Source organism: Streptomyces sp. NPDC001401 (genome assembly GCF_042895385.1).
In the GTDB taxonomy this organism is placed as follows: domain Bacteria; phylum Actinomycetota; class Actinomycetes; order Streptomycetales; family Streptomycetaceae; genus Streptomyces.
On record NZ_JBIAWI010000005.1, the window covers coordinates 137,110 to 251,078 of the forward strand.

The window sequence follows — 113,969 nt, forward strand, 5'->3', positions numbered from 1 at the left end:
CAACCCCAGGACCACCCGGGCCGACCGGAGCACCCGGAGGCTGCGGAACCCCAGGAGCACCCGGGCCGACCGGAGGCTGCGGGACACCAGGAGCACCCGGGCCGACCGGAGGCTGCGGAACCCCAGGACCACCCGGAGCACCGGGGGCACCGGTCTGCTGCGGAACGCCTGGCGCACCAGGCACCCCCGAAGCGGCAGGAGGCTGGGGCGGGGCAGGCATGCCCGGGGCTCCCGGGGCTCCCGGGGCGCCGGGAAATGCCTGCGCACCCGGTGCCCCCGGAACACCGGGGGGACCCGGGGGCTGCGGCGCCCCCGGGCCCATCCGAGCGGGGTCGGCAAGCATCGTGGCGGCTTGGTGGACACCGCCCGGAGGCATACCGCCGGGCGCGTTGGGCGCACCGGGCGGGTTGGGGGCGCCCGGCGGATGCGGAGCGCCGGGCGGATGCGGTGCACTTCCCGGAGCCGACGGCGGCTGCGGAGCCCCCGGCCCGGCAGCGCCCTCAGGGCCGTCGGGACCGAGCGCCGACACGAGCTGAGTCGGAACGTATCCGCCCGCACCGGCCCCGGGCGGAGGCGGAGGTGCGCTCCCCGGCCGCGCACCCGGCGTCCCGGGAGCGCTCGGCGGAGGCGGCGTGGTCGGACCCCGACGCGGCGCAGGAGCCGCCTTGCTCGTCGCGGCGTCGGCAATGTCCCCGGCGTTCGGCGCGAGCGGCCGCGGCGGGGCACCCGGCGCACCGCCGGGCGCCGGGGGATAGCCGTAGGAAGGCGCGGGCGGCACAGGCGGAGGCGTGGCACCCGGACCCTGCGGATAGCCGTACGACGAAGGAGCAGGCGGCGGCGTGCCCTCGGCGCCCTGCGGATATCCATACGTCGAAGGCGGAGGCGTGCCACCCGGCACCGGGCCGGGACCCTGCGGATACCCGTACGCCGAAGGCGGCGAAGGCGTACCACCCTGAGCCCCCGGCTCATCGACCGCCGGCTCCACCGCCGTCCGCGGAAGCCTGCTGCCGCCCGCCATCAGCGCCGTCTCGGCATCCGGCGGCGTCTCCTCGCCCGCGTCGCCCAGCGGCGGCGCGAACACGGTCGCGGGCAGCGGTACGGAAAGGTCCTCGCCACCACCGTTGGTGTCGGTCCCGGCCCAGGCAGTCGCCCCGACGGGCGCACCCGGCGCACCCGCGCCACCACTCGCCCCGGCCTCCGGCCACCCCGAACCGTCACCCGACGAACCAGCCGCAGCCGCACCGGCGCCCGCACCGGCCCGCCGATCCGCCATCCCCAACTTGTCCGCCGCCTCCTGCAACCACTCCGGCGGACTCAGCAAGAACGACGTCTGATTCAGATCCACCCGAGCCGAAGCCGCCGGCACCGGCTCCGCAGCCTCGTCCGGGCGGCCGTACTCCTCCTCGTACCGGCGAATAACCTCACCCACCGGCAACGACGGCCACAGCGTCGCCTCACCGCTGTCCCGGGCGATCACCAGCCGCTGCAGACCCCCGTCCGAACGCGGCCCGTCCGCCCGGTCCTCGGCCCACACCACGAACCCCAGCCCGAACTCCCGCACCCGCACCTCACGATGCTGATACGACGGCACATCCCCGTTGATCCACTCCTCGGCGCGCTCCTGCGCCTGCGCGAAGGTCACCATCGCAACGCTCACTCCCCCACGGAAGAGACGGAAGAGACAGGCACGGGACGCGCGAAACCGCCGTCCACCATCAGATTCGCCACCGTCTCCAACTCCGGCGGATTGCCCGCCAGTCGGGACAGAAACGCGTCGAAGTCCTCACCGCACGGCAGCAGCAACCGCTCCACCCGGTCCGCCGGCGCCCACGAAGGATCCACATCCCGAGCGTCGTCGTACGCACAGAACCACACCGAACCGAGCCGCTCGCCCTTCACCTTCACCGCCAGCAACCCGCCCTGCACAAACCCAACACCCAAGTAATCCTTGGTCAGATGGTCACGCAGACACTTGTTGACGTAGACCAGATCATTGACCGCCGCCTCGTCCCGCACCGTGAAGAACGGCTGGTCGATCAACAGCCCCAACTCGGCATCCAGCGCCGCACCCACAGGCGCACACCCACCCGCCGCCTTCAAGAACGAACGGTACGCACCCGGCAGCCGATACCCGAGATCCTCCTCGACCCCCTGCACCTGCGACTCCGTCACCGCCACACCCGACTTCGGCAACCCGATGTGCGCCGGCCGCGTCTCCTGAAGCGGCCGCGTACCCCGCTTGTTCTGGTCCACCGCCGCCGTCGCGATCCCACCGTGATGCCGCAGCAACGCCTTCACGTCGACCGGCACCAACTCCAGCCGCCGCGAACCCACCACGTGATGCCACGTCCACCCATGCGGCGTCGCCACCGCCGGCACCGTGTCCCACAACTCATGACCCGTCGCCGACAACGCCGCATTCGCCGACACATAGTCCGTCAGCCGCAACTCGTCGACACCGAAACCCTCCGGCGGCTCCGCAATCTCCGCAGCAGCACGCGCGTAGGCCGAGAAATCGGGGTACCCACGCTCGTCAACCCGTACCCCTCTCGGGTGACGTGCCGCCCGAACCGGATCCGGGAAATGCACGACCTGCCCGGCATAGGCCGCGTTCGGCGGCGCGGCTTGCTGCCCGAGCCGACCTGTCGTCATGGCGGTTGCCCCCTGCGGCACTCTGGTACGACCCGCAACGACCGGCCCAAACCGCCCGCCACGCCCCGTATCGACTGTCTCGTCCGTCTCGACTTCCGTCTCGACCGTCACCGCGCGTGTCACCACGCGCCGCCCGCACAAAACGCGGTGCCGACAGCCTATGCGGTACGACCGCACCGGTCACCGGGCACCGGTCAGCCGCCCTCCGCTTCCGTGACCAGCCGTCACCCCGCCGTGACAGCCCGCCCAAACCCGGGCGTGTCGCACCGCCCCAGCTTCCGCACCAGCCACGGCATTTGGCACTCTGTGACGTCCGGGGGAGGCTCGGGAGGGGATGACGATCATGAACGCGACGCAGACGGGACCACACACGGCACCGCACACAGGGCCGTCCGGCGACCCCCGCATCGGCTGGAGCGCCACCGAAACCCCGCACGCACCCGCCCTCCAGCACCGCCGCGACGGCATACTCCCCACCGTCGCCGCCGCCCTCTCCGTCCGCGGCGCCACCCTCACCGGCACCGCCGCCCGCGGCGACCAGCCCCCACCCCTGCACCCACTCGTCCAGGACTTCCTCGACACCCTCACCAGCACCCAACGCGACCGCTTCACCGGCCGCTGCGCCGAAACCATCCTCATCTCCCGCCACATAGCCACCGCGGACGCCGCCCGCAGCAAACGCGCCGCCCGCAAACCCATGACCAACGGCGAAGCCCGCAAAGCCCTCAAACAGGCCAAACTCACCGCCCGCCGCATCCGCGAAGACGGCGACCCCCTGCACGGCAGCTTCGCCACCCCCTGCCGCGCCTGCACCGCCCTCAGCGACCACTTCGGCGTCCGCATCGTCGACCCCGCAGCAGCAGACGGCTAACCCCCACCAGCAACAAGCACAACGGCCCCGCGCCGACCCATGACCTCGACGATCGAAGGGCAGATGCACCCCGACCGCACCTCGACCACGCGCTTCCCCGTACCCGTCGACGCCGCCCTGCGCGCCGCCGGCTGGCAACCCGGACGCTGGGACATAAAACAGGCCGAGATCTGGGCCGACGCCCTCCGCGACCACGCCTCACCCGCAGGCCACCGCCACGCCGTCTTCCCCGCCGCCGTCGAAGCCTGGGCCGAATTCGGCGGCCTCCACATCACACCCACCGGACCCGGCCGCCAAGTCGCCCCCGCAGCCCTCCACCTCGACCCCCTGCACGGCCTCCACATGGCCCGCACCCTCGCCGACCTCGGCCGCGCCCTCGACACCGAAGTCAGCCCCCTCGGCACCGAAACCGACACCCGCTCACTCCTCGCCGTCGACGCCGAAGGCCGCATCTACGCCCTCGATCACACAGGCGACTGGTACCTCGGCCCCGACATCGACCAGGCCCTCGCCGCCCTCGTCGCAGGCATAGAACCCGTACGCCTCACAGCCGGCTGAACCACACAGACATCACGAGGCATCACGAGGCACCACAAGGCACCACGAGGCACTACGAGGCACCACAAGGCACCACAAGGCACCACAAGGCACCACGAGGCCTTACGCCGCCGGAATCACCGCCGACACCCGGAAACCCCCCGCATCCGTCGGCCCCGACACAAACACCCCGCCCAGCGCGGCGACCCGCTCCTTCATCCCCACCAGCCCGTTCCCCCCGGACGGCAACCGCGCCGACACCGCCGAAGGCACCTCCGGCGGCGGCTCGTTCTCCACCTGCATCGCGATCTCCGACACCCGATGCGCAAGCCGCACATGCGTCTTCGCCCCCGCCGCATGCTTGTGCACGTTCGTCAACGCCTCCTGGACGACGCGATAAGTGGTCTGCTCGATCTCAGCGGCATACGACCGCACGTCCCCCTCCACGGACAGATCCACCACCATCCCCGCAGCCGCCGACTGCCCGACGAGTTCCTCCAACTCCTCCAGACAGGGCCCCTCACCCTCGTCCGCGGCCTTCGAAGCCGCCACCGCAGCAGCAACCCCCACCGCCGCAAGAGGCACAGCCTGCTCACCCCGCCGCACCCCGTCCCCACTCCTCAGCACCCCGAGCATCTCCCGCAACTCGGTCAACGCCTGCCGCCCCATATCCCCCACGAGCGCGGCATTCCTCACAGCCTTCTCGGGATCCTTACGGGCAACAGCCTGCAGAGCGGCAGCATGCACAACCATCAGGCTGACGCGATGCGCCACCACGTCATGCATCTCCCGCGCAATCCGAGTCCGCTCCTCATTCCGCGCCCACTCGGCCCGCTCCTCCGCCCGCTCCGCAAGAAGCTGCAACTCCCGCTCAAGACTGTCCGCACGCTCCCGCAGACTCTCCATCAGCCGACGCCGAGCCCCCACATACAAACCCAGCAGCAAAGGCGGCGCAGTCATCCCGATCGCGGTAGTGATCGCCGCGAACGGAACAAACCAGTCCCCGAGATCCCAAGTCCCCCGCGCCATGTCCTGCCGCACCCGCACGAACATCACGATCAACATGCCCACCAGCGACATCCCCGCCAGCGAACCGATGATCCTCCGCGGCAACTCCGAAGCCGCGAGCGTGTACAGACCGACGATCCCCATCAGATAGCCCATCTGGGCCGGGGTAATCGCAATCGACACCAGCACAACAGCAATCGGCCACTGCCGCCTCACCAGCAGCGCCGACCCCGCCAACACCCCGAAAACAACCCCCGCGGCCACCGGAATCCCCGCGTCCCGCGCGAACCGGACCCCCTCGAACGCACACTCCACCGCGGACACAAAAGCCAAGCTCACGTCCAGCGCCGCACTGCGCCACCTAGTCCACCACCACGGCCCTCCCCGGGCCGCCGCGCGCACTTCCCCCGTCGTGGTCATGCCTCCAGCCTACGGGCGTCCGCACCCCGTTTTCCGGCGAGTTTCCGTGACTGGCCTACACCACACTCCGTAACCGAACGTAAGCGAAACCGACCGATATCCCTCGAACTGCTGAATCGCTCACCGTTCGACCCCGGAAGGACGCATTCCGCCCGGACGGTATGCCCATGGCACATCCACATGGCAAATACGCCGACTTCGATGAGCTCCGGGAGCGGGCGGTCGCGCTGCGGCGGCAGGGCTACAGCCTTCGGCAGATCCGGGACGAGCTGAAGGTCTTCAACAACGACATCCTCAACCAGCTGGTGAAGGGGGAGCCGCCGCCGGAGTGGACCAAGCGCCCGAACGCCAAGGACGATCTGCGCGAGAGGGCACGGGAGTTGCGACTACAGGGCTGGACGTACGACCAGATCGAGGCAGAGCTGGGGTGCTCCAGGAGCTCGGTCTCGCTCTGGGTTCGGGATCTGCCAAGGCCCAAGCCTCGATATACACCGGAGGAACAGCGGGCCCTCATGCAGGAAGGGCTGGCGAGGCGACGAGCAGCAGACAACGAAGAGCGCAAGAAGACCAAGCTCGGAGCCCACAGGGAAATCGGCGAGCTGACGGACCGCGAACTCTTCATGGCGGGGGTCGCGCTGTACTGGGCCGAAGGATCGAAGAGCAAGCCCTACGACCGCCGAGAGCGCGCCATCTTCGTGAACAGCGACCCGGGCGTGATCCAGACCTACCTCGCCTGGCTGGACCTACTCGACGTGAGCCGTGAACGCCTACGCTTCCGCGTGCTCATCCACGAGTCCGCCGACATCGACGCTGCGCACCGATTCTGGGCAGAGATCGCCGAGGTCGACGCTTCAGTCTTCGCCAAGCCGACGCTCAAGAAGCACAACCCGAAGACCGTCCGGAAGAACACCGGCGACGACTACCACGGTTGCCTGGTCATCGGGGTGGCAAGAAGCGCTGACCTGTACAACCGCATCGAGGGCTGGTGGAACGGAATCGTGGCCCAAGCGCAGTCACGTCTCCGGTAAGGTCTGAAGCGCTGTCCCCCGTGGTGTAACTGGCAGCACACTAGATTTTGGATCTAGTAGGACAAGGTTCGAATCCTTGCGGGGGAGCCACAACACCCAAGACCTGAGTTCGGGCCCTGACAGCACCGTCAGGGCCCGCTCCCATGTCCCCCACGAAACGCCCCGGTATCCTGCGGATGTCCCCACCCACTCCACAGCCGAAGGGCAACCCCGTGAGCGCCATTCGCCCGGCAGCCGTAGTCGTTCTCGCAGCGGGTGAGGGCACCCGTATGAAGTCGACCACACCCAAGGTCCTGCACGAGATCTGCGGACGCAGCCTCGTGGGTCATGTGCTCGCCGCCGCTCGTGAGTTGGAGCCCGAGAACCTCGTCGTCGTGGTCGGGCACGCGCGCGAGAAGGTCACCGCGCATCTCGCCGAGATCGACCCCGCCGTACGCACCACCGTGCAGGCCGAGCAGAACGGCACGGGTCACGCCGTACGGATCGCGCTGGAGTCGCTCGGCGGCAGTGTCGACGGCACCGTCGTGGTCGTGTGCGGAGACACTCCGCTGCTCGCCGGCGAGACGCTGCGGCAGCTCGCGGCGACGCACTCCGGCGACTCCAACGCCGTCACGGTCCTGACCGCCGAGGTTCCGGACGCGACCGGTTACGGGCGGATCATCCGCGACCAGGCCACCGGCGCCGTCACCGAGATCGTCGAGCACAAGGACGCGTCCGAGGAGCAGCGTGCGATCCGTGAGATCAACTCCGGGGTGTTCGCGTTCGACGGTCAGTTGCTCTTCGACGCTCTGAAGAAGGTCCGTACGGACAACAGTCAGGGCGAGGAGTATCTGACCGACGTGCTCGGCATCCTGCGTGAGGCCGGTCACCGTGTGGGCGCGTCTGTTGCGGCCGATCACCGTGAGATCGCCGGCATCAACAACCGTGTGCAGCTGAGCGAGGCCCGCCGCATCCTGAACGACCGGTTGCTGACGAGCGCCATGCTCGCCGGTGTCACCGTCATCGATCCGGCGACCACTTGGATCGACGTCACGGTCACCTTCGAGCAGGACGCGGTGGTCCACCCCGGCACGCAGCTGCACGGTTCCACGCACGTCGGCGAGGGTGCGGAGGTCGGCCCCAACAGTCGGCTCACCGACACCCGCGTGGACGCGGGTGCGCGTGTCGACAACACGGTGGCGGACGGTGCTCATGTCGGGCCGCAGGCGAAGGTGGGCCCGTTCGCGTACCTCCGTCCGGGCACCAGCCTCGGCGCGAAGGGCAAGATCGGTACCTACGTCGAGACGAAGAATGCTGTGATCGGTGAGGGGACCAAGATTCCTCATCTCTCCTATGTCGGTGACGCGACGATCGGTGAGTACACCAACATCGGTGCTGCGAGCGTGTTCGTGAACTACGACGGTCAGGAGAAGCACCACACGACCGTGGGGTCGCATTGCCGGACGGGTTCGGACAATATGTTTGTGGCTCCCGTCACGGTTGGGGACGGCTCGTACACCGCTGCGGGGTCTGTGATCACGAAGGATGTGCCGCCCGGTTCGCTGGCTGTGGCCCGTGGTCAGCAGCGGAATATCGAGGGTTGGGTGGCTCGTAAGCGTCCGGGGAGCGCGGCTGCGAAGGCGGCGGAGGCGGCGTCTCGGCAGGTCGAGAGCGAAGACTGACCGGAAACGGGTGCGTCGAAGACGGCGTACCGTGATAAGTGCACACCCAGTTGAGACACCTCTGAGGAGACAGCTGTGACCGGGATCAAGACGACCGGCGAGAAGAAGATGATGTTCTTCTCCGGCCGCGCCCACCCCGAGCTTGCCGAGGAGGTCGCCCAGCAGCTGGGGGTCGGGGTTGTCCCGACGAAGGCCTTCGACTTTGCGAACGGTGAGATCTACGTTCGTTATCAGGAGTCGGCGCGTGGTGCGGACTGCTTTGTGATTCAGAGCCACACGGCTCCGATCAATCAGTGGATCATGGAGCAGTTGATCATGATCGATGCGCTGAAGCGTGCGTCGGCGCGTTCGATCACGGTGATCGTGCCGTTCTACGGTTACGCGCGGCAGGACAAGAAGCACCGTGGTCGTGAGCCGATTTCGGCGCGTCTGGTGGCGGATCTGATGAAGACGGCGGGTGCGGACCGGATTCTGACCGTGGATCTGCACACGGATCAGATTCAGGGTTTCTTCGACGGTCCGGTCGATCATCTCTTCGCGCTGCCGCTTCTTGCGGACTATGTGGGTCAGAAGGTCGACCGTGACAAGCTGACGGTGGTCTCGCCTGACGCCGGGCGTGTGCGGGTGGCTGACCGCTGGTGCGACCGGCTCGGTGCTCCTCTCGCCATTGTGCACAAGCGTCGTGACAAGGACGTCGCGAACCAGGTGACTGTCCATGAGGTCGTGGGTGAGGTCAAGGGTCGGGTCTGTGTCCTGGTCGACGACATGATCGACACGGGTGGCACCATCTGCGCCGCCGCGGACGCGCTGTTCGCGCACGGTGCGGAGGATGTCATCGTGACGGCGACGCACGGTGTGCTGTCGGGTCCGGCGGCGGACCGGTTGAAGAACTCCCGGGTGAGTGAGTTCATCTTCACGAACACGCTGCCGACGCCGGGTGAGCTGGGCGGGGATCTGGACAAGATCACGGTGCTGTCGATTGCGCCGACGATTGCGAGTGCGGTGCGTGAGGTGTTCGAGGACGGTTCGGTGACGAGCCTGTTCGACGAGCAGTAAGGGTTCCTCACTCGGGCTCTGCCGAGCCTGTCGAAGATCCTTTTGGGTGTGGCCTCCCTCTCCGAGTAGACTGCTTCAGTTGCTCGGCGAGGGAGGCCGTTCCCGTTCCGAAGGGTTCAGGGGTACGGCGGTCCGTTATCGACGCGCTCTTCGTAGCAGGCCGTTCGTGGCCGGGTGACCACGTCCGTTTCTGTTTTCTACGAGGAGTGATCATGTCCGAGGTCAAGATCTCCGCTGAGTCCCGTACCGAGTTCGGTAAGGGTGCTGCCCGTCGTATCCGTCGTGACAGCAAGGTTCCCGGTGTTCTGTACGGTCACGGTTCGGACCCGCTGCACCTGACTCTTCCGGGTCACGACCTGCTTCTTGCTCTGCGTACGCCGAACGTCCTGATCTCTCTGGACATCGACGGCAAGGCGAACGAGCTGGCGATCCCGAAGTCGGTGCAGCGTGACCCGATCAAGGGCTACCTGGAGCACGTCGACCTGCTGCTGGTGAAGCGCGGCGAGAAGGTCACGGTCGAGATCCCGGTGCACACCGAGGGCGAGCTGGCTGCGGGTGGCAACCTGCTTGAGCACGTTCTGAACGCGCTGCCGGTCGAGGCCGAGGCCACGCACATCCCCGAGTCGGTCACGGTGTCCATCGAGGGTCTGGAGGCCGGTGCCTCGATCCTCGCGAAGGACATCACGCTGCCGAACGGCACCACGCTGGCCGTCGAGGAGGACGCTGTCGTGCTGCAGGTTCTGGCCGCGCAGGCGGAGGAGGCCGCTGAGGGCGGCGAGGCCGCGGGCGAAGAGGCTGTCGCCGAGGCCTGATCCTCGTAGACCGGTTTCGACGGTTTGTTCAGCCGCTGTTCCCTTGGGGGGCAGCGGCTGGCGCGTATCAAGGAGATATGGACGTGACCAGCCCCGTCAGTGGGCCCTGGCTTGTTGTGGGCCTCGGGAATCCGGGTTCCGAGTACGCCATGAACCGGCACAATGTCGGGTTCATGGTGGCTGATCTGCTGGCTGAGCGGATCGGGGGGAGGTTCAAGCGGGCGGGCAAGGCGCAGGCGCAGGTCGTGGAGGGGCGGATCGGGCCGCCGGGGCCGGCGAACCGGCGGGTGATTCTGGCGAAGCCGATGTCGTACATGAATCTGTCGGGTGGGCCGGTCAATGCTCTGCGGGACTTCTACAAGGTGCCGTTGGCGAATGTTGTGGCGGTGCATGACGAGTTGGACATCGATTACGGCATTCTGCGTCTGAAGCTCGGTGGGGGCGACAACGGGCACAACGGGCTGAAGTCGATGACGAAGGCGATGGGGGCGGAGTATCACCGGGTGCGGTTCGGGATCGGGCGGCCTCCGGGGCGGATGCAGGTGGCGGACTTCGTGTTGAAGGATTTCTCCTCGACGGAGCGCAAGGAGCTGGACTACTTCGTGGACCGGGCGGCGGATGCGGTGGAGTGTCTGGTGATCGAGGGGTTGGAGCGGGCGCAAAGCACGTACAACTCCTGACTTGTCGCCCGCCGGAGTCTGCTGGAGTTGACCTGGCGTGGGGGCATGGCCAATGATCCCGGCCATGCCTGCCACTGCCACCTCTTCCCGTCAGGTCTCGCGCCAGGCCTCGGTCGCCGCGTTGCGGTTCGGGCGGTTTGCGGCGATGGGTACGGTCGCGGCGCTGATTCTGATCGCCGGGGTGTGGGCGTCGTGGCGGACGGCTCCGTATGTGATGCTCACGAAGGGGCGGGAGCGCGGCACGATCGAGGTGACGCGGTGTGGGGACGACACGTGTACGGGGCGCTATACGCCGATCTCGCAGGGTTCTTCCGGTCGGGACCGGATGGTCATCGAGAAGACGGTGGCGGTGCGCAAGGGGCAGACGTACACGGTGGTGGTGAAGCCCGGCAGCGATGAGGTGGTGCGGTCGGGGCCGGCGGGGATCCTTTATGCGTGGGTTCCGTTCGGCGGGGCGTTGCTGCTGGCTTCGGTGGTGGTGGCCGGGGGGTTGGGGCGGTCGCGGGCCGGGTGGGTGATGGCGGGGTCGGGGATCGCGCTGCTGACGGCGGCTTTCGTGACTATCTGACAGGTTTCCGCGTTCTCCATCTTGTGGAGAAGGTTCTCCGTCTTGTGGAGAAGCCTGAGTGTTGTCTGTTCGTGATTGACCTTGAGTCAGGTGTGGCTGGATGCTGAGCCGCCCCCTCCACATCTTCCCGTCCGTAACTCGAAGATGGACTGCCCCATGCGTACCCTCACCCGCGCCGGCGCCCTGTCCGCCGTCGCTGCGGCGGCGTTGTTCTCGGCGCCTGTTGCCGCTCACGCCACGGTTCCCGGTGACAACGGGACTGTGAAGATCCATGACGCCACCACCGGCGAGGAGTTGAAGCGCAACGAGCCGCACGTCTGCACGTTCTATCTGGATGCGTTCGGTTTCGACGCGGTCCAGCAGGTCGACTGGCACATCGAGGCCTGGGCTCCGACGGCTGCCACGAAGGGCGAGACCGTGAAGACCGGCGCGATCACGCTGGATTCCGACGGTCATGGCCGTACGGAGGATCTGTCGCTGCCCGACGGGCACTACAAGCTGTTCTGGAACTTCGACGGTGAGAAGGGCGCCGCCAAGCACAAGGTGTTCTGGACGGACTGCAAGGACTCGCAGGGCGGCGGCGGTGGTACGACGCCTTCTCCGTCGGCGTCCTCGTCTGCGTCTCCGTCTCCGTCTTCCTCGTCGCCCGGGTCTTCGTCGTCGTCCGCGCCTTCGTCGGGGTCTGCGTCGGCTTCGGCGTCGCCGCAGGGTGGTTCGGGTGATGATCTCGCCGAGACCGGTAACGGTGCTCCTGTGGGTCTGCTCTCCGGTGTGGCGGCCGCGCTGGTCGCCGGGGGCGGTTACCTGGTGGTCCGCCGTCGCAAGGCCTGACGTACGGCATGAGGGTGCCCCCGGGCTTCGTACGAGCCCGGGGGCACCCTCATGTGCGGGTGGGGCGGGTCAGCCGGTGTTGCGCAGGCCTGCTGCCACGCCGTTGACCGTGAGCAGCAGGGCGCGGGAGAGGATCGGGTCGGGCTGTTCGCCGGCGGCCGCGGCGTCGCGCTGGCGCTTGAGGAGGGTGACCTGGAGGTAGGAGATCGGGTCCAGGTAGGCGTCGCGGATGGTGAAGGTCTGCTTCAACACCGGGGTCGCGTCGAGGAGTTCCTTCTCCCCGGTCACCTTGAGCACTTCGCGCACGGTGAGTTCGTGTTCGGCCCTGATGGTGTCGAAGACGTGCTTGAGGTCGTCGGGGACGAGGGTGTCGACGTAGTGCGCGGCGATGCGCAGGTCGGTCTTGGCGAGGGTCATCTCGACGTTGGAGATGAAGTTGCGGAAGAAGTGCCACTGTTCGTGCATCTCGTCGAGCACGGTGTCCAGGCCGGCTTCGCGCAGTGCCTTGAGGCCGGAGCCGACGCCGAACCAGCCGGGGACGATCTGCCGGGACTGGGTCCAGCCGAAGACCCAGGGGATGGCGCGCAGTCCGTCGAGGCCGGCGCCGGAGTCGGGCCTGCGTGAGGGCCGGGAGCCGAGGTGCAGGTCGGCGAGCTGGTCGACGGGGGTCGAGGCGAAGAAGTACGCGGGCAGGTCGGGGTCTTCGACGAGCCGGCGGTAGGCGGCTTCGGCGGCGTTGCTGACGACGTCCATGGCGGCGTCCCAGCGGGCGAGTGCCTCGACGGACTGGCGGGGTGCGGTGTGCAGGGCGGAGGCCTGCAGGGTGGCCGCGACCGTCAGTTCCAGGTTTTCCCTGGCGAGGGACGGCACGAGGTACTTGTCGGAGATGACCTCGCCCTGTTCGGTGACCTTGATCTCGCCTTCGAGGGTGCCCCAGGGCTGGGCGAGGATCGCGTCGTGGGAGGGGCCGCCGCCGCGGCCGACGGTGCCGCCGCGGCCGTGGAAGAGGCGGAGGCGTACGCCGTAGCGGTGGGCTACGTCGCGCAGGCGGCGCTGGGCGCGGTGGATCTCCCACTGGCTGGTGGTGATGCCGCCGAACTTGGAGGAGTCGGAGTACCCGAGCATGACCTCCTGGACGTCTCCGCGCAGCGCCACCAGACGCCGGTAGGAGGGGTCGGAGAGCATGTCCTCGAGGATCGTGTCGGCTGCCTTGAGTTCGTCGGTGGTCTCCAGGAGCGGGACGATGCCGATCTTCGCCCAGCCGGCGTGCAGGTCGATGAGGCCGGCCTCGCGGGCGAGTACGGCGGCTGCGAAGACGTCGTCGGCGCCCTGGCACATCGAGATGATGTACGACTCGATGACCTCGGGTCCGAAGACTGCGAGGGCTCGCTTGACGGTCTCGAACACGCCGAGGGTCTTCTCGCCGGGTGCGTCCACGGGTGCCGGGGTGGGGGCGAGGGGCCTCCTGGAGCGGAGTTCCTTGGCGAGGAGCTTGGCCCGGTATTCGCGGGGCATGTCGGTGTACCGCCAGGATTCCTCGCCGAGGCGGTCGAAGAGCTGGCCGAGGGCGTGGTGGTGGGCGTCGGCGTGTTCGCGTACGTCCATGGTGGCGAGCTGGAGGCCGAAGGCGGCGAGTGTGCGGATGGTGCGGTTCATGCGGCCGTCGGCGAAGAGGCCGCCGCGGTGCTCCCGGAGGGAGGTCTGGATCAGGGTGAGGTCCGTCAGCAGTTCGGCGGTGCCGAGGTAGTCGCGGCCCGTCTCGTGCGGGGTGCCCTTGGCGAGGCGCTGCTTGGTGTTCTCCAGCTTCTGCCGGATGCAGGTGGCCTTGAGGCGGTAGGGCTCCTCGGCGTTGAGGCGCTTGTAGCGGGGGCTGATCTCGGGGAGGCGCTCCAGGTCGCTCTGGAGGGAGGCGAGGAGTTCTTCGGTGGCGCCGGTGTAGCGGATGGAGTTCGACAGGAAGCCGCGGAGTTCGTCGATGAGGTCCAGGGCGTCGTTGATGCCGTGTTCGTGCTGGAGGATCAGGACGTCCCAGGTGACCTGGGGGGTGACGTTCGGGTTGCCGTCGCGGTCGCCGCCGATCCAGGTGCCGAAGGTGAGGGGGCGGGTGTCGTCGGGGAGCTTGACGCCGACGCGTTCCAGTTCGGCGGTGAGGTCCTCGAGGACGTCGCCGACGGCGCCGGCGTGGAGCTCGTCGAGGTAGTAGATGGCGTTGCGGGCTTCGTCGGCGGGCTCCGGGCGGACGACGCGGAGCTCGTCGGTCTGCCATACGAGGTCGATGTTCTCGGCCAGACGGGTGTCGTAGCGGCGGCGGTCGGCCTCGATGACCGGGGTTTCCAGGAGTGCGGCGATGCGCCGGAGCTTGTTGAGGACCGACCGGCGCGCGGCTTCCGTCGGGTGCGCCGTGAACACCGGGCGAACATTGAGGTGGCGGACGGTCTGGCGCAGGTGCTCGGGGTCGGCGTCCTTGAGCCGGTCGGCGGTACGGGCCAGCAGGCCGCCCTCGGCGGCGCGGCGCTCGCGCAGTTCGCGGCCTCGGTGGACCTGTTCGGTGACGTTGGCCAGGTGGAAGTAGGTGGAGAAGGCGCGGACCAGCTTGGCCGCGGTCTCGAGTTCGGTGCCGCGCAGTAGTTCGGCGGCGGCCTCTCCGTCCTCGCGGGTGAGGCGGCGGACCTTCTCGACGAGTTCCAGCAGCTCGGGGCCCTCCTGCCGGACGAGGGTCTCGCCGAGGAGGTCTCCCAGCCGCCGGATGTCGGCGCGCAGCTCGCTGCTCGTCGTTGTGGTCTGGTCGTCGGCACTGCTCACAGGTGCGGCTCCTTGCAGTGTTGAAGCTCGTCCGGGAGGGGAACCCGGCGGTTGGGGCCGCGCGGCGGGCGCCGCATACGGCCCTGACATCCGGGAAGAAGTTCAGAGCGGACCGCGCTGTCCGACCGACTCCAGGATAGGTGTCCATGCGGACGCGCATGATTTCGGGCTCTTGCCGCCGGGCGACTCGCTGCCATACTTACGACGCCGTAGGTTACGGAACCGTAGGGACCGTTGTAACGGAACGCGGGCACGGTTCCCACGGCCACCCCGGCATCTCACTCTCAACCCTCGACCCCACAGGGGACGCCCATGACCACAAGCTCCGATGTGATCGAAGACGCCCCGAAGGAGACCGGCGACATGTCCGTTCCGTCCGCCACGCTGGGCGGGGAGCAGAAGCGCTCGATCGAGCAGATCACGCTGCTGCTCTTCATCATCGTCCCGTTCCTCGCGCTGGTCGCTGCGGTGCCGCTGGCGTGGGGGTGGGGGGTGAGCTGGCTGGACCTGGGCATGCTGGTCTTCTTCTACTACCTGGGCTGCCACGGCATCACGATCGGTTTCCACCGGTACTTCACGCACGGCTCCTTCAAGGCCAGGCGTCCTCTGCGGATCGCTCTCGCGATCATGGGGTCGCTGGCGGTGGAGGGGCCTCTGGTCCGCTGGGTGGCGGACCACCGCAAGCACCACAAGTTCTCGGACGCGGAGGGCGATCCGCACTCTCCGTGGCGTTTCGGGGAGACGGTTCCGGCGCTGATGAAGGGCCTGTGGTGGGCGCACATCGCCTGGATGTTCGACGAGGAGCAGACGCCGCAGGAGAAGTACGCGCCGGATCTGATCAAGGACCCGGCGATCCGTGCGATCTCCCGCCAGTTCGTGTTCTGGACGGCGCTGTCGCTGGCTCTGCCGCCGTTGATCGGTGGTCTGGCGACGATGTCCTGGTGGGGTGCGTTCACCGGCTTCTTCTGGGGCTCACTCGTTCGGGTGGCTCTGCTGCACCATGTGACCTGGTCGATCAACTCGATCTGTCACGCGGTCGGCAAGCGGCCCTTCAAGTCGCGTGACCGCTCGGGCAATGTGTGGTGGCTCGCGGTGCTGTCCTGCGGCGAGTCCTGGCACAACCTGCACCACGCCGATCCGACCTCCGCGCGGCACGGTGTGGAGCGGTGGCAGCTGGACTCGTCGGCGCGCTTCATCCGCTGGTTCGAGGCGTTCGGCTGGGCGTACGACGTGCGCTGGCCGTCACGCTCGCGTATCGATTCACGCCGTATCACCGGCCAGGACGGCTCCGAGCCCCGGAAGGAGTCGGCGAAGGCGGCATGATTGACGCCGTGGCGACCGACTCCAGCAGCACCCCGAGCAATGAGAAGCCGCGTCGTACGCGGCGCACCCGGATGACGGGAGCCGAGCGCCGTCAGCAGCTGCTCGAGATCGGTCGCACCCTGTTTGCCGCCAAGGGCTTCGAGGGCACGTCGGTGGAGGAGATCGCGGCGAAGGCCGGGGTGTCCAAGCCGGTGGTGTACGAGCACTTCGGCGGCAAGGAGGGGCTGTACGCGGTGGTGGTGGACCGCGAGATGCGGCGTCTGCTGGACATGGTGACCAGTTCCCTGACGGCCGGTCACCCCCGTGAACTGTGCGAACAGGCGGCCTTCGCCCTTCTCGACTACATCGAGGAGAACACGGACGGCTTCCGCATCCTGGTCCGTGACTCCCCCATCCCGCAGTCCACGGGCTCCTTCGCGTCGCTCATCTCGGACATCGCCACCCAGGTGGAGGACATCCTGGGCCGCGAGTTCAAGAGCCGGGGCTTCGACCCCAAGCTCGCCCCCCTCTACGCCCAGGCCCTGGTCGGCATGGTCGCCCTGACCGGCCAATGGTGGCTGGACGTGCGCCGCCCGAAGAAGGCGGAGGTCGCGGCGCATCTGGTGAACCTGGCGTGGCACGGTCTGGACGGCCTGGAGGCGAAGCCGCACCTGATCGGGCGCCGGAAGGCCTAGCCGTGACCGACACCCTCCCCACCGGCCGGAGGCAGGCGGTCGGTGTCGTGGTCTTCGGTGGTCTCACGATCGGGCTGCTCCTGCTCACCGTGGCCGGGTATGTGGTCGCGGCCGCCAGGCTGGGGCTGATCGGGCATCCGCAGAAGACGCAGGCGCAGGTCTGTTTCTACGAGCCGGCGGAGAAGACCTACCGGGGCAGGGCCGCCCACTACGACTGCACCGCCTATCTGGCGCACGGCACCGTACCGATCACCTACGACTCCCGCCCCGGTCAGCGTGTGGAGGTGGCCAAGGAGCCGTGGGGCGGGTGGGTGCCCGTCGAGGAGAACGTCTGGTCGCGGGTCTGGTGGGTGTCCATGCCCCTGTTCCCGATGGCGGCCGCGGCCCTGTCCGGCCGGGCGGCAGTGCGGTCGGCGGCCCGCTACCGGCGTTTCAGGGGCTGGAGGAACTCCAGCCTGTTGCCGACGGGGTCCTGCGAGTAGAAGCGCAGATGGCCCGGCAGGCCGTCGTCCCAGATGACGGACGCCCCACTGGCCGCGAGCCGCTCGGCGTATGCCTCGATGCCCGTGACCTGCAGCCCCGGGTGCGCCTTCTTCGCGGGCCGGAAGTCCGTCTCGATCCCCAGGTGCAGCTGCACGCCCCCGGCCTGGAACCAGCACCCTCCCCGCGCCGCGAGCACCGGCGGTTTCGGGACCTCCGTCATGCCGAGGACGTCGACGTAGTACGCCCGCAGGAGGTCCTCGGAGCCGGCCGGTGCGGCGAGCTGGACGTGGTCGAGGGCGGTGATCACTGGCGGCTCTCCTTGCGGGCGACCGCGAAGATACGGCGGAACGGGAAGGCCGTTCCGTGCGCACCGGCCGGATAGGCCTCCCGCAGGGCCGCCCGGTACTCGTCCACGAAGTCCTCCCGGGCCGCCGGTTCGTCGGCGAGGGCGGTGAGGATGGGTCGCAGGCCGGTCCCCTTCACCCAGTCGAGCACGGGATCCTCGCCGGTCAGGAGATGGACGTACGTCGTCTCCCACACGTCCGCCTCGCAGCCGAGGGCGGTCAGCTTCTCCAGGTAGGTCTCCGGAGTGAGCACGGCGTCGTCGTGGCGGAGGGTGTCGGCGAGGCGGTCCTTCCAGCGGGCGGAGTGGGCGAGTTCGCGCATGAGCTGGTGGCTGGGGGCGCCGAAGTTGCCGGGGACCTGGAAGGCGAAGGTGCCGCCGGGCTTCAGGCCCGCGATCCACTCCCCGAAACGCTCCGCGTGCCCGGGGACCCACTGCAGGGTGGCGTTGCTGACGATCAGGTCGTACGGCTGTGCGGGCGCCCAGGTCCGTGCGTCGGCGGGGGCGAAGTCGAGGCGGCCGCCGCCGGGGGTGGGGCCGGCGTGGTCGACGTGGGCCTTGTCCAGCATCTCGGGCGAGTTGTCGTAGCCGGTGATGTGCGCGGCGGGCCAGCGGTCGGCGAGGAGGACGGTGACGTTTCCGGGGCCGCAGCCGAGGTCGGCGATGCGGGGCGGGTCCTCGGGCAGGGCCGGGATGCGGGCGAGGAGGTCGGTGAAGGGGCGGGCGCGGTGGCCGGCGTGGCGGAGGTACTGGGTGGGGTCCCAGGTGGGGGTGTTCATGTCTCCACCTTCCCCAACCACTTATCTCGATGTCAAGAGACTTGATGTCAAGAGACTTCACATCGACACAACCACTACACTGATCGTCATGGAGGACGAGGTCGATCGACTGGTCGCAGCATGGCGCCGGGAGCGTCCGGACCTCGACGTGGAACCGCTCGAGGTGCTCAGCCGGGTCAGCAGACTGGCCCGGCATCTGGACCGGGCCCGCCGGCTGGCCTTCGCCGAGCACAGCCTGGAGCCCTGGGAGTTCGACGTGCTGACGGCGCTGAGGCGCGCGGGAACGCCGTATCAGCTCTCGCCGGGGCAGCTGCTGACGCAGACCCTGGTCACCTCGGGCACGATGACGAACCGCATCGACCGGCTGGCGAAGAAGGGCCTGGTGGAGCGGCTGCCCGACCCGAGCGACCGCCGCGGTGTGCTGGTGCGGCTGACGGACGAGGGCCGGGACCGCGCGGACCAGGCCCTGGCCGGACTGCTCGACCAGGAGCGGGCGATCCTCGCCGAGCTCTCGCGTGCCCAGCGCGGTGAACTCGCGGGGCTGCTACGCCAGCTGACCGCCCCGTTCGACAACATCCCCGGCTAGGTCGACGGGTCCGACCCCGGCGCGGCGCGCGAGCGCGACGGCGGCGAGGGTCGAGTGGACCCCCAGCTTGCCCAGGACGTTCTGCATATGGGTGCGGACGGTGTGCGGGGACAGGAACAGGCGCTCGGCGACGGCCTTGCGCCCCAGCCCGGCGACCATGCACCGCAGCACTTCCCGCTCCCTCGGCGTGAGGGACTCCACCAGCCGCTCGCTCTCGGTGCGGTGCTTGCGCGCGGCGGTCAGCTCCCTGAGGACGCCCGTGAGCAGGGCGGGCGGCAGATGTGTCTCGTCGCGCAGGACTCCCCGTATGACATTGAGCAGCCGGGACAGCGAGCAGTCCTTGGCCACCCAGCCGGAGGCCCCGGCCTGCAGGGCGAGTGCGGCGCGCCGCGGATCGTCCTTCTCGGCGAGCACGACGATCCGTACGCCGGGCTGCGCGGTGCGCACCCCGGCGACCAGCGAGATCCCGTCGACGAGCCCGTCCTCATTGCCCTCCTGAACGGGCACGGCCGGCCGTACGCCCGGCACATTGCCGCCCAGGTCGGAGTCGACGAGCAGCACGTCGAACCGGCGCCCCTCGGCTGCCGCACGCTCCAGGCTGCGCAGCGCGGCGGGACCGCTGCCGGCCGCGGAGACGTCGACGTCGGGCTCGGCCGCAAGCGCAGCGGCGAGCGACTCGGCGAAGATGCGATGGTCGTCCACGACCAGGACTCGAATGCGGAATACCACGAAACCCCCTTCCCCAAGCTCTCGAAGAGCAGGGGATACAGCATCGTCGGGAGACGGCATGGGCGCAGGTACGGCGCCCGAAGCGCCCCGGGTCGCCTTTGAAACCCAGGACTGGAACGGCACACCGCACGGCCGCCGCCGTGCGGAAACTGCTACCCCCACTTCGGGCGTCGTACCCGACTGTCTCGCCCCCTGATCGGCACCGGCCCCCACCGGTGCTGTTCATCAGGGTACGGCCGGGGGCCAGGAGCGGAAGGTAATTTGCAGAACTGGCTGGCCGGCGCGTTTATCGTGAGCCGCATGTTTCGTCTTGAGACAGAAGTCGACAGGGCCCGGCGCGATCTTCTCCGTTCCCGGCTGCGCGACACCAACACGAGGGCCTCCCCCGTCCTGCGCGCCCTGCGCAACACCCCGGCGGAGCGTGAACTTCCGCTCCATGTCTGGGTGTTGGACGACCACGACGAGCTGGCCGCAGGCCTGGTGGGCCACACCTGGACGACCTGGCTGCACGTGACGTACCTGTGGGTGGACGAGCGGTGGCGGGGGGCGGGGCTGGGTTCACGGCTGCTGGCGGAGGCGGAAGGAATCGCGCGGGCCGAGCGGGGCTGCAGGTCGGCCCGGCTGGAGACGTGGGACTTCCAGGCGCCGGGGTTCTACAAGAAGCGGGGGTACGAGGTGGTGTGCGTGATCCCCGACTATCCGCCGGGGGTCACGGAGTACACGCTGGTGAAGCGGCTGGGGTGAGCGGTCTCGGCTCCTTTGGTGTCGATCGTCGACGGCCCTTCGGCGGTCGAGGCCGCTTCCGCTCAGCCGAGGTTGTTGCCCCACAGGGACGTGTCGTCGGTCTTGAGACTGGGAACCCCGCCGTAGGTCCCGCCGTCCGCGGTCACCAGCGGTGCGGACAGCTCGTCTTCCAGCACACCGTCGCGGACTTGGACGATCGTGCTGTCGTGGTCCGTCCTGCCGGGCTTGAACGTCCTGCCCTCGATCGCCGCCTTCAGGTAGTAGAGGGCGTACTTGGCGTAGAGGTCGGCGGGCTGGGAGACCGTGGCGTCGATCTTCCCCTCGGCGATGCCCTTCAGCTCCCTGGGGATGCCGTCGTTGGAGACCACGAACACATGCCTCTTGTCCTTCGGGCCGACCAGCAGACGCTGCTGCTTGAGCACCTGCAGGGTGCCGGAGAGCGCGACGCTGGCCTGCATGTAGACGCCCTTGATGTCAGGGTGGGCGGTGAGATCCGTCTGCAGCTTCTGCGCCGCGACCGCCCCGTCCCAGTTGGTCGCCTCCCCGAAGACCTTGATCCTCGGATAGTTCTCCTTCATGCACGCGTTGAACCCCTCGGTGCGGTCCCGGCCATTGATCGAGGCAAGGTCGCCCTCGAGCATGACGACCTTGCCCTCGCCGCCGAGCTTGGTGCCGAGGAACCGGCATGCTTTCTCTCCGTACGCGCGGTTGTCGGCGCGCACCACCATGTAGACGTCGCCGGTGTCGGGACGGGTGTCCAGGGTGACCACGGGGATCTTCTGCGCGGCCAGCTCCCGGAGGGTGGGCGCGATCACGGCAGTGTCCTGCGGGGCCATCGCGACACCCTTCACTCCCTGGATGATGAAGGTCTGCACATTGGCGGCGAGTTTGGCGACGTCGTTCCGCGAGTGGGTGGTCTTCAGCTCCAGGCCGAGCTCCTTGGCGAACCCCGGGGTGTACTTGATGTACGCGTTCCAGAAATCGGTGTCGGAGCGGGGGTAGTCGACGCCCACCACCGGGGCGTCGTCCGTGTGGCCCCCCGAGTCGGCACCGGAGCCACCGCAGGCGCTGAGCGCTGTAACGGCGAGGGCGGTGACGGCGCCGAGGCCGGGATGTCTGAGGTGTCGGGTCTTCACGGCTGGTTCCCCTGGCGGACGGTTTCGTGCGGGAGGTCGGACGCGGGGCCGGATCCGTGGTGCGTGCATGCGCCACCGGTCACTGCTGCCGTCAGCCCGGCATACTCCGACGCGCCCATGCTGTTGCCTCCGTTTTCCACCCTAGGCCGCCGGGACGGCTATGAGCGGTCAACGATGCAGGGTGGGGTCGGCACTGGTGCCGGTGCGGTCCGTGTCGGCAGTGATCGGTGACGGGCGCGGCAGAGAAGCTTCCGCCGCGCGCGTCACGCCGTGTCCCTCAGCCCACCCGCCGCGCCCCCGCCGACGGCACCGCCTCGAACACCCGCGGAGCCGTGAACTCCGCCGTTGCGAAGGCCTCCTCGACCGCCTTGGTGATCGTGTCCACGTCGGCCGCCTCCGCCAGGACGATCGCCGAGCCGCCGAAGCCGCCGCCGGTCATCCGGGCGCCCAGGGCGCCGGCGGCCAGGGCCGTGTCGACGACCAGGTCCAGCTCCGGGCAGGAGATGCGGAAGTCGTCGCGCAGGGAGGCGTGGCCGGCGATCAGCACGGGGCCGATCGCGCGGGTGTCGCCCGACTCCAGCAGGGAGACGACCTTCTCCACCCGCTCGTCCTCCGTGACGATGTGGCGGACCAGGCGGACCGCCTCCTCGTCGTCGCCCAACCGTTCCAGTGCGGAATCGAGTCCGGCATACGGCACGTCCCGCAGCGCGTCGACGCCCAGCAGCGCCGCGCCCCGCTCGCAGCCCGCACGCCGCTTGCCGTACTCGCCCTCGCTGTGCGAGTGCTTGACCTGGGTGTCCACCACCAGCAGGCGCATGCCCTCGGCGGCCAGGTCGAAGGGGATCTGCTTCTGCGAGAGGTCGCGGGTGTCGAGGAAGAGCGCGTGGCCCTCCTCGCAGCACGCCGATGCCGTCTGGTCCATGATGCCGACCGGGGCGCCGACGTAGACGTTCTCGGCGCGCTGGCACAGACGGGCCAGCTGCCAGCCCTTCAGGCCGAGTTCGTACAGGTCGTTGAGTGCCAGGGCGACCACGACCTCCAGCGCCGCCGACGACGACAGGCCCGCGCCCGCCGGAACCGTCGAGGCGAGGTGGATGTCGGCGCCGGTCACCGGGTGGCCGGCCTCGCGCAGCGCCCAGACGACACCGGACGGGTACGCCGTCCAGTTCCGGTCCGACTCCGGGGCCAGGTCGTCCACTCGCAGTTCCACGACGCCGCCCTCGACGTCCGCCGAGTGCAGGCGCAGCACGCCGTCCGCGCGCCGTGAGACGGCCGCGACCGCGGTGTGCGGCAGCGCGAAGGGCATCACGAAGCCGTCGTTGTAGTCGGTGTGCTCACCGATGAGGTTGACGCGGCCCGGCGCTGCCCAGACACCCTCGGAGGCGGTTCCGTACAGCTCCTCGAAACCGGCCCGCACCTGCTCTGCGCCCACTACTTCTCCCTAGCTGTGCTGATGTGCTGCGCGAACTCCCACGCGTCCGCGACGATCCCCGCGAGGTCCGCGCGGGACGGGTTCCAGCCCAGCTTCTCGCGGGCCGTGGCGGCCGACGCCACCAGGACCGCCGGGTCGCCACCGCGGCGCGGGGCCACGACCTCGGGGATCGGGTGCCCGGTGACCTGCCGGACCGTCTCGATGACCTGGCGGACCGAGAAGCCCTCGCCGTTGCCCAGGTTGCAGATGAGGTGCTCGCCGGGGGTGGCGGCCTTCAGCGCGAGCAGGTGGGCGTCGGCGAGGTCCGCGACGTGGATGTAGTCGCGGATGCAGGTGCCGTCCGGCGTCGGGTAGTCGTCGCCGAAGACCGAGATCGCGTCCCGCCTGCCCTGCGCGACCTGCAGCACCAGCGGGATCAGGTGCGACTCGGGGTCGTGGCGCTCGCCCTGCTGGCCGTACGCGCCCGCCACGTTGAAGTAGCGCAGCGAGACCGCGCCCAGGCCGTGCGCCGCCGCCTCGCCCGTGATCATGTGGTCGACGGCGAGCTTCGAGGCGCCGTACGGGTTGGTCGGCGAGGTGGGGGCCGACTCGACGATCGGGACCTCCTTGGGCTCGCCGTACGTGGCGGCCGTGGAGGAGAAGACCAGCTTGCGGACGCCCGCCTCGCGCATCGCGCCGAGCAGCGCCATCGTGCCCGCGACGTTGTTGTCCCAGTACTTCTCGGGCTTCACGACCGACTCGCCGACCTGCGAGAACGCGGCGAAGTGCAGGACACCCTCGAAGGAGGAGTCCAGCCATTTGGCGGCGTCGCGGATGTCGCCCTCGATGAACGTCGCACCGGCCGGGACGCCCTCCCTGAAGCCCGTGGAGAGATTGTCGAGCACGACGACCTCGTGGCCCGCCTCCAGCAGATGCTGGGCGACCACGCTGCCCACGTAGCCCGCGCCACCGGTGACCAGGTACTTACCGCTCATCAACTCGCTACCTCTCGCAGTCGCTCGGCCGCGCGCTCCGGCGGCACGTCGTTGATGAACACACTCATGCCGGACTCGGAACCCGCGAGGAACTTCAGCTTGCCGGAGGTTCGGCGGATGGTGAAAAGCTCGAGGTGGAGCGCGAAGTCGTCACGGTTGACGCCCTCGAACTCCTCCAGCGCGCCGAACGGGGCCTGGTGCCAGGCCGCGATGTAGGGCGTGGGCGGTTCACCTTCGCCGAAGATCCGGTCGAAGCGCCTCAAGAGTTCCAGATAGACCTGGGGGAACTCTGTGCGCGCCTCCTCGTCCAGCCCGAGCAGGTCGGGCACGCGGCGCTTCGGGTACAGGTGGACCTCGTACGGCCAGTGCGCGGCGTACGGCACGAACGCCAGCCAGTGTTCACTCTCGAGGACGACCCGCTCACCGGCGAGCTCGCTCTCCAGGACGGCGTCGAAGAGGTTCCCACCGCCCGTCGCCTCCTTGTGAGCTGCGAGGGAGCGCAGCATCAGCGCGGTGCGCGGGGTGGTGAACGGGTAGGCGTAGATCTGGCCGTGCGGATGTCCGAGCGTCACGCCGATCTCCGCGCCCCGGTTCTCGAAGCAGAACACCTGCTCCACGGCAGGGAGATGCGACAGCTCGGAGGTGCGGTCCGTCCATGCCTCCAGGACCAGGGCAGCCTGCTCCTCGGTGAGGTCGGCGAAGGACGCGTTGTGGTCGGAGGTGAAGCAGACGACCTCGCAGCGGCCCGAGTCGCCGGCCAGGGAGGGGAAGCGGTTCTCGAAGACGACCACGTCGTACGAGGAGTCCGGGATCTCGCTCAGGCGGCCGTCCCGGGAGGGGCACAGCGGGCACTCGTCGGCCGGCGGGTGATAGGTGCGGCCCTGGCGGTGCGAGGCGACGGCGATCGCGTCGCCGAGCAGCGGGTCGCGGCGGATCTCGGAGGTCGTGACGGTCCGCTCCAGCGGGCGCTTGTCCACCGCGTCGCGCACGGTGTCGTCACGCAGGTCGTAGTAGATGAGCTCGCGACCGTCGGCCAACGAGGTCGAGGTCTTCTTCACGCCACGGCTCCTCACCCAAGCAACCCTCAACATAACTCAACATAACAAACCACAAGGCAACAGCGACGTCAATGGTCTGGCGGCCGAGAACAGACGGTCATGTGACGTGACAAGGCGTGTGTGGCGCACGGAGGGCATAGATACGTGCATGCGCACCCCCACATATCTGGCCGCCGAGCTCCGACTCCCCACGAACTGGCTCGACTACACGATCCTCGGCATCTACTTCGCCGTCGTCCTCGGCATCGGATTCGCTGCCCGCCGGTCGGTGAAGACCAGCCTCGACTTCTTCCTCTCCGGGCGCTCACTGCCCGCCTGGATCACCGGTCTCGCCTTCATCTCGGCCAACCTGGCCGCCACCGAGATCCTGGGGATGGCCGCGAACAGTGCGCAGTACGGCGCCTACACCGTGCACTGGTACTGGATCGGCGCGATCCCCGCCATGGTCTTCCTCGGCCTGGTGATGATGCCCTTCTACTACGGAAGCAAGGTCCGCTCGGTCCCCGAGATGCTGCTGCTGCGCTTCGACAAATGGGCACACCTGCTGAGTTCGGCTCTGTTCGCCTTCGCCGCCATCCTGATCGCCGGTGTGAACCTCTACGCCCTCGCGATCGTCGTCGAGGCGCTGCTGGGCTGGCCGCAGTGGGTGGCGATCGTCGTCGCCGGCGCCTTCGTGCTGGCGTACATCACCCTCGGTGGCCTGTCGTCCGCGATCTACAACGAGGTGCTGCAGTTCTTCGTGATCCTCGCGGCCCTCATCCCGATCGTCGTGCTGAGCCTGAAGAAGGTCGGCGGCTGGGACGGTCTGACCGACAAGCTCACCGCGACCCACGGCGCGAACTTCACCACCGCGTGGGGCGGCACCGGCATCGGCAGCAGCAACCCGCTGGGCGCGAACTGGCTGACCATCGTGCTCGGCCTCGGTTTCGTGCTGTCCTTCGGCTACTGGACGACGAACTTCGCGGAGGTGCAGCGGGCGCTGTCCGCGAAGAACCTGTCGGCGGCCCAGCGCACGCCGCTGATCGCCGCGTACCCGAAGATCTTCATCGTCTTCCTGGTGATGATCCCGGGTCTGGTGGCGGCGGTCCTGGTCCCGAAGATCGGCACCTCCGGCTCCGACCTGCAGTACAACGACGCGATCCCTTACCTCATGGAGCAGTTGCTGCCCAACGGCGTCCTCGGTATCGCGGTGACCGGTCTGCTCGCGGCGTTCATGGCGGGCATGGCGGCCAATGTGTCGTCCTTCAACACGGTGTTCACCAACGACATCTGGGGCCGGTACGTGGTCAGGGGCCGCGAGGACGAGTACTACGTCCGCTTCGGCCGGCTGATCACGGTGATCGGGGTCGCCGCCTCCGTGGGCACGGCGTTCCTCGCCTCGTCCTTCTCGAACATCATGAGCTACCTCCAGACGCTGTTCTCCTTCTTCAACGTGCCGATGTTCGTCGTCTTCATCGTCGGCATGTTCTGGAAGCGCGCGTCCACGAAGTCCGGCTTCTGGGGGCTGCTGGCCGGCACGGTGACCGCGATGGTCAACTACTTCGTCCTCTACAAGCACGACATCATCGGCATCCCGACCGACCAGGGCGCCAACTTCGTGTCCGCGATCGCCGGGTTCGTGGCGGGTGCGGTGGTGATGGTCGTCGTGTCGCTGTTCACCTCGCCGAAGCCGGCCGAGGAGCTGGAGGGCCTCGTGTACGGCACCCGGTCCCCCGGCATGGCCGAGCCGCCCGCCGCGGGCGACGACGCCTGGTACCGCAGGCCGGCCCTGCTGGGGTGGGGTGCGGTTGTCCTGGCTGCCGCCTGCTACATCCCGTTCTCGCTCTGAACGCGGGAGGATTGAGAGACCATGGCTGAGTTTTCCGAGCACTCCGGGTACTCCGAGCAGGACGTCCAGCGGGAAGTCACCGAGCTCGAGCAGAAGTCCGCGACGGCCGCGCGCATCTTCGATCTGCGGCGGATCATCGGCGGGCTGTTCGTCTTGTACGGCGTCATCGTCACGATCGCGGGGATCACCGACGACCAGGCCGCGATCGACAAGGCGCAGGGGGTCAATATCAACCTGTGGACCGGGATCGGGATGCTGCTTCTTGGAATCTTTTTCCTGGCCTGGCTGAAGTTGCGGCCGGCTATTCCGCCTGCTCCTCCGGAGGAGCAGGCGGAATAGCGCCGTTGGCCTTATGGCCGTTTGCCGGGTGCGGGTGCGTGGGGGCTTGGTCGCGCCCCTTAAGGGACCTCCGGTCCCGCCGCCCCGGCGTCCGTCGGCGCCGAATGGGTTACCGGCCCCGCTCTGTCCAACAACCCCGTCCGCGCCGCCAGGGCCGCTGCCTCCAGGCGGGAGCCGACGCCCAGTTTCATCAGGACGCGTTGGACGTGGGTGCGGGCGGTGGAGGGGGCGATGCCCATGCCGGCCGCTATCAGGCGGGTGTCCTCACCGTCGGCGACCCTGACCAGGACCTCGACCTCCCTCGGGGTGAGCATCTGGAGCAGGCGCTGCCCCTCGTCGTCCGGTTGGGCGGCGGGATTGAGCAGTTCGCTGAAGGCTCCCTGGAGGAGCTGCGGGGCCACCGCCGCCTCGCCCGCCCTGGCCTTCATGATGGCGCGCTCGACACCCTCTATGCGCTCGTCATGGCGTACGTAGCCCGAGGCGCCGGCGGCGAAGGCGGCGGCTATGCCGCGCGGACTCGGTACCGGGCCCAGTACCAGGACCGCCACCTGCGGACGCTCCCGTTTGATCTTCACCACCGGGTCGAAGATGCCCGGCTCGGCCGGTGTCGCCGTACCGATCAGGCACACCTCCGGCGCACGGGTGATCACCAGCTCCGCCGCGCCCGCGGCAGGCGCCGCCGCGGCGAGCACCCGGTGCCCCCGCAGCTTCAACGCCGAGGCCAGTGCCTCGGCGAGCAATCGGTGGTCGTCGACCACCATGAGCCGAACTCCCATCGAGCAACCCCCCAGTCCCCCCAATGGATCTCCATGAATGCCCCACTATGGATGCCCACTGGTCCGCACGGACAGGAGCCCCCTCCCGGCTCCCCCGCTCTTCATGCCCCCGGAAGCTACACGCTTGTTCGACATTGCGCTCCCCCTACCGGTGAGAACTGCCCCTGATCGACGGAATTTCTGGCTTTCCGCGCATTCGAGGGTGATGGGCGGTACGCGCACGGTCCCGCCCCTGACCAGGGACGGGACCGTAGCAGCTGAGAAGTGGTTCAGGCACCGGCGCCCAGTGCGAGGGCCAGGACCTTCTCCCCCGAGACCGAACTCGACAGCTTGTCGGCGAACTGGCCGGCCATGTACAGGTGGCCCTGCGAGTAGAGGATCTCGGTGTAGTCCGGCGACATGGTGGTCTCCAGGTCCCGCACCTTCCCCGCCGCCGGGTTCTCCAGCAGCTTGGTCTCCTTGAAGGAGCCGCCGTCGATGCTGACGATCTGGCCGCCCTTGTTGTACGGAGGGCGCTTGTATGCGATCACGTTGCCGCCGTCCATGCGCAGCGGGCTGATCGTGTAGCCGTCGCCGGCGTCGGCGCGCTGGCCGTTCTGCTTGCCGGTGGCCAGGTCGAACGCGACGATCTCGTTGGTCTGGTTGAAGCCGTCGCCGTCGTGCTCCTCGGTCGGGAGGTACAGCCTGCCGTTGCCGACCGCGACACCGGTGCAGTGCTCGAGCTCGGAGATCGCGTCGCAGCGGGCCGCGTAGCCCTTGCCCGGTGCCGAGATCCGGGTGATCAGCTTGCCGGTCTTGTTGTCGATGGAGAAGAAGTCCGAGATCTCACTGCCGTCGCCCGCGCTGTTGCCGACGTCGGCCGCCACGACCAGCGGGTTCGTCGACACGACGGCGGCGTACTCGATGCCCGTGGCCAGCTTGTACTCCGAGATCGTCTCCCCGGACTGCGGGTCGATGGTCTGGATGTGCAGCTGCGGATCGTTGAACGAGCCGCACTTGAGCACCGCGACCAGCTTGTCGCCGCCGCCGTACCCGGCGTCGACGCAGTTGTCCTTCGGCTTCGGGGCCCACAGCTGCCTGCCGCTGGAGAGGTCGAAGGCGGCGCCTCCGTAGTTGCCGCCCGCGGCGACCGTGGTCGCGCTGACGGTGACGTTCTCGAAGGTCATCGTCCGGCCGCCGGAGCCGATCGACTTCGTCCACAGCTTTTTGCCCGCGTCCAGGTCGATCGCCGCGACCTGACTGCAGCCCGCCGTCCTGCCCTTCGCCGGCATCCTGGGCTGGAAGACGACGGCCGTCCTGTCGTCGTCGGTGGTGTGTGCACTGAACGTGCAGACCGGGCCGGGCAGCTTGATCGTCCACAGCTTGGTGCCCTTGTCGGGGTCGTACGCGTCGATCGCGGCGACGCCGCTCTTCACATACGCCTTGCCGGTGAGCCACGAACCGGACACCACAGTGGTGTCGTCGACCTTGGGCGCCGGGACCTTGAACAGCATCTGCGCGCCGGTGTCGGCGGGCACCTTCTCGTCGCCCTTGGCCGTGTTGCCGCCGGTGCCCCCGGTACCGCCGCCGGTGCCGCCGCTGGAGCTCGAAGTGTCCTTCTTGCCGTCGTCCTTGCCGGACGAGGCGTACCAGACACCGCCGGCGACCAGCGCGAGGGCGGCGACCGCGGCGACGATGATCACCGGCAACTTGCTCTTCCCCGCGCCCCCGGGCTGCCCTCCGGGCGCATACGGCGGCGCGGGCGCCTGCGGGTAGCCGTAACCGGGCTGCCCGCCATAGGGGTTCGGCGGCTGGCCGTACGGCGGCGCGGGCGTGCTGTAGGGGTTCGGCTGCTGGACCGGGTTGCCGTACGGCTGCTGCGGCGCCTGGGGCGCCTGGGGCGCCTGGGGCGCCTGCGGGTAGCCGTACCCGGGCTGCTGCGGAGCTGGTGGAGCCGGCGGTGCCTGGGGATAGCCGTATCCCGGCTGCTGCGGGGGTGGCTGCGGCGGGCGCTGGTCCTGGGGCGGGCCGAAGCCGCCCTGCTGCGGGGGCTGGTGGGGCGGCGGGGGCGGGGGCTGGGTCATGGCGTGGGTACCTCGTGAGCGGGCGGCGGGGACGACGGGGCCTGGGGAGAGGTCACTTGCCGTAGGCGAGCATCAACTTGCCCTTCGAGTCGTCGTTTCCGCTCAGGCGGGTGGGCGAGAGGTAGAAGCGTCCGTCGACCCAGTCGAAGTCCTTGGAGAAGACGGCGCTCTCGAGCTCCGCCGTGCTCCGCGGGTTCTGCAGCAGCTTCACCGGTGTGTGGCCCGAGCCGCTCGTCGCGATCGACACGACCTGGCCGCCCGCGTCGTACGACGGCTGCACATAGGCGATGAGCCTGCCGCCGTCCACCTTCATCGGCAGCATCGACTCGTCCTCCGGGGACTTGACGCGCCACTTCTCCTTGCCGCTCGCGAGATTGATCGCGACGATCTCGTTCGCCCCGGTCGTCGCGTCGGTCGGCAGGTACAGGGTGTTCGCGTCGGCGGTCACGCCCTTGCAGCCCTGCAGGTCACGCTCGAGGAGCGCCCAGCCGCACTGGGGGCCGAAGTTCTCGTCGAAGCCGACCTGGGAGCGGAACTTGCCGTTCGAGTCGAAGGCCGAGATGTTCCAGGCCTTCTTGTCCTGGTTCGTGCTGTAGACGACGAGCGGGTCGACGGAGTACGTCCGCGCGACCGACCAGCCCTTGTCGAACTTCTGCGTCCACTTGGCCCTGCCGGTCGCCGGGTCGAGCTCCTGGATCTCGTCGTGCTCCTTCGAACCACTTGCGTCGCAGGTCGCGACGGAGATCATCCTGCTGCCGCCGGCGAACGCGGTCGGGAAGCAGGCGTCGCCGTACTTCGCCTTGTCGAACAGCTTCTTTCCGCTGTCGATGTCGTACGCCACCGCGGACTGCGCGCGGCCCACCAGCACCGTCCGGCCGGTGATGGTCAGGGAGATGTTGATGGTGCTGTCGAACAGCGCGCCTTCGGCGAGCGTGCCGCTCCAGCCCTTGGCGCCGGTGCTCAGGTCGAGTTGCTGGAGCTTGTTGCACTTGGCGCGCTGGCCGGTGCCGCTCTCGTAGGCCACCACGATCTTGTCGTCGGCCGACTTCTGCGGGGTGACCGCGCAGATCTTCTGCGGGAAGGTGACGGTGTCCCAGGCCGGCTTGCCGTCGGCCACGTCGAAGGCGAAGACCTGCTTGTACGCCGCCTTCACCGCCGCCTTGTCGGTGATCCACATGCCGGGCGCCTCGGCGCCCGCACCGGGTGCGTCCGGCGGCGACTTGTACCAGAGCACCTTCGCCTCGCCCGCCTGGCGGCCCGAGTTGAGGCCCTCGGGGTCCGAACCGCCGCCGCTGCCACCGGAGTCGCCCGAGCCGGACGTGGTGGGCTTGGCGTCGCCGCTCTGCTCGGCAACCGGCTTCTTGTCGTTGCCCCCGCTCGTCACGGCGTAGACGGTGCCGCCGATGACGGCCAGCGCGGCGACGGCCGCGGCGATCACCAGACCGGGCCTGCCCTTGAAGGGGTTGCCGGAGCCGGGCGGCGGGGTGCCGGGCGCGCCGGGGTACTGGGGTTGCGGCGGATAGCCGTAACCGGGCTGTGCTCCGTACGGGCCGGGCTGCTGCGGCTGCCCGTACGGGCCGGACTGGCCGTAGGGGCCGGATTGGCCATACGGGCCGGACTGGCCGTAGGGGCCGGGCTGTTGGGGGTAGCCGTAACCGGGCTGCGGCGGTAGGCCCTGGGGTGGTGGGGGCGGGGCCCCGAATCCGCCCTGCGGCGGCTGGTTGGGCGGCTGGGTCATCAGCGCGTTCCCCCGTTCAGTCACTGATTTTTAGCCACGCCCTGAGGTACGTAGAGGTACGTATTGGACTCAGAGTCGTACTCAGAAAGTTCTCAGACGGCTCTTTGTATCACTCGCGACTGACAGCGCACCGGGCCGGTTCAGCCCCTGTTCCCAAGGGAGAACCGGCCCGTGATGCCGTCGTTATGGGCCTTCACCCGGCCTTCACGCGTCTTCGGCGAGTTCCAGCCAGCGCAGCTCCAGGTCCTCGCGCTCCCCCGCCAAGTCCCGCAGCTGGGCGTCGAGTTCGGCCACCTTGGCGAAGTCGGTGGCGTTCTCGGCGATCTGGGCGTGCAGCTTGGTCTCCCGCTCGGAGACCTTGTCCAACTGCCGCTCGATCTTCTGGAGTTCCTTCTTCGCGGCGCGCTGGTCGGCGGCGTTCTTCTCGGGGGCGGCCTTGGCCGCGACGGGCGAGGCGGCCGCGACCGCCTCCTCCATCTTCTGCCGCCGCTCCAGGTACTCGTCGATGCCGCGCGGCAGCATCCGCAGGGTGGCGTCGCCGAGCAGCGCGAAGACGCGGTCCGTGGTGCGCTCGACGAAGAACCGGTCGTGGGAGATGACGATCATCGAGCCGGGCCAGCCGTCGAGGACGTCCTCGAGCTGGGTCAGGGTCTCGATGTCGAGGTCGTTGGTCGGCTCGTCGAGGAAGAGGACGTTCGGCTCGTCCATCAGCAGGCGCAGGAGCTGGAGTCGGCGGCGCTCACCACCCGACAGGTCCCCGACCGGCGTCCACTGCTTCTCCTTGTTGAAGCCGAACGTCTCGCACAGCTGCCCGGCGGTCATCTCCCGCCCCTTGCCGAGGTCGACGCGCTCGCGCACCTGCTGCACGGCCTCCAGAACCCGCAGGTTCGGGTTCAGCTCGGCGACCTCCTGGGAGAGGTAGGCGAGCTTGACGGTCTTGCCGACGGCCACCCGCCCGCCGACGGGCTGCGTCTCGCCCTCGGTCCGTGCCGCCTCGGCCATGGCCCGCAGGAGGGAGGTCTTGCCGGCGCCGTTGACGCCGACCAGGCCGATGCGGTCGCCGGGGCCGAGCTGCCAGGTGACGTGCTTGAGCAGCACCTTGGGGCCGGCCTGCACGGTGACGTCCTCGAGGTCGAAGACAGTCTTGCCGAGCCGCGACGAGGCGAACTTCATCAGCTCGCTGCTGTCCCGGGGCGGCGGTACGTCCTTGATGAGCTCGTTGGCGGCCTCGACGCGGAAGCGGGGCTTGGAGGTACGGGCGGGTGCGCCGCGCCGCAGCCACGCCAGCTCCTTGCGCACGAGGTTCTGCCGCTTGACCTCCTCGGTCGCGGCGATGCGCTCGCGCTCGGCGCGGGCGAACACGTAGTCGGAGTAGCCGCCCTCGTACTCGTAGACGTCACCCTTCTGCACGTCCCACATGCGCGTGCAGACCTGGTCGAGGAACCACCGGTCGTGCGTCACGCACACGAGCGCGGACCGGCGCTCGCGCAGATGGCGGGCGAGCCAGGCGATGCCCTCGACGTCCAGGTGGTTCGTGGGCTCGTCGAGGACGATCAGGTCCTGTTCCTCGATGAGCAGCTTGGCGAGCGCGATACGACGCCGCTCGCCGCCGGAGAGGGGCGCGATGACGGTGTCGAGGCCCTGCGGGAAGCCGGGCAGGTCGAGCCCGCCGAACAACCCCGTCAGCACGTCCCGGATCTTGGCGTTGCCCGCCCACTCGTGGTCTGCCATGTCCCGGATGACCTCGTGCCGGACGGTGGCCTGCGGGTCGAGGGAGTCGTGCTGGGTGAGCACACCGAGGCGGAGCCCGCCGGAGTGGGTGACCCGCCCCGTATCGGCCTCCTCCAGCTTGGCCAGCATCCGGATGAGGGTCGTCTTGCCGTCCCCGTTGCGACCGACGACGCCGATACGGTCCCCTTCGGAGACGCCGAGCGAGACACCGTCGAGCAGGGCACGAGTGCCGTACACCTTGCTGACGTTCTCGACATTGACCAGATTGACGGCCATTTCGCTCCTGCCCAGGGGGCTGTATCGACATGCGGCTCCGCCGCGGGGGTCAGCCTCCCAGCCTAATGTGCGCCGGTCGGTGACCGATCCCACGGCGGATCACCGCAGATCAGCGGGCTGCGGCCGCGCGGATCTCGCCGAGCAGGTCGTACATCACCTGGCCGGGGCACTCGGTGGCGAAGTAGTCGCGGTGCCCGCCGATGGTGTTCGTGTCCTTCTTCGTGCCGTTGACGGGGTTCACGTAGGTGACCCTCGCCTGGGGGTCGAGGCCCTTGAACCGGCAGATCACCTTGATCAGCCGGGTCAGGGACGCCTTGGCCGCGTCCGTGGGGCCGTTCTCCGTAAGCGTGCCGATGAGGGCGATGCCGAGGGCGCCGGAGTTGTAGCCCACGGAGTGGAAGCCGGTGACGAGGTCGCCGTCCGGGTTGAAGGCGGGGATGCCGTCGTCGCCGGAGTATCGGCCCTCGTAGACGGTGCCGGACTCGTCGATGAGGAAGTGGTAGCCGATGTCGCCCCAGTCGTTGGTGATCGCGTGGAGCTCGTAGATCGCGCGTACCGTCGCAGCGGGGTCGGGATCGTTGTTCGGCGTAGCGGTGTGGTGGACCGTGATGATCTGCAACGGGTAGTACTTCTCGGGCGAGTTGACCTTGCCGTCCTTGTACCGCTTGGACTCGTCGGCGCCCCACGCCGGGCGGGAAAGGTAGCGCACACCACGTACGCGTGTCGGCTCGCTGGGTACGTGGAAGGTGCGGCCGGGGCCGTCGGTGACGTCGATCGCCAGCGAGGCCACGTCGGACACTCCGCCCGACGCCTTCACCTCATAGGCGGTGGCGTTCTGGGCCGCCACCAGCGCGCTGCCCCCGTCCTCGACGGCCGAGCAGCCCGCGGTCACGGTCTGCCAGTCACCGTCCGCGAGGCGGATCGCGGCGCCGTCCTTCGCGCCGGACCAGCGCAGACCGACGTAGGAGGCGGCGAAGGCGGTGGTGGCCTCGCCGGTGCCGGTGGCGGCCTCGGTCCGGGTGGCGGGGAACTTCTCCGGAGTCGTACCGGAGCCGCCGGAGCCGGACCCGGTGCCGTCACCGTCGCCGGAGCCGGAGTCGGTGGCCGCGAAGACCGCCGGGGTCACGGCGGCCGCGCCGGCCACGGCCGCGGCGGCACCGATCACGCCACGACGGGACAGAGAGCGCTTCCTACGGTGGTCAGGTGTGGGGGATTCGGACACGTGCGTGACCCTTCGGCTGTACAAATGGGGGCGCGCCACACCGGGCGCTTGAATTCTCAACCGACCCTATTCGCCCCACACGCCCCATCAGTACTGCGATTGCAGTACAACTCCGTGGAAATCTTGCCCTTTGGCGTGGAAATCCGGTGAAGATCGCGTACGGCGTCACGCTCCGGCGGCGCCCGTCTGGTTCCGCGTGATCAGCGCCGAGGCCGGCGCCAGCCCGCGCCCGCCTGCCGCGCGTTCGCCCACCGGCATGTCGTCGCGCGTCAGGTTCTCGGGGATGAACACGGCCGCCGTCACCCCGCCGTTCGGCGAGGACCGCAGCTCGACCCGCAGCCCCTGCCGCTCCCGGAGCCGGTTGACCACGAACAGTCCGATCTGCTTGGCGTCGAGGAGGTCGACCTTCTCCGACTGGATCTTGCGGTTCGCCTCGGCGAGGGCGTCCTCGTTCATGCCGAAGCCGCTGTCCTCGACCTCGATGAGCACACCGTCGCGCATCCGTGCCGCCCGCAGCTGCACCTTGGTGCTCGGCGGGGAGAACGCGGCCGCGTTCTCGACCAGTTCGGCCAGCAGATGAATCACGTCGGCGACCGAGCCGCCGACCACGGACACCTTGGGCACCGCCCAGATCTGCACGCGGGGCGAGTTCTCGATCTCGGCGACGGCCGCGCGCAGGACGTCCGCGAGGGGGATCGGGTCGCGCCAGCCGCGGCCCGGCGCGATACCGGAGAGGATCAGCAGACTCTCGGAGTGCCGCCGCATACGGGTGGCCAGGTAGTCCACCCGGTACAGGTCCTGGCGTTCGACGGGGTCCTGCTGACGCCGCTGCATCCCCTCCAGCAGGTCCAGCTGGCGGTGCAGCAGCACCTGGCTGCGGCGCGCGAGGCTGACGTACACCCCGGAGATCCCGCTGAGCAGCTCGGCCCGCTCGGAGGCCGCCTTGAGCGCGGCCCGCTGGACGGCGGTCAACGCCGTGCCCACCTGGGCGAGTTCGTCGCCGACCAGACGGCGCATGGGTGCCTCGGCGTCGATGTCGACGCCCTGCCCGGCGTGCAGCTTGCGCATGGCCTGCGGAAGCCGGCGCCCGGCCACCTCCAGGGCGTCGTTGCGCAGGTCGAGGAGCTCGACGATGAGACCGCGGCCGACGAGCACGGAGACCAGCAGCGACAGCAGCACACCGACCAGGCCGAGCACCACGGCGATCCCCGACGCCCCCAGCGTGTTCCAGCCGAACGGGTCCGCCTTCGCCGTGGCCCCCGTACCGGCTCCCGTCTCGGCCGCCGTGAGCCCCTTGAGGACGCCGGACGCCGCCGCGTCCCAGCCCTTGAGGGAGCCCGCGGTCACCGCCGTCGCCCCCGGCCCGGCGCTCTGCACCCGGTTCTCCACGGCCTGCACGCGCGCGTACCCGTCGCCGTCCAGGACGTTCCGGTACGCCTTCTGGTGCGCGGACTTGAGATCGGCGACCGCCGGCTCCAGCAGCTCCCGCTGGGTGGCGACCGCGCCGACGAACTGGGCGTACTGCGCCTGCGTCAGCACACCGCGCGTCCCGGCGGCACCCAGCAGCGCCTGCTCCTGGGCAACCGCCTCACGCACGCGGGCGAGTTCGAGCACCACGCGCGCCTCGGACGCGGCGTCGGTGGAGCGGTCGCCGGTGAGCGCCCCGGTCACCAGGAAGCCGTGCTCGATGATCGCGGAGTACTTCGTGTACGTGGCGGCGGGCGCCGCTCCCTTCTCCGTTGCCGTGGTGCGCAGTTCGGTCAGGGCGGCGGCGTCGGACTTCAGACGGTCGATACGCCCCGGCAGGCTCGCGTTCAGCAGGGCCGCATCGGAGCTGGCGGCATTGATGCCGTCGAGCAGGGCGGCCCCGGCCTTGTCGGTGACCGTGCGGGCGCTCGCGAAGGCGCCCGGCGCGCCTGCGTACCGCAGCGCGGCGGTCCGCTCGGCCTGCAGCGCGGTGACGAAGTCGCCCACGGGGGCGAGCAGTTCGGAGTTGACGTCCTTGGCCCGCTCGGTCGCTCCGATACTGGACGCGGTGGTCACAGCGGCGAAGCCCCACAGCGCCATGAGAGACACGATGGGCAGCATGAGCAGCGAGACGATCTTCGCCCTGACCGATCTGGGACGCAGCCGGCCGGACGCACGGAGAAGACGCATGGGAGGGACCTCGTTCAGGGTGAGTTCTTTGGCTACCGGTTCCGGCACCGCCTTTAGGGGCGCGGGGCTGCATCGATTTGCGGCTCCGCCGCGTGGGCGCGACCAGCCACAACAAACCCGCAGACGGCAGACAACCGAAAGCGGCACCACCTACGCCGTAGTCAGCTCAACCTCACGCAACAACTCCGCGGCAGCAGAGTTCTCGTGACGCTTGCCGGTAGGCGACAGCGCAACGTACGCAGAGGCCAGAAACAGAAACGACCCCAGCACCACAGCCAGCGGAAAAATGAACTCCGTGGCGGTAGCACCGCCCAACGTCGCACTACTGGGCGCCAGATCAATACTCACGGCATACATCGCGGTGTAGTGCATGCTGCTCACCGCAAGCCCCATGACCAGCGCAGCAAGAGCAGCAAGCACCGGCCCCCGAACAACCAGCGTCAGCGTCAACGCAGCGGTGGCGGCAAAGACCGCGATCGCCACGGAGGCGATGACGAGCCCCGGGTCGTAGTTCACCGCGCCGTGCAGGTTGAGCGCGGCCATGCCGGTGTAGTGCATGGCCGCGACGCCGACCCCGGTGCCGAGCCCGCCGAACACGACCGACGTCACGCGCGAACGCCCGTACCCGGCGGTGAAGACGCCGGCCGCGACGACTCCGACGGACATCAGCAGGCTGAGGACGGTCAGCGGTACGTCGAAGCGGATCGGGGTGCCCTCGACGCTGAAGCCCATCATGGCGACGAAGTGCATGGTCCAGATGCCGGAGCCGATGGCGACGGAGGCGAGGACCAGCCAGTTCCGCTTGGAGGCGCCGTCCGCCTCGAGCGCCCGGACGGTGCAGCGCAGTCCGAGCGCCGAACCGAGGCAGGCCATCGCGTAGGACAGGACTGGGGTGACCCATCCGGCGCTGAAGTGATCCATGTGGCCCATGGGGGATTCCTCTCGGGAGTACCGCCGGTAACGAGGACCGGGGTTGGCTGGATCATGCCAGCCCGCCCTCTGGAACAGAGGGCACGAAAGGGACCAGGAGGCCGATTGCTGAACATTAAATTACTGTGGCGTAGCTAACACCGGGTGCGCATATCTATGCAGGTCAGGTGGCTGTCAGCGAGCTGTCGGCCGCCTGTCAGCCGTTGAGCACCGTCGCCCCGGGCGCCGGCCCCGACGCCATGCGTACCGTTCGGCAGGTGCCCGAACTGCGCAGTGTCTCGGCCACCTTGGCCGCCGACTCCGGGTCCCGGGCGAGGAATGCCGTGGTCGGGCCCGAGCCGGAGACCAGCGCGGCGAGGGCGCCCGCGGTGATACCCGCGGCGAGGGTGTCGGCGAGTTCGGGGAAGAGGGAGAGGGCGGCGGGCTGCAGGTCGTTGGAGACGGCCGCGGCAAGCGCGTCCGGGTCGCCCTTCGCGAGGGCACGGAGGAGTTCCTCGGAGGCGACGGGCTCGGGGATGTCGAGCCCCTCCCCCAGCCGGTCGAACTCGCGGAAGACGGCCGGGGTGGACAGCCCGCGGTCGGCCATCGCGAACACCCAGTGGAAGGTGCCGCCGACCTCCAGCGTGCGCAGCTGCTCGCCGCGTCCGGTGCCCAGTGCCGCCCCGCCCACCAGGCTGAACGGCACGTCACTGCCCAACTCGGCGCAGATGGCGAGGAGTTCGGCCCTGGAGGCGCCCGCCTGCCACAGCGTGTTGCAGGCCAGCAGCGCGCCCGCGCCGTCCGCGCTGCCGCCCGCCATGCCGCCGGCGACCGGGATGTCCTTGGCGATGTGGATGTGCACGGCCGGTTCGATGCCCCGCCGTCCGGCGAGCGCGAGGGCCGCGCGCGCCGCCAGGTTCGTCCGGTCGAGGGGCACCTGGCCGGCGTCGGGTCCCTCGCAGGTGATGCGCAGTTCGTCGGCCGGCGTCACGGTCACCTCGTCGTAGAGGCCGACCGCGAGGAAGACGTTGGCCAGGTCGTGGAACCCGTCGGGCCGGGCGGCGCCCACCGCGAGCTGGACGTTGACCTTTGCGGGGACACGGACGGTGACGCTCACTTCTGACCCGGCTCCTTGTTCTCTGCGATACGCGCGAACTCCTCGACCGTCAGTGCCTCCCCGCGCGCCTGCGGCGACACCCCGGCGGCCACGAGGGCCGCCTCCGCCGCCGCGGGCGATCCGGCCCAGCCGGCGAGCGCGGCCCGCAGCGTCTTGCGCCGCTGGGCGAACGCCGCGTCGACGACGGCGAACACCTCGCGCCGCGAGGCGGTGGTCTTGAGCGGCTCGGTGCGGCGGACCAGCGAGACGAGGCCGCTGTCGACGTTCGGCGCGGGCCAGAAGACGTTGCGGCCGATGGCGCCGGCCCGCTTGACCTCGGCGTACCAGTTGGCCTTCACGGACGGGACGCCGTACACCTTCGAGCCGGGCGCGGCGGCGAGGCGGTCGGCGACCTCCGACTGGACCATGACGAGGGTGCGTTCGATGCTCGGGAAGGTCTCGAGCATGTGCAGGAGCACGGGGACGGCGACGTTGTAGGGGAGGTTCGCGACGAGCGCGGTCGGGGCGGGGCCCGGCAGCTCGGTCACGTGCATCGCGTCGGAGTGGACGAGGGCGAAACGGCCTGCGCGCTCCGGCATGCGGGCCGCGATGGTGGCGGGCAGCGCCGCGGCCAGTACGTCGTCGATCTCGACGGCGGTGACGCGGTCGGCCGCCTCCAGCAGGGCGAGGGTGAGGGAGCCGAGCCCCGGGCCGACCTCCACCACCACGTCGTCCGGCCGAACGTCGGCCGTGCGCACGATGCGCCGGACCGTGTTCGCGTCGATCACGAAGTTCTGGCCGCGCTGCTTGGTGGGCCTGACACCGAGGGCCGCCGCAAGTTCACGGACGTCGGCGGGGCCCAGGAGGGCGTCGGGGGCGGGGCTGCTGCTCACGGCGACAAGGGTACGGGGGTATGGATGCGGGGGGTGCCAGGTGCCCTGCGCTGCAGCTGGTCCGGGTGGGGGGCGCTTGCCCGCGCGTGCGGGGTGCCGCTTTCTGTGGGACGGGTGCCGCCCCAGCGGCACGACTGCCCGCAGCTACGCACGGTGCGTATGCACCCCTGGCCCCCTTACCCGTGCAGCTTCGCCCCGCAGTGCGGCCAAGGGCTGGCACCCCGCCGTACGTACAGCTTCTTCGCGCGGAGGGTCTGCTCCGCCGCCGACGCGTCCTGCGGGCGCCCGCTGCCGCCGAGGCTCTGCCAGGTGCGGGCCTCGAGCTGGTAGAGGCCGCCGTACGTTCCCGAGGGGTCGACGGCGTGTGTCCGGCCGCCCGACTCGCAGGCCGCGAGTCCCTTCCAGTTGAGGTCGTCGGCGCCGCGCACGGACGTCGGGAGCGGCTTCGTGCCCACCTTCACGATCTGCGGCTGCGGCTCGCGCACCACCTCGGAGTCGGCCAGGCGCGGCTTCTGCCTGACGCCGTTGACGATGCGCAGGGAGTACGTGATCCGCCGCAGCCCGGGCTGTCCCACCCGGCCGACGACCTCCGTCCCCTTGAACAGGGAGGGGTCCTCCGCCCGCTGCGTCTTGAACGGGATCTCCTCCTCGCGGACCTCCTTGGTGCCGGTGACCCGCAGCACGGTGACGGTCTGCCCGTCGCGCGGGAAGCTGTCCGCCGGGACGGAGGTGGTGTCCTCGCCGTGCAGGGAGATCCCGGCCTCCTCGACGACCTCCTGCACGGTCGCCGCGTTCGTGCGGACCGTGCGCGCGTGGCCGTCGGCCATGACCGTCACGGAGCGCTCGGTGCGCACGTCGAGCGAGAGCCCGGCGCGTCCGATGGCCCGGGAGCGCGCGGCGGACAGATATGCGCCCTGCGCCCGCACCCCCATCTCCTCGAGCGCCTCCTGCACCGTGTGCGCCGTCGTCCACACCTCGCGCCGGTGCCCGTCGATGGTGAGCCGCACGGGGCGCCCGTACTGCACCACGACCTCGTCACCGCTGCGGATCGCCGTGCCGGGGGCGGGCGCGATCACGTCGTGCGCCCCCACGTCGACGCTCTCCTGCGACAGCAGTTCGGTCACGTCGTCGGCGAAGGTGTGCAGGGTGCGCGGCTTGCCGTCGACGTTCAGCTCGATGGCCTTGTCCTTGGCGACGAAGGCGGTGGTGCCACCGGCGAGGAAGGCGACGACGAGCGCCTGCGGCAGCAGCCGGCGCATCGAGCCGTCCGGGCGCTCGATGTACCGAGCCCTGCGCCGGCGTGCGGCCCGGCGCCTCCTTCCGGTCCCGGCGCGCGCGGCGGGCGCGGGCGCTCCCTCGCCCGCCGCGCTCCCCACCTGCCGCGGAAGCGGCGGCTCGGGCACCTCGACCGCCTCGTAGGCGGGCCGGTACGTGTCCTCGTACGCTCCGGGCACCCCGTAGCCCAGCGTCTGCGCGCTGTGCACGTCGTAAGGGCCGTACACCGGCGGGTACGCCGGGTCGTGCGCCTCGTACGTCCCGTACTGCGAGTACTGCGAGTACTGCGAGTTGCTCACGCCGACACGCTCCAGGGGCCGTAGGGGTCCAGAGGGGTCCGGATCGGGCACCAGAACCTAGCGGAGCCCGTATCACTCTCCAAAGCGGCGTGATTACGAAGGGTTACGACCGGGGCGAAGGTGAGCCCGCCCCGGCGTTATCGGAGGGTTATGAACGGCCACGCTCAGTAGCCGAATGCGCGGGCCGTGTTCGCCGCGAGGGCTGTCGCCAGCGCGTCCTCGTCGATGCCGCGCACTGCGGCCATGGCGCGCACCGTGACCGGAATGAGATACGGGGCGTTGGGCCGTCCGCGGTACGGCGCCGGCGTCAGGAAGGGCGCGTCGGTCTCCACCAGGACCAGCTCCAGGGGTGCCACGGCGAGCGCGTCCCGCAGATGCTGGGCGTTCTTGAAGGTGACGTTGCCGGCGAAGGACATGAAGTATCCGGCACGGGCGCACACCTGAGCCATGTCCGCGTCCCCGGAGTAGCAGTGGAACACCGTCCGCTCGGGGGCGCCCTCCTCCTTGAGGATGCGCAGCACGTCCTCGTGGGCGTCGCGGTCGTGGATGACGAGGGCCTTGCCGTGCCGCTTGGCGATTTCAACATGCGCACGGAAGGAGGCCTCCTGCGCCTCCTTGCCCTCGGGGCCGGTGCGGAAGTAGTCGAGGCCCGTCTCACCGACGCCCTTGACCTGGGGGAGTGCGGCCAGGCGGTCGATCTCGGCGAGCGCCTCTTCGAGCGCCGGCGTGCCCCCCGGCTCGCGCGCCCCCTGCCGGGACCAGCCGTCGGGGTCTCCGTGCACGATGCGCGGCGCCTCGTTGGGATGCAGGGCGACGGTCGCATGGACGGCGTCGTACAGCCCTGCCGTCTTGGCGGCCCACTGCGAGCCGCGTACGTCGCAGCCGACCTGCACGACCGTCGTCACGCCCACCGAGGCGGCCTTGGCGAGGCCCTCCTCCACCGTGCCGGACTGCATGTCGAGGTGGGTGTGGGAGTCGGCGACGGCCACCCGGAGGGGTTCCGGGAGCGGCGGCGCGCTCTTCTCGACGGGCTTCTCGCTGGAGGAAGGCATGTCCCGATCCTACGAAAGGGACATGCCCGCCCGGCCGCCGGAGCTGTGCTGTCAGCTCGCCTTGCGGTGGAAGGGATGCAGGAGATCGGAGAGATGCCAGTGGTGGTCCCGCTCGCCGACCTCGGCGCCCCCGGCGCCTTCGGCTGCGGGTGCCTCTGCCTCGGCCTGCGGCGTCCGTCGCTGCTGCTTGTGCACCGCGTCACGCACCGACGACACCTGCCCGGGGCGCATGATCCGCACGACGTGACTGTCGCAGTTCTGGCAGGTCGGCTTGGACAGCGGAGACGGAACGACCCGGCCGTCGGCCACATACATGACGAACTCGTGGCCCTCGGCGTCCTGGTGGTGCTCTATCTCGTACGACTGCTCCCAGCCGCTGCCGCAACGCATGCAGGCGAAGGAATACGACTCGTGCACGACTGCGGTCGCCGCGCCACGGGGCCCGGTCTGCCCTGCGATCTCGCTCATGCCAGCTCCTCTTGATCTGCTGGACCAAGGGACGGGTGCGTCCCTTCAACCAGTGGACGCTTCTGCCGGCGCGAATGCATCAGGCCTGTCGACTGTTGGAGCCGATTTGGATTTTCCTTGCCATACCGACCCCAGTCGGGGGGTCTGGGCTTTGCTTTTCACGACCTTGCTTTGCCTGCTCGTGGGGCGCCTGCTCAGGCGAGATGCGCCCTGCTCAGAGGGGGTGTGGCGGACTTCACCAAGTCCTCACGAACCACTTCCGGAAGCGGCATTCTTCGCGGCCACAACCGCGTCGAACACCTCCCGTTTGGGCAGCCCGGCCTCCGCCGCAACCGCCGCAATGGCCTCCTTGCGCCGCTCCCCCGCCTCCTCCCGCACGCGCACCCGCCGCACCAGCTCGGCGGCGTCCAGCTCCTCGGGCCCCTTCTCCGGCGCCCCCTCGACGACGACGGTGATCTCACCGCGCACACCCTCGGCGGCCCAGGCGGCCAGCTCCCCGAGCCCACCCCGCTTGACCTCCTCGTACGTCTTGGTCAGCTCCCGGCAGACGGCGGCCCGCCGCTCGGCCCCGAACACCTCGGCCATGGCGGCGAGGGTGTCGTCGAGGCGGTGCGGGGCCTCGAAGTACACGAGGGTGCGCCGCTCCCCGGCGACGTCCTTCAGGCGCGTCAGCCGCTCCCCCGCCTTCCGCGGCAGGAACCCCTCGAAGCAGAACCGGTCGACGGGCAGCCCGGACAGGGCGAGCGCGGTGAGCACGGCGGACGGGCCGGGCACGGCGGTGACCCGGACGTCCTTCTCCACGGCGGCGGCGACCAGCCGGTACCCGGGGTCGGACACGGACGGCATCCCGGCGTCCGTGACCAGCAGCACCCGCGCACCGCCGACGAGTTCCTCGACGAGTTCGGGCGTACGGGCGGTCTCGTTGCCCTCGAAGTACGACACGATCCGCCCCTTGGGCGTGACGCCCAGCGCCTGCGTCAGGCGCCTGAGCCGCCGGGTGTCCTCGGCGGCGACGACATCGGCCCCCGCCAGCTCCTCGGCCAGCCGGGGCGGCGCGTCCGCGATGTCGCCGATGGGGGTGCCTGCGAGTACGAGGGTTCCGGTCACCCGCCCATCCTCCCAGGGCCGCGGAGCAGAGGACGCATCCGAGCCCTTACCGCCCATGCACGGGACTCACACAGAACGGTTCCCTACGATGGCGCGGTGACCAGTACCGCGTCCTCCCCGGACACCCGCCAAGGCCAGAGCCCGCAGGACCAGCGGCCGTCGTGGCAGCAGCGGCTGCACCGTTTCGGCTACACGGCGCAGCCGAGAAGCGACGTCCGCGAGCGTCTGGTGCCGCCGTACGTGCAGCCCAGCCCGCGGGTGTGGCAGGTGCTCGGGGTGCCCCCGACGCTCGCCGAGCGGATCACGCGCTGGTCGGCCTGGGGTGGTCCGCTGCTGGTCACGCTGATGGCGGGCGTGATGCGGTTCTGGCACCTGGGCAGCCCGAAGGCGGTGATATTCGACGAGACGTACTACGCCAAGGACGCCTGGGCGCTCGTCCACCGCGGCTTCGAGGTCAACTGGGACAAGAACGCCAACGACCTGATCCTGCAGACCAACGGGCACGTCAGGATCCCGACGGACGCGGCGTATGTCGTGCATCCGCCGGTCGGCAAGTACGTGATCGGGCTCGGGGAGATGCTCTTCGGCTTCAACCCCTTCGGCTGGCGCTTCATGACCGCGCTGCTGGGCACGCTGTCGGTCCTGATGCTGTGCCGCATCGGCCGCCGCATCTTCCGCTCGACCTTCCTCGGCTGCCTCGCGGGCGGGCTGATGGCGGTCGACGGGCTGGCCTTCGTGATGGCCCGCACCTCGCTGCTCGACGGCGTGCTGATGTTCTTCGTGCTGGCCGCGTTCGGCTGCCTGGTCATCGACCGGGACAAGGCGCGCGCGAAACTCGCGGCCGCGCTGCCGGTCGGCCCGGACGGCCGGGCCCGGCCCGACGCGCACATCGCGGCGACCACCTGGCTGGGGCTGCGCCCCTGGCGCTGGGCGGCGGCCCTGCTGATGGGACTCGCGATCGGCACGAAGTGGAACGGCCTGTACATCCTGGCCGCGTTCATCGTGATGACCGTGCTGTGGGACGTCGGGGCGCGCAGGGTGGCGGGCGCCGGCCGCCCCGTCTCCCCCATGCTCGTGGCCGAGTCGGTCGGCGCATGGGTGGCGATGTCCACGATCGCCGTCGCCGTCTACCTGGCCTCCTGGACCGGCTGGATCCTCTCGCCCACCAACGGCCGCGGCGGCTACTTCCGCAACTGGGCCGCCACCGACGGCAAGGGCGGCAACTGGACCTGGCTGTTCCCCGACTGGTGGCGCAGCCTGTGGCACTACGAGCACGAGGTCTACGAGTTCCACCGCAACCTGCACTCGCCGCACACGTACATGTCCAACCCCTGGAGCTGGCTCGTCGACGGCCGCCCGGTCTCGTACTTCTACGAGTCCCCCTCGCCCGGCAAGGACGGCTGCCCCGTCGACGCGGGCCAGAAGTGCGCCCGCGAGGTCCTCGCGATCGGCACCCCGCTGCTGTGGTGGGTGGCCTGCTTCGCGGTGCTGTACATCCTGTGGCGCTGGCTGATGCGACGCGACTGGCGGGCGGGCGCCATCGCCTGCGGCATCGCGGCCGGTTATCTGCCCTGGTTCCTGTACCAGGAGCGGACGATCTTCTTCTTCTACGCCGTCGTCTTCGTGCCGTTCCTCTGCCTCGCGGTGGCGATGCTGCTGGGCGCGATCATCGGGCCCCCGGGGTCGAGCGACACCCGCCGGGTGGCGGGCGCGACGGGCGCGGGCGTCCTGGTCCTGCTGATCGCCTGGAACTTCATCTACTTCTGGCCCCTGTACACCGGCACGGCGATCCCGATCGACGACTGGCGGTCACGTATGTGGCTTGATACCTGGGTATAGCGGACCTTCCGAGCCCTTCTGCATCTCCGATCGGACAACATGCGGAAACACCCCTCACAGCTCCCCCTTGGGCCACATACAGTTCGAGCAACAACGGGGAACGGGGAGGGGGCCCTTCATGGGCAAGGGGGTGAAGGTCGCCGTCATCAGCAGCGTCTTCGCTGTGATGGTGGGCGGCGCCGGATACGGCGCGTTCAACATCGTGTCCGCACTGAACGGCGACGGGGGTTCGGGGGCGGGCGGGCCGGCGCCCGTGAAGACCGGGCCGCCCAGCAGCGACGAGATCAAGGCGACGTCGGCGAAGTTCTTCGCGGCCTGGGCGAAGGGGGACGCGGCCGAGGCGGCGACGTACACGAACAACGACGCGGCGGCCGAACCGCTGCTGACCGCCTACGGCAACACCGCGCACATCACCGGCGTGAAGATCACGCCTGGTGCGGCGAACGGCGCGACGATCCCTTACACGGTCAGGGCGACGGTGTCCTACCAGGGCAAGTCCAAGCCCCTGGCGTACAAGAGCGAGCTGACCGTCGTGCGCGGGAAGACCACCGGGCGGGCGCTGGTCGACTGGCAGCCGTCGGTCGTCCATCCGCAGCTGCGCAAGGGCGACACCCTGTTCACGGGCGAGGCGGCAAACCCGCCGATCGAGGCCGTTGACCGGGGCGGGGCCGTACTGACGAAGGAGAAGTACCCGTCGCTCGGCCCGGTCCTGGACGCCCTGCGAGGGCGGTACGGCGACAAGGCTGGCGGCACCCCCGGCATCGAGCTGGCGATCAAGCACGAGTCGCAGGACGCGGCCGACACCTCGCTGCTCACCCTCGCCAAGGGCAGGGCGGGCAGGCTGCAGACCACGATCAGCGCGAGTGCGCAGGCGGCGGCCGAGCGGGCGGTGAAGAAGTTCTCCGAGTCGTCGGTGGTGGCCGTCAAGCCCAGCACCGGTGAGGTGCTGGCGGTGGCCAACAACCGCAAGGACGCGTTCAACGCGGCCTTCGAGGGGCAGGTCGCGCCCGGCTCCACGATGAAGATCATCACCGCCGCGATGCTCATCGACAACGGTGTGACCTCGATGAACGGGCCCGCCCCCTGCACGCCCACCGCGACCTGGAAGAGCCAGACCTTCACGAACCTCAAGGGCATGCAGCCCAATCTCAAGGCCACGCTCGCCAACAGCTTCCTGCGCTCGTGCAACACGGCCTTCATCAAGCTCATCGACGAGAAGCCGCTCACGGACTCCTCGCTGACGACGGAGGCCCAGGACCGGTTCGGGCTCGGCCAGGACAACTGGAAGACCGGCATCGTCTCCTTCGACGGCAAGGTCCCCGCGGTCGGCGGACCGGACCGCGCGGCCAACGCCATCGGCCAGGGCCAGGTCCAGATGAGCCCGCTGAACATGGCGTCGGTCACCGCGACCGCGATCACCGGCGAGTTCCGGCAGCCGTACCTGGTGTCGCCGAAGCTCGACGACCGCGAACTGGCCACCGCGAAGGGCCTGCCCGCGAGCACCGCCGCGCAGCTGAAGCAGATGATGCGGCTCACCGCGACCCAGGGCACCGCGACGCAGGCGATGGCCGGGCTCGGCGGGGACATCGGCGCGAAGACCGGTTCCGCGGAGGTCGACGGACAGGCCGTGTCCAACAGCTGGTTCACGGGTTTCCGGGGTGACGTCGCGGCGGCGGCCATGACCGAGGAGGGCGGCCACGGCGGCACCGCGGCCGGCCCGATTGTCGCAGCTGTGCTACGAACCGGAGGCTGAAGTCACCCGTTAAGGACGGGACTCTAGGCTGTTGCAGTCGTTGGTTGGGGTGGATGGGGGCAACGGGGACCCTGGGGATCTCGCGGAGGAACGGGAACAGTGGGCAACAGAAGGCGCGTCGCCGAGCGACGGAAGACCAAGCCCGCCGTGGTCGGCGGGATGATCGCCGTGGTGGTCGTCGGCGCCGGCGTCGGCGTCTACGCGCTGACCGGCGGCTCGGCGGCGGACGACCGTACGGCGACGACGTCCTCGTCCGCCGACGACAAGCCCAAGGTCAAGACCGGGCCGCTGTCGGCGACCGAGGTCCAGACGACGGCCACGAAGTTCCTCACGTCCTGGCAGCAGGGCAAGGCCACGCAGGCAGCCGCCGTCACGAGCGACTCGACGGCGGCCACCGCCCTGCTCACCGGCTACACCAAGGACGCCCACGTCAAGGACGTCACGCTCACCCCCGGCACCCGCACCGGCGACAAGGTCCCCTTCTCCGTCAAGGGCACCGTCTCCTACAAGGGCACCAGCAAGCCGCTCGCGTACGAGAGTGCGCTGACGGTCGTGCGGAACAAGGAGACCGGCAAACCGCAGGTCGACTGGCACTCCTCCGTCGTCCACCCCGACCTCAAGGACGGCGACACCCTGGTCACCGGCGAGTCCGGGACCCCGCCGGTCAAGGCGTACGACCGCGACGGCGGCGAGCTGACCGCCGCGAAGTACCCCTCGCTGGGCCCGGTCCTCGACGGTCTGCGCGAGAAGTACGGCAAGACCGCCGGCGGCAAGGCGGGCATTGAACTGGACGTGGTGCGCGGCAAGGCGTCGCAGAAGGCCAAGCTGTCCGACACGACGCTGCTCACGCTCACCAAGGGCACTCCGGGCAAGGTGAAGACGACGCTGAGCCCGACGTTCCAGGCCGCGGCCGAGCGGCAGGTCGCCGCGAAGGCGCGGTCGTCGGTCGTCGTGATGCGTCCCTCGACCGGCGAGATCCTGGCCGTCGCGAACCAGAACCACACCTTCAACGTGGCCTTCCAGGGCTCCCTGGCCCCCGGCTCCACGATGAAGATCGTGACGTCGACGATGCTGTTCGAGAAGGACCTCATCCACCCCGACGACTCGCACCCCTGCCCCAAGACGTACAAGCTGGCCGGCTGGACGTTCCACAACGACGGCGACTCCGAGATCAAGCAGGGCTCGTTCAAGCTGGCCTTCGGGGCCTCCTGCAACAACGCCTTCATCAACTTCGCGCCGAAGCTGTCCAACAGCGACCTGACGCAGGAGGCCCAGCAGGTCTACGGCCTCGGCATGAACAACTGGGCCATCGGCGTCCCCACCTTCGACGGCTCGATCCCGGTCATGAGCGGCGCGCAGATGGGCGCCTCGCTGATCGGGCAGGGCGGGGTGCGGATGAACCCGCTGAACATGGCGTCGGTGGCGTCGACGGTGCAGGCGGGCGTCTTCCACCAGCCGTACCTGGTCTCCCCGTCGGTGGACAACCGCACGCTGGCGAAGGCCTCGCGCACGATGTCGTCGAAGACGCAGGCCGAGCTGAAGGAAGTCATGCAGTACACGGCCTCCTACGGCACGGCCGCCAAGGCGATGGCCGGCCTGGGCCCGAACTACGGCGCCAAGACCGGTTCGGCGGAGGTCGACGGCCAGAAGAAGCCCAACGGCTGGTTCACCGCGTACAAGGGCGACCTCGTGGCCGCAGGCGTGGTCCAGGCAGGCGGCCACGGCGGCGACACAGCGGGCCCGATCGTGGCGGCGCTGCTAAAGCTGGGCGGCTGATCAAGCGCCCCTTTCAGGGGCGCGGGGAACTGCGCGACAAGCCACGACGGCGCGGCAGACAATCGACGACCCATCGACGACCCATCGCGCCCCCGCGGCGGAGCCGCAACTCAGCGGCTGACCGGCGCCGCAGCCATATAGGTGCGGCGCAAGAACCTCAGCAGCGTCTTCGACTCGAACTGCACCACCGAGACCCCCGTCGCCGAGTGAAACTCGACAACGGCCTGCACACGGCCACAAGGCCACACACGAACCTCCCCGCTGCCGACCGGGGCACGCAGCCCCTGTTCCAGCAGCGAACGCGAAAAACTCCACTCATGCGTCCCGGGAAGATCGACCCGCACCGCACGCGGGTCGACCTCGGGGTCGTAACGCAGGACGACGGGGACGGTCTCGTCCTCGGGTATCGCCGCATCCGTGACTATGTGGGCTCGTGCGTACTGCTCGACTGCAGACATCGTGACGGCCCCTCACGTTGCGTGACCTGTGTGGAAGCTGTGCGTCCACCCCTTCCTAATGTCCCATATTTTCCGGAACACGCCCCCCGACGTCGGACAACTCACATGCACGGGGAACTGTGCACGATGCACGAGCCCCTCGCTCTTGCAAGTAGTTCGCAACAAGGCACTATCATCGAACGGTGCATGTGCCTGACGGATTCATCAACGCCCCCGTCTCCGCCGCGACCGGAGTCGTCGCCGCGGGAGCCATCGCGGTGAGCCTGCGCGGCGCGCGCCGCGAGCTGGACGAGCGGACGGCACCGCTGGCCGGGCTGGTCGCGGCGTTCATCTTCGCGGTGCAGATGCTGAACTTCCCCGTCGCGGCGGGGACCAGCGGCCATCTGCTCGGCGGCGCGCTCGCCGCGATCCTCGTCGGCCCCTTCACCGGCGTCCTGTGCGTGTCCGTCGTCCTGCTGATGCAGGGCATCCTCTTCGCGGACGGCGGTCTGACCGCGCTCGGCGTGAACATCACGGACATGGCGATCGTCACGACGGTCGTCGGATACGCCGTCTTCCGGGGCCTGGTGAAGGTGCTTCCGCGCAGGCGGCGCTCGGTGACCGTGGCCGCCTTCGTCGCCGCGCTCCTCTCGGTCCCGGCCGCCGCGGTCGCCTTCACGCTGATCTACGCCGTCGGCGGCACCACGGACGTCTCCATCGGCAAGGTCGCCACCGCGATGATCGGCGTGCACGTCCTGATCGGGATCGGTGAGGCGGCGATCACGGGGCTGACGGTGGGTGCGGTGATCGCCGTACGCCCGGATCTCGTGTACGGCGCGCGCGGCCTGGAGCAGAAGCTCAAGCTGCGTGTGAACGGCGAACTCGTGGACGCTCCCTCCGCCCGCCCGGCGCCCGTCGCGGCGCGCACCTCCCGCCGCGCGCTGTGGATCACCGGCCTGGTCACCTCCCTCCTCCTGGCCGGGTTCGTCAGCTTCTACGCCAACGCCAACCCCGACGGTCTGATGAAGGTCGCCCAGGACCAAGGCATCGACAAGAAGACCGAGAAGCACGCCTCCGGCGACTCGCCGCTCGCCGGCTACGGCGTCAGGGACATCACCGACGGTCGCGTTTCCAAGGGCCTCGCGGGCCTGATCGGCGTCGGCGTCACGGTCGTCGCGGGCAGCACGGTGTTCTGGGCGGTGCGCAGGCGGCGTGACGCGGACGTCTCCCCTGCGAACACGGGGCTGTGACATGGGAGCGGGACACGCGCACCGGCTCTACCGGCACGGGCACTCCCCCGTGCACGCCCTGCCGCCGCACACCAAGCTCGCCGCCGCCTTCGCGTTCGTGGTGGTCGTGGTGTCGACGCCGCGGGAGGCGATGTGGGCGTTCGGCCTGTATGCGCTCCTGTTGGGCGTCGTCGCGCATCTCGCGCGCGTGCCCGCGCATTTCCTCCTCAAGCGGCTGCTGATCGAGGTGCCGTTCGTCGCGTTCGCCGTGCTGATGCCGTTCGTGGCGGAGGGCGAGCGGGTGGACGTCCTCGGGCTGTCCCTGAGCGTGAACGGCCTGTGGGGCGCGTGGAACGTCCTCGCGAAGGGCACTCTGGGTGTCGCCGCCTCCGTCCTGCTGGCCTCCACGACCGAGCTGCGTGAACTCCTCCTCGGCCTGCAGCGGTTGAAGCTGCCGCCGCTGCTCGTGCAGATCGCGTCCTTCATGATCCGCTACGGCGATGTCATCACGGACGAGATGCGGCGAATGCGGATCGCGCGGGAGTCCCGGGGTTTCGAGGCGCGGGGCGTCAGGCACTGGGGTGTGCTCGCGAAGTCCGCCGGTGCCCTCTTCATCCGCTCCTACGAGCGAGGGGAGCGCGTCCACCTGGCCATGGTCAGCCGCGGTTACGCCGGTTCGATGCCGGTGATCGACGAGGTGACCGCGGACCGGGCACAGTGGTCGTACGCCCTCACGCTCCCCTTCGCCGCCCTTGTCGTCTGCCTGCTGGGATGGACCTTGTGAGCACTCCTTCTCTCGAGGTCTCCGGCCTCGCCTTCGCCTACCCCGACGGCCACCAGGCCCTGTTCGGCGTGGACTTCTCCGTCGCGCGCGGCGAGCGGGTCGCGCTGCTCGGGCCGAACGGTGCCGGCAAGACGACCCTCGTACTGCACCTCAACGGCATCCTGACCGGGGGCGCGGGTACGGTCACGGTCGCCGGACTGCCCGTCGGCAAGCAGCACATGGCGGAGATCCGGCGCCGGGTCGGCATCGTCTTCCAGGACCCGGACGACCAGCTGTTCATGCCGACGGTCCGGGAGGACGTGGCGTTCGGTCCTGCGGCGGCCGGGCTGAAGAGGCCGGAGCTGGAGGAACGCGTCGACCGGGCGCTCGCGCAGGTCGGCATGACGGAGTTCAAGGAACGGCCCCCGCACCACCTCTCCTTCGGGCAGCGGCGCCGAGTGGCCGTGGCGACCGTGCTCGCGATGGAGCCGGAGATCCTCGTCCTGGACGAGCCGTCCTCCAACCTCGACCCGGCCTCCCGACGCGAACTGGCCGACATCCTGCGCTCGTTGGACGTCACCGTCCTCATGGTCACGCACGACCTGCCGTACGCCCTGGAGCTGTGCCCCCGCTCCCTGATCCTCAGCGAGGGCGTGATCGCGGCGGACGGCAAGACGGCGGAGCTCCTCTCCGACGAGGAGCTGATGAGCGCCCACCGGCTGGAGCTGCCCTTCGGTTTCGACCCGCGCTCCGTGACAATGGGCGCGTGACGAACGCTGACCATACGGCGGCCGAGGCCTCGCTGCTCCTCGACGACCAGCTGTGCTTCGCGCTGTACGCGGCCCAGCGCGCGGTGACGTCCTCCTACCGCCCGCTGCTCGACGAACTCGGCCTGACCTACCCGCAGTACCTGGTCCTGCTCGTCCTGTGGGAGCGCGGCGAGATCGCGGTCAAGGAGCTGGCGGCCGCGCTGCGGCTCGACTACGGCACGGTGTCGCCGCTGCTGAAGCGGCTGGAGGCGGCGGGGCTGGTGCGCCGGGAGCGCGCGGCGCACGACGAGCGCTCGGTGCTGGTCGCGTGCACGGGGCGCGGGGAGGAACTGCGGGAGCGCGCGGCGTGCGTACCGGGCGCGCTGCTCGCGGCGACGGGGCTCGACGCGCCGGAGGTCGCGCGGCTGCGCCAGGAGCTCTGGCGGCTGGCGGCGAAGGCTGAAGCAGCCGCGCACCGCTGATCTCGGGTTACCCACGGTTGCTACCCCCTGGTAACGGCTGCTGACCTACCAGCCAGTACCTTGTGCACGATGTACTTGCGCGCACTCGTTCTGGGGGGCCAACCATGAGCGCCATGAGTGACGATCCGACCGTCGACACCGTCGAAACCGTCGACACCCGACCGACGAAAATCATGTACGTCGCCGAAGCGACCGCGCACGGCGGCCGGGACGGCTACGTCACCAGCCAGGACGGGCAGATCGAGGTCAGGGTCGCGATGCCGCCGGAGCTCGGCGGGGACGGCAACGGCACCAACCCGGAGCAGCTGTTCGCGGCCGGCTACAGCTCCTGCTTCCACAACGCGCTGGTGCTGGTCGGCCGACGTTCCGGCTTCGACCTCACCGGTTCCACGGTCGCCGCGAAGGTCGGCATCGGCCCCAACAAGCAGCGTGGTTACGGCCTCGCGGTCGCCCTCAGTGTCTCGCTCCCGGTGCTGGACCAGGACGTCGCGGCGAAGCTGGTGGACGCGGCGCACGAGGTGTGCCCGTACTCGAACGCGACCCGCGGGAACATCGACGTGACGATTCTGCTTGGGTGAGTGGGGAGTACTCACCGGCAGTACTCACAGACAGCAGGAGCACGGGCGTGGACGTGAACGGTGCGGTGGCCGAGGGCTTCGAGCCGGTCAGGGAAGCGTTCGTACGGAACTTCGGGGTGCTCGGGGACCGGGGCGCGGCCGTCACCGTCTACCGGGACGGGCGCAAGGTCGTCGACCTGTGGGGCGGCACGAAGGACGTCGACGGCACCGAGCCCTGGGAGCACGGCACCGCCCAGATCGTGCGCTCGGCGACCAAGGGCGTCGCCGCCGCCGTACTCCTGCTGCTGCAGCAGCGCGGGGAGCTGGACCTGGATGCGCCGGTGGGCGAGTACTGGCCTCAGTTCAAGGCCGCGGGCAAGGAGCGGACGCGGGTGTGGCATCTGCTCGCACACCGCGCCGGAGTGCCCGTCCTGGACCGTCCGCTCACGCCCGCCCAGGCCGCGGACCCCGACCTCGGCGCCGAGGCGGTCGCGGCGCAGGCACCGGTGTGGGAGCCGGGCACCGACCACGGGTATCACGCGCAGACGTACAGCTGGCTGACGGGCGAGCTGGTGCGGCGGATCACGGGACGCACCGTCGGCGAGTGGATCGCGGACGAGATAGCGGGCCCGGTCGGGGCGGACCTGTGGCTCGGTCTGCCTGCGGGCGAGACGGCGCGGGTGGGGCGGGTGGCCCAGGTCGATCCCCCGGCGGACCCGCACGGCCTGAGGACGCGCCCCAAGCGCGCGGTCTCCGACGCCTACGCCGACCCCGGCTCCCTCACCCGCCGCGCCTTCGCCGCGATCACGCCCCTGCCCGACGAGAACGACCCCGCCTACCGCGCCGCCGCCCTGCCCGCCTCCAACGGCATCGCGACGGCGGAGGGCCTCGCGCGTTTCTACGCGTCGCTGATCGGCGAAGTGGACGGCGGCACAAGGCTGTTCACGCCCGAGACCGTGGAGCTGGCCCGCGCCGAACGCAGCGCGGGGCCGGACCGCGTACTCGTCGTGAACACGCGGTTCGGCCTCGGCTACATGCTGCACGGGGCGGCGTCCCCGCTGCTGTCCCCCACCTCCTTCGGCCACCCGGGCCGCGGCGGCGCCCTCGGCTTCGCCGACCCCGACTCGGGCATCGCCTTCGGCTATGTGACGAACGGTTTCAGGAAGAGCGTGACGGCGGACCCACGGGCGCAGGCCCTGGTACGGGCGGTGCGGAGCGCCGTATCGGCGTAGGTCACACGTTGATCGAGTGCGAGGTCCGCCCCGAAGCCGAGTCGATCTCCCCGTGTGCCTTGGTGAGCAGCTGCATGGCGAGTTCGTTCAGCGCGCGTGCGCCGGCGATCTCTTCACCCACCCTTGGCTGATTGGAGTCGGTGTGGTGTCGGCTCGCGTGACCGTGGGCCTTGACCTCGGTCCCGTCGGACAGGCGCACCAGCGCGACCGCCCGCGTGTGCGTGTCGTCCTCCTGGAACTCCAGCTCGACGTGCCATCCCACTGTGGTGTGCATCATGAGGATCACCTCCGGAAGACCTGCTTCCAGAGTGCTCCTACGGGCCCGCGGATGCACGACTGCAGCACGCGGCCCCCGGCCGGTGCTGCCACCGGCCAGGGGCCCCTTGTCGCGGGAGGGCTGTGTCAGCCGTCGTTCTCCGACGACGGGAGGTAGGCGCCGGGTACGTCGTTCGGCGCGTAGACCTTCTTGTCACCGGGGTACGGCTTGGTCCAGTTGTGGGTCTGGTACCAGGTGTAGCGGTTCATCTGCTCGGCGTTGGCGTAGTCGGGCACCGCGTGCGGGCCGGTCAGGCGCTGGTGCGAGGCCCAGGTCTTCCAGTCCGCGGCCAGCTGCTGCTGGGCCTGCGGCACCGCGGCGGAGGTCGGCGCGGCGGCAGCCTTGGTGTCCTGGGGCGCCGGGGTGTCCGAGCCACAGGGGGGCTGGGGGCTCACGCCGAGGGTCAGCGAGGTCCGGTTGGGCTCGGCCGTGAACGGCGTGCTGTCCGGCTTCAGGCTGAACGCCCCGTACATCGGGGTGGCCGCGCTGTCCTTCTGGTTCATCGGGTGGATCCCGAGGATCTGCTCGATGGTCCGCATCATCGTGATCTGCGAGTAGTAGTGGCTGTCGACGGTGCCGTGTTTGGCCCAGGGGCTGATGATCTGGACCGGGGCGCGGTGGCCGTCGATGTGGTCGAGGCCGTTCTGGGAGTCGTCCTCGACGACGAAGATCGCCGAGTTCTTCCAGTACTTGCTGTGCGAGATCTCGTCGACCATCCGGCCGACCGCGAGGTCGTTGTCGGCGACCTCGGCGGCGGCGTTCGCCGGGCCGCCGGTGTGGTCGTTGGAGAACCAGAACATGTTCAGGTTCGCCGGGCCGTTCTTCTCGAAGTCCTGCTTCCAGATCTGCTCTTTGTAGATGTCCGGGACGGTGAGGTCGAACATCGGGAAGCCCTGCACCGACACCTTGTTGAGCGACGGGATCGCCGAGCCCACCTGGATGGGGTACGCGGTCTGCGCGCCCGTGGCCTCCATGTTCTTGCTGTCGCAGTACAGGTTCTGCCAGCTGGCGTCGGCCGGCTTGCTCTCCAGCGACTGGAACTCGCCGAAGTCCTTCACCGACCTGCCGGCGGCCTGCGCACCGCTCCAGATGAAGCCGGACTTCTGGTGGCCGAGGGCGTCGTTCTCGGTGTCGTAGCTGCGCTGGTACTCGCCGGCGGAGGACTCGGTGTACTCCGGGTTGTCCGACTGCATCAGCCAGTTGTGGCCCTCGGCGGAGTTCGTGCCGACGTCGTAGAAGTTGTCGTAGAGCCCGAACTGCTCGGCCAGTGCGTGCTGGTTGGGCGTCACGTTCTCGCCGAACGTGGTGACCGACGGGTCGTCGTCGCCCTGCGGCAGGTCGCCGAAGACCTGGTCGTAGGTCCGGTTCTCCTTGACGAGCAGGAAGACGTGCTTGATCGTCGAGGGGTCGCCGAGCCGCAGCGGGACCGGCAGCGCCTTCGCGGAGGTCTTGCCGCCCGCCGTCGTGACCGAGCCGGGCGTCCAGCCGTTCTGCTTGAAGACCTTGGCCGTCTGGGACCTGATGACGCTGTCGTCCGGCAGCGTGAACTGCGTCAGGCTCGACGTGGTGTCGTGGGTGCCGTGGCCGGCGGCGGTGGTGGGGCGGCGGGCGTCGATGCCGCGGGTGTTGGAGACGACCACGTTCTGGCCGACGGTGGCGATGCCCGAGGGGAAGTAGTCGGTGGGGAGCAGGCCTACGTAACTGGCGGGCTCCTGCGGGGACTTGTACCGGTAGACGGCGACAGCGTTGGCGCGGCCGAGCGTCACCAGCAGACGGCCGTCGTCGGTGAGAGTCACGTCGTTGGGCTCGTAGCCGACCTTCGCCTCCGGCCACGGCTGGGTGGCGATGGTCTGTACGACCTTGTCGCCCGCGGTGTTGATGACCGAGACGCTGTTGTCGGCGGTGTTGGTGACGAACACCGCGCCCTTGCTCGCGTACACCGCGGTCGGGTGCAGGCCTACGTCGATGCTGCCGACGGCGGCGGACGGGTCCGTCGTGTCGATGACGCTGACGGTGCCGGTGGTGGTGGCGCCGGTGTCCGGGTTGGCCGGCACCTGGGTGCCGTAGGAGTTGATGGTGGTGTCGCCGTCCTTGGCCGGGCGTCCGCCCTCGTTGCTGACGTAGAGCTTGCCGCCGACGAGGGCGATGCCTCGGGGAGCATTCCCAACTGCCCAGCTCTGCTTGATGGTTCCGGTCGCCGCGTCGATGGCGACCACGCGGTTCTGCCCGTTGACTGCGCCGTACACGGTGGAGCCGTCGGCCGAGAACACCGCAGCACCCACGAGCGCGTGCTTGGTGCCGTCGGCCGGGATCGGGACGGTGACCGGGCTGGAGAGGGTGCCGTCTGCGTTGACCGTGAACTTGGTGTAGCCGTCGGTCTGGCCCAGCCACAGCTGCGTGCCGTCGGGCGAGTACGTCGGGCCCTCCTGGCCGACGGAGCCGCTCTTGATGCGCAGGTCGTCGGCCGCGTTGGTGCCGACCTTCTGCTTCACCTGACCGGTCGAGAGGTCCATGATCACCAGCGACGCGTCGCCGTCGGCGACCGAGGCCGCGAGGTGGCCGCCGTCCGGGCTGACCGTCGACGACATGATCTTGCCGTCGTTGATGACGGTGCGGTCGCCGTAGGGCTTGATGTACTGGTCGCTGGAGATGACCTGCCCGTTGGCGGTCTCCTGGGCGACCTGCTGGGTGCCGAACTGCCATGTCGACGCGACCGCGGTGCCCGTGACGCCGAGGGCGACCGCGATGCCCGCCGTCACCAGCAGGGCCCGGCGGCCGACGCGTCTGCCGAAGAGGTTGATCTGCTCCTTCTCGTTAACCCGGCGCTGCCGTGTTACCTGCATGGAGTTATCCCTTCGAGGTGGTGTCGAGCAGCTCGACGTTGCCGTCGAACTGCCACAGCGGGTTCGGTTCGTCTCCGGTCGGAGTCCGCACCAGGAAGTAGCCGTTGACTTCCTTCGGCCCGTCGCCGTCGGCGACGAACCGCCCGTCCGAGGTGACGTCGAGCTGGTAGATGGCCGTCCCTGCCACCGCGACGCCGGGGAGATGCCAGGTGACGACGCACCGCCAGTCGTTGCCCGCCCCCTGTTGTGCGCCCTGTCCGTCGCTCTTGGTGCACGCCGCCGTGGCCCGCAGCCGCGCCTCGGTGACGGCGGGGCGGTGCAGTTGCCGGGTCTGCAGGCGGTAGAGGTGGGCGAAGGCCGTGGCCACGGACCGCTGGACCTTGTCCTGCTGGATGCCGGAGCCGGTCGACGGGGTCGCGACCGCTACCGCCGCGACGGTGAGCACGGTCAGTCCGGCCAAGGGCAGCAGGCCGATGGTGATCGCGCGGCGCCCGGAACCGTCGTAGGCGAGGTTGGTGAAGTCCCGGCGTACGAACAGCAGATAGGCCAGCGCGGTCGCGAGCACCGCCCACGCCAGGCTGACCACGACACCGATGACGAGCGGGCCGAGCTGGGCCGGGCTGGTGAACAGGCCGTTCCAGGAGATGAAGGCGTAGCCGGGCAGGGCGAGGCGTACGGCGACGGGCAGCGGCAGCATCTGGGCGACCTGCATCCCGAGCGCGACGAGCGGCGGCAGCAGCAGCCCCATCGGGGACCGGCCCAGCGCGACCGACCCGAGGAGCCCGATCGCGGCGAGGGCCAGGGTCGGCGCGAGGGCCGCGACCCAGGCGAGCAGGACCCGGCCGGCCGCGTCGGAGGGCGCCAGCAGGTGGCCGTCGAGGCCGACCAGCGGCTGGTTGCCGACCGACACCAGCCCGCCGACCGCACTGGACACGGCCAGCCCGGCCACGAGCAGCAGGATGACGGTGAGGCTGGCGAGCGACTTCGCCACGAAGATCCGCCGCGGCGAGCGGACGGCCACCAGCAGATGGCGCCAGGTGCCGAGCCGGTCCTCGGCGGCGAACACGTCACCGGCGACGAGTGAAGTCAGCAGCGGGAGCGCCCAGGTCCCTGCGAACCCGAGCATCACCAGCGGCCCGGCCCACGCCGTGGCGTGCATCCAGCGCCCGAAGAGAGTGTCGCTGGGCAGCGTGCTCTGCTGACTCACCCCGGCGACGAAAAGTGCGGGCGCGATCCAACAGGCGAGAACCAGCAGCCGGATCCGCCACTGCGAGACCAGCTTGACGAGCTCGAAGCGGTAGCCGCGCGAGACGGGGACCCGGCCGGGTCTGGCAACGCTGTCGTCGGTGACACCATCGGCGACGGTCGTGGTCATCGGTCGGCCCCCTGGGGCGGCTCGGTGAGGGCGAGGAACGCGGCCTCCAGCGGCGACACCACGGGGGCGAGTTCGCGCACCGCGACGCCGGACTTCACGAGCCCGGCCACCAGTTCGTCGAGGGCGGGCACCAGGGCGCGCACGACGAGCAGTTCGGCGTCCTGCCGTACCCCCGTGTCCTCGACGACCCGGACACCGGCCGTTCCGTCGGCCAGCCGACGCGCGGCCTGAGGATCGGAAGTCCGCACCCGGTAGTCGAGTTCGCGGTTCTCGGCGGCCAGCTTGTTCAGCGGTCCGGAGAAGACGACCCGTCCAGTGGCGAGGATGGTGACCTCGGAGCACAGCGCCTCGAGGTCGTCCATACGGTGGCTGGAAACCACGACACTCGCGCCGCCCGCGGCGAGCCGGTTCAGGACTCCGTGCACATGTCGTTTACCGGCCGGATCAAGGCCGTTGGAGGGCTCGTCGAGCACCAGCAGCCGTGGCTTGGTGAGCAGGGCGGCGGCGAGGCCGAGCCGCTGCCGCATACCGAGGGAGAAGCCGCGGGCCTTGTCGTCGGCGACGGCGGTGAGCCCGACCTGGTCGAGCACGTCGTCGATCCCCGCGGTGTACGCGTCGAGCCCGCGGAGCCGGGCCAGCGCGGCGAGGTTCTGCCGGGCGGTGAGCGAGGGATAGAGGCCGGGCCCGTCCACAAAGCCGGCGACCCCCTCCGGCGCGTCGAACGCCCGCCCCACCGGCGTACGCAGGATCTCGAGCCGCCCGCCGTCGGCGACGGCCAGGCCCAGCAGCAGACCGAGCAGCGTCGTCTTGCCCGCACCGTTCGGTCCGACCAGGCCGTGGATCTGACCCTGCGTCACATCCAGGTCGACACCGTCGAGTGCGACGACATCGCCGAAGCACTTGGTGATCCCGCGAGCGCGGACTGCGTGGAGTGTGTCCATGAAGCCCCCTTCTTCCGAAATCCCATCGGACCCTAGGGATGACACACACCCCATACACAGAAGGCTGACTGAACTCTCATGGAACGAATCGTCAAGGCATCGACAAATCCTGTACATGCCAACTTCAGGCCCAACTCGGGCAGGGCTCAGGCAGGACTCAGGCAGGACGGAATCTCGCGGTCCGCGGCTAACCGGCGTGCAGCATCAGCCCGATGCCCGCCACCAGGAGCCCCGCGGCCACGATCCGCGGCGCCCCGAACCGTTCCTTGAAGACCACGGCTCCGATCGCCGCGCCCACGATGATCGACGACTCACGCAGGGCCGCGATCGGCGCGAGCTCGGCCCTGGTCTGGGCCCACAGGACGAGCCCGTACGCAGCGACGGACAGGGCCGCGCCCAGCAGGCCGACGGCGGCGAACGGCCGCAGGACGGTGAACAGTTCACCGCGCCAGCGAGTGGCGGCGTACGCCGGGACCGCGATCCCCTCCACCGCCATGAGCCAGGCGATGTACCCGAGGGACGACCCCGACGCCCGCACGCCCAGGCCGTCCACCAGCGTGTACGAGGCGATGGTCAGGCCGGTCGCGAGGGCGGCGCCGATCGCGGCCCAGTTGGGCCGACGGCCGCGCAGCCCCCACAGGGCGACGCCGGTCAGGCCCGCGCAGGACAGTGCGATACCGGCTGCTGCCCAGCCGTTCGGTACCTCGTGCGCGAAGACGGCGGCGAGGACGGTGACGACCAGGGGCGCGGTGCCGCGCGCGATCGGGTATGCCTGCCCGAAGTCACCGAGGCGGAAGGACCGCATGAGCAGCACGTAGTACACGATGTGGATGAGGGCGGAGCCGATGAGATACGGCCATGCGGCGGCCTTCGGAAAGGCCACGAACGGCACCATCGCAAGGCCGATGAGCATGCCCCCGCCCGCGATGAGCGTGAACCCGACCAGCTTGTCCGTGATCTGGTGGGCGATCGCGTTCCAGCAGGCGTGCGTGACGGCGGCGAGCAGGACGGCGGCGGCGACCAGCGGGGTCACGAGCTGCGCTCGCGCACGTCCACGAGGGTGGCTGCGGCATGGGCGACAAGGTCCTTGGGCTCCATGGGGAACACGGCGTGCGGATTCCCGGCGGCGGCCCACACGACGTCGTGCTCCAGCAGCGAACGGTCGGCCAGGACCCGGGTCTTCGTACGGTGCCCGAAGGGCGGTACGCCGCCGATCGCATACCCGGTGGTCTCCCGTACGACGTCCGCCTTGGCCCGAGTCACCTTCTCGGCGCCGAGTTCCTCCCGCACCCGCTCGACGTCCACTCGCGAGGCCCCGTCCATCAGCACCAGCACCGGGACGCCGTCGGCCGCGAAGATCAGCGACTTGCAGATCTGGCTGAGCTCACACCCGATGGCTTCCGCCGCCTCGACCGCGGTGCGGGTCGCATCCGGGAAGCGGCGGATACGGGGGTGCAGGTCGTCGAGGCCCATCTCGCGAAGGGCGGCGGCGAAACGGGGGCTGGCTCCGGAGCTGTCGGTGACATCGACGGTCGTCATGCACGGCACGCTAGCGGCGCGTGTACGCAGCACGCGACCGAGTTGTCTATGCCCCGGCGCGCCCCGCGCCCTATAGGGGCGCGGGGCTGTACCGATATGCGGCTCCGCCGCGTGGGCGCGACCAGCCACGACGGCGCTGCAGACGGCCAACGACACATCGCGCCCCGCGGCGGAGCCTCAATTCGGCAAAGCCAGCGGGGCGTATACGCAGTACACGCCCGAGTTGACCCGCGCCCCGGCGCGCCCTCCCGCTGCGCCGCCCCGCGCCGTGATCATGGTGCCCGTACCACTGCGCGGCCAAAAGGACAGACCATGTCCAGCTACCTGTTCGACAACACCGATGCCCAGACCCCCGGCCGCTTCTCCGCCCTGGAGACCTGCTACGACCCCGTCTCCCGCCGCCAGCTGGAGCTGACCGGCCTGGCGCCGGGCTGGCGATGCCTCGAAGTGGGCGGAGGCGGCGGCTCACTGGGTGACTGGCTCGGCGAGCGGGTCGGCCCGGACGGTGAGGTCACGATCACCGACATCGACCCGCGCTGGGCCCAGCACGGAGCTCAACGCCCGCCGCACGTACGCCTGTTGCGGCACGACATCGTGACCGACCCACTGCCCACCGCGCGCTACGACCTGATCCACGCCCGCCTGGTCCTCCTCCACCTCCCCGAACGGCATCGCGTGCTGGACAGGCTGGTGACCGCCCTGCGCCCCGGCGGCCGGCTGCTGCTGGAGGAGTTCGACTGCGGCTGGACCCCGGTACTCGCGGCCCCCGACGAGGCGTCGGCCGCGCTCTTCGAACGGGTCGAGGCCGCGCTGCACACCCAGCTGGAGAAGGTGGGGGCCGACCCGCTGTGGGGCCGCCGGGTGCTGGGCGCCATGGCCGGCGCCGGCCTCACGGACCTCACGGCGACGACGTACGCCGAGTCCTGGCCGGGCGGAGGCCCCGGCATCGCCCTGCACGGCGTCAACATCGAACAGACCGCCGACCGCCTGCGCGCGAACGGCATCACGGACCCCGAACTGACCGCATTCCAGGCCCTGTTGCAGGACCCGACCTTCGTCGTCAACTCCTACCCGCTGATCAGCGCGCACGGCCGCCGCCCGCACCCGGAGGCGACGCCCCGATGACGACCACCCACCTCCGCTACCGCGAGGTCCGCCTGCCCCGCGCCGCCGAGAACCCCCTCGCCCTGATCGTGCGGCTGGTCCGCAGCGGCCTGTTCGACCCGTACGTCGTCTACGAACGCGACGGCGTCTGGTCCCTGGCGGGCGGATCGCTGGCCTCGGTCCGGCTGGGCCCCGGCGCCCATGATCTGTCGGAGGTCGAGCAGCGGCTCGCGACGATGCCGGTGACGGGCTGGCGGGCGTACGGCTGGGCCGCGTTCGAACTGGGCGCCGCGCTCGCGGGAGCCGACCCGGGCCCCGACGCCGGTCCGGACCTCCTCCATCTGATCGTCCCGGCCGACGAGATCAGGATGTACGGCGAGGACGTGCTGGTGCGCTGCGTGGACCCGGCCCGTCTGGACCGCATCGTCGCCTTCATCGACACACCCGCCGCAGCCCCCGAACCCGAACCCTCTGCCCGCATCGACGTCCCCCTCGCCGACACCGGCAACTACCGCGCCGCCGTCGCGGCCGCCCTGGTGGAGCTGAACGGCCCCGGCCCGCTGGAGAAGGTCATCCTGTCCCGCCGGGTGCCCGTCCCCGTGCCGGTCGACCTGATCACGACGTACGCCCTCGGCCGCCGCGCCAACACTCCGGCGCGGTCCTTCCTCCTGGACCTCGGCGGCATCCGGGCGGCCGGCTTCAGCCCGGAGACGGTGGTCGAGGTGACGGCGGACGGACACGTACGGACGCACCCGCTGGCCGGCACGCGCGCGCGTACGGGTTCGCCGGCCGAGGACGCCCGGCTCCGCGCCGAGCTGCTGAGCGACCCGAAGGAGATCCACGAGCACGCGGTGTCGGTGCGGCTGGCGGTGGAGGAGATGGCCGCGGTCTGCGACGACACCTACGTCAGCGAGTACATGACGGTCGAGGAACGCGGCACGGTCCAGCACCTGGCGTCGAGAGTCACCGGCCGCCTGCGCCCGGGCCTGGGCCCTTGGCACGCCTTCGCGGCCCTGTTCCCCGCAGTGACGGCAACCGGAATCCCCAAGGCCCCGGCCTACCCCTTGATCCGCGCACTCGAAGGCCGCCCGCGCGGCCTCTACGCCGGCTCGGTCCTCACCTGCGACGCCTCCGGCACCCTCGACGCGGCACTCGTACTGCGCAGCGTGTACGAGCAGGACGGCGAGTGCTGGCTCCAGGCGGGGGCGGGTGTCGTACGCCAGTCACGCCCGGAGCGGGAGCACGAGGAGACCTGCGAGAAGCTGCGGGGTGTCGCCGGGTGCCTGGTGCGTCGGCAACCTTAGACCGCGGCCGCCCGCTCCCCGGCCGGGCGCCTGCGCAGCGCGCTCTCCGTGACCGACGGCGGCTGCCAGACGCCGTCGGCGCGATAGAGATCGGTGCCGGGCGGCACGATCTCGTCGATACGGTCGAGCACCGCGTCGTCGAGCACCAGGTCGGCCCCCGCGAGCAGCGAGGTGAGCTGGTCCATGGTCCGCGGACCGATGATCACCGACGTGACGGCCGGGTGCACCAGCGGGAAGGCGACGGCCAGTTCCGGCAGGGTGCAGCCCAACTCCTCAGCAACAGCGATGAGTTGCTCGACGGCCGCGAACTTCGCGGGGTTGCCCGGGGCGTCGGGGTCGAAGCGGTGCGGGGTGAGCTTGGCGCGGCCGGTGGTGAGGTCGACGGCCCGGCCCTCGCGGTAGGCACCGGACAGGAATCCCGAGGCCAGCGGTGACCAGGTCAGCACGCCCATGCCCAGGCGCTGCGCGGTGGGCAGCACGGCCCGTTCGATGCCGCGCGCGAGAAGCGAGTACGGCGGCTGCTCCGTGCGCATCCGCATCAGCCCGCGCCGCTCGGCCACATGGTGCGCCTCGACGAGGTCCTCGGCGGGGAACGTTGAGCAGCCGAACGCCCGGATCTTGCCCGCCCTCACCAGGTCGCTGAGGATGGACAGCGTCTCCTCGATGTCGGTGGTGTGGTCGGGACGGTGCACCTGGTAGAGGTCGATCCAGTCCGTGTCCAGCCGCCGCAGACTGTCCTCGACGGCCCTGACGATCCAACGCCGCGAGTTACCGCTGCGGTTGCGGCCCTCCCCCATCGGGAAGTGCACCTTCGTGGCAAGCACGACGTCGTCACGCCGCCCCTTGAGTGCCTTGCCGACGATCTCCTCGCATTCCCCGGCCGAGTACATGTCGGCGGTGTCCACGAAGTTGATCCCGGCGTCGAGCGCGGCATGGATGACGCGCGCGCCGTCCTCATGGTCGGGGTTGCCGACGGAACCGAACATCATCGTGCCGAGGCAGTGGGTACTGACCTCGATACCGGTCTTACCTAGGACTCGATAGCGCATGCGCGCCAGGCTAGGAGTTGGAGCGCACTTGAGCGCAAGCGGTCACTTGGAGACGGCGGTGAGGAAGGCCGACCAGGTGGTGGGAGCGACGGTGAGGTGGGGGGTGTCGGGGGTTTTGGAGTCGCGGATGTGGATGGTGGCGGGGGTGGTGGCCACTTCGACGCAGTCGCCAGGTTCGCTGCTGCTGCTGTAGCTGCTCTTGAACCAGTGGAGTTCCGCAGTGCTCATAGTCTCCCCAGCGCTTGCTCAATGAAGGCTTGCGACTCCCTCGGCGTGAGAGCCTGCGCCCGGATCATGCCATAGCGCAGTTCAAGGATACGAAGATCCCTGAGGCTTGAGACCGGGCGACCGTTGAACGCTCCGTCGGAACGTCCGATCGCCGTGCCGTCGGCGAATTTCAGCACCTCGATCAGCCCCAGCATCCCAGCGTGATCCTCGCGGTCGGTCGGCATGACCTGAAGCGTGACGTTCCTCAACTGCGCCACCTCCAGCAGGTGTTCGAGCTGTCGGCGTAGCACCATCTTCCCCCCGATGGGGCGTTCCAGCGTCACCTGTTCCTGGACGAAACCGAGCGTCGGAGCGGGGTCCCGCTCGAAGATCGCCTTGCGAGACATGCGAGCCGCCGTTTCCCGTTCGACCACGTCGCGCGACAGCGCGGGCTGGTGCGTCTCGAACAGCGCCCGCGCGTACTCCGGCGTCTGCAACAGCCCATGGATGTTGTGGTTGCTGTACAGCAGCACCTCAACCGCCCGGTCCTCCATCTCCTTCAGTTTCCGCACCTTCTTGGGATACCGAGCGTGCTCCATGTCCGGCTTGAACGCCTTGAGATGCCCCTGCGCCCTCAGGACGTCGTCCGCCCTGTCCAGGAATTCCGGCCGGGGAATCCGCTGCCCTCTTTCCATCTTGCGGATCATGTCCTCGCCGTAGCCCATGACGTCCCCGAAGTCGGCCGCCCGCATCCCCGCCGCCTCCCGGCAGACCTTGAGCAGCCGCCCCACCGCCTGGACCAACGGCTCGATCTCGTCCCCCGGCTCGACGTCCCAACCGGCCTCGTCCACACCGTCGTTCATGTCCCACCTCCACCGCGCTGTCGTACCCGTACCAACCCCCGAGACAGCCAAGACAGCACGAGACAAAGCCGAGACAGTCACGCTACGCACGGGCGCGATCACTCACTCAGGGAAACAGAAGGGACCACTCTGAGTGACATGAATCAAGAAACCGTCGCCCCCCACCCCCAACTCGACAACCCCATCCGCAACTTCACGGTCCTCCTGTCCCCCACACCCCGCGGCGCCCGCCTCGCCCGCCTCCTCACCGCGGAGCAACTCCGCACCTGGGGGCTGCCGTTGGAGACGGCAACGCAGATCGTCGCCGAGCTGGCGGCCAACGCGGCGACGCACGGCCGCGTACAGGGCCGGGACTTCCGCCTCACCCTCTACGTCGTCGCCGACACCCTCCGCATCGAGGTGACGGACACCCGCCCCGACCGCCTCCCCCACCTCACACAGGCAGACCCCGGCGCCGAGTCGGGCCGCGGCCTGCTGCTGGTGGACACGCTGGCGGACAGGTGGGGCGTGGCGCCAGGGCCGTATCCACGGAAGACGGTGTGGGCGGAGTGCGCCTTGTGAGCGCCCGTTCGTATGCCCCGCGTCGCACGACGGATTCACCGCGCACAGGAGGCGATGAGATGTACATCTGCCACATTTGTGACATGAGTGAGCCGGTAGTCGAATCAATGGCCGAGGTCCGCAAGCACCTTGCCGACATCATCGACCGTGCCCACCGGGAGGACACGCCGACGATCATCACCCGGCGCGGCAAGCAGGAAGCCGTCGTGATCGATATCGACGAGTACCAGCGCCTGCGCAGGATCGCCGAGGCCTCCGAAGAGGCGTGGCTCAACCAGCTGGCCGACGAGGCCGAGTCCGAGGGCACGGAAGGCTCGGTCTCACTCGAAGAGATGGCCGCCCTGCTCCGCACCAGCCAGGGCTGACCCCATGGGGTACGTCACGCGGTTCACGCGGCATGCACAGCGGGACATGCTCAAGATCCCGCGCCCAGACGCCCTGCGGATTCTGTATCGCCTCACCGAATTACAGAAGGCAATGGACTCGAGTGAGACCACGGGATTCGACATCAAGGCCCTGCAGGGCCACGAGGCCCGATGGCGGCTCAGGGTCGGCGACTACCGCGTCGTCTACACCGTCGAGGACGGCCAGCTGATCGTCTTGGGTCATGGCCGTCGGCAACCGTCGTGATGTCTACCGCCAGGTTCCCTGACGTGCCACCGCCGGAAGCGACATCTCCTTACCGCTTCACGCGGCATCGTCGGGTGGTGCCGGGAATGGAAAGAAATCCTCGCCATGGCTCGGACAGTTGTCGACCTCGACGGCGGCATGGTCGCCGAGGCCATGCGCATCTCTCAGCCGCCGAACGTCACGTCCTTCGTGTCCGCGACCGCTGCCGTCCGCCCCGGCGCCGACTGGTACCGCCAGTACAGGTTCGTGTGGGCGATGACCTGCTCCGGCGGCGGCGCGCCCCACTCGCTGTTGTCGTTCGTCGTGTGCGCGTCGGCGACGAGGGTCACGTCGTAGCCCCGTACGAACGCCCCGTGGATCGTGGACCGTATGCACTCGTCCGTCTCCGCGCCCGCGACGACGAGATGGCCGATCCCCGTCCTGGCGAGAACCGCCTCCAGGTCGGTGCCCTCGAAGGAGTCGCCGTAGTTCTTGTGCACCAGCGGTTCCGAGTCGCGGCGCGGCAGCTCGGGGACGTACTGCCAGGCCTCGCTGCCTTTCACGAGGTGCTCGTCGGAGTGCTGGACCCAGACGACCGGTGTCCCGGCCGCTCGGGCCTGCTCGACCAGCGTTGCGATGTTGGCCACGACGGCGTCGCGTTCGTGCGCGGACGCCACGACGCCCCGCTGGACGTCGATCACCAGCAGGGCGGTGTTGGGTCGTGCAGGCAGTGTGGTCATGTCCTGCAGGCTAGGCCCTGCCACTGACAATCGCCTCGGCCTCGGCCCGCTTCCGCCGCCCGGCGACCAGCCCGCCCGCCGCGCCCAGCGACACCACGCCCATCATCGCGGCGGCGAGGATGCCCTTGATGCCGTCCATGGTGAAGTACATGGCCGCGGCCGTCCCGCCGTTGAACAGGAACAGGAACCACAGCGTGCCGGGCCGGCCCAGGAACGCCTTGATCTTCGGCTTCTTCGCGATGCGCGAACCCGCGAGGAGCGCGACGACCGCTCCGACGCCGGTGGCGATGTTCTTCTGGGTGTTGTCGTCGATGACGGCACCCGCGCCCGCACTCGCGGCGAGGCCACCGGCGAAGCAGGTCCACAGGACGAGGTCGGTGACGAACTTCTTGACGGCGGTGACGGCAGACATGGCAGGGCCCTTCCGGGAGTGGGATTCGGGGGTTCGGGGTCTCTTCGACCCGTCATCAACGATCCCGTCCGGCGCCTTGCGCAACGAGGGAGCGGCCTCCCGAACCCGTGGTGTAGCGCACTACACCATGCAGGTCGGAAGGCCGCCCGTAGTCCCCCGGAGTCCGGACCGTCAGGCCCATCGGACCCGTCAGACCCGTACCAACTCCCGGTCCTCGTCCGGGTCACCGTCCTTGGAGCCGTCGCCGAGGGTCTTCAGGCCCTCGCCCTCGACGTCCACGTTGGGCACCGCCCGGTCCAGCCACTTCGGCAGCCACCACGCCCGCTTCCCCAGCAGCCCCAGCACCGCAGGGACGATCGCCATCCGCACGATGAACGCGTCGAAGAAGACCGCGATGGCGAGGCCGAAACCGATCATCTTGATCATGGATTCGCTGGAGGTGATGAACCCTCCGAAGACGGCGATCATGATGGCCGCCGCGGCCGCCACGACCCGTGCGCTGTGCCGGAAACCGGTCACCACGGCCTGGCCCGGTGTCTCGCCATGGACGTACGCCTCGCGCATCCGGGTCACGAGGAACACCTCGTAGTCCATCGCGAGACCGAAGACCACGCCCACCATGAAGATCGGCATCATCGACATGATCGGGCCGGTCTGTTCGACGCCCAGCAGACCGCCGAGCCAGCCCCACTGGAAGACCGCGACCACGGCGCCGAGCGCGGCGAGCACGCTGAGCAGGAAGCCGAGTGCCGCCTTCAGCGGGACGAGGATCGAGCGGAAGACCGCGATCAGCAGCAGGAACGCCAGGCCCACCACCAATCCCAGATACGGGATCAGCGCGTCGTTCAGCTTCTGCGAGAAGTCGATGTTCATCGCGGTGGTGCCGGTGACCAGCACCTTCGCGCCCGTGTCGGCCTTGATGCCGGCGCTCTGGTCACGGATGGCGTGCACCAGGTCCTCGGTCTGCACCGAGGACGGCTTGGAACCCGGGATCACGGTGATCGTCGCGGTGTCGCCGGCCTTGTTGAAGACCGCCGGGGTCACCGTCGTGACGTCCTTGAGGCCCTTGATGCCATCGGCCACCTTGGCGGCCGCCGCCTTGGGGGCGTCGCTGTCCTTGGCGTCGACCACGATCATCAACGGGCCGTTGAAGCCGGGGCCGAAGCCCTCCGAGAGGAGGTCGTAGGCGCGGCGCTGCGTCGTGGACGTCGGCTGCGAACCGTCGTCGGGCAGGCCCAGCTCCAGTTGGGTGGCCGGGACGGCGATCGTGCCGAGGCCGACCACGCCGAGCAGGAGCACGGCGGCCGGACGGCGGATGACGAAGCTCGCCCAACGGGCGCCCAGGCCGGGCTTCTCCGGGGTGCCGGAGCCGCCGCTCTTGCGGCGCTTCTCGCCTGCCGCCTTGACCTTCCGGCCCGCGTACCCGAGCAGCGCCGGGATCATGGTCAACGCGATGAGGACGGCGACAACGACCGTGCCCGCCGCCGCGAGGCCCATCTTCGTCAGCATCGGCACGTTGACAACCGAGAGGCCCGCCAGGGCGATCACGACGGTGAGGCCCGCGAAGACCACCGCCGAACCTGCCGTACCGGCGGCACGGCCGACCGCCTCCTCGCGGTCGCGGCCCTCGGCCAGCTCGCCGCGGTAGCGGGAGACGATGAACAGCGCGTAGTCGATGCCGACCGCGAGGCCGATCATCAGCGCCAGCGTGGATGTCGTATCGCCGAGGTCGAGGCTCTTGGCCAGGACGGTGATGGTGGAGACGCCGATGCCGACGCCGATGATCGCCGTCAGCAGCGGCAGTCCGGCCGCGACCAGCGAGCCCAGGGTGATGACGAGGACGACCGCGGCGATGGCGAGGCCGACGACCTCACCGGCCGCTCCCGGCTCGGCCCCGGCCTGCAGCGCGTCACCGCCGATCTCGACCTTCAGCCCGGCGTGCCGCGCGTCCTGCGCGGCCTCCTTCAGGGCGTCCCGGGAGGCGTCCTTGAGCTCCATGCCGGAGACCTTGTACTTCACGGACGCATAGGCGACCGTGCCGTCCTTGCTGACGGCGTGCGCCTGGTAGGGGTCGGCGACGGAGACGACCTCGGAGCCGTCGGCCAGCTCCTTCACCGTCTTCTCGACGGTCGCCTTGTTGTCGGCGTCGGTCATCTTCTCGCCCGCGGGCGCCTTGAAGACGACGCGTCCGGTCGCGCCGTCGGCGCTCATCCCGGGGAAACGCTGTTCCAGCAGGTCGAAAGCCTTCTGCGCCTCGGTGCCGGGTATCGAGAAGGAGGTGGAGCCCGCGGCGGGGGCGGAGGCCGCGCCGACTCCCGCGAGAGTCAGCAGTGCCACCCAGAACAAGGCGACGAAGTGCCGTCGCCTGAAGGCGAACCGGCCGAGTTTGTAGAGGAACGTGGCCACGGAGGCGTACTCCCGGTCAGGTCGTGTGATGGAGCAGGGCAGGGGTGATCACCCGGCGGGGAGGCAGGGGTGACCGTCCCGACGACTTGAGCGGTGACGTCAGGTACTAAGGGGATGTGCGGGGATTGGTCAGGCGCAGAGGGCAGGGAGGACCACTGCGTCGATGTACGAAAGAAGGAAGTCCTGCGTAGGCGGCTGCTCGTCGATGATGGACCGGGCGGCGAACCCGCCGATCATCATGTGGATCATGTAGTCGAGCGCCGGGTTGTCCGCACGGACCTCGCCCCGGTCGATCGCCCGCTGCAGCACACGGCGGAACTCGGCCATCTCCGGCTCGATCAGATGCTCCCGGAACGCCTTGAGGAGGTCCGGGTTGCCGTGGATGGCCATGGCCAGACCCCGCATCAGCGCGGAGTTCTGCTCCAGGTCGCAGTCGTCCGAACGCCGGGTGAGGGCATGCAGGTCACCCTTGAGGGACCCGGTGTCGATCTCCTCGAGCGAGGGACCGGGCTTGTTGTGCCGCACCGCCTTCGCGACCAGCTCGGCCTTGCCGCCCCACTGGCGGTAGAGCGTCGCCTTGCTGGACTTGGTGCGGGCAGCCACTGCGTCCATGGTCAGGGCGTCGTAGCCGACTTCCCGGAGCAGGTCGAGCACGGCCCCGTACAACTCGGCCTCACGCTCGGGCGTGATCCGACTGCGACGCGCCGTTGCGACCTCAGTCATGCCACTCACCTTTCCGCTCGGGACACACCTTCATGCGTACAACCATGAAGATACCCTGAGTACGAGCGAAACGAAACCGTTTCGTACGTGTGCTGGCTCACGAACGTCAACGACACATAAGTTGCTGGGCCCCATTCCCCGGAAAAGCATGGGGAGGTGAGCTATCTCCGCCTGCCGCATCTGAGCGGCGACCTGTTGTGCTTCGTGGCCGAGGACGACCTCTGGCTCTCCCCCCTCGACGGCCCGGGCCGCGCCTGGCGCCTCACCGTCGACCGTACGAAGGTCGGCCACCCCCGTTTCTCGCCGGACGGGCACACCATCGCGTACACGAGCTGGCGCAGTCTGGTCCCCGAGATCCACACCGTCCCGGTGGACGGCGGCCCGGGCCGGCAGCTCACCCACTGGGGCTCGGCGGACACCCAGGTGTGCGGCTGGACGCCGCAGGGCACGATCCTGGCCGTCGCCTCCCACGGCGAACCCTTCTCGTACTTCACCTGGGCCTACAAGGTGTCGACCGACGGCGACCCCGGCCGCAAACTCCCCTGGGGCCCGGTCTCCGACATCCAGGTCGCCGACATCGAAGGGGAACGCAAGACCCTCCTCCTCACCGGCACCCCGCCCCACGAACCTGCCGCCTGGAAGCGGTATCGGGGCGGCGCGACGGGGAGGTTGTGGCTCCACGGCGAGCGCCTGCTGGCCGGCCTGGAGGGCCATCTGCACTCCCCCATGTTCGTCGGCGGCCGGATCGCCTTCCTGTCCGACCACGAAGGCATCGGCAACCTCTACTCCTGTGCCTACGACGGCTCCGACCTGCGGCGCCACACCGACCACGACGCCTTCTACGCCCGCCACGCCGCGAGCGACGGCACGCGGGTGGTGTACCAGTGCGCCGGCGACCTGTGGATCGTCGACGACCTGGCCGCCGACTCCGAGCCGCGCCGCCTGGACGTACGGCTGAGCGGGCCGCGCGCGGGCCGGCGCACCTACCAGGTCCCGGCCGCCCAGCACGTGGACGGCATCTCGGTGGACGAGACGGGCCGCGCGAGCGCCGTCGTCGTACGCGGCAGCCTGTACTGGCTCACCCACCGGGACGGCCCGGCCCGCACCATCACCGACACGGCCGGTGTACGGGTCCGCCTCCCGGAGATGCTCGGCTCGGTCGGCCAGGTCGCGTATGTGACGGACGCGGAGGGCGAGGACGCGGTCGAGATCGCCTACCTGCCGCGCGCGACGGGCGACCGCGAGCCGCGCCGGCTGGCGTCGGGCGAGCTGGGCAGGGTTCTGGAGCTGGTGTCGGACCCACAGGGCGAACGCCTCGCCATCGCCGCGCACGACGGGCGGCTGCTACTGATCGACGCAACCGAGGACTCCAACGGCGAGGTGACCGAGCTGATCCGTTCCGTCAACGGGCCGGTGCGGGACCTGGCCTTCTCGCCGGACGGGGCGTGGCTGACGTGGTCCCACCCGGGCATCGGCAGGTCGCTGCGGCAGATCAAGATGGCCCGCATAAAGGACCGGTTGATCGTCGACGTGACCAACGGCCGCTTCGAGGACGAGAACCCGGTGTTCACGAGGGACGGCCGCTATCTGGCGTTCTTGTCGTGGCGGGGCTTCGACCCGGTCTACGACGTCCACACCGGCGACCTGTCCTTCCCGCTGGGCTGCCGCCCGTACCTGGTCCCGCTGTCCTCCGCGACCCCCTCCCCCTTCGCACTGACCCCGGAGGGCCGGCCGGCCGCCGGAGGACTGGACCCGGTGGAGGACGAGGAAGAGGGCGGCGACGGCGCGGTGACCGTCGAGATCGAGGGGCTGGAGAACCGGGTCACCCCCTTCCCGGTCACCGCCTCCAAGTACTCGGCGCTGTACCCCGTGGCGGGCGGCGGTCTGGTCTGGCTGCGCTGGCCGATCTCGGGAGCGCTCGGCGAGACGTTCGCCAACCCGGACGACACCACCGGCCGCCCGACCCTCGAACACTTCAACATCAGCAAGGCGAAAAAGTCCGAACTCCTGGAGCACCTGGACTGGTTCGCGCTCAGCGGCGACGGAACCCGCCTGGTCGTGGTCGACGAGGGCGAGCTGCGAGCCGTCCCCTCGTCCGAGTCCGGCGACGGCGACACGACGGTCTGGATCGACCTGCGGCGCATCCTGCACGAGGTCGATCCGGCCGCCGAGTGGCGCCAGTCGTACGAGGAGGCCGGCCGTCTCATCCGGGCGTATTTCTGGGAGCCGGGGATGTGCGGCATCGACTGGGACGCGGTGCTCGACCAGTACCGCCCGCTGGTCGAACGGGTCGCGTCTCCCGACGAGTTCGCGGACCTCCTGCGCGAAGTGCTCGGCGAACTGGGCACCTCGCACGCCTACGTCACCGCCGCCCGCCGCAACGAGGGCCCGCCGCACTACCAGCGGCTGCAGGGCCTGCTCGGCGCCAACCTCGTGCGCAGGGAGGAGGGTTGGGTGGTCAAGCGGATCCTCCCCGGCGAGTCGTCCGACTCCAAGGCCCGCTCACCGCTGGCCGGAACGGGCATCAGGGAGGGCGCCGTACTGACCCACGTCGACGGCCGCCCGGTGGACCCGCTGACCGGGCCGTTCCCGTTGCTGGCGGGTGCGGGCGGCACAACGGTCGAGCTCACCTTCACCCCGGCGGAAGGCGAGGCGGGCCGCTCGCGCCGGGTCGCGGTCATCCCCTTGATCGACGAACGCCCCCTCCGCTACCAGGACTGGGTGGCCAAACGCCGTGCCGTCGTACGGGAGTTGAGCGGCGGCCGCTGCGGCTATCTGCACATCCCGGACATGGGCGGCTCGGGCTGGGCCCAGTTCAACCGGGACCTGCGGATGGAGGTGTCGAGGCCCGCCCTGATCGTCGACGTACGCGGCAACGCGGGCGGCCACATCAGCGAACTGGTCGTCGAGAAACTGTCCCGCACGATCCTGGGCTGGGACCTGACCCGCAACGCCCAGCCGGTGTCGTACGCCTCCAACGCGCCCAGGGGCCCGGTGGTGGCACTGGCCGACGAGGCGACCTCCTCCGACGGCGACATGATCACGGCGGCCATCAAGCTCCTCAAACTCGGCCCCGTCATCGGCCAGCGCACCTGGGGCGGAGTGGTCGGCATGACCGGCCGCCACCGCCTGGGCGACGGCACGATCATCACGGTCCCGATGAACGCGGCCTGGTTCGACGCATACGGCTGGACCGTGGAGAACAAGGGCGTCACCCCGGACCTGGAAATCCTCCGCACACCACTGGACTGGGCGGAGGGACGGCATGCACAGCTGGACGACGCGGTCCAACTGGCCGTGGACCTGCTGGAGAACAACCCCCCGGCGACACCGCCGGACTACAGCAACGTCCCGGACCGCTCACGCCCGAAGCTGCCGCCCCGGGCGAAGTGAGAAAGGGTGCCCCTCGTCAGGGGCACCCTTTCCAGTCAGTGCAGGGCGTCGACGTCAGACGTCGTAGTCCTGGTCGAAGCGGTCCTGCTCTTCCCGCTGCAGCCGCTCCGTCTCCTCGTCACGCATGCGCTCGCCCTGCTTGCCACGCTGCTGACCGCGCTGCTGACCCTGCTCGCGGGCCTGCTGGGCCTTCTGCTTGGCCTGCTCCTGCCACTGCTCCGACTGGTCCTGGAACTTGTCCTTCATACCCATGTGGGTTCACTCCTGTGGTGGGTGGGGGGAAGGCCCTTGACCGGGCCTCGACCAGATTCACACGGCCCACCACAGCGCGCATTTCGATCAACTACGGTGCGTAGCGCGGGACTCCTCGTCCGCCGCCCCACCTGCACCGACGAGCCCCGACCGCATGCCCTCCAACCGTGCCCCGAACCGCCGCATCTCCCGCTGCCCCACCGTCCCGATGAGCCCCGGCAGATACCCCCGCACGCCCTGCATCCCGCGCAGCCACCACTGCCCGTAGACATGGCTCGACCGCCGCTCGATCCCGGCGACGATCCGGTCGACGGCCGGCCCCAGCGGATAGGTCTTGTTGGACGGCCACGGCAGCCGCTGCCGCAGCTCCCGCATGACCTCGTCCTGGTCGGCGCCGCGCACCATGTCGGTGTCGGTCCACGACAGATACCCGACCCCGACCCGTACGCCCTTGTACCCGACCTCGGCCCGCAGACTGTGCGCGTACGCCTCCACACCGGACTTGGACGCGCAGTACGCGGTCATCATCGGCGCCGGAGTCATCGCCGCCAGGGACGCGATCTGCAGCAGATACCCCCGGCTCTCCATCAGCACCGGCAGGAAGGCGCGGGCCGTCACCGCGGACCCGATCAGATTGACCTCGATCACCCGCCGCCAGGCCTCCGGATCGGAGTCCACGAAGGGCCCGCCGGTGGCGACGCCGGCATTCGCCACGACGATGTCGACCTTCCCGAACCGCTCCTTGACCTCGGCCGCGACCCGCGCCATCGCCTCGTGATCCGTCACATCGGCGTACCAGTGATCACTGTCGCTGTGCAGCCGCTCGGAGACCTGCTTGAGGGCGTCCGGCTCCAGCCCGACCAGCGCCACCTTGGCGCCGCGCGCCGACAACTTCCGCGCGAGCAGCTCGCCCACGCCGCGTGCGGCGCCCGTGACGACGGCGACCTGTCCTTCGAGGCTGACCTTGCTCATGCGCCCTCCCTGATCGTTGCGTACGTCGTCACGAGCTCCCGGATCCGGCCGCTGACCAGCTCCGGTGCCTCCACCGGGGTCATGTGGCCGAGCCCCGGCAGCTCCGTCGAGCCCACACAGTTCGGCAGCGCGGCGACCAGCGCCCGCGCGTGCACGGGCGGCGAGAGCCGGTCCGCCGTACCGACGACGACGGCCGTCGGCACCCTCAACTCCCGTACGCCGTGGTCGAGATCGAGCTGAGCGAGCACCTGCGACCAGGCGTGCCGCACCTTGCGCGGACACGCGTGCACGATCCGCGCGCACGCCTCCACCATGTGCGGCGCCGAACCCGGCCCCATCGTCCCGTACTTGAGGATCCGCCGCGCGAGGGGCGTGACCGGCCCGAGCGGCGCCCGCGCCCCGAGGATCTGTTTGGTGAGCCAGGTCCGCAGCCGCCCGGGCCCGATGGGTACGACGGTCGACTCGGCGACCAGCCGCGACGAGCCCGTGCTGCACAGCAGTACGGCCGCGGCATGCTCCCGGAAGCCGTTTCTCGCTGCCGCCGCCATCACCGTCATGCCACCCATGGAGTGTCCGGCGATCACGGCCTTCTCGCCCGGCGCGAGGGTCGCCTCCAGTACGGCTTCGAGGTCGTCGGCGAGGGCGTCCGTACTGCACGCCGCGCTCGCCGGGCTGCGTCCGTGACCGCGCTGGTCGTAGGCGATGACGCGGTGGTCGGCGGCGAGGTCCCGTATCTGCGCGGCCCAGAAGGCGGTTGAGCAGGTCCAGCCGTGGGCGAGGACGACGGCGGGCGCGTCCTTGGGCCCGTGCACCTCTACGTGCAGTCGGGCGCCGTCGGCGGAGATCGCGACGAGTTCGCGGGCGGGAGCGGGCGGGGCGTACGGACCGGATCGGACGTGGGTCAGCCGGCTCATGCGTCCACCTCCACGCCCGTCGCCGCGGCCGCGGGCACCCGGAGCAGCTCGTACTCGGCGAGATCCACCTGCCGCGTGGCCCGCCGGAACTCGGTCGTCGTACCCGGCCAGATGGTGGTGTTGCGGCCGCTCGGGTCGAGGTACCAGCTGGTGCAGCCGCCCGTGTTCCACACGGTGCGCTTCATGCGCTCCTGCACCCGGCGATTCCAGGCGCCGACCGCACTCGGCCGGGCGTCGAGGGCGGCACGGCCGCCGAGTACGCCCAACTGCCGTACGAAATCGGCCATGTAGTTGAGCTGCGACTCGATCATCAGGATCATCGACGAGTTCCCGAGCCCGGTGTTGGGCCCGATGATGGTCATCCAGTTGGGGAACCCGGCCGCGGACGCACCCCGCAGCGACTCCATCCCGCCCTTCCAGGCCTCGGCGAGGGTCTTGCCCTCGGCCCCGACCACCCGCTCGGCGATCGGCATGTCGGTGACATGGAACCCCGTACCGAAGATGATCGCGTCGACCTCGGCCTCGCTCCCGTCGGCGGCGACGACCGTGGAGCCACGGATCTCGCTGAGCCCACTGGCCACGACGTCGACATTGGGCCGGGCGAGCGCCGGGTAGTACTCGCTGCTCAGCAGGATCCGCTTGCAGCCGATGCGGTAGTCGGGAGTCAACTTCGCACGCAGGGCCGGGTCCTTGATGGCCCGCCCCATGTTCCGCTTGGCCAACTGCTCGATGAAACCAAGCTCGTTGGGGTGCTTGGTGAACGCCTGGACCTGCAGCTCCCGCATCCCCCACAGCAGTCCGCGGCGGGCCTGCGTGGTGAAGGGCAGCGCGCGGTGCAGCGCCCGCTCGGCGCCGCTGATGGCGCGGTCGACGCGCGGCATGACCCAGGGCGGGGTGCGCTGGAAGAGGGTGAGCCTGCCGACCTCGGGCTGGATGGCGGGCACGATCTGAATGGCCGACGCGCCCGTCCCCACCATCGCGACGCGCTTGCCGCGCAGGTCGTAGTCGTGGTCCCAGCGGGCCGAGTGGAAGACCTTGCCGGGAAAGGAGTCGAGCCCGGGGATCTCGGGGATCTTCGGGTCGGACAGCGGCCCGGTCGCGGAGACGACGATGTCCGCGCAGAGGCTTCCGCTGCTGGTCTCGATGTCCCAGTGCAGCTTCTCGCTGTCCCAGGTCATCATCTTCACTTCGGAGTCGAAGCGGATGTGCGGCCGCAGGTGGAAGACGTCGGTCACATGCTCCAGGTAGGCGCGGATGTGCCCCTGCCCGGAGAAGGTGCGGGGCCAGTCGGGGTTGGGCGCGAAGGAGAACGAGTACAGGTGCGAGGGCACGTCGCACGCACACCCGGGATAACTGTTGTCGCGCCAGGTGCCGCCCACGCTGTCGGCCCGTTCGAGTACGACGAAGTCGGTGACGCCCTCGCGCCGCAGCCGCACGGCGGCCCCGAGCCCGCCGAAGCCGGACCCGATCACCGCCACCCGCACATGCTCCCGTTCAGCCATGCCGACGCCCTTCCTCGCGCGACCGCGCCAGTGAACACTGGCGCAATGGGAGGGTAGAGCAGGACCGTACCGATGGGTAGGGGGCGGGGACCACGAAAGTTACCTGGGGTACGACATAGGGTGCGGGCGTGGCAGAAGACGGAGGACGACGCGAGTACCGCATGGAAGAGCTGGCCGAGCTGGCCGGCATCACGGTGCGCACCCTGCGCTTCTACCGCGAACGCAAACTGATCCCGCCACCCCGCCGCGAGGGCCGTATCGCCTGGTACGACGACCACCACCTGGCCCGTCTGCACACGATCGCGGCGATGCTGGAACGCGGCCACACCCTCACCGGCATCGCGGAACTGGCGGAGGCCCTCGACCACGGCCGGGACGTCGCCGACCTCCTGGGCATCGAGCCGACCGAGGAAGAACCGGTCCGCCTCACCCCCGAGGAACTCGCCGCCCGCTTCGAGGGCCAGGTCACCCCCGAGAACCTCGCCGCCGCCCTCGACCTCGGCTACCTCGGCACCGACGGCGACGAGATCGTCCACATCAGCCGCCGCCTCCTGGACGTCTCCTCGACCCTGGTCCGCGAGGGCATCCCGCTCGCGGAGGTCCTGAAGGCGGGCGCCCGCGTCCGCGAACACGTGGACGACCTGGCGGAGATGTTCGCGGAACTGGTCCTGCGCTACACCGGCGAGAACGACCTCCAGCGCCTGCGCCCACTGGCCCGCAGCGTGGTGGAGGCGGAGCTCTCGCTGGCGCTGGACCGGCGGTTGCGGAAGCAGACGGGCGGGTAACGTCCTCGTGCGCCGACCCGGCGTGCACGAATCCGCGGCCGAAGGGGAGGGGCGCGACCTTGTCCGACGGTGAGCCGGTCAGCCGCGAGGAAGCGACGAAGACCGCCTGGCAGGTGCACTCCGTGCTCGCCGAGTGGACCCGCACCGTGGACGCCAAGGCCTCCTTCGCCCTGGCAATGGAGTCGGCGGCACTGGCCGGCGTGGCCGCCCTGTCGGGCTCCGGACACCGGCTGGGCAGCGTCTCGGGCGCACTGCCGAGGACGGTCCTGTGGACGGGCCTGGCCCTGCTCGGCCTCTCCGCCGTGCTCGCCGTACTCGCGGTGCTGCCCCGCCACCACCGCGAGGGCCGCCTGCCGCCCGCCCACCTCGACGACTTCATCTTCTACGGGCACATACGGCACTGGAGCCCGGACGAGCTCGCCGACCGGCTCGGCCGGCACACCCCGCTGCCCGCGCTGGCCCGCCAGCTGGTCGACATGAGCCGGATCGTGTGGATCAAACAGCGGCTCGTGTGGCAGTCCCTGCTCACCGCCGTGGGCGGCTGCGTGCTGATCGTGGTCGCGGCCCTGGTCGGCTGACCGCGGGCGAGGCGGGAGGGACGGCGATGACGGCGGATTTCCGAGACAGCGGCCCGCTCGGGCACGGGCCCGGCAGGACTCCGTTCTGGGATCTGCTGCCCCCGGCCGCCCGGCAGGCGTTGCGCGAGGCGGGAAACGTGAAGGCGTTCACCGCCCGGGAGCACCTGGTCCGGCAGGACGAGTTCGGCGACCATCTGCTCGTCGTCGGCCGCGGCTGCGTCAAGGTCACCACCGTGTCCGCCACCGGCTACCAGGCGGTGCTGGCGCTGCGCGGCCCCGGCGACCTGCTCGGCGAACAGGGGGGACTGGACGGCGGGCCGAGATCGGCAACGCTCACCGCGCTCACCCCGGTCCGGGCCCTGGTGATACCCGGCGAGGCGTTCCGGGCGGCGGCCCGCGACCATCCCGTCGTCACCGGCGCCGTCCACCAGGTGCTCTCCGCGCGCCTGCGGGACGCCGACCGGCAGCGCACCTCGGCGGGCGCCGACCCGGTCGCCGCGCGCCTCGCCGGCCTGCTGCTCGACCTCGCCGCGAGCCATGGCCGGCGGCACGCCTCCGGAGCCGTCGAGATCGCCCTGCCCCTGTCCCAGGACGACTTCGCCGGCCTGGTCCTCGGCTCCCGCAGAACCGTCAGCCGTGTCCTCGAGCAGTGGCGCGCCGAGGGCTGGGTGACCACCGCCCGCACCCACGTCACCATCGACAACGCCGACGCCCTGAAGCGGGTGCGCGAGGGCGGGCCGGCGGGCGGATGAGAGCCTGTGCCCGCGGGTCCGGCCGGGTGGCTCACAGATCCGTCCAGGCGAGCGTGTTCAGGCCGTACTCGCTCGCGACGGGGTTCCATACGGCGACGAAGTCCTGCTTCGCGGTCGTGGCGTCGGCGCTCGCCGATGCCGCGTCCTGCCAGGCGCTCGATCCGGACACGGCGGAGGACGAGCAGTTGCCCGAGACGTCGTCGACCACGCGGGCGTAGGCCCGGTCGGCCTCCTCCGAGTTCTGCCAGGCGCTGCGCAGGTCCGACACGAGGTCGCCGGACAACTGGTCCAGGCTCAGCCCGCCCAGTTTCTCGACCAGGCCGGCCCGCGCGTCGGCCGCGTCCTCGAACACCTGCCGGGCGTCCTGCAGCCCGCTGCACTGCGTCATCGACTTCACGGCGTCGGCGACGCCGCTGCGCCGGCCGGTGTTCTGCGACAGGAGCGTGTTCAGGGCCGTGGCCTGCTCCTGGCGCGTGTCCGCGCTCTCGATGCGGGGCTGGCCCGTATCACTGCTGCTGCTACTGCTGCCGCCGGTGGAGCCGCCACCGCTGTCGGAGCCCAGGTGGGTCGAGATCTGCCAGGCTCCCAGGCCGAGCAGCCCGAGGACGATCCAGCCCACGACGGCACCCGCCCGGCCCGACGACGACCCGCGCTGCGGCCCACCGCGCGCAGGGGTGTACGGCGGAGGGACGTACGAGGTCCGCCGGCCTCCGGCGGGAGCGCCGGGCGGCCGCGTGCCACCGGGGCGGGCGCCCCCGGGATGTGTGCTGCCGGCAGGGCCGGGACCGGCCGTCGGTGCGCCGACGCTCGGCATGCCGACCGTCTGCGCGGGGGCGGGCCAGGCCACGGGAGCGGAGTCGAAGGCGCGGCGCAGTGGATCGAGCCAGTCGGCGAGGGCGGGCCGGTCGGCGGGCGTCCGGCTCAGGCCCCGCTGGGCCAGGTCGCCCACGGCCCGGTCCATCCGCTTCAGCGCGGCCGGGTCGTCCCCGTGCTGCTCGTGCAGGAAGAGCCGCACCGCGAGCAGCGCGAACTTGTAGCGGTCTCCCTGCGGTGTCTCCGCGGGCTCCCCGTCGGGCAGATGCCACCCGGGGGTCTGCACGGGCTTGAGGACCCAGCCGCCACCGAGCCCCATGGCATCGCAGTCGATGAGGAAGCAGCCGGGCCGCGGCCCGGACAGCGAGAACAGCAGGTTCTTCGGGGAGAGGTCGCCGGCCACCACGCCGAGTCCGTGCAGCCACTCCAGCGAGTCCGCGAGGGCGAGCAGCAGACCGAAGACCTGACGGGGCGTCACGGCTCCGACCATCGTGTTCACGTAGCTCAGCGGGTTGAGCAGGAACTCGAACCCCGCCGCCTTCCGCTCGCCCGAGGGCACGGTGATGAAGAACTCGTCCGGGATCTGCCGCATCAGAAAGCCACGGACCTGCGAGCCCTCGGTCACCAGCGCGGCGGGCCAGGCGGTGTTCCGGGCCAGCCGCTCCCCGACCGCGGCCGGCCTGCCGGGCAGGAAGGCGACCATCCGCTCGAGGGCATCGGCCCGCAACTCCCGCTGCGTCTCCGGCTTGTACTCCTTGTACGCCACCGGCCAGGCCCCGTTGATCAGCCGCTTCTCGACCGCCCACACCTTGCCCTGGCCGCCTCCGCCCAGGGCCCTGCCCAGCACCAGATCCGAACGGGCGATCCGTACCGCCCCGGAGCCGGTCACCGGGTCCCGCCGGAGAGCCGGTGGCGGGGCCAGACGGCGAGCAGGGTCCGGTCGTCGTCGAAGGTCTCGCGGGAGAAGTCCAGCAGATGAGCCAGGGTGCGGGGCTCGGCCGGAGGCACCGCCAGCTCCGAGCCGAACAGGTCGCCCACCATGCCGGTACCGTCACCGAGCGGGACGCCGAAACCGTCGGTGCCGACCAGCAGGACGCCGTCCGGGGGCAGCGTGTAGTTCATCTCGCGGGCCCGCGCCGACAGCCGCGGCAGCGCGACCACCGCGGTACTGGAGATCTCCTCCGGGCCGCTGTCCCCGTCGCTCAGCAGCGGGTTGAACTGCCCCTGCTGCAGACACCACGCCGTGGAGTCCCCGGCCCGCACCAGCGTGACGTCCATGGAGCCGTCCCGGGTCGGCGCGACCGTGCCCGCCACCAGGGTCGTCGCCAGGGTCCTGATCGCCTCGGCCTTGTCGTGCTCGTCCGGCTCCCGGCCGCGGGCCACGCGCATGAGCAGCTGGTACCTGGCCGCCTGCAGCACCCGGGTCCAGTCCGGGCCGGACCGGTCCTGACCGAGCTGGGCCAACAGGTCGTTGACCGCCGTACGGCAGACCAGCGCGGCGCCCACGTGCGACTGCGCGGCTGACGAGACGCCGTCGGCCACGGCGAAGACGACCGTGGCGGTCGGCTCGTGCCAGGCGACGACCACGTCGTCCTGCCGCGGCCGCCCGTCGAAGCGGTGCTGGTCACCGCGCACGGAGGCCAGCCGTACGGTCAGGTGCGGGGTCGACCACCCGTCGAAGATCGTGTCGGGCCGGTAGGGGTCGGCCGGCGGCGGCTTCGGCTCCACCTGCGCGGCGGCCCTGCCCAGCACGATCCTCCGCCACCGGCTGGTCACCCGCCGGGAGTCCGGCTCGCTCGGGCCGGACCCGGGCTGCGCAGAACCCGGCTGCGGACCCGGTGCCGCGTGCCGCGGTGCCGAGGCGCGCTGTGGCGGGACACCGGCCGGCTCGGACCCGATCGCGTGCCGCGGTGCCGAGGAGGGCCCGGTGCCACCGGCTTGTCCCGGCGCGCCGCCGTACGAATCACGCGTGCCCTGCCGCCCCGTGTCGTACGCCTGCCCGGCGCCTTCCCCGCGGGGCGGGCCCGGTCGCTGTGCGGTGCCGTCCGGTGCGCGGTGCTCGGTGCCGGCCCAGGAGCTTTCCGGCCATGTGCCGGGGGTGGCCGGGCCGGTCAGGTCCGGGCCGTCGTACGCCGGCACGTCGAAGCCCGGAACCTCGAACTCCGGCACGGCGAACTCGGGGACGCCGGTCCCGGGCGGTGCGGATGCCGGCCGGGTCCCGCCCTGCCGTGGGCCGGAGGGCGGGGGCGGATCCGTCGGGGCCGGGAAGGTCTCGGGGGCCGGCGGTTCCGGTGTGGGCGGCCGCTCGTCTCCCTTGGCCTTCGACCGCCTGAAAGGTGACCATTTCTCCACCGTCAGACCTCGTCGATCGCGAGCTTGAAGCCTTCCGGCTTCTCCACCGCCAGCTCGGCGGGCTGCCCCGCGGCCATGGCGTTGGCCGACTCGACCACGCTCTTGGTGAGCGCGGTGAAGAACTTGGCGATGGCCTCGCCGAGTTGGGCGCCGGGAATCGAGACGAACGCGAACCGCTGGTCGGTCGCCACGGCCAGGATGGTCTCGGCGCGGGCCCCGCCGATCCCGAAGGCTATGACGTTCGGCGCCGCGCCGGTCACCGTGCGGTCGGTGAGGCGGGCGTGCGTCTGCCGCCACTCCTCGCCGCAGGTCGGCTGGCCGTCGCTGAGGAAGAAGACCGCGGGGCGAAGCACCTTGTACCCCTGGGACTTCAGCGTCCGCACGTCCTGCGGGATACGCTCCAGCAGCGCCCCGAACGCCGCGTCGTAGTTGGTGCCGCCGCCCGCCGACAGCCGCGGCAGCTCGTTCTCGCCTCTCAGGTCGGCCAGGATCAGCCGTTCCGTGACACCGTTGGAGAAGCCGAGCACGGAGAAGCGCACCTTGGCGGCCGCCATCGGCTCCCCCAGCAGCGCGACGTGCAGCGACTTCATCCCTTCGTTGAGGTCGCCGACAGAGCCGGACATCGAGCCCGACTCGTCGGCGAGGATGTACACCGGCAGCAACTGCCCAAGCGTCTCGGCCATCCCAGTTCTCCCCTTTGCTGTTCAGCCGCTCTACTGCTCTTTCCCCACGGGCCTGAGGCCCTGCGGGCACTGGAGCCGCAGCTCCATCTGCCCGGCGATCGCGCTCCGGCCGAGATGCAGCAGCGTCTCCTGCAGCAGCACGGAGAACTGCACCGCCGACTGCGCCAGGTCCGCGCCCTCGACGGCGACGACGCCCAGCTCGGGCCGTGAGGCGATCCGCTGCACCACCCGGTCCCGGTCCGCTCCGATGCCGCACGCCACGATGTGCGGAAAGTACTTGTGTGCCATCAACTCGGCGTGTGCCGCGGGCCATTCGGCGTCGTCCTCGGCCTGCCCGACGGCGAGGAAGAAGACGACGGGCCGCAGCACCCGCGGCACCTGCTCCTTCAGCCGTTCCGTCTCCAGCTGCACCAGGTCCAGGAGCCGCCGCAGCACGGGCCGGTAGCGGCAGCCGGGCGCGGTGCTCAGCCCCGGGACGCCGGTACGCCAGGAGACCTCGGTGAGCGGCAGCACCACATCGGCACCGTCGGCGTAGGTGATCACCGAGAGCCGGACGGCGGCGGCCACGTCGGGGCTGTTGGCCAGCAGCGTCTGCACCGAGCGCAGCGCGTTGCCCAGGTCGGTGACGCAGCCCGCCGCGGCCGCCGAGGTGTCCAGCACGAGGTACACCGGGATCAGTCCGCTCGGCGGCGCGGCAGCGGGGGCCGGAGTGCTCCCGCCCCACTGCACGGGCCCGCCGATCTGCGCCGACGCGGGCGCCGACGCCGAGAAGTCCGGGCCGCGGGGCGCCGCACCCGAGGTGAAGGAGGCGGGCTGCCCGGCGTCGGGCCGCTCGAGCACACCCGCGACCCCGGTGCCCGGCGCGCTCGGGCCGAGCACGCCCTGCCGCAGCCCGGGCAGGTCGACCTCGCGCACGACGCCCTGATCGATGAGGTACTTGACCATCTCGGCGTGCCGCTGGTCCCGGATCTCGTGCTGGGTGGCCTCGGCCTCCCGGACCCGCGCCAGCAGTTCGAGGGCGTGCACGGTCTCCTCGGGGTGGCGGACCAGGTGCTCCCGGATCAGGTTGTCGAAGTCGAGCCGCGTGTTCTCCAGGACGGCGCGCTCCTCCGCCTGCCGGCGCCTGCGGCCTGCCGCCCTGATGTCCTCGATGTCCTCGTCGGAGTACGTCTCACTGCGCCGCGCCTCGTGGGTGTGCACGCCCAGCTTGGCGCGCCGCCGCGCCTCCTCCAGTTCCTGGATGTGCCGGGCGGCGGCCGCGTCGGGCTCCATCTGCACCTTGCAGTGGTAGATGGTGATGCCCTCGGGGAGCCGGATCTCCCTGCCCAGTTCCTGGTTGACGGCCAGTTGCGCCGCCATGGCCTCGGTGATGGCGAACTGCGCGGCCTGCAGCCGGATCCGGTCGGTGAGATAGCCGTAGACGACCGTCAGCGCGTCCCGTACGTTCCTGGCCACCACCAGCGCCGGGTCGTGCACCCGGAAGCCGATGTCGATCGTGGCCTGGAATCGATGTCCGCCGTCCTTGCAGGTCAGCGGGGTCTTGGTGACCGAGGCCTGGCGCCGGTGGTCGCTGAGGTCGACGACGTAGCAGGCCCGGTTCTTGCCGAGCCAGCGCTGCCCGAACGTGCGGACTGTCTCGACCTCGAAGGGTCCGCCCTCCACCGGGTAGACGATCGCCACCGAGGGCGGCAGGTTGGGCAGTTCGCCCACGCGACTGCGGGCGATCACACGCTCGTTGAGTATCACGGAGAGGGGCATCCTCACACTCCTTCCAGGTCGAGCTGCGTGCGCACCATGGCCGCCGTCAGGGGCAGCCCGACGATGCGGTCCCGGTGGATCCAGTCGTCGGCGCAGCCGCGCAGGATCCGGCCCGAGCGCTGGTCGCCGTGTGCGATGGCGCCGACCAGCAGACGTAACATCTCGCGCAGTTCGGAGTCCCGTTCGGCGAGCTTCGCCCAGCCGCCGAGGACCTGTTCCGCCTCGTCGTGGAAGAAGGGCTCGTTCAGCGCGGCACGCCACAACAGGACGAAGGAGTCCCGGAGTTCGGGCCGCCGGTGGGCCAGGTACAGCAGCGTGGGCCACTCGGGCACCGCGGCCCCCGGCTCGACGTCCTTGGTCTCCACGACCACCTGCGCGGCGACGATCAGGAACGCGAGCACCGCCGCCCGGCCGGAGCGGTGCTCGACGGCCCTGTCCCGCAGCATGGCCAGTACGGAACCGGCCGCGTCGGGGTCGGCGGCGACCAGGTCGGCCAGCGCGCAGCCGACGGCCACGGCCACCGTCACACTGTCGACCACGAACAGCCGGGCAAGCTCCTCCACGGGGCGGCCCGAGACGGCACTCAGGCCGTGCACCCGGGCCGCGGCCGCCCTCACCTGGGGTCGCGCGTCGGCGTACCAGCCGTTGACGAGGGCGGTCGCCTGCTCCTTCACCCAGGGGTTCTGGCAGGCCACGGAGAGCGCGTAGGCGACGGCGGTGCGGCGCAGCGCGCTGTCGCTGCGCGCCCAGGGGCCCAGGACGCGGCGTTCGATGTGCCGGTAGGCCTCGGCGGCCAGCACGCCGAGCCCGGAGGCGGCCGCGTAGACGCGTACCTGCTCGGCCGGGTGGACCACCAACTCGTCGAGCCAGTCGAGGAGTTCGCTCTGGATCTCGTACTGGGTCCAGGCGTGCAGGATGATCCGGCGGGCGTAGCCGGGGTCCTTGTACTCGAGGATCTTTCCGGGCTCGCTGCCCGGCTTGTCCAGCTCGTGGGCGCGCAGCCGCAGCAACTGCCGCCGCCGCGGCGTCTCGAACAGGTCCTTGGCCGGGGCGACCCGTCCGTCGGCTCCGGGCGCGCGGAGGTAGGGGCCGTCGTCCTCGAGCCGGTCGCGTAAGGAACGGGCGGCCTGGGCGACGTCCTCCTGCGGCAGCCCGTTGAGCACGGCGAGGGCGAGCGCGAAGCTGCGGGCGCCGGCGTCCGGCAGGCTCTCGGCCCAGATCTCGAAGTCCTCCGCCTCCTGCCGGGCCCGGTGTTCACGCAGCCGGTCCAGGTCGACGCTGCCGTGCAGGTCGTACTGCTCGCTCAGCGCGGCGGCCAGGTCACCGGCCTGCCGGCAGGCGGGCACGCCGCCCACCAGCTCGGTGATCACCTCGCACACGTCCTCGCGGGCCAGGAGGCGGTCGGCGTCGCGCTCCCCGAGCCGCCACCGCAGATGCGCGCGGACCACCTCCAGGGGTTGCGGAGCATCCGTCAGATCCCTGACACCGGCGAGCAGTTCGCCGTCGGCGAGCTCAGCGGCCGCCACGGTGACAACCATCCAGGCGTCCGCCTGGGACAGCGCGCCCTGCACCTTCTCGTACGTTTCCCGGCCGAGGTTGCCGATGTCGTCGGGCCCATCCAGCAGGAACCCGGCGCCGCGCTCGATCACCCCGCTGTCGTTCTCCAGCTGTTCGGCCAGCGAGGCGAAGTCGACGTCGCTGTCGAGGTGGTAGAGCGCGCCCCGGCAGGCCCCGAGCAGCAGCCGTGCGGCCATCGCGGACTTGCCGTACCCGGCAGCCGAGCGCAGGATCAGCAGCCGCTGCCGGGCGAGCGCGTCGCGGGCGTCGGGCAGGTCGGCGGGCGCGCAGTAGGCGAACCGGACCCGTTCGGCGATGAGCGGGGACAGCACACGCAGCCTGCGTCTGCGCCCGCCCAGCAGCACGACGTACTTGTCGCCGCCGACCATGTCGCCCTCGACGTTGGCGACGGCGTTCTGCAGCAGCCCCCGGCGCTGCGACCCCTGCCCGAGCTGGCCGGTCGCCTCGTACGACTCGGCGCCCGGCCCGGACTGCGGGGCCTCCTGCCGGTCCGCGCCGTCGTCGCCTCCCGCCGCCGACGGCGCCTGGGGCGTACCGTCCGGCTTGTCCTTCGCCGACTCCTGGCCGGGGCCCGGGGCGGACGGTTTGGGCGCACCGCCCGCGCCGCCCGCCGCGGGTCCCCCCGACCCGGCCGCCGGCTGGCTCCCCCCTGGATCACCGGCGGCCGGGGCTCCTCCCGCCGCGGCCGCCGTCACAGCCGCACGTTCCCGGTGTTGTGGACGGTCACGTTCTTGTCCCCGGCGACCATGTCGCCCTGCACGGTGTCGGCGTGCTGCGTGACGTGGGGTCGCCCGTCGCGGCGCGGCTCGGCGGTGTCCGGTTCGGGCCGCTCTTCGGGCGAGGCGCCGCCGGAAGCCGTGGCCGGCAGTCCCGGAGGGGCCGGGTATCCGGGGACGGTGATCCAGATACTGATCGTCTCGCCGTGCTTGGTGGCGAAGTCACAGGGCAGATAGGCCGCGGGGTCGATGCCGCGGTGACCGTGTCTGATCACGGCGTGGTGGATCTGGTCCGACACGGCGAACACCGTCCGCGCCGAGGGTGCGGCCACGAGGACGTCCCTCAGGGGCTGTGCGTCCACGATCCGGCAGGCCGTGTTGACCGCGTCGCCCGACCAGCCCTCCTCGTCCTGCTCCGCCAGGCCCTGGTGCAGCGCCAGGCGCAGCCGCACCGCGTGGTCCTCCGCCGCGGCCTCCGCGTACTCGCCGAGTCCCTCGTTCAGTTCGCGCAGGAAGGGCCCGGCGATCAGCACGGGCGAGACGGTCGACTTGACCAGCATGAGCACACCGTCGCCGCGGTCCTCGGACACGACGTCCGCCGCCGCGAGGCCGGCCCGCTCCATCGCACCGCGCAGAACGCGGTACATCGCGGCCCGAACGCGTCGCTGCACGGGATCGCGGCGTGAACTGAAGTTCTCGATGTCCAGCACCACGATCCAGTGATGCGCAGCCTCTCCCGCCATGGCGGACCTCCCCCGTGCTCTCCGCGTAGCTGCTGCCGACTGCTCGGCTCCACCAGTAGACGGCATCCGGAGAGACGCGGTCCACGCCATTTGACGTACTCGCGTAATTGGCCGGAAACGGTCTGCGACAAGAGTTCGGGCAGGCGGCAGGGGGAAAAGCGGGTACGACCGCGGGAGCTACCGGTCGTAGACGACGGTCACCGGCGCATGGTCCGACCACCGCTCGTCATGCGTGGCGGCCCGCTCGACATAGCCCTTGACCGCCTTGGCGGCCAGCCCGGGCGTGGAGACGTGGTAGTCGATGCGCCATCCCGAGTCGTTGTCGAAGGCCCGCCCCCGGTACGACCACCACGAGTACGGCCCCTCGGCATCCGGATGCAGGGCGCGCACGACGTCGACGTACCCGCCGTCCGCCGGATCGAAGACCCGCCCCAGCCACTCCCGCTCCTCCGGCAGAAAGCCGGAGTTCTTGGTGTTGCCGCGCCAGTTCTTGAGGTCGGCCTGCTGGTGGGCGATGTTCCAGTCGCCGCAGACGACCACTTCGCGCCCGTCGGAAGCGGCCCGCTCCCTGAGCGTCTTCAGGTAGGCGAGGAACTCACCCATGAAGCGGATCTTCTCGTCCTGGCGCTCGGTGCCGACCTCACCGGACGGGAGGTAGAGCGAGGCGACCGTGACACCGGGCAGATCGACCTCGACGTAGCGCCCGCTGGTCTCGAACTCGGCCGCCCCGAAGCCGACTTGGATGCGGTCGGGCTCGCGGCGGGTGTAGAGGGAGACACCGGCACGGCCCTTGGTGGCGGCCGGCGCGTGCACCACGTGCCAGCCGTCGGGCGTGCGCACATGCTCGGGCAGCTGCTGCGGCTCGGCACGCACCTCCTGCAGGCAGAGCACATCGGCGGAGGTGCCGGCGAGCCACTCCACGAAGCCCTTCTTCGCGGCGGCGCGCAGTCCATTGACATTGACGGAGGTCACAGTGAGCACGCGGGAACGATACCGGCACACTGGAGCGAGCCCCGACTCTCCATATGCATAGGTGTACGATCCCCGACATGAATATACGCCGCGTCTCCTTCGACCACCCGGACGCCGCCAAGCTGAACGACGAGGTCCAGGCGGAATACCACCTTCGCTACGGCGACGGCGGCGACGCCACATCCCTGGACCCGGCGGACTTCGAGCCGCCCAACGGCGTGTACTTCATCGCGTACGACGAGAACGACAGCCCCGTCGCCACGGGCGGCTGGCGCGCCCAGGACACCAACGCCGAGGGCAACCTCGACGGGGACGCCGAGGTCAAGCGGATGTACGTGGTGGAGGCGGCGCGGGGCCGCGGGCTCGCCCGGCGCATCCTGGCCGCCCTGGAGGAGGACGCCCGCGTGGCCGGCCGGATACGGATGGTCCTGGAGACGGGCACGAAGCAGCCGGAGGCCATCGCCCTGTACACGTCCAGCGGGTACGAGCCCTGCGAGAAGTTCGGCTACTACCGGTCGTACGAGGAAAGCCGCTGCTTCGCGAAGGAGCTGTGACAGCGCCCTCTGACAAGGCGTCAGCCAAAGCAGAGATCCCGCCCGATCTTCCGATCGGACGGGATCTCATCAACTGTCCCAGCTTTCGCTGGACAGTTGTTGCGGTGGACCTGAGGGGATTTGAACCCCTGGCCCCCTCGATGCGAACGAGGTGCGCTACCGGACTGCGCCACAGGCCCTTGCAACGAGTGAAACTCTAGCACCCCGATCCGCGTGCTTGGAAATCCGTTCCCGCCCTGCCGCAGGGGCAGCGGCACAGGTGGGGCGGGGGCTACTCGTTGGCGGCCCGCGGCCGCTCGCCGTCCTCGTACTGGTCGAACAACGGCGTACGCCCCCGCTCCCGGGCCCGCCGCGCGGAAGCCGCCCGGCGGGCGTCACTGCGCCCGTCGTCGTCCGCCTTGTCGTCCTCGGGGGCGGCCGTGCCCGGTTCCACGGCGTCGGCGGCCTGCGCCTCCTGGCCCCGGGCCACGGAACTCGAGCGTGCCGAGCTCCACGCGTCCGGCGCCCCGAGGTCGACGTCCGCGGTGGCCCGCGGAGCGACCGGCGCGGTCACATACGTCGGCAACGGCACCGGCACCGGATCCCAGCTGTCCCCGTGCCCGGGCCGCCGCTGCCGCTCGCGCTGCTGGTCCACCCACTCGGCGTGGTCGGTCTGCTCGACGAGGGCACGCCGGTCGGCGGCGAGCGCGGACAGTCCGGGGTCGGTGTCCTGCGCTGGTCCCCCGTCCGCATCGTCGGCGTCCGTTTCGGTGGCGGCCGTGCGGCGGCGCGGCTGGCGGGCGCGCTCGCGCAGCCGCTCTGCGGCGTCCTCGGCGCGGCGCCGGTCCATCTGGTAGGCGAAGCGGCGTCGTTCCTGGGCGCGCAGGTACACGATGTACGCGCTGAGCAGCACGGCGGGCACGCCGGGCGCCCAGAGGAACGCGAGTCCCCCGACCGCGGCGACGACCGTGCCGAGCGTGAACGCGATGAAGAGCATCACGGTGGTGCGCCGGCGCCGCGCGAGCGCCTTCGTACGCCGGGCGCGCGCCAGGGCCGCTTCCTCCGAAGGAGAGCGCCGGGCCGCGGGCACTCGCTTCCGCGCCGGGGCGGGAGGCGGTGCGGGGACCGGGGCGGGCGCCGGGGCTTCCGCCTGTTCCCGCGCCGGTTGTGCACGCCCGGGCGCCTGCGCCGGTGCCGGTGCCTGCACATCCGCGCGCACCTGAGGGCGGGCCGGAGGCATGGCGAAGGCCCGGACGTCCACCGAGTCGGTGACGGCGTCCGGACGACCGGCGCTGGACTCCCCCTCCTCGGTGGAGCGCGCCTGCAGGTCCTTGGCGTACCGGCGCTCCATTCCCGCCCGTCCGGACAGCAGCCGGATGGCGGTGCTGAAGCGTTCCGTCGGACGGGCCTCGTTCAGCTCGTCCTGCCTACGGAGCCACATCGGCACCAAGTAGGCGGCCCAGGCCCCGACAATGACTGCGTAGATGAGGCCGCTGCTGCTCACGCCTCACACGGTAGAGGGGTTTGCGTGAGGCCATCTGCCAATTGAGCCGGTGTGTCGCACGATCTGGCTGATATTTCGAACTTTTTTTGTGACCGATGCGATCAGCACCCCACCGAGGGCGTGAATTTAACGCCTTGAGGCGGTCGCCGCCCGATCAATTTCGAACACGTATTCAATTTTCCGGGCTTCCCGGGCTATGCGGGATTACCTCGAGTACGTGCCCGCTGCCAGCGGCTCAGCAACCCCTCGGGGACCTCTTCCGCGGTGAGCGCGAAGACGAGGTGGTCGCGCCAGGCTCCGTCGATGTGGAGATAACGCGGCCTGAGGCCCTCCTCGCGGAATCCGAGTTTCTCCACGACCCGGCGGCTGGGCCCGTTCTCGGGGCGAATACAGACCTCGATGCGGTGGAGTCCGACGGTCCGGAAACAGTGGTCCACGACAAGCGCCACGGAGGTCGGCATCACTCCGCGTCCGGCCACCGACTCGTCCACCCAGTAGCCGATGTGGCCCGAGCACATGGAGCCCCAGGTGATTCCGGCGACCGTCAACTGCCCGACCAGACGCCCCTGGTACTCGATGACGAACGGCAGCATCCGGCCGGAGTTCGCTTCGGACCGCAGATGCCGGACCATCTGGCGGTAGGTCGGCCGGTGCGCGATCGGCCCGCTCGGCGTGGGCGGCGGAATGGTCGCCTCCCAGGGGCGCAGCCAGTCCCGGTTGCGCCTGTTGACCTCGCGCCAGGCCCGCTGGTCGCGCAGCTTTATCGGCCTCAGGACGATGTCGCCGTCCGTCAGCACGACGGGCCAGGATGGGCTGTTCAGCTCGCACCCCCACTGGTCGCGCCGGGTCTGGGGTGGTCGCCGCCGCGGATCTGGTCGACGGCGTGGACCAGGACGGGTTCCAGGACGGCCAGTCCGTCCTTCACCCCGCCGGTGGAGCCCGGCAGATTGACGATCAGTGTCCTTCCCGCCACTCCGGCCAGGCCCCGGGAGAGCGCGGCGGTGGGCACCTTCTCCCGTCCGAACGCCCTGATGGCCTCGGCGATGCCCGGCACCTCGTGGTCGATCACGGCGCGCGTCGCCTCGGGTGTGCGGTCGGTGGGCGAGAGGCCGGTGCCGCCGGTGGTGACGACGACGTCGTACGCGGCGTCGACGGCGGCACGCAGGGCGGCCTCCACCGGGTCCCCGTCGGGGACGACCTGCGGCCCGTCGACGGCGAAGCCGAAGCCCTTCAGGCCGGCCGCGATCAGCGGGCCGCCCCTGTCCTCGTAGACGCCGGCGGCGGCACGGTTCGAGGCGGTGACGACAAGAGCGCGATACGTCATGTCCGGCTCCAGTCGCCCGACTTGCCGCCCGTCTTCTCCTCCACTCGTACGTCCGTGATGACCGCTCCCTTGTCGACCGCCTTGACCATGTCGATCACGGTGAGTGCGGCGACGGAGACGGCGGTGAGGGCCTCCATCTCGACGCCCGTGCGGTCCGTGGTCTTCACGGTGGCCAGGATCTCGACGGCGTCGTCCGCGACCGACAGGTCCAGTTTCACACCGGACACCGACAACGGGTGACAGAGCGGGATGAGGTCCGGGGTGCGCTTGGCGCCCATGATGCCCGCGATGCGCGCGGTGGCGAGGGCGTCGCCCTTGGGGACCCCCTCGCCGCGCAGCAGCTCGACCACTCGGGGCGAGACGAGAACGCGTCCGCTGGCGCGGGCGGTGCGCGCGGTCACGTCCTTGCCGGACACGTCGACCATGCGGGCGGCGCCCGCGTCGTCGATGTGGGTCAGTCGATCGTCCGTACTCATTGGTTGTGTGGCGCTCCCGGTCCGGACCCCTCGCGGTGCGGCGCGTGGGTCTGTTGTGCGCGACACGGTACCGCCAACTACGAGCGCTCAGCCGAGCAGGACGACCTCGACCTCGGTGCCGGGCTCGACGGACTCGACGTCCTCGGGGACGACGATCAGCGCGTCGGCGTGCGCGAGGGCCGCGACCAGGTGGGATCCGGCGCCGCCGACCGGGGTCACGGAGCCGTCCGCGTACTTCCCGCGCAGGAACTGTCTGCGGCCCTTCGGCGAGGTCAGCGCCTTGCCGGTGGTGAGGGTCGCGCGCGTGCGCGGCCGGTGGACGTCGTCGAGTCCCATGAGGGCGCGGATCGCGGGGCGGACGAAGAGCTCGAAGGAGACGTACGACGACACCGGGTTGCCGGGGAGCGCGAGCAGCGGGGTGTGGTCGGGGCCGATGGAGCCGAAGCCCTGGGGCTTGCCCGGCTGCATGGCGAGCTTGCGGAACTCGATGCCGCTGCCCGGCTCGTCCTCGTCGCCGACGTACGACAGGGCCTCCTTGACCACGTCGTACGCCCCGACGCTCACACCGCCCGTGGTGACCAGGAGGTCGGCGCGGACGAGCTGGTCCTCGATGGTGCTGCGGAGGGTCTCGGCGTCGTCGGCGACGGCGCCCACGCGGTAGGCGATGGCGCCGGCGTCGCGGGCGGCGGCGGTGAGGGCGAAGCTGTTGGAGTCGTAGATCTGGCCGCTGCGCAGTTCCTCGTCGGGCTGGACGAGTTCGCTGCCGGTGGACATGACGACCACGCGCGGGCGCGGGTGCACGCGTACCGTGCCGCGGCCGATCGCGGCGAGCAGGGCGATCTGCGGCGGTCCGAGGACCGTGCCGGCCTCGAGGGCACGGTCCCCGGACTTCACATCGCTGCCCTGCGCGCGTACGTGCGCGCGTGCCTCGGCCGGGCGGTACACGTGCACGTGCCCCTCGGCGCCCTCGGGGGCCAGGGCCCGGGCGCGCATGCCGGTCACCGGGCCCTCGCCGAGACCTCCGTCGGTCCACTCGACGGGGACGACGGTCTCCGCGCCGGGCGGCAGCGGAGCGCCGGTCATGATGCGGGCGGCCTGGCCGGGGCCCACCTGGAGCAGATCGGCCTGGCCCGCCGCGACGTCCCCGACGACGGCCAGGACGGCGGGGAACTCCTCGCTCGCGCCCGCGACATCCGAGACCCGCACCGCGTACCCGTCCATGGAACTGTTGTCGAACGGCGGCAGCGAGAGAGGCACCGTGACGTCCTCGACCAAGACGCAGCCCTGGGCGTCCAGGAGCTGCAGCTCGATGGGTTCCAGGGGGCGGACGGTGGCGAGGATGTCCTCCAGGTGCTCGTCCACCGACCAGAGGTGGTCCTGGCCGGTGGTGCGGGGCGCGGCGCTGCTCAACGTTGCTACATCTCCTCGGCTACGTAACTGCGAAGCCAGGTCCGGAAGTCCGGGCCCAGGTCTTCACGTTCGCATGCGAGTCTGACAATGGCACGCAGGTAGTCGCCGCGGTCGCCGGTGTCATAGCGGCGGCCCTTGAAGACGACGCCGTGCACGGGGCCGCCGACCTTCTCGTCCGCGGCGAGCTGCTGGAGGGCGTCGGTGAGCTGGATCTCGTTGCCGCGGCCCGGCTCGGTCTTGCGCAGTATGTCGAAGATGTGCGGGTCGAGGACGTAGCGGCCGATGATCGCGTAGTTCGACGGGGCGTCCGCCGCGGCCGGCTTCTCGACCAGGTCGTGGACCTTGACCACGTCGGCGTCGTCGGTGGGGTCGACGGCCGCACAGCCGTAGAGGTGGATCTGCTCGGGTGCGACCTCCATGAGCGCGATGACGCTGCCGCCGCGCTGCTCCTGGACCTCGACCATGCGCGCGAGGAGCGGGTCGCGCGGGTCGATCAGGTCGTCGCCGAGGAGGACGGCGAAGGGCTCGTGGCCGACGTGCGGGGCGGCGCACAGCACCGCGTGGCCGAGGCCCCTGGGGTCGCCCTGGCGCACGTAGTGCATGGTCGCGAGGTCGCTGGACTCCTGGACCTTGGCGAGCCGGCCCGCGTCGCCCTTCTTCTGGAGGGCGGACTCGAGCTCGTAGTTGCGGTCGAAGTGGTCCTCGAGAGGGCGCTTGTTGCGGCCCGTGATCATGAGGACGTCGTCGAGGCCCGCCGACACGGCCTCTTCGACCACGTATTGAATCGCCGGCTTGTCGACGACCGGCAGCATCTCCTTGGGAGTGGCTTTGGTGGCCGGCAGGAACCGGGTGCCGAGGCCTGCTGCGGGGATGACAGCCTTGCTGATCCTGGGGTGCGACTGGGTCATGGCCGCAACCTTATCCGGTGCCTTTGCAGGGAATCTGTGGGTCCGGTTAATTGGCTCTCATATGAGCACATAAGGAAGGGTACGGGTGCGACCTGTGAGTCACATCGGACGTGCGACCGAGCCTGACAAGCGAATGTTGCGGCGAGAGTTCCTCGCGGTGAGAAACAGATTGACGGCCGATGACGTGCGGGAAGCCGCGGCCGCGCTGGCCGGGCGCGCGCTCGAGCTGCCCGAGCTGGCGCATGCGCGCACGGTGGCGGCGTACGTCTCGGTGGGGAGCGAGCCCGGGACGCTCGCGCTGCTGGACGCGCTGCGCGAGCGGGGCGTGCGCGTCCTGCTCCCGGCACTTCTCCCGGACAACGATCTCGACTGGGGCGCCTACGCCGGGGAGGGTTCCCTCGCGCGCATCCAACACGGCGGAAAAATGGCCCTCTTCGAGCCCGCCGGCGAACGTCTCGGCCCGGACGCCGTGACCGGGGCCGACGTCGTGCTGCTGCCCGGTCTCGCGGTCGACGCCCGCGGGATGCGGCTGGGGCGCGGCGGGGGGTCGTACGACCGCGTCCTCGCACGTCTCGAGCGGGCGGACGCTCATCCCGCGCTGGTGGTACTCCTGTACGACTCGGAGGTCGTCGGGCACGTCCCGGAGGAGGCGCACGACCGGCCGGTGCACGCGGTGGTGACACCGTCGGAGGTACGGCGGTTCACCTGAGAAGTGCCCTCCACGCGCGCGTGGAGGGCACTTTCCGTGGCCAGTGGCCTATGGCCCTTGGCCTATGGCCGGTGGCTCAGGGCTTCAGCACCAGCGTGTCGCTCGTGTTCTTGTCGACAGCCTTGTCCGAGAAGTTCCAGTCGAGCAGTTCGCCCTCGACCCACTTGCTCGTCTGGTCGGTGTAGTGGGCGCTGTAGGCGTGCCCCGAGGCGCCGGTGAGGTTGATCCACTTCGACTTGTCGAGGTCGGCCAGGTTGACCACCATGCGCATCGACGGCACCCAGACGACGCCGTAGCCGCCGGCGGCGTTCCAGCCGGTGGCGTTGACCGTGGCCTCGCCGCCGCTGAGCTTCCAGGGGCCGCGGTTGAGGACGTACTTCAGGAAACCGGGGCCGTCCGTGCCGAGGGTCTGGTTCTTCAGGAACAGGCGGTGCAGCCGGCCCCAGCTCCAGGTGTCGATGTCCTTGCCGAGCTTGGCCGTCAGCTCCCAACGGGCGTCGATCATGGCGCGCTTGAACAGGTCGTCGCGGTTGTCGCTCGCGCCCGGGCGGGTGAGCGACTTGGGCGTGGACCACCAGTCGCTCTTCGGGTTGTCCATGAGCCCCCGCACGACCTCGAACCAACGGTCGCCGCCGTCCGGCTGCGCCTGGTCGGCGGCGCGCTCGCCGCACTCGCGCACCTTGTTGGTCTCGTCCGCGGGCCCGGTGGTGTTGATGGGATCGACCCACAGGCACTGGCCCTCGACCCGCAGCTCCTTGGGCAGTTTGTTGCCGAAGGCGAGCTTGAGGATGTTGCGCCAGACCGAGTTGAAGTAGGCGGCCGCCGCCGAATCGGCGTCCTGGGTGTAGTCCCAGCCCTCCAGCAGATCCTGCGCCTCGCGGACGGCCTTCGCTCCGCTGGTGTCCTTGTCCTTGATGTCGATCTTCAGCAGCTTGGGCACGAGCAGCTTGGCGATCTCGCTGCTGTTGTCCAGCTGCATCTGGCGCATGTCGTCGGTGGAGATCTTGCCGCCGCCCTTGATCTTCGACTCGATCAGGTCGGTGATGCGCTGGCTGCGGGTGCCGTAGGCCCAGTCCGTGGTGAGCGTGTAGGGGTACTTGTCCTTGTCGATCACTGCCTGGTTGGCGGTGACGATGTAGCCGCGCTGCGGGTTGTACTCGTACGGCAGCGCGTCCTTCGGGATGTACCCGGTCCACTTGTAGGCGGAGTCCCAGCCCGGCGCGGGAATCGAGCCGTCGTCCTTCTTCGCGCGCGTGGGGATCTTTCCGGGCAGCGTGTAGCCGATGTTGGTCTTGTCGGCGTAGACGAGGTTCTGCGAGGGCACGTCGAACAGGGCGGACGCGGAACGGAAGTCGCTCCAGTTCGACGCCCTGTCCATGGCGAAGACGGCGTCCATGGAGGTGCCCGGGTCGAGCGCGGTCCAGCGCAGCGCGATGCCGTAGCCGTCGCCGCGGTCGGGTGCGGCGGTGTTGACGGCGGCCTTCTTGCCGACCGTCACGAGCTCGTCGTCGCGGTCGGAGAGCAGGGGCATGCCGTCTGCGGTCTGGCGGACGACGATCGTCTTGGACTTGCCGCCGGCGACCTTGATGGTCTCCTCGCGGGTCTTGAACGGCCGCACCGTGCCGTCGTAGAGGTAGCCGTCGCCGGACACCTTCTCCAGGTACAGGTCGGTGACGTCGACGCCGGAGTTGGTCATGCCCCAGGCGATGTTCTGGTTGTGGCCGATGACCACGCCGGGCATGCCCGCGAAGGTGTAACCGGTGACGTCGTACTGGCACTTGCTGGAGACGGTGCGGCAGTGCAGGCCCATCTGGTACCAGACCGACGGCAGCGAGGCCGACAGGTGCGGGTCGTTGGCCAGCAGCGGCTTGCCGGTGATGGTGTGACTCCCGGCGACGACCCAGGAGTTGGAGCCGATGCCCTGGCCGTTCACGCCGACGGCCGTGGGCACGTTGTCCAGGACCTTGTAGAGACCCGACAGCTGGCTCGTCAGGGCCGAGCCGGTCGCGCCACTCGTAGACGTACCGGACGTGCCGGACGTACCGCTCGTGGAGGAGCTGCCGTTCTGCTCGAACGTCTTGGTGAGCGCGTTGTACTGACCCTCCTGGACGATCGCCTTGTTGCGGCTGTACGGGTAGTCGGGGTACAGGTCCTCGATCTGCTTGGGGCCGAGGCGGCTGGTCATCAGGGCGCGGTCGATCTCGTCCTGCATATTGCCGCGCAGGTCCCAGGCCATCGCCTTCAGCCAGGAGATCGAGTCGACCGGGGTCCACTGCGCGGGCTCGTAGTCGTTGCTGAAGCCCAGGGCCGCGTACTCCAGGGAGATGTCCTTGCCGTTCTTGCCCTGCAGGTAGGCGTTGACTCCCTTGGCGTACGCCTGGAGGTACTTCTTGGTGGAGGCCGACAACTTGGTGTCGTACTCCTTCTTCGCCACCCGGTCCCAGCCCAGGGTGCGCAGGAACTCGTCGTCCTTGACCTGGCCCTTGCCGAACATCTCCGACAGACGGCCGGAGGTCATGTGGCGGCGCACGTCCATCTCGTAGAACCGGTCCTGCGCCTGGACGTAGCCCTGCGCCATGAACAGGTCCTCGTCGGAGGAGGCGTAGATCTGCGGGATGCCGTAGCCGTCGCGCTTGACGTCGACGGGCCCTGACAGGCCGTCGAGCGTGATCGAGCCCTTCGTCTGCGGGAACGACGCCCGGACGGTGCTGATGGACCAGTACGCCCCGTAGGCGACGCCGCCGATGATGGCCAGGACCAGGACCAGCACGACCAATCGGGCTTTGCGCCCCTTCTTCCTGCCGGACTTGCCGGGCTTGTCACCCGTTGTGGCGGTGGTGTTGGAGGGCATCGCTGTCCTTGCTGTCCTAACGCGAGCGGCAGGCGGGGCTGTGACTTTGAATGAGCGCTGGAGCAACCATAGGCGCAGGGCCCTGCGGGCCTTGACGCGGAGTCGGGAACCGGCGCGGACGGACGTTCGATCTCGCCTCCGCAAGCGTCAAGAAATCGTCAAGAGTTAGGTAAGGTAACGAAGTACTTGGGTGCGAAGTTTCTCGACTTCGTGTCCTATGTACGTGAGCTCCCGCGCGGGATGCGTGTGAGCCAGGGAAGGGAACGGCCGCTGACTGTCCACCATCTCAACCAGCTTCTGCTCGTCTGCTCGCTCGTCCTGCTCGTCGCCGTGGCAGCGGTCCGGATCTCCTCGCGCAGCGGGCTCCCCAGCCTGCTCGTGTACCTGGGGATCGGGGTCCTCATGGGCCAGGACGGGATCGGCAACATCCACTTCAACAATGCCGAGATGACCCAGGTCATCGGGTACGCGGCCCTCGTCGTGATCCTGGCCGAGGGCGGTCTCGGCACGAAGTGGAAGGAGATCGGGCCGGCCCTGCCGGCCGCCTCCGCGCTGGCACTGGGCGGGGTCGCGGTGAGCGTCGGGGTCACGGCATCCGCCGCGCACTTCCTGATCGGGCTGGAATGGCGGCAGGCGCTCATCGTCGGGGCGGTGGTCTCCTCGACGGACGCGGCGGCGGTCTTCTCGGTGCTGCGGAAAATCCCCCTCCCCGCGCGCGTGACGGGCACGCTGGAGGCCGAGTCCGGCTTCAACGACGCCCCGGTCGTCATCCTGGTGGTCGCCTTCTCCACGGCCGGCCCGGTCGACCACTGGTACGTACTGCTGGGCGAGATAGCCCTGGAACTGGCCATCGGCGCGGCCATCGGCCTCGCGGTGGGCTGGCTCGGCTCCTGGGGCCTGCGGCACGTGGCGCTGCCCGCCTCCGGCCTCTACCCGATCGCCGTGATGGCGATCGCCGTCACCGCGTACGCAGGGGGCGCACTGGCGCACGGCAGCGGCTTCCTGGGCGTCTACCTCGCCTCGATGATGATGGGCAACGCGAAACTGCCCCACTGGCCCGCCACCCGCGGCTTCGCCGACGGACTCGGCTGGATCGCCCAGATCGGCATGTTCGTCCTGCTGGGCCTCCTGGTCACCCCCCACGAGCTCGGCGACGACGTGTGGCCCGCCCTCGTCATCGGCCTGGCGCTGACCATGGTGGCCCGCCCGCTGAGCGTGGTGGTGTGCCTGACGCCGTTCCGGGTGCCCTGGCAGGAGCAGACCCTCATGTCCTGGGCCGGGCTGCGCGGCGCGGTCCCCATCATCCTGGCGACGATCCCGATGGTGCAGGGCGTGGACGCCAGCCGCCGCATCTTCAACATCGTCTTCGTCCTGGTCGTCGCCTACACCCTGGTCCAGGGGCCGACCCTGCCCTGGCTCGCCCGCACGCTGCGCCTGGGCCAGGACGCCGAGGCCGCCGACCTCGGCATCGAGTCCGCCCCCCTGGAGCGGCTGCGCGGGCATCTGCTGTCCGTCGCGATCCCCGAGGGGTCGAAGATGCACGGCGTCGAGGTGGCCGAGCTGCGTCTGCCGGCCGGCGCCGCCGTCACCCTGGTCGTACGCGAAGGAAAATCGTTTGTCCCCCTGCCTACGACGGTGCTGCGGCGTGGTGACGAACTGCTCGTCGTCGCCACGGATCCGGTGCGGGACGCGGCGGAGCGGCGGCTGCGCTCGGTCGGCCACGGCGGCAAGCTGGCCGGGTGGCTCGGGACGAACGGGCTGGAAGCGGGCACTGGGCGTTAATGGCGTGTTTCGTACGGTTCACACCCCCGGTAATCGCAGGTGAACGCGCGCATGGTGCTCGTATTCACAGGCACATCGGCCATTGATCCCTGTACGATGAAGGCGCACCCTGATCGAACCAACTCTGCCTGACGCAGTGCTGGCGCGACCGTATGGCGGCCGGAACGTCCTGAGCAGTGGACCGCCGGTATCTACCGCAGTTCCGCGCAAGAGGACAGCTCTCGGCGCCGCCCGCAAAGGGGGCCGCGCTACCAGGCGGCAGAAAGGCACGGGCCGTGGCATCCACGGTCACCTCCCGCCCGGGCTACGGACAGCTGCTGCGCACCCGCGGCGCCTGGACGTTCCTGCTCCCCGGCTTCGCGGCACGCCAGCCGTTCGCGATGCTCACCATCTCCATCGTGCTGCTCGTGCAGCACACCACCGGCTCCTACGGCGCGGCGGGCGCCGCGGCTGCCGCCACCGGCGTCTCCATGGCCCTGTTCGCGCCCTACAGCGGCCGTCTCGCCGACCGCTACGGGCAGCGCGCCGTGCTGATCCCCGGCGTGCTGCTGCACTCCCTGTCCGGCCTGACCCTCACGGCACTCGCACTGGCCCACGCGCCCCTGTGGGCACTGTTCGCGGCGGCGGTGCCGACCGGCGCCTCGGTGCCGCAGGTCGGGCCGATGGTGCGCGCCCGCTGGGGCGTGAAGCTCCAGGGCTCGCCCCTGATGACCACCGCGGCCGCCTTCGAGTCCGTCACCGACGAGCTGACCTTCGTCTTCGGCCCGCTGCTGGCCACCGCCCTGTGCACCGCCGTCACCCCGGCCGCGGGCCTGGTGACCGAGGCCTCGCTGACGCTGGTCGGCGGGCTGCTGTTCGCGGCACAGAAGAGCACGCAGCCCGCGGTGGCCGTCGCCGGGCACGCACGCGTGGAGCACGCTTCCGCTCTTCGCGTCCCTGGCGTGCGCGTCCTGATCGTTGCCTTCCTGGGCATCGGCTCCGTCTTCGGCGGCATGCAGGTCTCGCTGGCCGCGTTCACCGAGTCGATCGGCGAGCCCGGCCTGAACGGCGTCCTCTACGGCGTCTTCGCGGCGGGCAACATGCTCTCCGGCATCGTCTGCGGCGCCGTCGCCTGGAAGGTGGCCCCGCAGCGCCGCCTGGTCGTCGGGTACGGCGCCCTCGCGCTGGCGGCCTCCGGCCTGTGGGCCGCGCACTCGGTGCTCCTGCTGGCCGGTCTCGGCCTCCTCGTCGGCATGTGCATCGCCCCCGCCCTGATCACCGGCTACACCCTGGTCGACAGCCTGGTCCCGGCCGGCGCCCGCACCGAGGCCTTCACCTGGCTGACCGGTGCGGTGGCGCTCGGCCAGGCGGCGGCCGTCACGGTCGCCGGACAGCTGGAGGACCGCTTCTGGGGCGGGGCCGGATTCCTGGTGCCGATGGCCGGTACCGTGCTCGCCCTGACGACCCTCGTGGCCCTTCGGTCACGGCTCGTGGCACGCCCCCGCAGCCTGACCGTCGCACGTGGCGTCGGTCACCGTGTGCCGGTGACGGTGGACTGATCCCCGGGAATACGTCACTATGGACGCTCGTTAGCACTCATTGAGTGAGAGTGCCAGGAGGAAGACAGTGCCCACCTACCAGTACCAGTGCACCGAGTGCGGCGAGGGCCTCGAGGCGGTGCAGAAGTTCACCGACGACGCCCTGACCGAGTGCCCCAACTGCGGTGGCCGCCTGAAGAAGGTGTTCTCCGCGGTCGGCATTGTCTTCAAGGGCTCCGGCTTCTACCGGAACGACAGCCGCGGCTCCTCTTCGAGCAGCTCGCCGGCGTCGTCGTCGAAGTCGTCGACGTCCACCTCGTCGTCGACCCCGTCTTCGGCGTCCTCGGACTCGAAGCCGTCGAGCACCGGCACCTCCAGCAGCAGCTCCGCCGCGTAGCACTCCACACGGGACCCTGCCGTCGTACGACGGCAGGGTCTTCGGTGTTTCCGGAGCCCCTCTCTGGGCGCCGGCGGGGCCGGATACTGTGCTGGCCATGGCGAATGCAGAGATCGGTTCAGACATCGGCGCAGAGATCGGTGTGATCGGCGGCTCCGGCTTCTACTCGTTCCTCGACGACGTGACCGAGGTCCAGGTGGACACCCCCTACGGGCCGCCCAGCGACTCGCTCTTCTTCGGCGAGATCGCCGGCCGGCGGGTCGCCTTCCTGCCCCGCCACGGACGCGGCCACCACCTGCCGCCGCACCGGATCAACTACCGCGCCAACCTGTGGGCGCTGCGGTCCGTCGGCGTACGCCAGGTCCTCGGCCCGTGCGCGGTGGGCGGTCTGCGCCCCGAGTACGGGCCGGGCACGCTGCTCGTGCCGGACCAGCTGGTCGACCGTACGAAGTCCCGGGTGGGGACGTACTTCGACGGGCTGCCGCTGCCCGACGGCAGCATCCCGAACGTGGTGCATGTGTCCCTGGCCGACCCCTACTGCCCCGTCGGGCGCGCGGCCGCCCTGAAGGCCGCGCGCGGCCGGGACTGGGAGCCGGTGGACGGCGGCACGCTGGTCGTGGTCGAGGGGCCGCGCTTCTCGACCCGCGCAGAATCGTTGTGGCATCAGGCGCAGGGCTGGTCGGTGGTCGGCATGACCGGCCATCCCGAGGCGGCTCTCGCCCGTGAACTGGAGCTCTGCTACTCGTCGATGACGCTGGTCACCGACCTCGACGCGGGCGCCGAGACCGGCGAGGGCGTCTCGCACGACGAGGTGCTGCAGGTGTTCGCGGCGAACGTGGACCGGCTGCGGGGCGTGCTGTTCGACGCGGTGGCCGCCCTGCCGGCGAACGAGGACCGGGACTGCCTGTGCACAAAGGCGCTCGGCGGGATGGATCCGGGGTTCGAGCTGCCGTGACGGGGGGCTTCACGGGGCGTCGAGAGGGCGTTGAGGGAGCTTCCGTAGGGCGGAACTGCCCGTTCGGGTGAGGGAGTTGTCCACAACCCGTCGGTAGTCCACCGGCCTCGGCGGAGATCGGCGCAAAGCCTCATCGTGGGCCTGCAAGGCGATTCCTCGCTGACTCCTCGATGCAGGTGGTGACTGGCATGTCCCTCCCTCCCCCGCCCTTCTTCCCCTCCCCTTCCGTCCCGCACCCGCCCGGCACCGACGCCCCCGCCACATGCGAGGTTCCGCACTTCGCTCCCGTGCGGGTGCGCGGCGGGCGCTATCAGCTGCAGCGGCTCGTACGGCACCGGAGGCGAGCCGTCGCCGCAGGCCTCGCCGTGACCGCGGCCGCGCTGGTGGCGGCGGGGCCGCGGGCCACCGACCCGGCGCGTGGGCATCCGGTCGCGGACCCCGTACGAAAGCACCGCGCCGTCGAGATGGTGGCCGCGCCGGTGCGGATCGCCGACGGGGCCACGGTCCGGCTGCTGCGGCCCGGCGACCGGGTGGACGTCGTCGCCGCCCAGCAGACGGCGACGGGCGGCGACGCCCGCGTGGTCGCGCGCGGGGCACGGGTGACCAGGGTGCCGGAGCCCTTGGACGACGGGGCCGGCAGCGGGGCGCTGGTCGTGCTCTCGGTTCCTCGTTCCACCGCGGCGCACCTCGCCGGCGCGAGCGCGACGACGCGGCTGGCGGTGACGGTGTGCTGAACCACGATGTGCGAATCCTGCATGGATTCCCGTCAAGTCCTTCGTTCGAGCCACCCGACCGAGCAGGGCAGTCTCGCGTTGCCGTAGGTTGCGGAACTGTTTGTTCCCCAACCTGTGCGTGCGAGAAGAGGCCCCTAGGTGAGCGAGAAGAAGGAACCGAACATCTTGCAGGGCTTCAAGGCCTTCCTGATGCGCGGGAACGTCGTCGATCTGGCGGTGGCGGTGGTCATCGGCGCCGCGTTCACCAACATTGTGAGCTCGGTGGTGAAGGGGATCATCAATCCTCTGGTCGGGGCAATCGGGACCACGAACCTCGACAACTACAAGTCGTGCCTGAGCGAGTCGTGCCAGGGCAACCAGGGGATCCAGCTCCTGTGGGGCTCGGTCCTCGGCGCCACGCTGACCTTCGTGATCACTGCGGCCGTCGTCTACTTCCTGATGGTGCTGCCGATGTCGAAGTACCTGGCGCGGCAGGAGGCCCGCAGGAAGGCGCGGGAGGGCACGCACGAGGTGATCGAGGTGACCGAGCTGGAGGTGCTCAAGGAGATCCGCGACGCGCTGGTCGCGCAGCGGGGGGCCGGGCACAACGAGCACTAGGACCCGTCCTGGCGGCGGCCCGCGCGGCTCAGAGGTGGTGGGGCGGCTTCTCGTCGAGGAAGCGCTTCAGGTCGGCCGCGCTGTCCGAGCCGGGCCGCTCGCCCCAGCCACGGTCCGTGTCGTCCGAGGACTGCTGGTCCAGCGGGTCCTCGAAGACCAACGCGGGCTTGGGTGTGCGCGGCTCGGGGGCAGGGGCGGAGGTCATGTGTCCAGGGTACGGGGCCGTCGGGCTCCCTCCGCCCGGGCACATCCCCGCCCGAGAATTTCTGCCGCTCATCTGGTGTGCTGGAACGCATGACGAGCAGTTCGACTTCGCCACCGGCATCCTCCGGCTCACACGCAGGCCACAGACCACTGCGCAGGCTCACGGCTCGCGGCCGCGACGAGGCGCACCGCGTCGCCTCGCCCCTCGAGCTCTTCTTCGACCTGTGCTTCGTCGTGGCCATCGCCCAGGCGGGCGTCCAACTGGTGCACGCCGTGGTCGAGGGACATGCGGGCGAAGGGATCCTCAACTACGCGATGATCTTCTTCGCCATCTGGTGGGCGTGGATGAACTTCACGTGGTTCGCCTCGGCGTACGACAACGACGACGCGCTCTACCGGGTAGTCACGCTGGTCCAGATCGCCGGAGTACTCGTCCTGGCGGCCGGGGTCTCGCGGGCGTTCGTGGAGCACGAGTTCCTGGTCGTCTGGCTGGGCTACGTGATCATGCGGCTCGCCATGACGGCGCAGTGGCTGCGGGTTGCGCGGTCGACCGAGGGCGCGGAGCGGACGATGGCGCTGCGGTACGCAGGCGGCGTGCTGCTGTGCCAGATCGGCTGGCTGGGGCTGCTGGTCCTGCCGGAGGGCGGCCGGCCGTGGGTCTTTCTGGTGATGGCGCTTGTGGAGCTGGGCGTGCCGCTGTACGCGGAGAAGGCCCATCCCACGTCCTGGCACCCGCACCACATCGCCGAACGCTACGGCCTGTTCACGATCATCGTGCTCGGCGAGACCATCGCGGCGGCCACCGTCGCCGTGAAGTCGGGCGTGGACGAGAACGACGCCCTGGGCACCCTGCTGCCGGTCGCCGCGGGTGGACTGTTGATCATCTTCGCCGCCTGGTGGATCTACTTCGTGGTGCCGATCCACGGTCACCTCCGCTCCAACCGGCAGTCCTTCCTCTGGGGCTACGGCCACTACCTGATCTTCGCGTCGGCGGCCGCGATCGGTGCGGGCCTGGAGGTGGCGGTGGAGCAGGCGGTCGGCAAGGCGCACATCTCCACGCTGGCCGCGTCGGCCGCGGTGACCCTGCCGACGGCGCTGTATCTGCTCACCGTCTGGGTGCTGCACTCCCGCTTCTACAAGGTGGGCATCGCCCAGCAACTGGTGCTGCCGACCACGGCGCTGCTGGTGATCGTCTGTACCTTCCTGGGTGACTGGGCGGTGTTCGCGGCGGGCCTGGTGTCGGCGCTGGCGGTGGTGACCGGGGTGACGCTGACGGCGCGCATGGTGGCCAGGGAGCGCGGCGCGAGCGGGGCCGACGGGTCGAGCGGGGATCGTGCTTCGGCTCCCGTCGCGTAACGAGGTCCTCCACACCCGGGCCGGGCGAGACTGAGCCCATGACACCCAGGACACCCAGGACAGTTGACGCTTTGACGGACGTCACCGGGGTGCGGGTGGGCCACGCGACGCGCATCGGCGACGGTTGGCTCACCGGCACCACGATCGTCCTCGCCCCGGAGGGCGGCGCCGTCGCCGCCGTGGATGTCCGCGGCGGCGGGCCCGGCACCAAGGAGACCGACGCCCTCGACCCACGCAACGTGGTGCAGAAGGTCGACGCGATCGTGCTGACCGGCGGCAGCGCCTACGGGCTCGACGCGGCGTCCGGAGTGATGGCCTGGCTGGAGGAGCAGGGCCGGGGCGTGCGGGTCGGGGCGGACCCGGCGCATGTCGTACCGGTGGTGCCCGCCGCCTGCGTCTTCGACCTGGGGCGCGGAGGGAGGTTCTCCGCCCGGCCCGACGCGGCCACCGGCCGGGCCGCGGTCGAGGCAGCGGCGGCGAGCGCGGCCGGGGAACCCGTGCAGGAAGGGTGCGTGGGCGCCGGTACGGGGGCAGCCGTGGGGCCGATGAAAGGCGGGGTCGGCACGGCGAGCACCCTTCTCGACTCGGGGGTCACGGTGGCCGCGTTGGTGGTCGCCAACGCGGCGGGGTCGGCGATGGATCCGGAAACGGGCGTCCTGTACGGGGAGTTGTTCCAGGGGCGGGTGAACTACCCGGAGCCGCAGGTCCACGAGGCCGCGCGCGGCCGCCTCGCCGAGAGCGCAGCGAAGAACGCACTCCCGCCGCTGAACACCACGCTCGCCGTGGTCGCCACCGACGCGGACCTGTCGAAAGCACAGGCGCAGAAGCTGGCCGGCACGGCGCACGACGGCATCGCACGCGCCGTGCGGCCGGTGCACCTGCTCAACGACGGGGACACGGTGTTCGCGCTGGCGACAGGGGCGCGCTCGCTCGACGCCGGGCACCCCCTGGCGCTGAACGAGATCCTCGCGGCGGGCGCGGATGTGGTGACCCGCGCGATCGTACGAGCCGTGCGGGCCGCGGAGTCGGTGGACGGGCCGGGCGGGGCCTGGCCGTCGTACGGGGAGCTGTACGGCGGGAGTTGAGAGCCCCGGGGTGTGGGCTGCGCCCCACAATTGTCCGGGTTTTGTCACGTGATCGCGTTCTCCGGGAACGGCGGGAACCTCACACGCCACTCGTTCCCTCTTTCCCCACGCACTGGAACGGATCACGCACATCACACGAACCTGGAGCAGCCCGTGACAACGCCGGACATTGCAGCGCGGCGCGTACTGGGGGCCTGTGCCGCCCTGATGGTCGGCGCCCTGACCCTGACCGCCTGTGGTGGCAACGCCAACGCCGACGCCAACTCCTCCGGCGACGGCAAGGGCGGCAAGGGCTCGGCCAAGACATCCACAGCGAAGATCGTCATCTCGGCGAAGGACGGCTCGACCGCCGCGTCGATCAACACGACCGGCGTGAAGGTCAGCAACGGCAGGCTGACCGACGTGAAGATGACCGTGGCCGGCACGGGACAGGCGGTTGCGGGGGCGATATCCGCGGACGGCGGCGTCTGGAAGCCCAAGGAGCAGCTGGAGCGCGGGACGAAGTACCAGATCTCGGCCACCGCGAAGGACGGGAACGGCCGTACGGCGGCGGCCAACTCCATCTTCACCACGGTCACTTCGGCGAACAGCTTCATCGGGACGTACACGCCGGACGACGGGACGACGGTCGGCGTCGGAATGCCGGTGTCGTTCAACTTCAACAAGGTGATCAGCGACAAGAAGGCCGTGCAGTCGCACATCACGGTCGCGTCGAGCAGCGGTCAGAAGGTTGTGGGGCACTGGTTCGGGGCGCAGCGGCTCGACTTCCGGCCCGAGGAGTACTGGAAGGCCGGCTCCAAGGTAACGATGAAGATCGACCTGGACGGTGTCCAGGGCGCGAACGGCGTCTACGGGGTGCAGAAGAAGACCGTCACCTTCACCATCGGGCGCTCGCAGGTCTCCACGGTGGACGTGAACACGCAGACCATGACGGTCGTGCGGGACGGCGAGACCCTCAAGTCGGTGCCGATCTCGTCGGGCAGCCCGGAGCACACGACGTACAACGGGCAGATGGTGATCTCCGAGAAGTTCGTGCAGACGCGGATGAACAGCCAGACCGTGGGCCTGGGCGGCGAGTACGACATCCCGGACGTGCCGCACGCGATGCGTCTGACCTCGTCCGGCACCTTCCTCCACGGCAACTACTGGTACAACAAGGGCAATCCGCCCTTCGGCCGCCAGGGCACCAGCCATGGCTGTGTCGGGCTCGCGGACGTGCAGGGCGCGCAGGGCGCCACGAACGCCAAGTGGTTCTACGACAACTCGCTCATCGGCGACGTCGTGATCGTCAAGAACTCCCCCGACAAGACGGTCTCCCCCGACAACGGGCTCAACGGCTGGAACATGTCGTGGGGCGAGTGGACGGCGGGAAGCGCCGCGTAATCGCCGTCTGAGCAGCCGGTTCTGACAGATCGTCGGGCCGTGTGGGAACTTCTCACACGGCCCGCGCGTTTTCTGTGCGTACGTTTTCTCGGTTCCCGGACATGATGTCCGACCGAGGGGCTACGGTATGCACCCACAAGGTGACATGCAGCAACGCCGGGAGAAACCTTGAGCGTTCCGTACGAGACGGCAGCGTACGAACCAGCCGAGTCGCCCGAGTCTCCGGAGGAGCATCTCGAGCGGCTCCTCGGCCGTGCCCTGAACTCCTTCGAGCTGCCGGACGAGACGATACGGCGGCTCGACTGCGCGCTGGCGCACGACAGTTCGCTGCACTCCGCGCACCACAGCGCGGGCCTGCACCGCGAGACGTACCGGCACACCTGGCTGCTCGTCGACGGCTCGGCGCTGACCTTGTGGGAGCTCGTGCACAACACCGCACCGGGCAGCGCCGCGCAGCACGAGGTGTATGTCGACGAGGAGGAGCTGCGTGCGGCCACCGCGCGGCTGCCGCTGCCGCCGGACGCGCCGGACTTCGAGCTGCCGGTGACGGTGCAGCTGTCACCGATCCCGGCGCCGCGGCACGCGTATGTGCCGGACGACTCCGCGGATCACGCGCGCCGGCTGCTGCGCCGCGCGGAGAACCCGGACCCGCCGGGCGCGGAGACGGCCGCGCTGCTCGCCACGGCGTTCGCGCACCAGATCACGCAGGCCTTCGGGCGCCCGTGCCGCGCGGGGCGCGCCGGGCTCGGCTTCTCGCTCTACGAGCACGCGTTCCTGCTGCGTGACGGCGAGGAGGTCTCCCTCTGGGAGGTCGAGCACACGGCGACGCCCGACGGTCGGCACATGTGCGAGGTGTACGTCAGCGAGGACGCGGCCCGGGATGCGATGGAGCGGCGGGCGGCACAGGTCTCCTGAACGACCGGTCGGCGGTCAGCGGCCGTCGCTGAGCTGTCGTACCAGCCCTGCGAATGCGTCCCGCTCCGCCGGGGTCAGTTCGACGGACTCCCGATGGGGAGGGGCCTGCCGCTGGTGCGGGAGGGCGTGCAGGGGGCGGCCGCGACGTACCAGGCCGACCAGGCCGAGCACCGAGACGACGGCCGCCAGGGCGAGGACGACCACGCCCAGTGACTGGAGTATCGAGATGTGCTCATCGGGCATGCGCCCCAGTAGACACCACGGTCCGGGACTTTGGTCCCGGACCGTGACGTATCTCGCAGGCTTCGCAGGTGCGGCACATGCCCCTCAGGTGGGCTGATCAGCGCACAGCGCACCAAAGGGACATGGCCGCCCGGGGGTCAGGCCGCCACCGGCTGCTTCGCCTCGGCCGTCGCCGTCGCCATGTCGTCCTTCGTGCCGGGGCTCACGGTCCCCGGTGCCGGCTTGCGCATGCCCTTCAGGACGACCACCAGCGTGGTCGTGACACACACGCCGACCGCGATGGCGATCAGGTAGAGGAAGGCGTTGCCGATCAGCGGGACCACGAAGATGCCGCCGTGCGGGGCTCGCAGGGTGGCGCCGAAGGCCATCGACAGGGAGCCGGTGATCGCGCCGCCCACCATCGAGGAGGGGATGACGCGCAGCGGGTCGGCCGCGGCGAACGGGATGGCGCCCTCGGAGATGAAGGAGGCGCCCAGGACCCAGGCGGCCTTGCCGTTCTCGCGCTCGGTCTCGGTGAAGAGCTTGCCGCGGACCGTGGTGGCCAGCGCCATCGCGAGCGGCGGGACCATGCCGGCGGCCATGACCGCGGCCATGATCTTCATCGCGGAGTCGCTCGGGCTGGAGACCGCGATCCCGGCCGTGGCGAAGGTGTACGCGACCTTGTTGACCGGGCCGCCGAGGTCGAAGCACATCATCAGGCCGAGCAGGGCACCGAGCAGGAGGGCGTTGGAGCCGGAGAGGCCGTTCAGCCAGTCGGTCATGCCCTTCTGGGCGGAGGCGATGGGCTTGCCGACCACGACGAACATCAGGAATCCGACGATCGCCGAGGAGATCAGCGGGATCACCACCACCGGCATGATGCCGCGCAGCACCGGCGGGATGTTGATCTTCTGGATCGCCATCACCACACCACCGGCGAGCAGACCGGCGACCAGGCCGCCGAGGAAGCCCGCGCTGATCGTGGACGCGATCATGCCGCCGACGAAGCCGGGGACCAGACCGGGCCGGTCCGCCATGCCGTATGCGATGTAGCCCGCCAGGACCGGCACCAGGAAGCCGAAGGCCACGGCGCCGATCTGGAACATCAGGGCGGCCCAGCTGTCGGTCTGCGTCCACACGAAGTGGTCCATCACCGAGGGCGCCGACTTGATCTTGTAGCCGCCGATCGCGAACCCGAGGGCGATCAGCAGACCGCCCGCCGCGACGAACGGAACCATGTAACTCACGCCGGACATCAGCCACTTGCGCAGCTTGGTGCCGTAACCCTCGCCGGCTTCTCCGGCGCGCTCCACCGGCGTACCGGCGCCCGAAGGGGCGCCCGCGGTCACCTCACCGCGCTCGGCCTTGCCGCGCACCTCGGAGATCAGCTCGCCGGGCCGGTTGATGCCCGCCTTCACACCGACGTCGACGGTCGGCTTGCCGGCGAAGCGTTCCTTCTCCCGTACGGGGACGTCGTGCGCGAAGATCACACCGTCCGCCGCGGCGATGACGGCCGGGTCGAGCCGGGTGAAGCCCGCCGAGCCCTGTGGCTCGACGACGACCTCGATACCCGCCTCGCGGCCCGCGTTCTCCAGCGACTCGGCCGCCATGTACGTGTGGGCGATGCCGGTCGGGCAGGAGGTGACGGCGACGATACGGAAGGGGCGCCCGTCCGGCTCGTCGGCGGCGGGGGCGCCCGACGCCGGGGCGGACGCGTCCTCGACGCTCGCACCCGGCGCCGGGGCCGTTTTGCCCGCTGCAGCGTCGGCGGAGGCCGCCCCCGACGCCGCAGCGGAGTCTTCGGAACCGGCCGCTGCCGGCTTGTCCCCGCGGATCAGGGCGGCCGCGGCCGCCGCGTCGCCCACCGACCGCAGTGCGTCGGTGAACTCGGCGTTCATGAGCTGCCGGGCCAGCGACGACAGGATCGTCAGATGGGCGTCGTCGGCGCCGGCGGGCGCCGCGATCAGGAAGATCAGGTCGGCGGGGCCGTCCGCCGCGCCGAAGTCGATACCGGCAGCGCTGCGCCCGAAGCCCAGCGTCGGCTCGGTGACGTGCTCGCTGCGGCAGTGCGGGATGCCGATGCCGCCGTCGAGGCCGGTGGGCATCTGTGCTTCGCGCG

The 113,969-nt window shown here is 70.2% G+C and carries 103 protein-coding genes, 2 tRNA genes and 1 pseudogene (1 of these 106 running past the window's edge); 47 read left to right on the top strand and 59 right to left on the bottom strand.

What is annotated here, in order from left to right:
- Positions 1 to 1,653: 1,653 nt before the first annotated feature.
- The gene (locus ACFY10_RS19040) at positions 1,654 to 2,652 is read right to left on the bottom strand and encodes an SMI1/KNR4 family protein (protein ID WP_390666733.1); all 999 of its coding nucleotides are present in this window, start codon (positions 2,650 to 2,652) and stop codon (positions 1,654 to 1,656) included.
- Positions 2,653 to 2,986: 334 nt separating this feature from the next.
- Here ACFY10_RS19040 and ACFY10_RS19045 point away from each other — a divergent pair, with 334 nt between their 5' ends.
- Both ACFY10_RS19045 and ACFY10_RS19050 read left to right on the top strand, forming a co-directional pair.
- Positions 2,987 to 3,523 (top strand): YwqJ-related putative deaminase, encoded by a 537-nt coding sequence (locus ACFY10_RS19045; protein ID WP_390666300.1) that lies wholly within the window; start codon positions 2,987 to 2,989, stop codon positions 3,521 to 3,523.
- A 63-nt stretch (positions 3,524 to 3,586) separates the two neighbouring features.
- On the top strand, positions 3,587 to 4,081 hold the full coding sequence (locus tag ACFY10_RS19050) for an SUKH-3 domain-containing protein (protein WP_390666734.1): 495 nt from the start codon (positions 3,587 to 3,589) through the stop codon (positions 4,079 to 4,081).
- A gap of 102 nt (positions 4,082 to 4,183) precedes the next feature.
- Here the strand turns inward: ACFY10_RS19050 and ACFY10_RS19055 are convergent, their stop codons facing one another.
- The gene (locus ACFY10_RS19055; protein WP_390666301.1) at positions 4,184 to 5,488 is read right to left on the bottom strand and encodes a sensor histidine kinase; all 1,305 of its coding nucleotides are present in this window, start codon (positions 5,486 to 5,488) and stop codon (positions 4,184 to 4,186) included.
- 167 nt (positions 5,489 to 5,655) lie between these two features.
- Here ACFY10_RS19055 and ACFY10_RS19060 point away from each other — a divergent pair, with 167 nt between their 5' ends.
- The 8 genes from ACFY10_RS19060 to ACFY10_RS19095 all read left to right on the top strand — a co-directional run bounded on the left by ACFY10_RS19060 (position 5,656) and on the right by ACFY10_RS19095 (position 12,124).
- The gene (locus ACFY10_RS19060) at positions 5,656 to 6,516 is read left to right on the top strand and encodes a hypothetical protein (protein ID WP_390666735.1); all 861 of its coding nucleotides are present in this window, start codon (positions 5,656 to 5,658) and stop codon (positions 6,514 to 6,516) included.
- A 14-nt stretch (positions 6,517 to 6,530) separates the two neighbouring features.
- A tRNA-Gln gene (locus ACFY10_RS19065) sits at positions 6,531 to 6,606 on the top strand.
- A 122-nt stretch (positions 6,607 to 6,728) separates the two neighbouring features.
- On the top strand, positions 6,729 to 8,177 hold the full coding sequence (glmU, locus tag ACFY10_RS19070) for a bifunctional UDP-N-acetylglucosamine diphosphorylase/glucosamine-1-phosphate N-acetyltransferase GlmU (RefSeq protein ID WP_390666302.1): 1,449 nt from the start codon (positions 6,729 to 6,731) through the stop codon (positions 8,175 to 8,177).
- A gap of 75 nt (positions 8,178 to 8,252) precedes the next feature.
- Entirely contained in the window at positions 8,253 to 9,233 is a 981-nt protein-coding gene (locus tag ACFY10_RS19075; protein ID WP_390666303.1) for a ribose-phosphate diphosphokinase, read from the top strand.
- Positions 9,234 to 9,445: 212 nt separating this feature from the next.
- Positions 9,446 to 10,045, top strand: a complete 600-nt coding sequence (locus tag ACFY10_RS19080; RefSeq protein ID WP_390666304.1) for a 50S ribosomal protein L25/general stress protein Ctc — start codon at positions 9,446 to 9,448, stop codon at positions 10,043 to 10,045.
- 77 nt (positions 10,046 to 10,122) lie between these two features.
- Positions 10,123 to 10,725 (top strand): aminoacyl-tRNA hydrolase, encoded by a 603-nt coding sequence (gene pth / locus ACFY10_RS19085; protein WP_390666305.1) that lies wholly within the window; start codon positions 10,123 to 10,125, stop codon positions 10,723 to 10,725.
- A 52-nt stretch (positions 10,726 to 10,777) separates the two neighbouring features.
- Complete coding sequence (locus tag ACFY10_RS19090; protein ID WP_390666306.1) at positions 10,778 to 11,293, top strand: hypothetical protein; 516 nt, start codon at positions 10,778 to 10,780, stop codon at positions 11,291 to 11,293.
- Between the two features lie 156 nt (positions 11,294 to 11,449).
- Positions 11,450 to 12,124: an LPXTG cell wall anchor domain-containing protein gene (locus ACFY10_RS19095; RefSeq protein ID WP_390666307.1), complete on the top strand. Its 675-nt coding sequence runs from the start codon at positions 11,450 to 11,452 to the stop codon at positions 12,122 to 12,124.
- Between the two features lie 69 nt (positions 12,125 to 12,193).
- On the opposite strand, the gene ppc is transcribed toward ACFY10_RS19095, so the two are convergent.
- On the bottom strand, positions 12,194 to 14,926 hold the full coding sequence (ppc, locus tag ACFY10_RS19100) for a phosphoenolpyruvate carboxylase (protein ID WP_390666308.1): 2,733 nt from the start codon (positions 14,924 to 14,926) through the stop codon (positions 12,194 to 12,196).
- Positions 14,927 to 15,238: 312 nt separating this feature from the next.
- Between ppc and ACFY10_RS19105 the strand changes: the two genes are divergently transcribed.
- From ACFY10_RS19105 to ACFY10_RS19115, 3 genes are read left to right on the top strand one after another with little or no spacing between them, the layout of a single operon-like run.
- A complete protein-coding gene (locus ACFY10_RS19105) occupies positions 15,239 to 16,249 on the top strand; it encodes an acyl-CoA desaturase (RefSeq protein ID WP_390666309.1) in 1,011 nt (336 codons plus the stop codon).
- Positions 16,246 to 16,923 carry a TetR family transcriptional regulator gene (locus ACFY10_RS19110; protein WP_390666310.1) on the top strand — a complete coding sequence of 226 codons (678 nt, stop codon included), beginning with the start codon at positions 16,246 to 16,248 and terminating at the stop codon, positions 16,921 to 16,923. The genes ACFY10_RS19105 and ACFY10_RS19110 overlap by 4 nt, the downstream gene beginning before the upstream one ends.
- A 2-nt stretch (positions 16,924 to 16,925) precedes the next feature.
- Positions 16,926 to 17,405 (top strand): hypothetical protein, encoded by a 480-nt coding sequence (locus ACFY10_RS19115; protein ID WP_390666311.1) that lies wholly within the window; start codon positions 16,926 to 16,928, stop codon positions 17,403 to 17,405.
- Here the strand turns inward: ACFY10_RS19115 and ACFY10_RS19120 are convergent.
- Positions 17,345 to 17,713: a VOC family protein gene (locus tag ACFY10_RS19120; protein ID WP_390666312.1), complete on the bottom strand. Its 369-nt coding sequence runs from the start codon at positions 17,711 to 17,713 to the stop codon at positions 17,345 to 17,347. The genes ACFY10_RS19115 and ACFY10_RS19120 overlap by 61 nt on opposite strands.
- Positions 17,710 to 18,528, bottom strand: a complete 819-nt coding sequence (locus ACFY10_RS19125; protein ID WP_390666313.1) for a trans-aconitate 2-methyltransferase — start codon at positions 18,526 to 18,528, stop codon at positions 17,710 to 17,712. The genes ACFY10_RS19120 and ACFY10_RS19125 overlap by 4 nt, the downstream gene beginning before the upstream one ends.
- An 88-nt stretch (positions 18,529 to 18,616) precedes the next feature.
- Between ACFY10_RS19125 and tamR the strand changes: the two genes are divergently transcribed.
- Entirely contained in the window at positions 18,617 to 19,114 is a 498-nt protein-coding gene (gene tamR, locus ACFY10_RS19130; protein WP_030941878.1) for a MarR family transcriptional regulator TamR, read from the top strand.
- Here the strand turns inward: tamR and ACFY10_RS19135 are convergent.
- The gene (locus tag ACFY10_RS19135; protein ID WP_390666314.1) at positions 19,073 to 19,903 is read right to left on the bottom strand and encodes a LuxR C-terminal-related transcriptional regulator; all 831 of its coding nucleotides are present in this window, start codon (positions 19,901 to 19,903) and stop codon (positions 19,073 to 19,075) included. The two genes, tamR and ACFY10_RS19135, sit on opposite strands and share 42 nt — an antisense overlap.
- Before the next feature lie 228 nt (positions 19,904 to 20,131).
- On the opposite strand from ACFY10_RS19135, the gene ACFY10_RS19140 reads away from it, so the two are divergent.
- Positions 20,132 to 20,587, top strand: coding sequence for a GNAT family N-acetyltransferase (locus tag ACFY10_RS19140; protein WP_390666736.1), 456 nt, complete (start codon positions 20,132 to 20,134; stop codon positions 20,585 to 20,587).
- 62 nt (positions 20,588 to 20,649) lie between these two features.
- Here the strand turns inward: ACFY10_RS19140 and ACFY10_RS19145 are convergent, their stop codons facing one another.
- From ACFY10_RS19145 to galT, 4 genes are all read right to left on the bottom strand, one after another.
- The gene (locus ACFY10_RS19145; protein WP_390666315.1) at positions 20,650 to 21,723 is read right to left on the bottom strand and encodes a sugar ABC transporter substrate-binding protein; all 1,074 of its coding nucleotides are present in this window, start codon (positions 21,721 to 21,723) and stop codon (positions 20,650 to 20,652) included.
- Between the two features lie 277 nt (positions 21,724 to 22,000).
- Positions 22,001 to 23,155, bottom strand: a complete 1,155-nt coding sequence (gene galK, locus ACFY10_RS19150) for a galactokinase (protein WP_390666316.1) — start codon at positions 23,153 to 23,155, stop codon at positions 22,001 to 22,003.
- Positions 23,155 to 24,129, bottom strand: a complete 975-nt coding sequence (gene galE / locus ACFY10_RS19155; protein ID WP_390666317.1) for a UDP-glucose 4-epimerase GalE — start codon at positions 24,127 to 24,129, stop codon at positions 23,155 to 23,157. Before galE ends, galK begins: the two co-directional genes overlap by 1 nt.
- Positions 24,129 to 25,187, bottom strand: coding sequence for a galactose-1-phosphate uridylyltransferase (gene galT / locus ACFY10_RS19160; protein WP_390666318.1), 1,059 nt, complete (start codon positions 25,185 to 25,187; stop codon positions 24,129 to 24,131). Before galT ends, galE begins: the two co-directional genes overlap by 1 nt.
- 148 nt (positions 25,188 to 25,335) lie before the next feature.
- On the opposite strand from galT, the gene ACFY10_RS19165 reads away from it, so the two are divergent.
- Positions 25,336 to 27,015 carry a sodium:solute symporter family protein gene (locus ACFY10_RS19165; RefSeq protein WP_390666319.1) on the top strand — a complete coding sequence of 560 codons (1,680 nt, stop codon included), beginning with the start codon at positions 25,336 to 25,338 and terminating at the stop codon, positions 27,013 to 27,015.
- Between the two features lie 21 nt (positions 27,016 to 27,036).
- Entirely contained in the window at positions 27,037 to 27,354 is a 318-nt protein-coding gene (locus tag ACFY10_RS19170; protein WP_390666320.1) for a hypothetical protein, read from the top strand.
- Positions 27,355 to 27,413: 59 nt separating this feature from the next.
- On the opposite strand, the gene ACFY10_RS19175 is transcribed toward ACFY10_RS19170, so the two are convergent.
- From ACFY10_RS19175 to rsmI, 13 genes are all read right to left on the bottom strand, one after another.
- Positions 27,414 to 28,130 carry a LuxR C-terminal-related transcriptional regulator gene (locus ACFY10_RS19175; protein WP_390666321.1) on the bottom strand — a complete coding sequence of 239 codons (717 nt, stop codon included), beginning with the start codon at positions 28,128 to 28,130 and terminating at the stop codon, positions 27,414 to 27,416.
- A gap of 269 nt (positions 28,131 to 28,399) precedes the next feature.
- Positions 28,400 to 30,193, bottom strand: coding sequence for a PQQ-binding-like beta-propeller repeat protein (locus tag ACFY10_RS19180; protein WP_390666322.1), 1,794 nt, complete (start codon positions 30,191 to 30,193; stop codon positions 28,400 to 28,402).
- Between the two features lie 52 nt (positions 30,194 to 30,245).
- The gene (locus ACFY10_RS19185; protein WP_390666323.1) at positions 30,246 to 31,931 is read right to left on the bottom strand and encodes a PQQ-binding-like beta-propeller repeat protein; all 1,686 of its coding nucleotides are present in this window, start codon (positions 31,929 to 31,931) and stop codon (positions 30,246 to 30,248) included.
- 204 nt (positions 31,932 to 32,135) lie between these two features.
- Entirely contained in the window at positions 32,136 to 33,938 is a 1,803-nt protein-coding gene (locus ACFY10_RS19190) for an ABC-F family ATP-binding cassette domain-containing protein (protein WP_390666324.1), read from the bottom strand.
- 109 nt (positions 33,939 to 34,047) lie between these two features.
- A complete protein-coding gene (locus ACFY10_RS19195; protein ID WP_390666325.1) occupies positions 34,048 to 35,103 on the bottom strand; it encodes a peptidoglycan recognition family protein in 1,056 nt (351 codons plus the stop codon).
- A gap of 222 nt (positions 35,104 to 35,325) precedes the next feature.
- On the bottom strand, positions 35,326 to 37,317 hold the full coding sequence (locus ACFY10_RS19200; RefSeq protein ID WP_390666326.1) for a nitrate- and nitrite sensing domain-containing protein: 1,992 nt from the start codon (positions 37,315 to 37,317) through the stop codon (positions 35,326 to 35,328).
- Between the two features lie 150 nt (positions 37,318 to 37,467).
- Complete coding sequence (locus ACFY10_RS19205) at positions 37,468 to 38,247, bottom strand: MHYT domain-containing protein (RefSeq protein ID WP_390666327.1); 780 nt, start codon at positions 38,245 to 38,247, stop codon at positions 37,468 to 37,470.
- 196 nt (positions 38,248 to 38,443) lie between these two features.
- The gene (locus tag ACFY10_RS19210; RefSeq protein WP_390666328.1) at positions 38,444 to 39,343 is read right to left on the bottom strand and encodes a 4-(cytidine 5'-diphospho)-2-C-methyl-D-erythritol kinase; all 900 of its coding nucleotides are present in this window, start codon (positions 39,341 to 39,343) and stop codon (positions 38,444 to 38,446) included.
- Positions 39,340 to 40,215, bottom strand: a complete 876-nt coding sequence (rsmA, locus tag ACFY10_RS19215; protein WP_390666329.1) for a 16S rRNA (adenine(1518)-N(6)/adenine(1519)-N(6))-dimethyltransferase RsmA — start codon at positions 40,213 to 40,215, stop codon at positions 39,340 to 39,342. Before rsmA ends, ACFY10_RS19210 begins: the two co-directional genes overlap by 4 nt.
- A 176-nt stretch (positions 40,216 to 40,391) precedes the next feature.
- Positions 40,392 to 41,789 (bottom strand): ubiquitin-like domain-containing protein, encoded by a 1,398-nt coding sequence (locus ACFY10_RS19220; RefSeq protein WP_390666330.1) that lies wholly within the window; start codon positions 41,787 to 41,789, stop codon positions 40,392 to 40,394.
- A 164-nt stretch (positions 41,790 to 41,953) separates the two neighbouring features.
- Entirely contained in the window at positions 41,954 to 42,841 is an 888-nt protein-coding gene (locus tag ACFY10_RS19225) for a TatD family hydrolase (RefSeq protein WP_390666331.1), read from the bottom strand.
- Positions 42,842 to 42,892: 51 nt separating this feature from the next.
- Positions 42,893 to 43,309 (bottom strand): hypothetical protein, encoded by a 417-nt coding sequence (locus tag ACFY10_RS19230; protein ID WP_390666332.1) that lies wholly within the window; start codon positions 43,307 to 43,309, stop codon positions 42,893 to 42,895.
- A gap of 246 nt (positions 43,310 to 43,555) precedes the next feature.
- On the bottom strand, positions 43,556 to 44,416 hold the full coding sequence (gene rsmI, locus ACFY10_RS19235; protein WP_390666333.1) for a 16S rRNA (cytidine(1402)-2'-O)-methyltransferase: 861 nt from the start codon (positions 44,414 to 44,416) through the stop codon (positions 43,556 to 43,558).
- Between the two features lie 96 nt (positions 44,417 to 44,512).
- On the opposite strand from rsmI, the gene ACFY10_RS19240 reads away from it, so the two are divergent.
- From ACFY10_RS19240 to ACFY10_RS19250, 3 genes are all read left to right on the top strand, one after another.
- Entirely contained in the window at positions 44,513 to 46,255 is a 1,743-nt protein-coding gene (locus tag ACFY10_RS19240; protein ID WP_390666334.1) for a dolichyl-phosphate-mannose--protein mannosyltransferase, read from the top strand.
- A gap of 118 nt (positions 46,256 to 46,373) precedes the next feature.
- The gene (locus ACFY10_RS19245; RefSeq protein WP_390666335.1) at positions 46,374 to 48,008 is read left to right on the top strand and encodes a penicillin-binding transpeptidase domain-containing protein; all 1,635 of its coding nucleotides are present in this window, start codon (positions 46,374 to 46,376) and stop codon (positions 48,006 to 48,008) included.
- A 99-nt stretch (positions 48,009 to 48,107) separates the two neighbouring features.
- A complete protein-coding gene (locus tag ACFY10_RS19250; RefSeq protein ID WP_390666336.1) occupies positions 48,108 to 49,784 on the top strand; it encodes a penicillin-binding transpeptidase domain-containing protein in 1,677 nt (558 codons plus the stop codon).
- A 110-nt stretch (positions 49,785 to 49,894) separates the two neighbouring features.
- Here the strand turns inward: ACFY10_RS19250 and ACFY10_RS19255 are convergent, their stop codons facing one another.
- Positions 49,895 to 50,242, bottom strand: a complete 348-nt coding sequence (locus ACFY10_RS19255) for an SsgA family sporulation/cell division regulator (RefSeq protein ID WP_390666337.1) — start codon at positions 50,240 to 50,242, stop codon at positions 49,895 to 49,897.
- 182 nt (positions 50,243 to 50,424) lie between these two features.
- Between ACFY10_RS19255 and ACFY10_RS19260 the strand changes: the two genes are divergently transcribed.
- The 6 genes from ACFY10_RS19260 to ACFY10_RS19285 all read left to right on the top strand — a co-directional run bounded on the left by ACFY10_RS19260 (position 50,425) and on the right by ACFY10_RS19285 (position 55,233).
- The gene (locus tag ACFY10_RS19260; protein WP_390666338.1) at positions 50,425 to 51,471 is read left to right on the top strand and encodes an energy-coupling factor ABC transporter permease; all 1,047 of its coding nucleotides are present in this window, start codon (positions 50,425 to 50,427) and stop codon (positions 51,469 to 51,471) included.
- Between the two features lies 1 nt (position 51,472).
- Positions 51,473 to 52,234: a cobalt ECF transporter T component CbiQ gene (cbiQ, locus tag ACFY10_RS19265; RefSeq protein ID WP_390666339.1), complete on the top strand. Its 762-nt coding sequence runs from the start codon at positions 51,473 to 51,475 to the stop codon at positions 52,232 to 52,234.
- Positions 52,222 to 52,983 carry an energy-coupling factor ABC transporter ATP-binding protein gene (locus tag ACFY10_RS19270; RefSeq protein ID WP_390666340.1) on the top strand — a complete coding sequence of 254 codons (762 nt, stop codon included), beginning with the start codon at positions 52,222 to 52,224 and terminating at the stop codon, positions 52,981 to 52,983. The genes cbiQ and ACFY10_RS19270 overlap by 13 nt, the downstream gene beginning before the upstream one ends.
- Positions 52,980 to 53,444 carry a MarR family winged helix-turn-helix transcriptional regulator gene (locus tag ACFY10_RS19275; protein ID WP_390666341.1) on the top strand — a complete coding sequence of 155 codons (465 nt, stop codon included), beginning with the start codon at positions 52,980 to 52,982 and terminating at the stop codon, positions 53,442 to 53,444. Before ACFY10_RS19270 ends, ACFY10_RS19275 begins: the two co-directional genes overlap by 4 nt.
- Before the next feature lie 113 nt (positions 53,445 to 53,557).
- Positions 53,558 to 54,022: an organic hydroperoxide resistance protein gene (locus ACFY10_RS19280; protein ID WP_390666342.1), complete on the top strand. Its 465-nt coding sequence runs from the start codon at positions 53,558 to 53,560 to the stop codon at positions 54,020 to 54,022.
- A 47-nt stretch (positions 54,023 to 54,069) separates the two neighbouring features.
- Positions 54,070 to 55,233 (top strand): serine hydrolase domain-containing protein, encoded by a 1,164-nt coding sequence (locus ACFY10_RS19285; RefSeq protein ID WP_390666343.1) that lies wholly within the window; start codon positions 54,070 to 54,072, stop codon positions 55,231 to 55,233.
- Between the two features lies 1 nt (position 55,234).
- Here ACFY10_RS19285 and ACFY10_RS19290 read toward each other — a convergent pair whose 3' ends face one another.
- The 6 genes from ACFY10_RS19290 to ACFY10_RS19315 all read right to left on the bottom strand — a co-directional run bounded on the left by ACFY10_RS19290 (position 55,235) and on the right by ACFY10_RS19315 (position 62,247).
- Positions 55,235 to 55,510, bottom strand: coding sequence for a DUF1876 domain-containing protein (locus ACFY10_RS19290; RefSeq protein WP_390666344.1), 276 nt, complete (start codon positions 55,508 to 55,510; stop codon positions 55,235 to 55,237).
- Positions 55,511 to 55,635: 125 nt separating this feature from the next.
- Positions 55,636 to 58,392, bottom strand: a complete 2,757-nt coding sequence (locus tag ACFY10_RS19295; protein ID WP_390666345.1) for a bifunctional YncE family protein/alkaline phosphatase family protein — start codon at positions 58,390 to 58,392, stop codon at positions 55,636 to 55,638.
- A gap of 4 nt (positions 58,393 to 58,396) precedes the next feature.
- Positions 58,397 to 59,767, bottom strand: a complete 1,371-nt coding sequence (locus ACFY10_RS19300) for an ABC transporter permease (RefSeq protein WP_390666346.1) — start codon at positions 59,765 to 59,767, stop codon at positions 58,397 to 58,399.
- Entirely contained in the window at positions 59,764 to 60,708 is a 945-nt protein-coding gene (locus ACFY10_RS19305) for an ABC transporter ATP-binding protein (protein ID WP_390666347.1), read from the bottom strand. The genes ACFY10_RS19300 and ACFY10_RS19305 overlap by 4 nt, the downstream gene beginning before the upstream one ends.
- A 187-nt stretch (positions 60,709 to 60,895) precedes the next feature.
- A complete protein-coding gene (locus tag ACFY10_RS19310) occupies positions 60,896 to 61,741 on the bottom strand; it encodes an EamA family transporter (protein ID WP_390666348.1) in 846 nt (281 codons plus the stop codon).
- A complete protein-coding gene (locus ACFY10_RS19315; protein ID WP_390666349.1) occupies positions 61,738 to 62,247 on the bottom strand; it encodes a YbaK/EbsC family protein in 510 nt (169 codons plus the stop codon). The genes ACFY10_RS19310 and ACFY10_RS19315 overlap by 4 nt, the downstream gene beginning before the upstream one ends.
- A gap of 312 nt (positions 62,248 to 62,559) precedes the next feature.
- Here ACFY10_RS19315 and ACFY10_RS19320 point away from each other — a divergent pair, with 312 nt between their 5' ends.
- Both ACFY10_RS19320 and ACFY10_RS19325 read left to right on the top strand, forming a co-directional pair.
- Complete coding sequence (locus ACFY10_RS19320) at positions 62,560 to 63,372, top strand: class I SAM-dependent methyltransferase (protein ID WP_390666350.1); 813 nt, start codon at positions 62,560 to 62,562, stop codon at positions 63,370 to 63,372.
- Positions 63,369 to 64,655, top strand: a complete 1,287-nt coding sequence (locus ACFY10_RS19325) for a salicylate synthase (RefSeq protein WP_390666351.1) — start codon at positions 63,369 to 63,371, stop codon at positions 64,653 to 64,655. The genes ACFY10_RS19320 and ACFY10_RS19325 overlap by 4 nt, the downstream gene beginning before the upstream one ends.
- Here the strand turns inward: ACFY10_RS19325 and ACFY10_RS19330 are convergent.
- The 3 genes from ACFY10_RS19330 to ACFY10_RS19340 are packed head-to-tail and all read right to left on the bottom strand — an operon-like array spanning position 64,652 to position 66,774.
- Positions 64,652 to 65,704 carry an aldo/keto reductase gene (locus ACFY10_RS19330; protein WP_390666352.1) on the bottom strand — a complete coding sequence of 351 codons (1,053 nt, stop codon included), beginning with the start codon at positions 65,702 to 65,704 and terminating at the stop codon, positions 64,652 to 64,654. The genes ACFY10_RS19325 and ACFY10_RS19330 overlap by 4 nt on opposite strands.
- A 42-nt stretch (positions 65,705 to 65,746) precedes the next feature.
- On the bottom strand, positions 65,747 to 65,932 hold the full coding sequence (locus ACFY10_RS19335) for a DUF397 domain-containing protein (protein ID WP_390666353.1): 186 nt from the start codon (positions 65,930 to 65,932) through the stop codon (positions 65,747 to 65,749).
- Positions 65,929 to 66,774 carry a helix-turn-helix domain-containing protein gene (locus ACFY10_RS19340; protein WP_390666354.1) on the bottom strand — a complete coding sequence of 282 codons (846 nt, stop codon included), beginning with the start codon at positions 66,772 to 66,774 and terminating at the stop codon, positions 65,929 to 65,931. Before ACFY10_RS19340 ends, ACFY10_RS19335 begins: the two co-directional genes overlap by 4 nt.
- A 138-nt stretch (positions 66,775 to 66,912) precedes the next feature.
- Here ACFY10_RS19340 and ACFY10_RS19345 point away from each other — a divergent pair, with 138 nt between their 5' ends.
- The 3 genes and pseudogenes from ACFY10_RS19345 (at position 66,913) to ACFY10_RS19355 (ending at position 67,987) form a co-directional block, all read left to right on the top strand.
- Positions 66,913 to 67,335 carry an ATP-binding protein gene (locus ACFY10_RS19345; RefSeq protein WP_390666355.1) on the top strand — a complete coding sequence of 141 codons (423 nt, stop codon included), beginning with the start codon at positions 66,913 to 66,915 and terminating at the stop codon, positions 67,333 to 67,335.
- An 83-nt stretch (positions 67,336 to 67,418) separates the two neighbouring features.
- Positions 67,419 to 67,700, top strand: coding sequence for a type II toxin-antitoxin system Phd/YefM family antitoxin (locus ACFY10_RS19350; protein ID WP_390666356.1), 282 nt, complete (start codon positions 67,419 to 67,421; stop codon positions 67,698 to 67,700).
- Between the two features lie 4 nt (positions 67,701 to 67,704).
- Positions 67,705 to 67,987 (top strand): annotated as a pseudogene (locus ACFY10_RS19355) (type II toxin-antitoxin system RelE/ParE family toxin).
- A 142-nt stretch (positions 67,988 to 68,129) separates the two neighbouring features.
- On the opposite strand, the gene ACFY10_RS19360 reads toward ACFY10_RS19355, so the two are convergent.
- From ACFY10_RS19360 to ACFY10_RS19375, 4 genes are all read right to left on the bottom strand, one after another.
- Entirely contained in the window at positions 68,130 to 68,684 is a 555-nt protein-coding gene (locus tag ACFY10_RS19360) for a cysteine hydrolase family protein (protein ID WP_390666357.1), read from the bottom strand.
- Positions 68,685 to 68,694: 10 nt separating this feature from the next.
- The gene (locus ACFY10_RS19365) at positions 68,695 to 69,096 is read right to left on the bottom strand and encodes a hypothetical protein (protein WP_390666358.1); all 402 of its coding nucleotides are present in this window, start codon (positions 69,094 to 69,096) and stop codon (positions 68,695 to 68,697) included.
- Positions 69,097 to 69,285: 189 nt separating this feature from the next.
- Positions 69,286 to 71,502 (bottom strand): MMPL family transporter, encoded by a 2,217-nt coding sequence (locus ACFY10_RS19370; RefSeq protein ID WP_390666359.1) that lies wholly within the window; start codon positions 71,500 to 71,502, stop codon positions 69,286 to 69,288.
- 129 nt (positions 71,503 to 71,631) lie between these two features.
- Positions 71,632 to 72,225: a TetR/AcrR family transcriptional regulator gene (locus tag ACFY10_RS19375; protein ID WP_390666360.1), complete on the bottom strand. Its 594-nt coding sequence runs from the start codon at positions 72,223 to 72,225 to the stop codon at positions 71,632 to 71,634.
- 156 nt (positions 72,226 to 72,381) lie between these two features.
- Here ACFY10_RS19375 and ACFY10_RS19380 point away from each other — a divergent pair, with 156 nt between their 5' ends.
- Positions 72,382 to 75,618 (top strand): S41 family peptidase, encoded by a 3,237-nt coding sequence (locus tag ACFY10_RS19380; RefSeq protein WP_390666361.1) that lies wholly within the window; start codon positions 72,382 to 72,384, stop codon positions 75,616 to 75,618.
- A 54-nt stretch (positions 75,619 to 75,672) separates the two neighbouring features.
- Here the strand turns inward: ACFY10_RS19380 and ACFY10_RS19385 are convergent, their stop codons facing one another.
- The 4 genes from ACFY10_RS19385 to ACFY10_RS19400 form a co-directional block, all read right to left on the bottom strand.
- Positions 75,673 to 75,870, bottom strand: coding sequence for a hypothetical protein (locus ACFY10_RS19385; protein WP_390666362.1), 198 nt, complete (start codon positions 75,868 to 75,870; stop codon positions 75,673 to 75,675).
- Between the two features lie 87 nt (positions 75,871 to 75,957).
- A complete protein-coding gene (locus ACFY10_RS19390) occupies positions 75,958 to 76,842 on the bottom strand; it encodes an SDR family oxidoreductase (RefSeq protein WP_390666363.1) in 885 nt (294 codons plus the stop codon).
- A complete protein-coding gene (locus ACFY10_RS19395; protein ID WP_390666364.1) occupies positions 76,839 to 77,756 on the bottom strand; it encodes an alpha/beta fold hydrolase in 918 nt (305 codons plus the stop codon). The genes ACFY10_RS19390 and ACFY10_RS19395 overlap by 4 nt, the downstream gene beginning before the upstream one ends.
- Complete coding sequence (locus ACFY10_RS19400) at positions 77,753 to 79,258, bottom strand: flavin-containing monooxygenase (protein WP_390666365.1); 1,506 nt, start codon at positions 79,256 to 79,258, stop codon at positions 77,753 to 77,755. Before ACFY10_RS19400 ends, ACFY10_RS19395 begins: the two co-directional genes overlap by 4 nt.
- Positions 79,259 to 79,419: 161 nt before the next feature.
- Here ACFY10_RS19400 and ACFY10_RS19405 point away from each other — a divergent pair, with 161 nt between their 5' ends.
- From ACFY10_RS19405 to ACFY10_RS19415, 3 genes are read left to right on the top strand one after another with little or no spacing between them, the layout of a single operon-like run.
- Positions 79,420 to 80,043: a MerR family transcriptional regulator gene (locus ACFY10_RS19405; RefSeq protein WP_390666737.1), complete on the top strand. Its 624-nt coding sequence runs from the start codon at positions 79,420 to 79,422 to the stop codon at positions 80,041 to 80,043.
- A 59-nt stretch (positions 80,044 to 80,102) separates the two neighbouring features.
- Positions 80,103 to 80,621, top strand: coding sequence for a Pycsar system effector family protein (locus ACFY10_RS19410; protein WP_390666366.1), 519 nt, complete (start codon positions 80,103 to 80,105; stop codon positions 80,619 to 80,621).
- Positions 80,622 to 80,647: 26 nt separating this feature from the next.
- Positions 80,648 to 81,373 (top strand): Crp/Fnr family transcriptional regulator, encoded by a 726-nt coding sequence (locus ACFY10_RS19415; RefSeq protein ID WP_390666367.1) that lies wholly within the window; start codon positions 80,648 to 80,650, stop codon positions 81,371 to 81,373.
- 31 nt (positions 81,374 to 81,404) lie between these two features.
- On the opposite strand, the gene ACFY10_RS19420 is transcribed toward ACFY10_RS19415, so the two are convergent.
- The 7 genes from ACFY10_RS19420 to ACFY10_RS19450 all read right to left on the bottom strand — a co-directional run bounded on the left by ACFY10_RS19420 (position 81,405) and on the right by ACFY10_RS19450 (position 90,997).
- The gene (locus ACFY10_RS19420; RefSeq protein ID WP_390666368.1) at positions 81,405 to 83,075 is read right to left on the bottom strand and encodes a hypothetical protein; all 1,671 of its coding nucleotides are present in this window, start codon (positions 83,073 to 83,075) and stop codon (positions 81,405 to 81,407) included.
- A complete protein-coding gene (locus ACFY10_RS19425) occupies positions 83,072 to 84,538 on the bottom strand; it encodes a protein phosphatase 2C domain-containing protein (protein WP_390666369.1) in 1,467 nt (488 codons plus the stop codon). The genes ACFY10_RS19420 and ACFY10_RS19425 overlap by 4 nt, the downstream gene beginning before the upstream one ends.
- A gap of 2 nt (positions 84,539 to 84,540) precedes the next feature.
- Positions 84,541 to 85,221, bottom strand: coding sequence for a hypothetical protein (locus ACFY10_RS19430; protein WP_390666370.1), 681 nt, complete (start codon positions 85,219 to 85,221; stop codon positions 84,541 to 84,543).
- Positions 85,222 to 85,251: 30 nt separating this feature from the next.
- Positions 85,252 to 86,979, bottom strand: coding sequence for a hypothetical protein (locus ACFY10_RS19435; protein ID WP_390666371.1), 1,728 nt, complete (start codon positions 86,977 to 86,979; stop codon positions 85,252 to 85,254).
- A gap of 2 nt (positions 86,980 to 86,981) precedes the next feature.
- A complete protein-coding gene (locus tag ACFY10_RS19440; RefSeq protein WP_390666372.1) occupies positions 86,982 to 89,252 on the bottom strand; it encodes a hypothetical protein in 2,271 nt (756 codons plus the stop codon).
- The gene (locus ACFY10_RS19445; RefSeq protein WP_390666373.1) at positions 89,249 to 90,016 is read right to left on the bottom strand and encodes a hypothetical protein; all 768 of its coding nucleotides are present in this window, start codon (positions 90,014 to 90,016) and stop codon (positions 89,249 to 89,251) included. Before ACFY10_RS19445 ends, ACFY10_RS19440 begins: the two co-directional genes overlap by 4 nt.
- 177 nt (positions 90,017 to 90,193) lie before the next feature.
- Complete coding sequence (locus tag ACFY10_RS19450; protein WP_390666374.1) at positions 90,194 to 90,997, bottom strand: exodeoxyribonuclease III; 804 nt, start codon at positions 90,995 to 90,997, stop codon at positions 90,194 to 90,196.
- Between the two features lie 68 nt (positions 90,998 to 91,065).
- Between ACFY10_RS19450 and ACFY10_RS19455 the strand changes: the two genes are divergently transcribed.
- The gene (locus tag ACFY10_RS19455; protein WP_390666375.1) at positions 91,066 to 91,542 is read left to right on the top strand and encodes a GNAT family N-acetyltransferase; all 477 of its coding nucleotides are present in this window, start codon (positions 91,066 to 91,068) and stop codon (positions 91,540 to 91,542) included.
- Positions 91,543 to 91,647: 105 nt separating this feature from the next.
- Here ACFY10_RS19455 and ACFY10_RS19460 read toward each other — a convergent pair.
- The 7 genes from ACFY10_RS19460 to galU all read right to left on the bottom strand — a co-directional run bounded on the left by ACFY10_RS19460 (position 91,648) and on the right by galU (position 97,143).
- Positions 91,648 to 91,721: transfer RNA gene (locus ACFY10_RS19460), tRNA-Ala, on the bottom strand.
- Between the two features lie 92 nt (positions 91,722 to 91,813).
- A complete protein-coding gene (gene glpR, locus ACFY10_RS19465; RefSeq protein WP_390666376.1) occupies positions 91,814 to 93,025 on the bottom strand; it encodes a gephyrin-like molybdotransferase receptor GlpR in 1,212 nt (403 codons plus the stop codon).
- A gap of 194 nt (positions 93,026 to 93,219) precedes the next feature.
- Positions 93,220 to 93,822, bottom strand: coding sequence for a GNAT family N-acetyltransferase (locus tag ACFY10_RS19470; protein ID WP_390666377.1), 603 nt, complete (start codon positions 93,820 to 93,822; stop codon positions 93,220 to 93,222).
- 20 nt (positions 93,823 to 93,842) lie between these two features.
- Positions 93,843 to 94,349, bottom strand: coding sequence for a molybdenum cofactor biosynthesis protein B (locus ACFY10_RS19475; protein ID WP_390666378.1), 507 nt, complete (start codon positions 94,347 to 94,349; stop codon positions 93,843 to 93,845).
- Complete coding sequence (moaC, locus tag ACFY10_RS19480) at positions 94,346 to 94,825, bottom strand: cyclic pyranopterin monophosphate synthase MoaC (protein WP_030941990.1); 480 nt, start codon at positions 94,823 to 94,825, stop codon at positions 94,346 to 94,348. The genes ACFY10_RS19475 and moaC overlap by 4 nt, the downstream gene beginning before the upstream one ends.
- A gap of 87 nt (positions 94,826 to 94,912) precedes the next feature.
- Entirely contained in the window at positions 94,913 to 96,235 is a 1,323-nt protein-coding gene (glp, locus tag ACFY10_RS19485) for a gephyrin-like molybdotransferase Glp (RefSeq protein ID WP_390666379.1), read from the bottom strand.
- Positions 96,236 to 96,240: 5 nt separating this feature from the next.
- Complete coding sequence (galU, locus tag ACFY10_RS19490) at positions 96,241 to 97,143, bottom strand: UTP--glucose-1-phosphate uridylyltransferase GalU (RefSeq protein ID WP_275773377.1); 903 nt, start codon at positions 97,141 to 97,143, stop codon at positions 96,241 to 96,243.
- Between the two features lie 133 nt (positions 97,144 to 97,276).
- On the opposite strand from galU, the gene ACFY10_RS19495 reads away from it, so the two are divergent.
- A complete protein-coding gene (locus tag ACFY10_RS19495) occupies positions 97,277 to 97,852 on the top strand; it encodes a 5-formyltetrahydrofolate cyclo-ligase (RefSeq protein ID WP_390666380.1) in 576 nt (191 codons plus the stop codon).
- Between the two features lie 76 nt (positions 97,853 to 97,928).
- Here ACFY10_RS19495 and ACFY10_RS19500 read toward each other — a convergent pair whose 3' ends face one another.
- Positions 97,929 to 100,703 carry a penicillin acylase family protein gene (locus ACFY10_RS19500; RefSeq protein WP_390666381.1) on the bottom strand — a complete coding sequence of 925 codons (2,775 nt, stop codon included), beginning with the start codon at positions 100,701 to 100,703 and terminating at the stop codon, positions 97,929 to 97,931.
- A 240-nt stretch (positions 100,704 to 100,943) separates the two neighbouring features.
- Here ACFY10_RS19500 and ACFY10_RS19505 point away from each other — a divergent pair, with 240 nt between their 5' ends.
- The 6 genes from ACFY10_RS19505 to mscL all read left to right on the top strand — a co-directional run bounded on the left by ACFY10_RS19505 (position 100,944) and on the right by mscL (position 106,685).
- Entirely contained in the window at positions 100,944 to 102,485 is a 1,542-nt protein-coding gene (locus ACFY10_RS19505) for a potassium/proton antiporter (protein ID WP_390666738.1), read from the top strand.
- 275 nt (positions 102,486 to 102,760) lie between these two features.
- Complete coding sequence (locus ACFY10_RS19510) at positions 102,761 to 104,023, top strand: MFS transporter (protein WP_390666382.1); 1,263 nt, start codon at positions 102,761 to 102,763, stop codon at positions 104,021 to 104,023.
- A gap of 67 nt (positions 104,024 to 104,090) precedes the next feature.
- On the top strand, positions 104,091 to 104,399 hold the full coding sequence (locus ACFY10_RS19515) for an FmdB family zinc ribbon protein (RefSeq protein ID WP_390666383.1): 309 nt from the start codon (positions 104,091 to 104,093) through the stop codon (positions 104,397 to 104,399).
- Positions 104,400 to 104,496: 97 nt separating this feature from the next.
- Positions 104,497 to 105,354: an S-methyl-5'-thioadenosine phosphorylase gene (locus ACFY10_RS19520; RefSeq protein ID WP_390666384.1), complete on the top strand. Its 858-nt coding sequence runs from the start codon at positions 104,497 to 104,499 to the stop codon at positions 105,352 to 105,354.
- Positions 105,355 to 105,542: 188 nt separating this feature from the next.
- Positions 105,543 to 106,088: a hypothetical protein gene (locus ACFY10_RS19525; protein ID WP_390666385.1), complete on the top strand. Its 546-nt coding sequence runs from the start codon at positions 105,543 to 105,545 to the stop codon at positions 106,086 to 106,088.
- A 138-nt stretch (positions 106,089 to 106,226) separates the two neighbouring features.
- Complete coding sequence (mscL, locus tag ACFY10_RS19530; RefSeq protein WP_390666386.1) at positions 106,227 to 106,685, top strand: large conductance mechanosensitive channel protein MscL; 459 nt, start codon at positions 106,227 to 106,229, stop codon at positions 106,683 to 106,685.
- A gap of 28 nt (positions 106,686 to 106,713) precedes the next feature.
- Here mscL and ACFY10_RS19535 read toward each other — a convergent pair whose 3' ends face one another.
- Positions 106,714 to 106,890, bottom strand: coding sequence for a hypothetical protein (locus ACFY10_RS19535; RefSeq protein ID WP_390666387.1), 177 nt, complete (start codon positions 106,888 to 106,890; stop codon positions 106,714 to 106,716).
- 89 nt (positions 106,891 to 106,979) lie between these two features.
- Between ACFY10_RS19535 and ACFY10_RS19540 the strand changes: the two genes are divergently transcribed.
- From ACFY10_RS19540 to ACFY10_RS19555, 4 genes are all read left to right on the top strand, one after another.
- Entirely contained in the window at positions 106,980 to 108,245 is a 1,266-nt protein-coding gene (locus ACFY10_RS19540; RefSeq protein WP_390666388.1) for a low temperature requirement protein A, read from the top strand.
- Positions 108,246 to 108,283: 38 nt separating this feature from the next.
- Complete coding sequence (locus ACFY10_RS19545) at positions 108,284 to 109,330, top strand: P1 family peptidase (protein ID WP_390666389.1); 1,047 nt, start codon at positions 108,284 to 108,286, stop codon at positions 109,328 to 109,330.
- Between the two features lie 153 nt (positions 109,331 to 109,483).
- Positions 109,484 to 110,713 (top strand): Ig-like domain-containing protein, encoded by a 1,230-nt coding sequence (locus tag ACFY10_RS19550; RefSeq protein WP_390666390.1) that lies wholly within the window; start codon positions 109,484 to 109,486, stop codon positions 110,711 to 110,713.
- 168 nt (positions 110,714 to 110,881) lie between these two features.
- Positions 110,882 to 111,628 carry a DUF6227 family protein gene (locus tag ACFY10_RS19555; protein ID WP_390666391.1) on the top strand — a complete coding sequence of 249 codons (747 nt, stop codon included), beginning with the start codon at positions 110,882 to 110,884 and terminating at the stop codon, positions 111,626 to 111,628.
- A 15-nt stretch (positions 111,629 to 111,643) separates the two neighbouring features.
- Here the strand turns inward: ACFY10_RS19555 and ACFY10_RS19560 are convergent, their stop codons facing one another.
- Both ACFY10_RS19560 and ACFY10_RS19565 read right to left on the bottom strand, forming a co-directional pair.
- Positions 111,644 to 111,871 carry a hypothetical protein gene (locus ACFY10_RS19560; protein WP_390666392.1) on the bottom strand — a complete coding sequence of 76 codons (228 nt, stop codon included), beginning with the start codon at positions 111,869 to 111,871 and terminating at the stop codon, positions 111,644 to 111,646.
- Positions 111,872 to 112,008: 137 nt separating this feature from the next.
- Positions 112,009 to 113,969, bottom strand: the 3' portion of a protein-coding gene (locus tag ACFY10_RS19565) for a fructose-specific PTS transporter subunit EIIC (protein ID WP_390666393.1). 142 nt of this gene lie beyond the right edge of the window; the window shows 1,961 of its 2,103 coding nt (coding positions 143-2,103); the start codon falls outside the window, past its right edge — the gene reads right to left on this strand; the stop codon is at positions 112,009 to 112,011.

Coding starts and splice junctions, on each gene's coding strand:
- ACFY10_RS19040 (WP_390666733.1), bottom strand. CDS start 2,652: ATGACGACAGGTCGGCTCGGGCAGCAAGCCGCGCCGCCGAACGCGGCC.
- ACFY10_RS19045 (WP_390666300.1), top strand. CDS start 2,987: ATGACGATCATGAACGCGACGCAGACGGGACCACACACGGCACCGCAC.
- ACFY10_RS19050 (WP_390666734.1), top strand. CDS start 3,587: ATGCACCCCGACCGCACCTCGACCACGCGCTTCCCCGTACCCGTCGAC.
- ACFY10_RS19055 (WP_390666301.1), bottom strand. CDS start 5,488: ATGACCACGACGGGGGAAGTGCGCGCGGCGGCCCGGGGAGGGCCGTGG.
- ACFY10_RS19060 (WP_390666735.1), top strand. CDS start 5,656: ATGGCACATCCACATGGCAAATACGCCGACTTCGATGAGCTCCGGGAG.
- ACFY10_RS19080 (WP_390666304.1), top strand. CDS start 9,446: ATGTCCGAGGTCAAGATCTCCGCTGAGTCCCGTACCGAGTTCGGTAAG.
- pth (WP_390666305.1), top strand. CDS start 10,123: ATGGACGTGACCAGCCCCGTCAGTGGGCCCTGGCTTGTTGTGGGCCTC.
- ACFY10_RS19090 (WP_390666306.1), top strand. CDS start 10,778: ATGATCCCGGCCATGCCTGCCACTGCCACCTCTTCCCGTCAGGTCTCG.
- ACFY10_RS19095 (WP_390666307.1), top strand. CDS start 11,450: ATGCGTACCCTCACCCGCGCCGGCGCCCTGTCCGCCGTCGCTGCGGCG.
- ACFY10_RS19105 (WP_390666309.1), top strand. CDS start 15,239: ATGACCACAAGCTCCGATGTGATCGAAGACGCCCCGAAGGAGACCGGC.
- ACFY10_RS19110 (WP_390666310.1), top strand. CDS start 16,246: ATGATTGACGCCGTGGCGACCGACTCCAGCAGCACCCCGAGCAATGAG.
- ACFY10_RS19125 (WP_390666313.1), bottom strand. CDS start 18,528: ATGAACACCCCCACCTGGGACCCCACCCAGTACCTCCGCCACGCCGGC.
- tamR (WP_030941878.1), top strand. CDS start 18,617: ATGGAGGACGAGGTCGATCGACTGGTCGCAGCATGGCGCCGGGAGCGT.
- ACFY10_RS19135 (WP_390666314.1), bottom strand. CDS start 19,903: ATGCCGTCTCCCGACGATGCTGTATCCCCTGCTCTTCGAGAGCTTGGG.
- galE (WP_390666317.1), bottom strand. CDS start 24,129: ATGAGCGGTAAGTACCTGGTCACCGGTGGCGCGGGCTACGTGGGCAGC.
- ACFY10_RS19165 (WP_390666319.1), top strand. CDS start 25,336: ATGCGCACCCCCACATATCTGGCCGCCGAGCTCCGACTCCCCACGAAC.
- ACFY10_RS19170 (WP_390666320.1), top strand. CDS start 27,037: ATGGCTGAGTTTTCCGAGCACTCCGGGTACTCCGAGCAGGACGTCCAG.
- ACFY10_RS19175 (WP_390666321.1), bottom strand. CDS start 28,130: ATGGGAGTTCGGCTCATGGTGGTCGACGACCACCGATTGCTCGCCGAG.
- ACFY10_RS19180 (WP_390666322.1), bottom strand. CDS start 30,193: ATGACCCAGCCCCCGCCCCCGCCGCCCCACCAGCCCCCGCAGCAGGGC.
- ACFY10_RS19185 (WP_390666323.1), bottom strand. CDS start 31,931: ATGACCCAGCCGCCCAACCAGCCGCCGCAGGGCGGATTCGGGGCCCCG.
- ACFY10_RS19190 (WP_390666324.1), bottom strand. CDS start 33,938: ATGGCCGTCAATCTGGTCAATGTCGAGAACGTCAGCAAGGTGTACGGC.
- ACFY10_RS19200 (WP_390666326.1), bottom strand. CDS start 37,317: ATGCGTCTTCTCCGTGCGTCCGGCCGGCTGCGTCCCAGATCGGTCAGG.
- ACFY10_RS19205 (WP_390666327.1), bottom strand. CDS start 38,247: ATGGGCCACATGGATCACTTCAGCGCCGGATGGGTCACCCCAGTCCTG.
- ACFY10_RS19225 (WP_390666331.1), bottom strand. CDS start 42,841: ATGCCTTCCTCCAGCGAGAAGCCCGTCGAGAAGAGCGCGCCGCCGCTC.
- ACFY10_RS19230 (WP_390666332.1), bottom strand. CDS start 43,309: ATGAGCGAGATCGCAGGGCAGACCGGGCCCCGTGGCGCGGCGACCGCA.
- ACFY10_RS19245 (WP_390666335.1), top strand. CDS start 46,374: ATGGGCAAGGGGGTGAAGGTCGCCGTCATCAGCAGCGTCTTCGCTGTG.
- ACFY10_RS19255 (WP_390666337.1), bottom strand. CDS start 50,242: ATGTCTGCAGTCGAGCAGTACGCACGAGCCCACATAGTCACGGATGCG.
- cbiQ (WP_390666339.1), top strand. CDS start 51,473: ATGGGAGCGGGACACGCGCACCGGCTCTACCGGCACGGGCACTCCCCC.
- ACFY10_RS19270 (WP_390666340.1), top strand. CDS start 52,222: ATGGACCTTGTGAGCACTCCTTCTCTCGAGGTCTCCGGCCTCGCCTTC.
- ACFY10_RS19280 (WP_390666342.1), top strand. CDS start 53,558: ATGAGTGACGATCCGACCGTCGACACCGTCGAAACCGTCGACACCCGA.
- ACFY10_RS19290 (WP_390666344.1), bottom strand. CDS start 55,510: ATGATGCACACCACAGTGGGATGGCACGTCGAGCTGGAGTTCCAGGAG.
- ACFY10_RS19295 (WP_390666345.1), bottom strand. CDS start 58,392: ATGCAGGTAACACGGCAGCGCCGGGTTAACGAGAAGGAGCAGATCAAC.
- ACFY10_RS19300 (WP_390666346.1), bottom strand. CDS start 59,767: ATGACCACGACCGTCGCCGATGGTGTCACCGACGACAGCGTTGCCAGA.
- ACFY10_RS19305 (WP_390666347.1), bottom strand. CDS start 60,708: ATGGACACACTCCACGCAGTCCGCGCTCGCGGGATCACCAAGTGCTTC.
- ACFY10_RS19315 (WP_390666349.1), bottom strand. CDS start 62,247: ATGACGACCGTCGATGTCACCGACAGCTCCGGAGCCAGCCCCCGTTTC.
- ACFY10_RS19320 (WP_390666350.1), top strand. CDS start 62,560: ATGTCCAGCTACCTGTTCGACAACACCGATGCCCAGACCCCCGGCCGC.
- ACFY10_RS19325 (WP_390666351.1), top strand. CDS start 63,369: ATGACGACCACCCACCTCCGCTACCGCGAGGTCCGCCTGCCCCGCGCC.
- ACFY10_RS19330 (WP_390666352.1), bottom strand. CDS start 65,704: ATGCGCTATCGAGTCCTAGGTAAGACCGGTATCGAGGTCAGTACCCAC.
- ACFY10_RS19335 (WP_390666353.1), bottom strand. CDS start 65,932: ATGAGCACTGCGGAACTCCACTGGTTCAAGAGCAGCTACAGCAGCAGC.
- ACFY10_RS19340 (WP_390666354.1), bottom strand. CDS start 66,774: ATGAACGACGGTGTGGACGAGGCCGGTTGGGACGTCGAGCCGGGGGAC.
- ACFY10_RS19345 (WP_390666355.1), top strand. CDS start 66,913: ATGAATCAAGAAACCGTCGCCCCCCACCCCCAACTCGACAACCCCATC.
- ACFY10_RS19350 (WP_390666356.1), top strand. CDS start 67,419: ATGAGTGAGCCGGTAGTCGAATCAATGGCCGAGGTCCGCAAGCACCTT.
- ACFY10_RS19360 (WP_390666357.1), bottom strand. CDS start 68,684: ATGACCACACTGCCTGCACGACCCAACACCGCCCTGCTGGTGATCGAC.
- ACFY10_RS19365 (WP_390666358.1), bottom strand. CDS start 69,096: ATGTCTGCCGTCACCGCCGTCAAGAAGTTCGTCACCGACCTCGTCCTG.
- ACFY10_RS19375 (WP_390666360.1), bottom strand. CDS start 72,225: ATGACTGAGGTCGCAACGGCGCGTCGCAGTCGGATCACGCCCGAGCGT.
- ACFY10_RS19385 (WP_390666362.1), bottom strand. CDS start 75,870: ATGGGTATGAAGGACAAGTTCCAGGACCAGTCGGAGCAGTGGCAGGAG.
- ACFY10_RS19390 (WP_390666363.1), bottom strand. CDS start 76,842: ATGAGCAAGGTCAGCCTCGAAGGACAGGTCGCCGTCGTCACGGGCGCC.
- ACFY10_RS19395 (WP_390666364.1), bottom strand. CDS start 77,756: ATGAGCCGGCTGACCCACGTCCGATCCGGTCCGTACGCCCCGCCCGCT.
- ACFY10_RS19400 (WP_390666365.1), bottom strand. CDS start 79,258: ATGGCTGAACGGGAGCATGTGCGGGTGGCGGTGATCGGGTCCGGCTTC.
- ACFY10_RS19405 (WP_390666737.1), top strand. CDS start 79,420: ATGGAAGAGCTGGCCGAGCTGGCCGGCATCACGGTGCGCACCCTGCGC.
- ACFY10_RS19415 (WP_390666367.1), top strand. CDS start 80,648: ATGACGGCGGATTTCCGAGACAGCGGCCCGCTCGGGCACGGGCCCGGC.
- ACFY10_RS19430 (WP_390666370.1), bottom strand. CDS start 85,221: ATGGCCGAGACGCTTGGGCAGTTGCTGCCGGTGTACATCCTCGCCGAC.
- ACFY10_RS19435 (WP_390666371.1), bottom strand. CDS start 86,979: ATGCCCCTCTCCGTGATACTCAACGAGCGTGTGATCGCCCGCAGTCGC.
- ACFY10_RS19445 (WP_390666373.1), bottom strand. CDS start 90,016: ATGGCGGGAGAGGCTGCGCATCACTGGATCGTGGTGCTGGACATCGAG.
- ACFY10_RS19455 (WP_390666375.1), top strand. CDS start 91,066: ATGAATATACGCCGCGTCTCCTTCGACCACCCGGACGCCGCCAAGCTG.
- ACFY10_RS19475 (WP_390666378.1), bottom strand. CDS start 94,349: ATGACGTATCGCGCTCTTGTCGTCACCGCCTCGAACCGTGCCGCCGCC.
- moaC (WP_030941990.1), bottom strand. CDS start 94,825: ATGAGTACGGACGATCGACTGACCCACATCGACGACGCGGGCGCCGCC.
- galU (WP_275773377.1), bottom strand. CDS start 97,143: ATGACCCAGTCGCACCCCAGGATCAGCAAGGCTGTCATCCCCGCAGCA.
- ACFY10_RS19495 (WP_390666380.1), top strand. CDS start 97,277: ATGTTGCGGCGAGAGTTCCTCGCGGTGAGAAACAGATTGACGGCCGAT.
- ACFY10_RS19500 (WP_390666381.1), bottom strand. CDS start 100,703: ATGCCCTCCAACACCACCGCCACAACGGGTGACAAGCCCGGCAAGTCC.
- ACFY10_RS19505 (WP_390666738.1), top strand. CDS start 100,944: ATGCGTGTGAGCCAGGGAAGGGAACGGCCGCTGACTGTCCACCATCTC.
- ACFY10_RS19520 (WP_390666384.1), top strand. CDS start 104,497: ATGGCGAATGCAGAGATCGGTTCAGACATCGGCGCAGAGATCGGTGTG.
- ACFY10_RS19525 (WP_390666385.1), top strand. CDS start 105,543: ATGTCCCTCCCTCCCCCGCCCTTCTTCCCCTCCCCTTCCGTCCCGCAC.
- ACFY10_RS19535 (WP_390666387.1), bottom strand. CDS start 106,890: ATGACCTCCGCCCCTGCCCCCGAGCCGCGCACACCCAAGCCCGCGTTG.
- ACFY10_RS19540 (WP_390666388.1), top strand. CDS start 106,980: ATGACGAGCAGTTCGACTTCGCCACCGGCATCCTCCGGCTCACACGCA.
- ACFY10_RS19545 (WP_390666389.1), top strand. CDS start 108,284: ATGACACCCAGGACACCCAGGACAGTTGACGCTTTGACGGACGTCACC.
- ACFY10_RS19560 (WP_390666392.1), bottom strand. CDS start 111,871: ATGCCCGATGAGCACATCTCGATACTCCAGTCACTGGGCGTGGTCGTC.